The 115,343-nt window shown below is 43.0% G+C and carries 127 protein-coding genes, 5 tRNA genes and 3 rRNA genes (2 of these 135 cut by a window edge); 18 read left to right on the top strand and 117 right to left on the bottom strand.

Going from position 1 to position 115,343, the window contains the following annotated elements; genetic code table 11:
• The 9 genes from CLOSA_RS04135 to CLOSA_RS04090 all read right to left on the bottom strand — a co-directional run.
• A protein-coding gene (locus CLOSA_RS04135) for a S41 family peptidase (RefSeq protein ID WP_013271516.1) crosses the window boundary here: on the bottom strand, positions 1-466 show its 5' portion. The gene continues 842 nt to the left of window position 1, outside the view; only the first 466 of its 1,308 coding nucleotides appear in the window; the start codon lies at positions 464-466; its stop codon lies off the left edge, out of view.
• A 627-nt stretch (positions 467-1,093) separates the two neighbouring features.
• The gene (ftsX, locus tag CLOSA_RS04125) at positions 1,094-2,002 is read right to left on the bottom strand and encodes a permease-like cell division protein FtsX (RefSeq protein ID WP_013271515.1); all 909 of its coding nucleotides are present in this window, start codon (positions 2,000-2,002) and stop codon (positions 1,094-1,096) included.
• Complete coding sequence (gene ftsE / locus CLOSA_RS04120; protein WP_013271514.1) at positions 1,992-2,678, bottom strand: cell division ATP-binding protein FtsE; 687 nt, start codon at positions 2,676-2,678, stop codon at positions 1,992-1,994. The genes ftsX and ftsE overlap by 11 nt, the downstream gene beginning before the upstream one ends.
• A 185-nt stretch (positions 2,679-2,863) precedes the next feature.
• Positions 2,864-3,952, bottom strand: coding sequence for a PucR family transcriptional regulator (locus tag CLOSA_RS04115; RefSeq protein ID WP_013271513.1), 1,089 nt, complete (start codon positions 3,950-3,952; stop codon positions 2,864-2,866).
• A 103-nt stretch (positions 3,953-4,055) separates the two neighbouring features.
• The gene (locus CLOSA_RS04110) at positions 4,056-5,168 is read right to left on the bottom strand and encodes an ABC transporter ATP-binding protein (RefSeq protein WP_013271512.1); all 1,113 of its coding nucleotides are present in this window, start codon (positions 5,166-5,168) and stop codon (positions 4,056-4,058) included.
• A gap of 322 nt (positions 5,169-5,490) precedes the next feature.
• Positions 5,491-6,075: a class I SAM-dependent methyltransferase gene (locus CLOSA_RS04105; protein ID WP_013271511.1), complete on the bottom strand. Its 585-nt coding sequence runs from the start codon at positions 6,073-6,075 to the stop codon at positions 5,491-5,493.
• Between the two features lie 29 nt (positions 6,076-6,104).
• Positions 6,105-6,944, bottom strand: coding sequence for a CvfB family protein (locus tag CLOSA_RS04100; RefSeq protein WP_013271510.1), 840 nt, complete (start codon positions 6,942-6,944; stop codon positions 6,105-6,107).
• Position 6,945: 1 nt separating this feature from the next.
• The gene (locus tag CLOSA_RS04095) at positions 6,946-7,671 is read right to left on the bottom strand and encodes an acyl-[acyl-carrier-protein] thioesterase (protein WP_013271509.1); all 726 of its coding nucleotides are present in this window, start codon (positions 7,669-7,671) and stop codon (positions 6,946-6,948) included.
• A 178-nt stretch (positions 7,672-7,849) separates the two neighbouring features.
• A tRNA-Gln gene (locus CLOSA_RS04090) sits at positions 7,850-7,922 on the bottom strand.
• 143 nt (positions 7,923-8,065) lie between these two features.
• Here CLOSA_RS04090 and CLOSA_RS04085 point away from each other — a divergent pair.
• Positions 8,066-8,431, top strand: coding sequence for a glycoside hydrolase family 88 protein (locus tag CLOSA_RS04085; RefSeq protein ID WP_041708455.1), 366 nt, complete (start codon positions 8,066-8,068; stop codon positions 8,429-8,431).
• A gap of 60 nt (positions 8,432-8,491) precedes the next feature.
• Here CLOSA_RS04085 and CLOSA_RS04080 read toward each other — a convergent pair.
• The 12 genes from CLOSA_RS04080 to CLOSA_RS04020 all read right to left on the bottom strand — a co-directional run bounded on the left by CLOSA_RS04080 (position 8,492) and on the right by CLOSA_RS04020 (position 19,055).
• Positions 8,492-8,563 (bottom strand) — tRNA-Gln (locus CLOSA_RS04080).
• An 88-nt stretch (positions 8,564-8,651) separates the two neighbouring features.
• Positions 8,652-10,109 (bottom strand): anti-sigma-I factor RsgI family protein, encoded by a 1,458-nt coding sequence (locus CLOSA_RS04075; RefSeq protein WP_013271508.1) that lies wholly within the window; start codon positions 10,107-10,109, stop codon positions 8,652-8,654.
• Between the two features lie 8 nt (positions 10,110-10,117).
• Entirely contained in the window at positions 10,118-10,696 is a 579-nt protein-coding gene (locus CLOSA_RS04070) for an RNA polymerase sigma factor (RefSeq protein WP_013271507.1), read from the bottom strand.
• Between the two features lie 76 nt (positions 10,697-10,772).
• Positions 10,773-11,951 (bottom strand): cation diffusion facilitator family transporter, encoded by a 1,179-nt coding sequence (locus CLOSA_RS04065; RefSeq protein WP_013271506.1) that lies wholly within the window; start codon positions 11,949-11,951, stop codon positions 10,773-10,775.
• 31 nt (positions 11,952-11,982) lie between these two features.
• A complete protein-coding gene (gene truA, locus CLOSA_RS04060; RefSeq protein WP_013271505.1) occupies positions 11,983-12,729 on the bottom strand; it encodes a tRNA pseudouridine(38-40) synthase TruA in 747 nt (248 codons plus the stop codon).
• The gene (locus CLOSA_RS04055; RefSeq protein WP_013271504.1) at positions 12,695-13,171 is read right to left on the bottom strand and encodes a VanZ family protein; all 477 of its coding nucleotides are present in this window, start codon (positions 13,169-13,171) and stop codon (positions 12,695-12,697) included. The genes truA and CLOSA_RS04055 overlap by 35 nt, the downstream gene beginning before the upstream one ends.
• 247 nt (positions 13,172-13,418) lie before the next feature.
• Positions 13,419-14,030 carry a L,D-transpeptidase family protein gene (locus CLOSA_RS04050; protein WP_013271503.1) on the bottom strand — a complete coding sequence of 204 codons (612 nt, stop codon included), beginning with the start codon at positions 14,028-14,030 and terminating at the stop codon, positions 13,419-13,421.
• Between the two features lie 104 nt (positions 14,031-14,134).
• Positions 14,135-14,731: a cytidylate kinase-like family protein gene (locus CLOSA_RS04045; protein WP_041708878.1), complete on the bottom strand. Its 597-nt coding sequence runs from the start codon at positions 14,729-14,731 to the stop codon at positions 14,135-14,137.
• A 314-nt stretch (positions 14,732-15,045) separates the two neighbouring features.
• Complete coding sequence (gene hflC / locus CLOSA_RS04035; protein ID WP_013271501.1) at positions 15,046-15,909, bottom strand: protease modulator HflC; 864 nt, start codon at positions 15,907-15,909, stop codon at positions 15,046-15,048.
• Positions 15,910-15,911: 2 nt separating this feature from the next.
• The gene (gene hflK, locus CLOSA_RS04030) at positions 15,912-16,907 is read right to left on the bottom strand and encodes an FtsH protease activity modulator HflK (protein ID WP_013271500.1); all 996 of its coding nucleotides are present in this window, start codon (positions 16,905-16,907) and stop codon (positions 15,912-15,914) included.
• Positions 16,908-17,553: 646 nt separating this feature from the next.
• Positions 17,554-18,042: a hypothetical protein gene (locus tag CLOSA_RS04025; RefSeq protein WP_013271499.1), complete on the bottom strand. Its 489-nt coding sequence runs from the start codon at positions 18,040-18,042 to the stop codon at positions 17,554-17,556.
• Positions 18,043-18,056: 14 nt separating this feature from the next.
• Positions 18,057-19,055 carry a hypothetical protein gene (locus CLOSA_RS04020; protein ID WP_013271498.1) on the bottom strand — a complete coding sequence of 333 codons (999 nt, stop codon included), beginning with the start codon at positions 19,053-19,055 and terminating at the stop codon, positions 18,057-18,059.
• Between the two features lie 170 nt (positions 19,056-19,225).
• Here CLOSA_RS04020 and CLOSA_RS04015 point away from each other — a divergent pair, with 170 nt between their 5' ends.
• The 9 genes from CLOSA_RS04015 to CLOSA_RS22560 all read left to right on the top strand — a co-directional run bounded on the left by CLOSA_RS04015 (position 19,226) and on the right by CLOSA_RS22560 (position 26,465).
• Positions 19,226-19,480: a helix-turn-helix domain-containing protein gene (locus CLOSA_RS04015; protein ID WP_013271497.1), complete on the top strand. Its 255-nt coding sequence runs from the start codon at positions 19,226-19,228 to the stop codon at positions 19,478-19,480.
• A 205-nt stretch (positions 19,481-19,685) separates the two neighbouring features.
• The gene (locus CLOSA_RS04010) at positions 19,686-20,396 is read left to right on the top strand and encodes a hypothetical protein (protein ID WP_013271496.1); all 711 of its coding nucleotides are present in this window, start codon (positions 19,686-19,688) and stop codon (positions 20,394-20,396) included.
• A gap of 345 nt (positions 20,397-20,741) precedes the next feature.
• On the top strand, positions 20,742-21,110 hold the full coding sequence (locus tag CLOSA_RS04005; protein ID WP_013271495.1) for a hypothetical protein: 369 nt from the start codon (positions 20,742-20,744) through the stop codon (positions 21,108-21,110).
• Positions 21,111-21,159: 49 nt separating this feature from the next.
• On the top strand, positions 21,160-21,420 hold the full coding sequence (locus CLOSA_RS04000; RefSeq protein WP_013271494.1) for a hypothetical protein: 261 nt from the start codon (positions 21,160-21,162) through the stop codon (positions 21,418-21,420).
• A gap of 11 nt (positions 21,421-21,431) precedes the next feature.
• Positions 21,432-22,238, top strand: a complete 807-nt coding sequence (locus CLOSA_RS03995) for a hypothetical protein (protein ID WP_013271493.1) — start codon at positions 21,432-21,434, stop codon at positions 22,236-22,238.
• Complete coding sequence (locus CLOSA_RS03990; RefSeq protein WP_013271492.1) at positions 22,216-22,956, top strand: ATP-binding protein; 741 nt, start codon at positions 22,216-22,218, stop codon at positions 22,954-22,956. Before CLOSA_RS03995 ends, CLOSA_RS03990 begins: the two co-directional genes overlap by 23 nt.
• Before the next feature lie 227 nt (positions 22,957-23,183).
• Positions 23,184-24,161, top strand: a complete 978-nt coding sequence (locus CLOSA_RS03985) for a hypothetical protein (protein WP_242647780.1) — start codon at positions 23,184-23,186, stop codon at positions 24,159-24,161.
• Positions 24,162-24,571: 410 nt separating this feature from the next.
• Positions 24,572-25,831, top strand: coding sequence for a site-specific integrase (locus CLOSA_RS03980; RefSeq protein WP_041708450.1), 1,260 nt, complete (start codon positions 24,572-24,574; stop codon positions 25,829-25,831).
• Positions 25,832-26,180: 349 nt separating this feature from the next.
• Positions 26,181-26,465 carry a hypothetical protein gene (locus CLOSA_RS22560; protein WP_013271488.1) on the top strand — a complete coding sequence of 95 codons (285 nt, stop codon included), beginning with the start codon at positions 26,181-26,183 and terminating at the stop codon, positions 26,463-26,465.
• A gap of 407 nt (positions 26,466-26,872) precedes the next feature.
• On the opposite strand, the gene CLOSA_RS03975 is transcribed toward CLOSA_RS22560, so the two are convergent.
• The 58 genes from CLOSA_RS03975 to CLOSA_RS03715 all read right to left on the bottom strand — a co-directional run bounded on the left by CLOSA_RS03975 (position 26,873) and on the right by CLOSA_RS03715 (position 62,283).
• Positions 26,873-27,337 (bottom strand): hypothetical protein, encoded by a 465-nt coding sequence (locus tag CLOSA_RS03975; protein ID WP_013271486.1) that lies wholly within the window; start codon positions 27,335-27,337, stop codon positions 26,873-26,875.
• Positions 27,324-27,551, bottom strand: a complete 228-nt coding sequence (locus tag CLOSA_RS03970; protein WP_013271485.1) for a hypothetical protein — start codon at positions 27,549-27,551, stop codon at positions 27,324-27,326. The genes CLOSA_RS03975 and CLOSA_RS03970 overlap by 14 nt, the downstream gene beginning before the upstream one ends.
• A 244-nt stretch (positions 27,552-27,795) precedes the next feature.
• Positions 27,796-28,635 (bottom strand): NlpC/P60 family protein, encoded by an 840-nt coding sequence (locus CLOSA_RS03965; protein ID WP_013271484.1) that lies wholly within the window; start codon positions 28,633-28,635, stop codon positions 27,796-27,798.
• 79 nt (positions 28,636-28,714) lie between these two features.
• Positions 28,715-29,035 (bottom strand): hypothetical protein, encoded by a 321-nt coding sequence (locus CLOSA_RS03960; RefSeq protein ID WP_013271483.1) that lies wholly within the window; start codon positions 29,033-29,035, stop codon positions 28,715-28,717.
• Positions 29,036-29,038: 3 nt separating this feature from the next.
• Entirely contained in the window at positions 29,039-29,380 is a 342-nt protein-coding gene (locus CLOSA_RS03955) for a hypothetical protein (protein ID WP_013271482.1), read from the bottom strand.
• 126 nt (positions 29,381-29,506) lie between these two features.
• On the bottom strand, positions 29,507-29,887 hold the full coding sequence (locus tag CLOSA_RS03950; RefSeq protein WP_013271480.1) for a hypothetical protein: 381 nt from the start codon (positions 29,885-29,887) through the stop codon (positions 29,507-29,509).
• A gap of 90 nt (positions 29,888-29,977) precedes the next feature.
• Positions 29,978-31,435 (bottom strand): PemB family protein, encoded by a 1,458-nt coding sequence (locus CLOSA_RS03945; protein ID WP_013271479.1) that lies wholly within the window; start codon positions 31,433-31,435, stop codon positions 29,978-29,980.
• Between the two features lie 15 nt (positions 31,436-31,450).
• A complete protein-coding gene (locus tag CLOSA_RS03940; RefSeq protein ID WP_013271478.1) occupies positions 31,451-32,023 on the bottom strand; it encodes a hypothetical protein in 573 nt (190 codons plus the stop codon).
• Positions 32,024-32,084: 61 nt separating this feature from the next.
• Positions 32,085-32,687, bottom strand: coding sequence for a hypothetical protein (locus CLOSA_RS03935; RefSeq protein WP_013271477.1), 603 nt, complete (start codon positions 32,685-32,687; stop codon positions 32,085-32,087).
• A complete protein-coding gene (locus tag CLOSA_RS22555; RefSeq protein WP_013271476.1) occupies positions 32,684-32,830 on the bottom strand; it encodes a hypothetical protein in 147 nt (48 codons plus the stop codon). Before CLOSA_RS22555 ends, CLOSA_RS03935 begins: the two co-directional genes overlap by 4 nt.
• Before the next feature lie 114 nt (positions 32,831-32,944).
• Positions 32,945-33,319 (bottom strand): hypothetical protein, encoded by a 375-nt coding sequence (locus CLOSA_RS21645; RefSeq protein ID WP_013271475.1) that lies wholly within the window; start codon positions 33,317-33,319, stop codon positions 32,945-32,947.
• Between the two features lie 69 nt (positions 33,320-33,388).
• Positions 33,389-35,323, bottom strand: coding sequence for a phage tail spike protein (locus CLOSA_RS03925; protein WP_013271474.1), 1,935 nt, complete (start codon positions 35,321-35,323; stop codon positions 33,389-33,391).
• Positions 35,323-36,012 (bottom strand): phage tail family protein, encoded by a 690-nt coding sequence (locus tag CLOSA_RS03920; protein ID WP_157668988.1) that lies wholly within the window; start codon positions 36,010-36,012, stop codon positions 35,323-35,325. The genes CLOSA_RS03925 and CLOSA_RS03920 overlap by 1 nt, the downstream gene beginning before the upstream one ends.
• A 20-nt stretch (positions 36,013-36,032) precedes the next feature.
• Entirely contained in the window at positions 36,033-38,669 is a 2,637-nt protein-coding gene (locus CLOSA_RS03915; protein ID WP_013271472.1) for a phage tail tape measure protein, read from the bottom strand.
• Between the two features lie 172 nt (positions 38,670-38,841).
• Positions 38,842-39,216: a hypothetical protein gene (locus CLOSA_RS03910; RefSeq protein ID WP_013271470.1), complete on the bottom strand. Its 375-nt coding sequence runs from the start codon at positions 39,214-39,216 to the stop codon at positions 38,842-38,844.
• A 3-nt stretch (positions 39,217-39,219) separates the two neighbouring features.
• The gene (locus CLOSA_RS03905; RefSeq protein ID WP_013271469.1) at positions 39,220-39,789 is read right to left on the bottom strand and encodes a major tail protein; all 570 of its coding nucleotides are present in this window, start codon (positions 39,787-39,789) and stop codon (positions 39,220-39,222) included.
• On the bottom strand, positions 39,779-40,111 hold the full coding sequence (locus tag CLOSA_RS03900) for a hypothetical protein (protein ID WP_013271468.1): 333 nt from the start codon (positions 40,109-40,111) through the stop codon (positions 39,779-39,781). The genes CLOSA_RS03905 and CLOSA_RS03900 overlap by 11 nt, the downstream gene beginning before the upstream one ends.
• Entirely contained in the window at positions 40,108-40,485 is a 378-nt protein-coding gene (locus CLOSA_RS03895) for an HK97 gp10 family phage protein (RefSeq protein WP_013271467.1), read from the bottom strand. Before CLOSA_RS03895 ends, CLOSA_RS03900 begins: the two co-directional genes overlap by 4 nt.
• Positions 40,486-40,488: 3 nt before the next feature.
• On the bottom strand, positions 40,489-40,836 hold the full coding sequence (locus CLOSA_RS03890; RefSeq protein ID WP_013271466.1) for a hypothetical protein: 348 nt from the start codon (positions 40,834-40,836) through the stop codon (positions 40,489-40,491).
• Positions 40,811-41,104, bottom strand: a complete 294-nt coding sequence (locus tag CLOSA_RS03885; protein ID WP_013271465.1) for a hypothetical protein — start codon at positions 41,102-41,104, stop codon at positions 40,811-40,813. Before CLOSA_RS03885 ends, CLOSA_RS03890 begins: the two co-directional genes overlap by 26 nt.
• A 101-nt stretch (positions 41,105-41,205) precedes the next feature.
• The gene (locus tag CLOSA_RS03880) at positions 41,206-42,384 is read right to left on the bottom strand and encodes a phage major capsid protein (protein WP_013271464.1); all 1,179 of its coding nucleotides are present in this window, start codon (positions 42,382-42,384) and stop codon (positions 41,206-41,208) included.
• Between the two features lie 4 nt (positions 42,385-42,388).
• Positions 42,389-43,147: a head maturation protease, ClpP-related gene (locus tag CLOSA_RS03875; protein ID WP_013271463.1), complete on the bottom strand. Its 759-nt coding sequence runs from the start codon at positions 43,145-43,147 to the stop codon at positions 42,389-42,391.
• A 16-nt stretch (positions 43,148-43,163) separates the two neighbouring features.
• The gene (locus tag CLOSA_RS03870; protein WP_013271462.1) at positions 43,164-44,342 is read right to left on the bottom strand and encodes a phage portal protein; all 1,179 of its coding nucleotides are present in this window, start codon (positions 44,340-44,342) and stop codon (positions 43,164-43,166) included.
• Positions 44,343-44,360: 18 nt separating this feature from the next.
• Positions 44,361-46,043: a terminase TerL endonuclease subunit gene (locus CLOSA_RS03865; RefSeq protein WP_013271461.1), complete on the bottom strand. Its 1,683-nt coding sequence runs from the start codon at positions 46,041-46,043 to the stop codon at positions 44,361-44,363.
• Positions 46,033-46,356, bottom strand: a complete 324-nt coding sequence (locus CLOSA_RS03860) for a hypothetical protein (RefSeq protein WP_013271460.1) — start codon at positions 46,354-46,356, stop codon at positions 46,033-46,035. The genes CLOSA_RS03865 and CLOSA_RS03860 overlap by 11 nt, the downstream gene beginning before the upstream one ends.
• A gap of 183 nt (positions 46,357-46,539) precedes the next feature.
• Positions 46,540-46,881 carry an HNH endonuclease gene (locus CLOSA_RS03855; protein WP_013271459.1) on the bottom strand — a complete coding sequence of 114 codons (342 nt, stop codon included), beginning with the start codon at positions 46,879-46,881 and terminating at the stop codon, positions 46,540-46,542.
• Between the two features lie 193 nt (positions 46,882-47,074).
• On the bottom strand, positions 47,075-47,476 hold the full coding sequence (locus CLOSA_RS03850) for a hypothetical protein (RefSeq protein ID WP_013271458.1): 402 nt from the start codon (positions 47,474-47,476) through the stop codon (positions 47,075-47,077).
• Positions 47,477-47,520: 44 nt separating this feature from the next.
• Positions 47,521-47,748: a hypothetical protein gene (locus CLOSA_RS03845; protein WP_013271457.1), complete on the bottom strand. Its 228-nt coding sequence runs from the start codon at positions 47,746-47,748 to the stop codon at positions 47,521-47,523.
• Between the two features lie 11 nt (positions 47,749-47,759).
• On the bottom strand, positions 47,760-47,975 hold the full coding sequence (locus CLOSA_RS03840; RefSeq protein WP_041708447.1) for a hypothetical protein: 216 nt from the start codon (positions 47,973-47,975) through the stop codon (positions 47,760-47,762).
• Positions 47,972-48,322, bottom strand: coding sequence for a hypothetical protein (locus tag CLOSA_RS03835; RefSeq protein WP_013271456.1), 351 nt, complete (start codon positions 48,320-48,322; stop codon positions 47,972-47,974). The genes CLOSA_RS03840 and CLOSA_RS03835 overlap by 4 nt, the downstream gene beginning before the upstream one ends.
• A gap of 55 nt (positions 48,323-48,377) precedes the next feature.
• Positions 48,378-49,184 (bottom strand): DNA adenine methylase, encoded by an 807-nt coding sequence (locus CLOSA_RS03830; RefSeq protein ID WP_041708445.1) that lies wholly within the window; start codon positions 49,182-49,184, stop codon positions 48,378-48,380.
• Between the two features lie 75 nt (positions 49,185-49,259).
• On the bottom strand, positions 49,260-49,679 hold the full coding sequence (locus CLOSA_RS03825) for a DUF3775 domain-containing protein (protein WP_013271454.1): 420 nt from the start codon (positions 49,677-49,679) through the stop codon (positions 49,260-49,262).
• Positions 49,680-49,772: 93 nt separating this feature from the next.
• On the bottom strand, positions 49,773-50,015 hold the full coding sequence (locus tag CLOSA_RS03820; RefSeq protein ID WP_013271453.1) for a hypothetical protein: 243 nt from the start codon (positions 50,013-50,015) through the stop codon (positions 49,773-49,775).
• Between the two features lie 29 nt (positions 50,016-50,044).
• Complete coding sequence (locus CLOSA_RS03815) at positions 50,045-50,281, bottom strand: hypothetical protein (RefSeq protein WP_013271452.1); 237 nt, start codon at positions 50,279-50,281, stop codon at positions 50,045-50,047.
• Positions 50,282-50,445: 164 nt separating this feature from the next.
• A complete protein-coding gene (locus CLOSA_RS03810; RefSeq protein ID WP_013271450.1) occupies positions 50,446-50,823 on the bottom strand; it encodes an HNH endonuclease in 378 nt (125 codons plus the stop codon).
• A gap of 32 nt (positions 50,824-50,855) precedes the next feature.
• Positions 50,856-51,077 carry a hypothetical protein gene (locus CLOSA_RS03805; RefSeq protein ID WP_013271449.1) on the bottom strand — a complete coding sequence of 74 codons (222 nt, stop codon included), beginning with the start codon at positions 51,075-51,077 and terminating at the stop codon, positions 50,856-50,858.
• A 44-nt stretch (positions 51,078-51,121) separates the two neighbouring features.
• On the bottom strand, positions 51,122-51,334 hold the full coding sequence (locus tag CLOSA_RS03800) for a hypothetical protein (protein WP_013271448.1): 213 nt from the start codon (positions 51,332-51,334) through the stop codon (positions 51,122-51,124).
• 10 nt (positions 51,335-51,344) lie between these two features.
• A complete protein-coding gene (locus tag CLOSA_RS03795; protein ID WP_013271447.1) occupies positions 51,345-51,620 on the bottom strand; it encodes a hypothetical protein in 276 nt (91 codons plus the stop codon).
• A gap of 151 nt (positions 51,621-51,771) precedes the next feature.
• Positions 51,772-52,218, bottom strand: coding sequence for a phosphoadenosine phosphosulfate reductase domain-containing protein (locus tag CLOSA_RS23385; RefSeq protein ID WP_049791636.1), 447 nt, complete (start codon positions 52,216-52,218; stop codon positions 51,772-51,774).
• Positions 52,206-52,676 carry a phosphoadenosine phosphosulfate reductase domain-containing protein gene (locus CLOSA_RS23380; RefSeq protein ID WP_049791635.1) on the bottom strand — a complete coding sequence of 157 codons (471 nt, stop codon included), beginning with the start codon at positions 52,674-52,676 and terminating at the stop codon, positions 52,206-52,208. Before CLOSA_RS23380 ends, CLOSA_RS23385 begins: the two co-directional genes overlap by 13 nt.
• A 230-nt stretch (positions 52,677-52,906) precedes the next feature.
• On the bottom strand, positions 52,907-53,083 hold the full coding sequence (locus CLOSA_RS22825) for a hypothetical protein (protein WP_013271445.1): 177 nt from the start codon (positions 53,081-53,083) through the stop codon (positions 52,907-52,909).
• A 40-nt stretch (positions 53,084-53,123) separates the two neighbouring features.
• The gene (locus CLOSA_RS03780) at positions 53,124-53,399 is read right to left on the bottom strand and encodes a hypothetical protein (RefSeq protein WP_013271444.1); all 276 of its coding nucleotides are present in this window, start codon (positions 53,397-53,399) and stop codon (positions 53,124-53,126) included.
• The gene (locus CLOSA_RS21640; RefSeq protein ID WP_049791634.1) at positions 53,396-54,139 is read right to left on the bottom strand and encodes a hypothetical protein; all 744 of its coding nucleotides are present in this window, start codon (positions 54,137-54,139) and stop codon (positions 53,396-53,398) included. The genes CLOSA_RS03780 and CLOSA_RS21640 overlap by 4 nt, the downstream gene beginning before the upstream one ends.
• Positions 54,140-54,276: 137 nt before the next feature.
• Positions 54,277-55,239, bottom strand: coding sequence for an SPFH domain-containing protein (locus CLOSA_RS03770; protein WP_013271442.1), 963 nt, complete (start codon positions 55,237-55,239; stop codon positions 54,277-54,279).
• A complete protein-coding gene (locus CLOSA_RS22550; RefSeq protein ID WP_013271441.1) occupies positions 55,232-55,384 on the bottom strand; it encodes a hypothetical protein in 153 nt (50 codons plus the stop codon). Before CLOSA_RS22550 ends, CLOSA_RS03770 begins: the two co-directional genes overlap by 8 nt.
• A 184-nt stretch (positions 55,385-55,568) precedes the next feature.
• Positions 55,569-56,576: a tyrosine-type recombinase/integrase gene (locus CLOSA_RS03765; protein WP_013271440.1), complete on the bottom strand. Its 1,008-nt coding sequence runs from the start codon at positions 56,574-56,576 to the stop codon at positions 55,569-55,571.
• Positions 56,577-56,704: 128 nt separating this feature from the next.
• The gene (locus tag CLOSA_RS03760; RefSeq protein ID WP_013271439.1) at positions 56,705-57,763 is read right to left on the bottom strand and encodes a ParB N-terminal domain-containing protein; all 1,059 of its coding nucleotides are present in this window, start codon (positions 57,761-57,763) and stop codon (positions 56,705-56,707) included.
• The gene (locus CLOSA_RS03755; protein WP_013271438.1) at positions 57,764-58,546 is read right to left on the bottom strand and encodes a ParA family protein; all 783 of its coding nucleotides are present in this window, start codon (positions 58,544-58,546) and stop codon (positions 57,764-57,766) included. It lies immediately after the preceding gene.
• Positions 58,543-58,989, bottom strand: coding sequence for a VRR-NUC domain-containing protein (locus tag CLOSA_RS03750; RefSeq protein WP_013271437.1), 447 nt, complete (start codon positions 58,987-58,989; stop codon positions 58,543-58,545). The genes CLOSA_RS03755 and CLOSA_RS03750 overlap by 4 nt, the downstream gene beginning before the upstream one ends.
• Before the next feature lie 60 nt (positions 58,990-59,049).
• Entirely contained in the window at positions 59,050-59,265 is a 216-nt protein-coding gene (locus CLOSA_RS03745; RefSeq protein WP_013271436.1) for a hypothetical protein, read from the bottom strand.
• Complete coding sequence (locus CLOSA_RS03740) at positions 59,262-59,492, bottom strand: hypothetical protein (protein WP_013271435.1); 231 nt, start codon at positions 59,490-59,492, stop codon at positions 59,262-59,264. The genes CLOSA_RS03745 and CLOSA_RS03740 overlap by 4 nt, the downstream gene beginning before the upstream one ends.
• Before the next feature lie 13 nt (positions 59,493-59,505).
• Positions 59,506-60,288: a rolling circle replication-associated protein gene (locus tag CLOSA_RS03735; protein WP_013271434.1), complete on the bottom strand. Its 783-nt coding sequence runs from the start codon at positions 60,286-60,288 to the stop codon at positions 59,506-59,508.
• 193 nt (positions 60,289-60,481) lie between these two features.
• Entirely contained in the window at positions 60,482-60,793 is a 312-nt protein-coding gene (locus tag CLOSA_RS03730; RefSeq protein WP_013271433.1) for a hypothetical protein, read from the bottom strand.
• A 2-nt stretch (positions 60,794-60,795) separates the two neighbouring features.
• Positions 60,796-61,152 (bottom strand): HTH domain-containing protein, encoded by a 357-nt coding sequence (locus tag CLOSA_RS03725; protein WP_157668987.1) that lies wholly within the window; start codon positions 61,150-61,152, stop codon positions 60,796-60,798.
• Positions 61,153-61,481: 329 nt separating this feature from the next.
• Entirely contained in the window at positions 61,482-61,649 is a 168-nt protein-coding gene (locus CLOSA_RS22545) for a hypothetical protein (protein ID WP_013271430.1), read from the bottom strand.
• 33 nt (positions 61,650-61,682) lie between these two features.
• Entirely contained in the window at positions 61,683-61,850 is a 168-nt protein-coding gene (locus CLOSA_RS22540; protein WP_013271429.1) for a hypothetical protein, read from the bottom strand.
• A gap of 40 nt (positions 61,851-61,890) precedes the next feature.
• Positions 61,891-62,052: a hypothetical protein gene (locus CLOSA_RS22535; RefSeq protein WP_013271428.1), complete on the bottom strand. Its 162-nt coding sequence runs from the start codon at positions 62,050-62,052 to the stop codon at positions 61,891-61,893.
• Positions 62,053-62,100: 48 nt separating this feature from the next.
• Positions 62,101-62,283 carry a hypothetical protein gene (locus CLOSA_RS03715; RefSeq protein ID WP_013271427.1) on the bottom strand — a complete coding sequence of 61 codons (183 nt, stop codon included), beginning with the start codon at positions 62,281-62,283 and terminating at the stop codon, positions 62,101-62,103.
• Between the two features lie 130 nt (positions 62,284-62,413).
• Here CLOSA_RS03715 and CLOSA_RS21635 point away from each other — a divergent pair, with 130 nt between their 5' ends.
• Together CLOSA_RS21635 and CLOSA_RS03705 are read left to right on the top strand one after the other, a co-directional pair.
• Positions 62,414-62,938: a helix-turn-helix domain-containing protein gene (locus CLOSA_RS21635; RefSeq protein WP_013271426.1), complete on the top strand. Its 525-nt coding sequence runs from the start codon at positions 62,414-62,416 to the stop codon at positions 62,936-62,938.
• A gap of 549 nt (positions 62,939-63,487) precedes the next feature.
• A complete protein-coding gene (locus CLOSA_RS03705; RefSeq protein ID WP_166431295.1) occupies positions 63,488-64,534 on the top strand; it encodes a tyrosine-type recombinase/integrase in 1,047 nt (348 codons plus the stop codon).
• A gap of 114 nt (positions 64,535-64,648) precedes the next feature.
• Here CLOSA_RS03705 and CLOSA_RS03700 read toward each other — a convergent pair.
• The 5 genes from CLOSA_RS03700 to CLOSA_RS03680 form a co-directional block, all read right to left on the bottom strand.
• Positions 64,649-64,721, bottom strand: a tRNA-Gly gene (locus CLOSA_RS03700).
• A 95-nt stretch (positions 64,722-64,816) separates the two neighbouring features.
• Positions 64,817-67,707, bottom strand: a 23S ribosomal RNA gene (locus CLOSA_RS03695).
• A 375-nt stretch (positions 67,708-68,082) separates the two neighbouring features.
• Positions 68,083-68,155: transfer RNA gene (locus CLOSA_RS03690), tRNA-Ala, on the bottom strand.
• 7 nt (positions 68,156-68,162) lie between these two features.
• Positions 68,163-68,280 (bottom strand): 5S ribosomal RNA (gene rrf, locus CLOSA_RS03685).
• Between the two features lie 228 nt (positions 68,281-68,508).
• A 16S ribosomal RNA gene (locus tag CLOSA_RS03680) occupies positions 68,509-70,039 on the bottom strand.
• The 16S, 23S and 5S rRNA genes sit together here with 2 tRNA genes alongside, the layout of an rRNA operon.
• Before the next feature lie 1,027 nt (positions 70,040-71,066).
• Here CLOSA_RS03680 and CLOSA_RS03670 point away from each other — a divergent pair.
• Positions 71,067-71,146: transfer RNA gene (locus tag CLOSA_RS03670), tRNA-Leu, on the top strand.
• A gap of 121 nt (positions 71,147-71,267) precedes the next feature.
• On the opposite strand, the gene CLOSA_RS03665 is transcribed toward CLOSA_RS03670, so the two are convergent.
• The 3 genes from CLOSA_RS03665 to CLOSA_RS03660 all read right to left on the bottom strand — a co-directional run bounded on the left by CLOSA_RS03665 (position 71,268) and on the right by CLOSA_RS03660 (position 73,566).
• Positions 71,268-71,780: a CarD family transcriptional regulator gene (locus CLOSA_RS03665; RefSeq protein ID WP_013271423.1), complete on the bottom strand. Its 513-nt coding sequence runs from the start codon at positions 71,778-71,780 to the stop codon at positions 71,268-71,270.
• A 447-nt stretch (positions 71,781-72,227) separates the two neighbouring features.
• Positions 72,228-72,371 (bottom strand): hypothetical protein, encoded by a 144-nt coding sequence (locus tag CLOSA_RS22530; protein WP_157668985.1) that lies wholly within the window; start codon positions 72,369-72,371, stop codon positions 72,228-72,230.
• 574 nt (positions 72,372-72,945) lie between these two features.
• The gene (locus tag CLOSA_RS03660; protein ID WP_013271421.1) at positions 72,946-73,566 is read right to left on the bottom strand and encodes an NUDIX hydrolase N-terminal domain-containing protein; all 621 of its coding nucleotides are present in this window, start codon (positions 73,564-73,566) and stop codon (positions 72,946-72,948) included.
• Between the two features lie 300 nt (positions 73,567-73,866).
• Here CLOSA_RS03660 and CLOSA_RS03655 point away from each other — a divergent pair, with 300 nt between their 5' ends.
• Positions 73,867-75,537, top strand: coding sequence for a S8 family peptidase (locus CLOSA_RS03655; protein ID WP_013271420.1), 1,671 nt, complete (start codon positions 73,867-73,869; stop codon positions 75,535-75,537).
• A gap of 131 nt (positions 75,538-75,668) precedes the next feature.
• Positions 75,669-75,851, top strand: coding sequence for a hypothetical protein (locus CLOSA_RS03650; RefSeq protein WP_013271419.1), 183 nt, complete (start codon positions 75,669-75,671; stop codon positions 75,849-75,851).
• Between the two features lie 88 nt (positions 75,852-75,939).
• Here the strand turns inward: CLOSA_RS03650 and CLOSA_RS23455 are convergent, their stop codons facing one another.
• The 15 genes from CLOSA_RS23455 to CLOSA_RS03580 all read right to left on the bottom strand — a co-directional run bounded on the left by CLOSA_RS23455 (position 75,940) and on the right by CLOSA_RS03580 (position 89,478).
• The gene (locus tag CLOSA_RS23455) at positions 75,940-76,893 is read right to left on the bottom strand and encodes a S8 family serine peptidase (protein ID WP_330362215.1); all 954 of its coding nucleotides are present in this window, start codon (positions 76,891-76,893) and stop codon (positions 75,940-75,942) included.
• Between the two features lie 114 nt (positions 76,894-77,007).
• Complete coding sequence (locus tag CLOSA_RS23450; RefSeq protein ID WP_330362179.1) at positions 77,008-77,613, bottom strand: S8 family serine peptidase; 606 nt, start codon at positions 77,611-77,613, stop codon at positions 77,008-77,010.
• Between the two features lie 347 nt (positions 77,614-77,960).
• Complete coding sequence (locus CLOSA_RS03640; protein ID WP_013271418.1) at positions 77,961-78,503, bottom strand: N-acetylmuramoyl-L-alanine amidase family protein; 543 nt, start codon at positions 78,501-78,503, stop codon at positions 77,961-77,963.
• Positions 78,504-78,740: 237 nt separating this feature from the next.
• On the bottom strand, positions 78,741-79,232 hold the full coding sequence (locus tag CLOSA_RS03635) for a metallophosphoesterase family protein (protein WP_013271417.1): 492 nt from the start codon (positions 79,230-79,232) through the stop codon (positions 78,741-78,743).
• Positions 79,210-79,845 (bottom strand): RdgB/HAM1 family non-canonical purine NTP pyrophosphatase, encoded by a 636-nt coding sequence (gene rdgB, locus CLOSA_RS03630; protein ID WP_013271416.1) that lies wholly within the window; start codon positions 79,843-79,845, stop codon positions 79,210-79,212. The genes CLOSA_RS03635 and rdgB overlap by 23 nt, the downstream gene beginning before the upstream one ends.
• 24 nt (positions 79,846-79,869) lie before the next feature.
• Complete coding sequence (locus CLOSA_RS03625) at positions 79,870-81,255, bottom strand: lectin like domain-containing protein (protein ID WP_013271415.1); 1,386 nt, start codon at positions 81,253-81,255, stop codon at positions 79,870-79,872.
• On the bottom strand, positions 81,245-82,414 hold the full coding sequence (locus CLOSA_RS03620; protein WP_013271414.1) for a THUMP domain-containing class I SAM-dependent RNA methyltransferase: 1,170 nt from the start codon (positions 82,412-82,414) through the stop codon (positions 81,245-81,247). Before CLOSA_RS03620 ends, CLOSA_RS03625 begins: the two co-directional genes overlap by 11 nt.
• Before the next feature lies 1 nt (position 82,415).
• Entirely contained in the window at positions 82,416-82,964 is a 549-nt protein-coding gene (gene yfcE, locus CLOSA_RS03615; protein WP_013271413.1) for a phosphodiesterase, read from the bottom strand.
• Between the two features lie 72 nt (positions 82,965-83,036).
• On the bottom strand, positions 83,037-83,345 hold the full coding sequence (locus CLOSA_RS03610) for a rhodanese-like domain-containing protein (protein WP_013271412.1): 309 nt from the start codon (positions 83,343-83,345) through the stop codon (positions 83,037-83,039).
• 151 nt (positions 83,346-83,496) lie between these two features.
• Positions 83,497-83,760: a hypothetical protein gene (locus CLOSA_RS03605; protein WP_013271411.1), complete on the bottom strand. Its 264-nt coding sequence runs from the start codon at positions 83,758-83,760 to the stop codon at positions 83,497-83,499.
• 310 nt (positions 83,761-84,070) lie between these two features.
• On the bottom strand, positions 84,071-84,802 hold the full coding sequence (locus CLOSA_RS03600) for a C40 family peptidase (RefSeq protein ID WP_013271410.1): 732 nt from the start codon (positions 84,800-84,802) through the stop codon (positions 84,071-84,073).
• A gap of 131 nt (positions 84,803-84,933) precedes the next feature.
• Positions 84,934-85,626 carry a C40 family peptidase gene (locus CLOSA_RS03595; protein WP_013271409.1) on the bottom strand — a complete coding sequence of 231 codons (693 nt, stop codon included), beginning with the start codon at positions 85,624-85,626 and terminating at the stop codon, positions 84,934-84,936.
• Positions 85,627-85,820: 194 nt separating this feature from the next.
• Positions 85,821-86,294 carry a DUF1700 domain-containing protein gene (locus tag CLOSA_RS03590; RefSeq protein WP_013271408.1) on the bottom strand — a complete coding sequence of 158 codons (474 nt, stop codon included), beginning with the start codon at positions 86,292-86,294 and terminating at the stop codon, positions 85,821-85,823.
• A 238-nt stretch (positions 86,295-86,532) separates the two neighbouring features.
• On the bottom strand, positions 86,533-88,470 hold the full coding sequence (locus CLOSA_RS03585) for a fructose-bisphosphatase class III (RefSeq protein ID WP_013271407.1): 1,938 nt from the start codon (positions 88,468-88,470) through the stop codon (positions 86,533-86,535).
• A gap of 189 nt (positions 88,471-88,659) precedes the next feature.
• On the bottom strand, positions 88,660-89,478 hold the full coding sequence (locus CLOSA_RS03580) for a helix-turn-helix transcriptional regulator (protein WP_242647779.1): 819 nt from the start codon (positions 89,476-89,478) through the stop codon (positions 88,660-88,662).
• Positions 89,479-89,646: 168 nt separating this feature from the next.
• Here CLOSA_RS03580 and CLOSA_RS03575 point away from each other — a divergent pair, with 168 nt between their 5' ends.
• A complete protein-coding gene (locus CLOSA_RS03575) occupies positions 89,647-90,960 on the top strand; it encodes an MFS transporter (protein WP_013271405.1) in 1,314 nt (437 codons plus the stop codon).
• Here the strand turns inward: CLOSA_RS03575 and CLOSA_RS03570 are convergent.
• The 9 genes from CLOSA_RS03570 to CLOSA_RS03525 form a co-directional block, all read right to left on the bottom strand.
• Positions 90,957-92,057, bottom strand: a complete 1,101-nt coding sequence (locus CLOSA_RS03570) for a GntR family transcriptional regulator (RefSeq protein WP_013271404.1) — start codon at positions 92,055-92,057, stop codon at positions 90,957-90,959. The two genes, CLOSA_RS03575 and CLOSA_RS03570, sit on opposite strands and share 4 nt — an antisense overlap.
• 10 nt (positions 92,058-92,067) lie before the next feature.
• Entirely contained in the window at positions 92,068-92,766 is a 699-nt protein-coding gene (locus tag CLOSA_RS03565) for an L-ribulose-5-phosphate 4-epimerase (RefSeq protein ID WP_013271403.1), read from the bottom strand.
• A gap of 27 nt (positions 92,767-92,793) precedes the next feature.
• Positions 92,794-94,392 (bottom strand): xylulokinase, encoded by a 1,599-nt coding sequence (locus CLOSA_RS03560; RefSeq protein WP_013271402.1) that lies wholly within the window; start codon positions 94,390-94,392, stop codon positions 92,794-92,796.
• 62 nt (positions 94,393-94,454) lie between these two features.
• Positions 94,455-95,948 carry an L-arabinose isomerase gene (gene araA / locus CLOSA_RS03555; RefSeq protein ID WP_013271401.1) on the bottom strand — a complete coding sequence of 498 codons (1,494 nt, stop codon included), beginning with the start codon at positions 95,946-95,948 and terminating at the stop codon, positions 94,455-94,457.
• A gap of 779 nt (positions 95,949-96,727) precedes the next feature.
• Complete coding sequence (locus tag CLOSA_RS03550) at positions 96,728-98,167, bottom strand: D-alanyl-D-alanine carboxypeptidase family protein (protein ID WP_013271400.1); 1,440 nt, start codon at positions 98,165-98,167, stop codon at positions 96,728-96,730.
• A gap of 159 nt (positions 98,168-98,326) precedes the next feature.
• Complete coding sequence (gene rny, locus CLOSA_RS03545; RefSeq protein ID WP_013271399.1) at positions 98,327-99,886, bottom strand: ribonuclease Y; 1,560 nt, start codon at positions 99,884-99,886, stop codon at positions 98,327-98,329.
• Between the two features lie 125 nt (positions 99,887-100,011).
• The gene (locus CLOSA_RS03540; protein WP_013271398.1) at positions 100,012-100,620 is read right to left on the bottom strand and encodes a regulatory protein RecX; all 609 of its coding nucleotides are present in this window, start codon (positions 100,618-100,620) and stop codon (positions 100,012-100,014) included.
• Between the two features lie 64 nt (positions 100,621-100,684).
• Entirely contained in the window at positions 100,685-101,776 is a 1,092-nt protein-coding gene (gene recA / locus CLOSA_RS03535; protein ID WP_013271397.1) for a recombinase RecA, read from the bottom strand.
• A 321-nt stretch (positions 101,777-102,097) separates the two neighbouring features.
• Complete coding sequence (locus tag CLOSA_RS03525) at positions 102,098-102,988, bottom strand: S8 family peptidase (protein WP_041708437.1); 891 nt, start codon at positions 102,986-102,988, stop codon at positions 102,098-102,100.
• A gap of 162 nt (positions 102,989-103,150) precedes the next feature.
• Here CLOSA_RS03525 and CLOSA_RS03520 point away from each other — a divergent pair, with 162 nt between their 5' ends.
• Positions 103,151-104,311: a M20 family metallopeptidase gene (locus tag CLOSA_RS03520; RefSeq protein ID WP_013271395.1), complete on the top strand. Its 1,161-nt coding sequence runs from the start codon at positions 103,151-103,153 to the stop codon at positions 104,309-104,311.
• Between the two features lie 348 nt (positions 104,312-104,659).
• Here the strand turns inward: CLOSA_RS03520 and CLOSA_RS03515 are convergent, their stop codons facing one another.
• From CLOSA_RS03515 to CLOSA_RS03500, 4 genes are all read right to left on the bottom strand, one after another.
• Positions 104,660-105,931: a diaminopimelate decarboxylase gene (locus tag CLOSA_RS03515; protein WP_013271394.1), complete on the bottom strand. Its 1,272-nt coding sequence runs from the start codon at positions 105,929-105,931 to the stop codon at positions 104,660-104,662.
• Between the two features lie 356 nt (positions 105,932-106,287).
• Complete coding sequence (gene pyk / locus CLOSA_RS03510; protein ID WP_013271393.1) at positions 106,288-107,724, bottom strand: pyruvate kinase; 1,437 nt, start codon at positions 107,722-107,724, stop codon at positions 106,288-106,290.
• 15 nt (positions 107,725-107,739) lie between these two features.
• Positions 107,740-108,585, bottom strand: a complete 846-nt coding sequence (locus CLOSA_RS03505) for a rhomboid family protein (RefSeq protein WP_013271392.1) — start codon at positions 108,583-108,585, stop codon at positions 107,740-107,742.
• Positions 108,586-108,672: 87 nt separating this feature from the next.
• Positions 108,673-109,614 (bottom strand): magnesium transporter CorA family protein, encoded by a 942-nt coding sequence (locus tag CLOSA_RS03500; protein WP_013271391.1) that lies wholly within the window; start codon positions 109,612-109,614, stop codon positions 108,673-108,675.
• A gap of 254 nt (positions 109,615-109,868) precedes the next feature.
• On the opposite strand from CLOSA_RS03500, the gene CLOSA_RS03495 reads away from it, so the two are divergent.
• Positions 109,869-114,131: a 2-hydroxyacyl-CoA dehydratase gene (locus CLOSA_RS03495; RefSeq protein WP_013271390.1), complete on the top strand. Its 4,263-nt coding sequence runs from the start codon at positions 109,869-109,871 to the stop codon at positions 114,129-114,131.
• A 112-nt stretch (positions 114,132-114,243) separates the two neighbouring features.
• Here CLOSA_RS03495 and CLOSA_RS03490 read toward each other — a convergent pair whose 3' ends face one another.
• Positions 114,244-115,122: a DUF6179 domain-containing protein gene (locus CLOSA_RS03490; RefSeq protein ID WP_013271389.1), complete on the bottom strand. Its 879-nt coding sequence runs from the start codon at positions 115,120-115,122 to the stop codon at positions 114,244-114,246.
• Positions 115,082-115,343, bottom strand: partial view of a DUF6323 family protein gene (locus CLOSA_RS03485; protein ID WP_013271388.1) — the 3' portion only. The gene runs 212 nt beyond the window's last position; the window shows 262 of its 474 coding nt (coding positions 213-474); the start codon falls outside the window, past its right edge — the gene reads right to left on this strand; its stop codon occupies positions 115,082-115,084. The genes CLOSA_RS03490 and CLOSA_RS03485 overlap by 41 nt, the downstream gene beginning before the upstream one ends.

The raw sequence follows: 115,343 nt of genomic DNA, 5'->3' as shown, positions 1-115,343 counted from the left end.
TACCTGCCTCAGCCCCAGGCGTACCTTCAAAAACCTTGGTAACTGTTATGATTCCGGTAGCAGCACTTTGGCTGACCATGACTCCGATACCGCAATATTCTCCGGCCGTATCCTCCATCAGCTTCTCATATTCGTCTGCAGTATAGTATACGGTATAAGGGTCCTCTAATCCATACAGCATTCCCTTATAGATCCAGTCTTCCACATTTTTCGTATTCTCATTAAAGAGATAGTACTTATCAATCACGCTCTGGATCGTCTGGATTTTATTCACGATCCGGTTCATATCCAGGTTGCCATCCTGGTTCTCTGCCTGGGCGGATTCCGCTGCCTGACCCTTTCCGTCTATGGCTGCTCTGCCAATCAGAAAGATTCCCAAAGACATCCCTACAATAACAAGACCTGCCAATGTGGTCAGAAGCGCCCCTACCAGGGCGCCTTTCCAAAATTTATTCTTACTTTCCACTGTTATTCTCCTATCTAGCTCTTTATGGGCTTGCGTATTTCACCGGATTATTATAGCTGCCATCTTCCCTGATCCAAAAACGAAGAACTGGACCTGGAGAATATCCGGCAGAGCCCACGTATGCAATTACCTGCCCCTGCCACACTTCCAGCCTCACACCTTTCGCCGGGAGCAGTGCATATAAACGGCACAATCATCTTTCCAACGGGAATTTATGATGTATGCCGGCAGAATAACTGTATGTAGATGTGGCTGCTGTTCCCGGAAAGGGGAATGGGATACCGCCGGCTTTTAAATCATGGCTGTCAGCGGACAGAACCATATAAAATTAATATTCCCCATAGCAACCGTATTATACGTTTTCCGGGTTTCTTCGCTAATTCCGAGCCTTTTCTTCTTTCTTCCGGATTTCCTGCCGTCATCACCTTTTGCCGGCTTTCCGGGCAGAAATGTTTTTCAGCTTCATGCGTTCTGAATGGCCCTGGTGTGTTTTCCCTAACTGGAAAGCTTGGATTTTCCTGTAGCGGATCTTGCTCCCCGGCATTTTTCTATCATATGCTGCAATACTGCCGTGATATGCCCCACAGGAAAAAACAGGTATCATATCATAAAGCCCGGTTCTTTACCTTAAACTTTCAAGTGCTTCCGTATGGTAAAGAAGCTTACAAAAAATCCGATCCCAACGCCTAGAGCCAGCGCAGTTGCCGCCATATAGGGAAATATGGCTTCCACCGGAAGGAACTGAAACAGCCCGGATAAGATGCTGAACTTTGTGATCACATATCCAACCGCGGACCGGTATAAAAAATAAATAGATATCAGAGGAATGCAGGCACCCACCAGTCCGATGATAACTCCTTCCACCACAAAGGGGGCCCGGATCATATAGTTGGTGGCGCCAATTAATTTCATGATCTCGTTTTCACTCTTCCGGAAGGCCGCTGCCACGGAAATGGTATTGCTGATCAGGAATATGGCCACAGCCAATAAAACACCGATGATCAGCATGGAGAGAACTCCGATCACTTTGCTTAAGCTGTTCATTCCTTCTGCTGCTGTCTTGGAATAATTCACCCTCCTGACACCGTCAATACTCTTCAGCCAGTTCACAACCTGATCCTGATCCACTAAGTCCTTTAAAAATATGGTATAAGAAGCTAAATTGGCCAGCGGGTTATCCTCCTCAAATCCTTCTGCAAGGTCCTGCATATCCCCGAAGTATTCCTGCTTAAATTCCTCCCATGCCTCCTCCGCCGAAGTGTATGTCACTTCCTTTACATCGTCTCTGGCTTTGATCTTATTTCCGATTTCCTTGATCTTATTCGCGTCCAGCCCCTCATCAAAAAACACCGTGATTCCCACTGTGCCTTCCGTATTCTTAATCACATGTTGCACGTTAATAACAATAGAAAAAAACAGGCAGAACAAAAAAATGCAGGCGGAAACCGTTGCAATGGACGCCAGGGAAAACAAAATGTTCCTGCATATATTATTTACCCCTTGTTTCAGGCAATACCAAAACGTACTAATTCTCATATGTATAACCGCCTTTTTTCTCGTCACTTATGATGGTTCCACGGTCCATCACAACCACCCGTTTTTTCATCCGGTCTACGATCTCCTGGCTATGGGTGACAACAATCACCGTTGTTCCCAGCTTATTTACCTCATTTAATAGCTTCATGATCTCCATGGAGTTGTGTCCATCCAGGTTTCCGGTAGGTTCATCTGCCAACAGAATTTCAGGACGGTTAATTAAAGCCCTGGCAATGGCGACACGCTGCTGCTCACCACCGGACAACTGCTGAGGAAAAAACTTGTATTTTGAAGAAAGTCCCACCATCTTAAGCATGGCGGGAACCGACTCTTTTATGCTCCTGGTGGATGCGCCGATCACCCGCTGTGCAAAAGCTACGTTTTCGTAAACATTCCGGTCCTTTAACAGCCGGAAATCCTGGAAAACCATTCCAAGCTTCCGCCTGTATTTGGGAATAAACGCTCTGGGCATCTTGCTTAAATTCATATCATTCACAATAATTTTGCCGGAGGTTGGCTCCACTTCCTTTAACAGCATTTTTAAAAGAGTGGATTTGCCCGAACCGCTGCGGCCAATGATGAACACGAATTCCCCATCCTCAATGGTCATGCTGACATTGCGCAGCGCCTTGTTTCCGGCCTCATATGTTTTGCTTACATTCCAAAGTTCAATCATTTCAGTCCTCTAAATTTTGTGCTTTGATTACTTTTGCTTTTGGGAGGGAATAAAACCTCAATTCCGCTTCGCTCCATCTTGGTATACGTTCTTCGCCCTATGAAAAGAGTCAGCAATGCAACTGCTTTTGCATTCGGGCAAACGCAGTTGCATTCCTGCCTCTTTTCTACGGTTCCTTGCCAGTGTTAATAGTCCTGGTTCTCCATGTATTTCATGTATTTTACTACCATTAAGGCTATCTTAAAGGTGATGGCGTCTTCAAAGACACGAAGATCCAGGCCGGTGCTCTTCTGGAGCTTGTCCAGACGATAAACAAGGGTGTTTCTGTGAATATAAAGCTGTCTGGATGTCTCAGATACATTTAAGCTGTTCTCAAAGAATTTATTAATGGTCGTAAGAGTTTCCTCATCAAAATCATCAGGAGATTTACCATCGAAAATCTCTTTGATGAACATGCGGCATAAAGGCAGGGGAAGCTGATAAATCAGACGTCCGATTCCCAGTTTGCTATAAGCAACCACATTCTTATTGCTGTAGAAAATCTTGCCTACATCCATGGCCATTTTGGCTTCCTTATAAGATCTGGAAACCTCTTTGATCTCACTTACAATGGTACCAAAAGCCACATGGACCTGAGTCATGGCTTCCGTATTGAGCATGTCCAGAACCGTATTGGCAGTTTTCTCTAAATCCTCGTAAGTTTCGCCTTCCTTTACCTCTTTTACAAGAATAATATTCTTCTCATCAACGGCGGTAACGAAATCCTTGGTCTTTGCGGCAAACAAATTGCGCACTGTTTCTAATGCATTCACATCTTTTTCATGCTGGGTTTCAATGATGAATACGACTCTCTTGATGTTTGTCTCAATATGAAGCTTTTTCGCCCGATTATAGATATCCACCAAAAGCAGGTTGTCAAGCAATAAGTTCTTAATGAAGTTATCCTTGTCAAATCTCTCTTTATAAGCAACCAGCAGGCTCTGGATCTGGAAAGCAGCCAGTTTGCCCACCATATAAACATCATCGCTTCCTCCCTTTGCGAGAAGAATGTATTCCAGCTGGTGTTCATCTAACACTTTAAAAAACTGATATCCCTGGATCACCTGGCTGTCGGCCGGAGAATCCACGAACGCCAGGATTGAACTTTCATAATCTTCCGCATCAGGAAATGTGGTTGCCAGTACCTTTCCTTCTGTATCACAAATACACAGATCAATTCTCGTAATCCCTTTTAATCCTTCAATGGTTGTTTGAAGTATTTGATTCGAAATCATGGCATATTCTCCTTTTTCGTAAATTTACCTTATTATATATTAATGCAAAAATAAAAAAAAAGCAAGCGGGTAGGAGAACCGCTTGCTTAAAATTTCATAAATTTTAGTTTAAAACAACGATTTCTGTATCTTTATCGAACACATGGATCTTTGTTAAGTCAAGAGCCAGCTGAATGGTATCGCCAGGTCTTGCAGTTGTACGAGGATTTACTCTTGCCGTAAAGTTTACATCTTCCACATCAAAGTATAAGTAAACTTCCGCACCTAATAATTCGTAAACTCTGATGGTAGCATCAATGACACTTGCAGGAGAAGATGCGAGGAACGCTTCCTCATCATGTAAATCTTCCGGACGAATACCTAAGACAACCGTCTTTCCAATATAACCTGCATCCTCTAACTTTTTCGCTTTTCCTTCTGGAAGGGCAATGGTATTTCCGCCGAATGTTAAAGTAACATCGCTTCCCTTCTTAGCTACCGTCGCTTCGATCAGGTTCATCTGAGGAGCTCCGATAAATCCGGCAACGAATTTGTTACCTGGCTTATCGTATAAGTTCTGAGGAGAGTCAACCTGCTGGATCACTCCATCCTTCATTACTACAATTCTGGTACCAAGGGTCATAGCCTCTGTCTGGTCATGGGTTACGTAGATGATGGTTGCCTGCAGTCTCTGATGAAGCTTGGAGATCTCAATACGCATCTGGCCTCTCAGTTTTGCATCAAGGTTGGATAACGGCTCATCCATCAGGAAGACCTTTGGATTACGAACAATAGCACGTCCCATGGCAACACGCTGTCTTTGTCCACCGGATAAAGCCTTTGGCTTACGGTCTAATAAATGCTCAAGATCAAGGATTCTTGCAGCTTCATGAACCAGCTTATCAATCTCGTCCTTTGGGGTCTTTCTCAGTTTCAGACCAAACGCCATGTTATCGAATACGGTCATATGAGGATACAAAGCGTAGTTCTGGAACACCATTGCGATGTCTCTGTCCTTAGGCTCTACATCATTCATTAATTTACCATCAATGTAAAGTTCACCAGAAGAAATGTCTTCCAGACCTGCAATCATACGAAGGGTTGTGGACTTTCCACATCCGGATGGTCCTACGAAAATGACAAATTCCTTATCAGCAATTTCCAGATTAAAATCTTTCACTGCTTCAAATCCGTTAGGATATCTCTTGACGATGTTTTTCAGTGATAAACTAGCCATCTTACTAATCCTCCTAAAATAAAGTGTTTATTCTCTGATCCGAACCAACAGCCTCCATAGCTGCGGCCCCCTGTTTCTGAAACAATCATACATGAATTGTTTTTCTTTTACCATATTGTTATTTACCAAAATCCATTTCGGCCTTTTGGCTAATTTGTATAACGGGTTTAAAAAATGATTGAAACGTCAAAATATCAAGAGAATCGTTCTGTTATTTCTGTCTATATTCGATAGGCTATGGATTTTACCCCTGTGTTTTAGTCACAAACCACAAGACGGCACCAATAATTTTGGCACCGTCTTGTAAATTATATCTGTTGTTTTATTGCTTTTTCACAAGAACGTTCAACCATTTTACATCAGAATGACCAGAACGAACATCCTCTGTTTCCCAAAGCTTTACGATCTCAAACCTGCCGTTATCTCTTAAAACTTCCGAAATGGAATCTGCGGTAAAGTCGCAGAAATACCGTTTTCCTCTGAATCCTTCAAAGTCTCCCAGTTTAAAAGACATATAAAGAATTCCCTTATCATTTAAGGCCCTTGCTATCTTTGTAAGAATGTCAGACAGTTCCTTTTTCGGAATATGAAGTAAGGATGCGCATGCCCAGATTCCATCAAACACATTGTCAAAATCCATTTGTTCAAATGTCATCTGAAGTACTTCCAGGCCGGTATGGATCTCTGCCAGCTTACACATCTCTTCTGATGCATCAAGCGGCGTCACATCATATCCCAGTTCATAGAATGTCAGGCTGTCTCTGCCTGATCCGCATCCTAAATCCAGAATCGTATCGCCTTCTTCCAGAAGATCCAGAAATTCTTTCATGATCCCTGTCATATCCTGGTTCACTGTTTCTTCAAATTCCTTTGCCGCATACTTATTATAATAGTCTATCGAGTCCAAAATAATCCTCCTGTTATCCTTTTTACCCGTTATTTGATTCTTTCGATTTTACTTTCTGTTATCCTGATTTTTCCTTCTTTCAGAAGGTGGCCTATTGCTCTCTTAAATGCATTCTTGCTCATGGAAAACTCCCGTTTGATGACTTCCGGCTCTGCCTTATCGGTAAAGGGCAGGCTGCCGTCAAACTGCGTTTCTATGATTTCAAGAACCTTGCCCGAATCCGCATCCATCTGGATATAAGCCTTCTGTCTGGGGCTTAAATCCAGTTTCCCATCTTCTCTTACCTTGGTAACCCTGGCCGTCACTTCATCACCTTCCCGGTAATTTTCAAACACCTCTTTCCGGGGAATCAGCCCATAAAACCTGTGATCGACAGCCACAAAGGCTCCCAGGTTCTCATTGATTTCGTAAATGATCCCGGTTACCTGGTCATCCTTCTTATAGGGCGACTGATTGCTCATATAAGAATACACCCTCATGGTAGCGGCCAGACGTTTGCTTTTATCAATGTACAGGGCCACCAGCACCTTCTCTCCCGGCCGAACCTTATGGGTCTGTTCCTTAAAAGGAAGAAGCAGATCCTTCTCAAGTCCCATGTCGAGAAATGCACCGATTTTACCCACTTCTTTCACTTGTAGTACTGCGGTTTCATTTACCTGAAGCTTCGGCGCCGCTGTGGTGGCTATGAGCCGGTCTTCGGAATCCTTATAGATAAATACTGTGATCCTGTCACCGGGTCCGGTCCCTTCCGGCACCTGTTTTTTAGGCAGGAGCACGGAAACCTGACTTTCAGCCTCCTCGCCCACATACACACCGAACTCCTTGACCCTCTGTACCATCAGGGTCTGCATCTTTCCTAATTCAATCATGTTACATCCTCTCTGTTGTTCCCCGCAGCCAGATGACTGCGTAAGCTGCTCCCCGTTCATCACACAGGGAAACCGTATAACCTTCCTCTGTCCGGCTCACACGGGGATAAATTACATCTCCAAAGACTGCCGCCTTTTTATATTCCACTCTCAGTTCGGAAACTTCCATTTCATCCGGAAGTACCTCTCTGGCAATCTCTACATACTGAGCATTATTGACATGGTGGTTCGTGTCAATATGATGCTTTCCAACAATAACCGGCTCTGTGTTCTCATATTCCACCGGCAATTGGATCTTACGGGATGCATAGTCCATGGGAAGCTGTTTTTCTACGCCGCTTCCATAACCCCGAATGTCTTCCGGTTCAATTTTCACAGGACGCCCCTTTTCCGTATCAAACAGAAACCATACGGAATTAGCCCTTACAAGATACCTACCGGCCTGATCACATAGGGTAAAATTCCGGTATCCGTAAAACCCCTTAAAGTCATAGGGCCAGGTACCCACTACGATCTCCTCCCCCAGCACGGGATAACGGTCCACCACGATCTGCCAGGAGGAAAGCCACCAGGCCTTATGCCGGTCCGTTAAGTAGGAAAGTCCAAGGCCGATATCCTCAGACTGAAACGTAGAGCAATCCTGCAGATAATTCATGATACCTGTTAATGTCAGTTTTCCGCATTCATCTGTTTCACTGTAACGGACCCTGCTGCCAAATGTATACATTTCACACCTCTCATCAAAATTATATAACATTATAAAGCATTTTCAAGCTCTTGTCCAGATAAACCCGAAAGAACCCTGTGACCGTTTTCGGAGAAATTCTATCAAAAAGAAAAGTTTTAACAAGAACTTAACAATCTGCAATGCAAAAAACGGAACCCCATGAGGTTCCGTTTTCAGACTGGGCTACAAGGATTCGAACCTTGAAAATGACGGAGTCAGAGTCCGTTGCCTTACCATTTGGCGATAGCCCATCAATACAACAAGAGGAATTATACAAGATTTTTCTTCAATAGTCAAGTCTTTTTTATTTTGATTTTTTCTGTTGTAAAATATACTCCCCTGATAGCAAACTGTTTTTAATCTTCAAACTGTCTGCTACAGGAGATTCTATGTAATGGAGCTTATACGGCGTATTTTCAGCGTCATTCCTTATCCGGTTGGCAGAAGAATTTTCACTCGTAGATTTTTTTTCAAAAATCTTTTCTATTACGAAGAAGTAGCCGGTTCGGGAGCAATCGCCGGCGGTATAATAAAAGGAATAAACACGGGGATACATGATGAAACATACCATGACTGTGCGGAACGTGCAATGAATGCAATTTGCAAAAACACAGGGGCAGATGGCACCGTCTTAAATGATTCCGCAGGAACCGGAATGGGCTATGATGCAGATCATTATAAAACTATCATCATTCGTCCCATGGCCTGCGGACAGTCATTGGATGATTTCGCTTTTCGAAGCATTGAAATAAATATCTAAACAGAAACAAAAAACCAGTAATTACAAGATTTTTCTTGTGATTACTGGTTTATCTTATAACTGGGCTACAAGGATTCGAACCTTGAAATGACGGAGTCAGAGTCCGTTGCCTTACCATTTGGCGATAGCCCATCAGTGCAACGAATGTATTATACTATAGCTTTTCATCGCGGTCAAGCATTTTTTTACATTTTAAAAAGATATTTCCAAAAACAGGGGTTCAGGAAGAGCTGCCCGCTTTCGTTGGCTCTTCCTGAATTTTTGTTGTGGGAATTTCTTCCTGAGAGGGGGGTTTTCCGGTTTCCGTTACATTTTTCGCTGTCTCAGACGGACCTTCACTGGAAGAATCCGTCTGCCCCGTTTGTTTCGTCTCTTCACTCTCTTCTTCCGGTATCTCCGGATCTGCATTTCCATCTCCGATCACAGGTGTCTCAAAAACTCCCTTAACCGTTGTCTGCTTTCCGATTTTAGGAGAAATGCCGCCCAGGGTAAAGGTATATTCCATCCCCCCCAGCAGCCCTGTTACATGTATCTCACAGGAATAGGAATCCGTATCCCCCACCTTGGCGGAATAAGTATTCCCATCTCCATCGTTTACTGATACCGTAGGATTTTTCCATTTTACTTTGGTTTTAAAATTTACCATGACAACGCCGTTGTCATAGTCCACATAATCGATCTTAATCTTTTCCGTTGATACAACTTCTTCCCCTGAGGTAGTTTCCTCTGCCGCAGCAGTCGCAGTCGTAGCCGGCTGGGTCTGGGAAGAGGATACCGGAGTCTGGGATTCCGTAACCGTAGTCTCAGTCACGGATTCTTCCGCAGCGGAACTCTCCTCAGAGGACTTAATTGCCGGAGTTGTGGGGACCTGAGTTGTTTGGGCATGGCTGGTTTCCTGGGATATATCTGTCTTTCCTCCAATGGCATAAGAACGTTCTGCAATGACCTGTGCGATCTCCTCCATGGTAAGGGGAGCCAGCTCCTTCATGTCATCCATGGTAAGGGAAGCGTTCTGCTGGATCAGTTCCCTTAAAAAATAAGCTTTTCCATAAGATATCTTATATTCCTCTGCCAGCCCTTTTACCTCTTCCTCTTCCATGACCTGCTGGTCATACACCACAGCCTTCAGCTGGTTTTGCTCCAGCGTATTCTGGATGTCGTTTACCACCGCAAAGCGCAGACTGGAGGCCTTGCTGATGCTGTCATTGGATACAGTAACCAGGATGGCATTGTCCAATTCACTTAAGTACCCATGGGTAACCATAGAACCGATCACGGCATTAACCGCCGTATTTAAATCCACACCCTTTAAATCCATATCCTGCATGAAGCTCTCCGCATCCTCGTTAAGGGCCTTTGCCGTAAGGACCTTATTTCTTTTATTCACGGATAATTCCACGCTTGGATTTACATCGATTCCAATGACTGAATCCACTTTTCCATTCTGGTAAGTATAAGTTCCTCCGGCAAGAGCGATCATGCAAAAGCATGCTGCCACCAGAGTTGCAAAAACCCTGCGCCTTAAGAAGAAAACGGAACGGGGTTCCTTCTCTGCCTTTATCTGAGGCATACTCAAGTCGATCCGATCCAGAACATTAGGAGTTAAGTTCCCGGCTGCAGATTTTAAGCAGGCTTCAATCTGTCGTCTATTTAATTGTCTGCGATCTAATTCAGCCATATCAAAGCCTACTCCTCTCTCAAGTAATTTTCCAATTTCTTCATGGCACGGTTATATCTGGAAAGGGCTGTAGCCAAAGGAATCTTAAGGCTGGCGGCAATCTCTCTGTGTTTCATGCCTCCCGAGGTATGAAGGAGAACGATCTCCCTTTCCTCTTCCTTAAGAATCTGCAAAGCGGCAAGAAGCACCATCTTATCAGCCGCCATTTCAATTTCCGGGCAGACTTCTCCTGTTTCTGCCCCGGTTAAATCCTCCAGCGTAACATCCGAATCATGTTTTTGTTCCCGGAATTTCATATAGCATAAATTCCGTGCAATGGTAAACATCCATGCCAAAGGCTTTCCCTGGGATTTATAGCCCGACGCAGAAGTCCATATCTTAAGATATACCTCCTGCATAATCTCCTCTGCATCCTGGGGGTGCCTTACAATGGACAGAATAAAACTGTATATTGTCCGGTCCGTATTCTGATATAGCTGCCGAAAGGCCTCCTGATCCCCAACCGCAACTCTTCCAAGAAGCTCTTCATCGCTCATACGGCCGTAATCATCAGGCCTGCCAAGGCTCATCAATCCCATAAACAACATGGATCAGATTTCCTTTCTACTAAGTTAATGCGGAATACTGTCATCTTATTGCATAAACTGGAAAATTTTTATTACCTTATTTTTCCACCCCAAAACCGCTTTCCGCCGTTATGACCAGACAGCACCGCTTGTCTATTTCAGTTACCTTTTTCGTGACTTCTTCCTTTAGCCAATCCGTCTTTTTCTTATCATATTCCCTGGGTACCACCAGATCAAAAATCAGGTTGATCTGGTTGCTTCCTTCCACCATTCGAAAGTCGTGGAACGAAATCCTGGAGTCAATTTCCTGCAGAACATTTTCCAGCATGCATCCAAATTCCATGACCCTGGAATCCTTTGTCTCCACCGGATCCATATGGATTACCAGAAAGATACCAAACTTTTTTACTGCTTCCCTTTCAATGGCATCAATAATCTCATGGGACACTTCGATATTAACATCGTTCGGCACTTCCGCATGAATGGAAGCCATGCTTCTGGAGGGACCGTAATTGTGAACGATCAGATCGTGACTCCCCTTGATCCCGTCGTAGCTTTCCACAAATTCCGTGATCTCATCATAGAGCTTCGGATCAATGGGCTCTCCGATCAGGGGCGTTAACGTATCCTTAGCAATTTTTACTCCTGCCCACATAACAATGACAGAGACCGCAATTCCTATGATTCCGTCAATGTTAAGCCTCCAGATGCCGTAAACCAGGATCGACAGAATGGTAGCGGAAGTCGTGATCACGTCTCCTAAAGAATCTGCCGCTGTGGCCTTTAAAACCGCAGAGTGTATCCGTTTTCCCAGGTGATTGTTAAATAAAGCCATCCAAAGCTTTACACAAACCGAAAGCAGTAAAATTGCCACAGACACCGCCTGAAAAGTCATCTCTTCCGGATGAATGATTTTCTCTATGGAGGACTTTAAGAAGGAAAAGCCAACCTGAATGACCAAAAAGGCTACGATAAAGGCGGAAATGTACTCCACTCTTCCATGGCCGAAGGGATGGTCTTCATCCGCCGGCTTTCCTGCCATTTTCACCCCTACAAACCCCACAATGGAAGAAGCGGCATCAGAAAGATTATTAAAGGCATCTGCCATGACAGAGACACTGTTAATCAGCATTCCTGTAAAAAGCTTGGCGCAAAACAGCACCACATTGCAGCAGATTCCCACAATGCTTGCCATTAAACCGTAACGGGTCCGCACCTGGGTATCTTCTGTATTTTCATAATCTTTTACAAATCTCCGAATTAAAAATTCTGTCATAGTACTCCTTTAACGGCTTATATCCCATATTTCACACGTTATAACGGACCTGTTCAAGAAAAAGTCCTTCCGGCGGTGCTGTAAACCCTGCTTGATTCCGGTCCTTTGCCTCCAGAATTCCTTTCATGTCCTCCGCCTTACGCTGTCCTAATCCAACCTCAATCAGCGTACCCGTTATAATCCTGACCATATTATATAAAAAGCCGTTTCCCGTATACCGTATCAGAAGCCGGCTGCCCTGTTGTTCGAATTCAATTTCTTTTAAAACCCTGACTGTGGATTTTTTCATTTTCCGGTTGGAACAGAAGCTTTTAAAATCATGTTCTCCCGTGAGATAGGCGGAGGCCCGTTCCATGGCTTCTACATTAAGAGACTTATACAAACCGTAAATATATTTTCTTTCAAACACCTGCTTCCTTTCCCCCATCTCGATCCGGTACAGATACGTTTTTTCCTGGGCATTTAAGCGGCTGTGAAAGCGTTCTTTGGCAGGTTCCAATGTAATGACACGGATATCCTCCGGAAGGTACTGGTTTAAATACTCCTGTATTTCCTTGCTGGCCATCTTTCCATCCATGTGAAAATTAGCCACCTGAGCCAGTGCATGAACACCTGCATCCGTACGTCCCGAGCCGTGGACTTCCACTGCCTGTCCGGTCATACGCTCTAAAACCTGTTCTATTTTTCCCTGTATGGTCTGTTCCGTATTTCCCTGCTTCTGCCAGCCATCATAACGGCTTCCGTCATATTCCAGAACCATTCGATAATTTTTTATCATGCTTATACTCCGTTCTAATATACCGGGACAATAAAGCGGCAGCAAAAAGTCCAAAAGCCACTCCCCCGCAATCCAGCCACACATCAGAGATCTGCCCCGAACGTCCTCTCACCATTAACTGAATGGTTTCATCCACAAAAGGCACCATAAATCCTGCTGTCAACCGGATAAAATATTTTCTTTCTTTCGGGAATCCATAAGCCCCTACGCATCCGTACAGCAAAATCCCCAATAAGGTGTATTCTGAAAAATGTCCTGTTTTTCGGATGAAATGCTCCGTCAGCCATCCGGTGCTGATCCCCATGGACACAAATGATTCCTGAGCCATACGAAGCACCCAGCCGCTGTCTGCCGATGAGACCTCTGCCGGCTTCATGGAATTGGAAAATATGAACAGGACATAAAGCAGGGTCACTGCTGTCCAGATCCGTTTCTTTTTCATCGCCGTTTCCTCAAAATTCTGCTGTTCTCTGCCATTTCGACAGCATTTGGAACGCCTACGCCAAGAAAGGTGCCTTCTCCAAATCGGTCCTTTCTCTCTGAAATATGCGTGGGTCTTCTTTGCTTTCTGTCTTTTGTAATTTATCATAATTTCGTCTATTATAGTACAACAGCCGTTATAATACAAGGACAGACATTGAAAAAATCCCCAAAAACGGCTTAAAACCGCATATTTGGGGAAATTTGTCTTAAGGTCCTATGGTAACCGGTACGCCTAAGTTGCAGTAATTCCATAAGACGTCCATGGCACTGTTATCCACTGCAACGCAGCCATGGGTAGTGCCTTCCGGAACCCTGCAGCCATGAATTTCAATGGCGCCTCCAAGAGGCGTATCCCATGGGGGCTGCTTGCCCTCTAAATTGGCTTTCACAATTTCATCCTTCTGGGCCTGGGTAATAATACCGTCTGCATATCCTCTTTCCGCATCCTTAATGGCTGGGTAAGATAAGCCCAAGGCCAGGTAGGCTACACTTTTATCATTTCTGGTGCAAACATAGAACTCTCCGCTTGGGGTCCTCATATCGCCCTCTACCTTTTTATTTCCTTCTGAAGAAGAGGCGCCCAAAGAAACCGGGTATTCTGCAATCAGAACTCCATTCTGCTTTAATGAAAGCGTTTTTGTTCTCTTGCTCACATATATGGTCACATTATTCACGGAAGCGGAATTGCCGGCGGCTATGGCAGCGCCCGGACCGGATATAGGCTCTGCATATCCTGTAACGTTGGAAGATACCGCCATTGCCATGACCAGTGCGGCTGCAATCAGACATCGATATCCTTTTCCTGCCCATTTCATCATCCTTAACTCTCCTTTTTTGTTACATTATACCATCCATTTTGGAAGCAATCATTTACAATATTCTTACGTTTCCTTCAAAATCTATCGTTTCAGGAATTATTTATTTAAATATAGCATTGCAAATAAGCAAGGGCAGCATTAAAGCAGCCTTCCACCCCTGTCAGACTGCTTTCCAGGCAGAGGTGGTAATTCTGCGCCTTTCCCCATTCGCATCCGGTATAATACTGATAATAGTCTTTTCTTTTTTTATCTATTTCCCGTATCCTCTCCTCCATCCGTTCAGGACTTACGCCTGTTTCTAGAGAATTCATTCGTTTGATCCGGTTTTCCATTTTGGCATATACAAATAAATTAATGCTGTTCTCAAGTACCCTGTCCGCACAGCGCCCGACAATAACACAGGGCCCCTGTTCAGCCAGCTTCCGAATCACCCGGGACTGGGTCAGAAATATCTGATCTGACATGGAAACCTCATAAAGCATAGAGAATGGAGTATAAAGCCGCTGTTTAAAAGGTTCCTGCTGAATGGAGATGTGTTCATCATAATGCAGAAATGCCTCTTCCGCCAAACCACTTTCTTCCGCAGACATTGAAATCAGTTCCTTATCATAAAACGGAAGATTCAGCCTTTCAGCGAGCTTCATGCCCAGCTCTCGTCCGCCGCTTCCAAACTCCCGGCTAATTGTAATCACCTTATCCAACATACGCTCCTCCTTATCTTCTGCTGAGTATTTTTTGCTACCCATCCTATATTCTGTATCGCAGGATATCTGCAAGGCTGTCAAATGGGCTTTAAATTTCTGGTTATCTTAATATATTTGCATTTTACCACATTCTTAAATACCTGTATACCACATTTCCGCCTCTCTTATTCATACTGGGTGGCAATTCCTGAAAAAGATATGACAGCCTGGGCCAAAAGGAGCCTGTTTCTTTTGTTAATTTGCAAAAAAAAGCCCTCCAATAGCAATCCTGCCATTGGAGGGCTTTTGAAATGTTAGAAATTAAAGATTTTTTAATTTCCAGAAAGTATTCTTGCAAGTTCACTGTTTTTATTCAAGATAATTGTTTTATTGGTACCTTTTAAGGAAGACTTTAGAGCATCCAGAGAACGGACGTAGTTGTAAAAATCTGCTTTGGACTCATCATTATATGCGTTGCTAAGAATCTGCATATACTGGGCTTCGCCTTCTGCCTTAATCATTTCAGCCTCTGCTTCTGCTTTTGCTACCGTCTCTTTTGTTGTTTTATCCGTTTCGTTACGGATCAGGGAAGACTGATAATCCCCATCTGCGGTGTACTGAGCTGCAATATTATTTCTTTCAGAGATCATTCGCTGGTATACAGACTCTTTATTGGAGTCTGGCAGATCAAGTTTTTTTGTTTCTACAGCAAGGATATGAATTCCGTAAGAATCCATTGATGTTCCAATATTATTTGTTATTGCATTTGCCAGTTCTCCTGCCCTGCCTGAAATAATATCTTCCTGACTGGTTGCGGACATAACAGTTTTGATGGAATTATATACAACATTATCAAGCCTTACCTCCGCCTTTTCAATACTTGCATTCAAGGAAGATAAATATCGAATCGGATCTGTAATTTCCCAGATTACGAACGAGTCTACATTCATTACTTTCTTATCTCTGGTCGTGACATCACTTGGAATGAGGTCATAGATCATTTTTTTCCTTGGAATCCTTTGGGTGCTTTGAACAAAAGGAATCTTAAAAGACAGGCCTGAGGTATTTTCCACACGCATAACCTTACCAAACTGCTTGACTAATGTGTATTCGTTTGCCCTTGTGATAACAAACGAATTTAAACCTATAAATAATAAAAGCAGAAAAACAGCTGCATATTTTGCCTTTTTAACCATTGTTATTGTTCTCCTTTCTCACTGCCTGCAAAGGGTTCTAAAGGAAGCATTGTCTGTGTTCCATCTGATCCATCAATGATAACCTTTAGGGAAGGCAGGATATTTTCCATGGTCTCGTAAAACATTCTCTTCTTTGTAATCAGCGGATACTTTATGTATTCCTGATACATATCGTTAAATCTTGATACCTGACCTTCTGCTTCACTAATTCTTTGCTGTTTATAGGCCTCCGCATCCTTTTTTGCTTTATCTGCTCTGGCATTTGCCGCCGGGAGCTGCTCAGACTGATACTTTTTCGCTTCATTGATTTTTGTATCCATACTCTGTTTTGCATCCTCTACTGCCTTAAAAGCATTGCTGACTGCTACGGTAGGAGGTTCCGAATCCTGTATGGTTACGTTATTAATTCCGATGCCAATATCTTCCTTTTCCAATCGTTCCGAAAGAAGCTGCTTTACCTTTGCTTGTATTTCAGCCTTCCCTGTGGTGATCACCTCATCTACATTATAGATGCCAACGGTATCCCTGATATAAGACTGGGAAAGATTTTTTAAGATATCCACAGCATTGTCACGGTAAATATAGGCTCTAACCGGATCAACAACCTGATATTCGATATAGAAGTCAACATTAACAAAGTTAAAATCTTTTGTGATCATTTCAGACTCACTGACAGTTGATTGATTTTCTTCGTCATAACCGATCCTCATGCCTTTGATTTCTTTTGACATCTTGTAAACTGTCTGTATTAATGGGATCTTAAAATGAGGTCCCGTCTTCGTCACGCTGACAGGGTTGCCAAATGTACATACTACTGCAACCTTATCCTCCGTCAACGTATAAAAACTGTTGTAAAGTAAGAAAACAGCCAGTAGCATTCCTATAACAAGGTAAGCGCTCTTTAAAATCACCTTTGCCTGCTTTTTTCTTGGAAGTTTTTCGAAATTTTCCGGATTCCGATTGCTCGAATCTTCTTGGCCTCCAAATCTTTTATCCATATTTTTCTCCTTTCTTTCCAGCGGCAGCTTTTTGATCCCAGGGATACTTTTAACAATGATTTTTCTTCACAATTATTTCTGCCTGATACCCTGGTACGATTCCATGAACAAGACGTGGCGAATGATCCTTCGCTCTTTTGATGAAATTTCTTATTTCATCTTCTATTATACACTATTTTAGTCTTTAGAGGAATTCCTAATAAAGTAAAAATATACCCGTCATCTTTAAATCAACTGACTATATCGTAAGAAGGGTCACTCCACGCCATACTCAATATTTTAAATGAGAATATGTTGGTCCGTCTTGGCCAAAGCCGGTACCATGAGGCCCATGTTGAAAAAGCTCCGGGCACAGCCGAAAAAATTGAGCCCATATCAGATAAAAAGGAAATTGAAAGTTACCGAAAAAGAATCCTATGACCTTATAGCAAAGGCTTTGTAAGCTGTCTTCAACTGTCTACAGGCTGAGAAATTCACAAAAAAGCGGAAACCCTGATAAAACCTAGGTTTCCGCTTCCAATTATAAGAGCGCGAGACGGGACTCGAACCCTATCATAATTGAAAATCCATTGAAAATACAGGAGGTTTGAGAGTTGCTCTTCCGTACTCTACCCCGTACTCTATCCCATACTTTTTATTCTCAAATTTATAGAAGAAAACTGTCAAGGGTTCCATAGGAACAACGCTTGCCCTTGATAGTTTGGGGTAAATAAAAAAATACACCCAATATAGAAACAGCTAGGGAAGACTTTTTATCTTTCCTAGCTTGATTACCACCTATAGGGTCCCACATAATAGATACATTTGTTCTGCTTGTTTCTCCAAAATTTAACCCAAAATTACCAGGGTCCCACATCTGATAATTATTAATATCAGAAATAGCATAATCTTGGGCTATGACTTCTTCAGGTGTACTGGCTGCACTTAAAGCCTGTACACCTGCTTCTATAATGGGTGTAGTCGGCCCTACTGATACCTTAATCCCATCGCTATACGGTACTGATGGATTCGTACCATTGCCGACAGTCCCTTTATTTATCGGAGAGCCTCCACCATGTCCATTCGCTAAAACTATTAGCGGTGTTTGTATAGCCATTACCACAGCTAATAGGGCTGCAATAATTCTTTTGTTCAAAATTTAGTAACCTCCTAGAATGCTCCGCCGTCTTTTACTCCGCCTACCGGTATATTGGTAAGATTAGGATCAACAGTATCTTGAGCTCTGCGCTCACTGTCTATAGCATTCAGAGTTTCGCGCGATACATAACCTTCCCACAGGACTGGGGATAGTAGATATTTGTCTTGTTGGGCGGCTCTAAATGTGATAGTGTCCACATTATATAAGGAGCCATTTATTGTCACAGTATTCCAACGCCAATCCTGACCATCGAAACGCTTGCCATTTCCGCCCTCTCTAGCAGAGAGTCCAGCTCGACGTGCAAAAGCGTTGTACAATCCTATAAATGCGTCAAATCCTCCGGATCTCCTATGAAATGCATCCGCTGGTGCTAATTGACTACCATCATAATTCATATTGGCGGATATAAGCCGAGCTATTGCAATAGCCCTTTCTTGTTCAGGTAAATTAATAATATTAGGCATTTGCGCATCCATCCAATCAAACGCTTCTTTGGCATAGGCGGGAGTTTGCCACCTGCCCGCCTTGTACTCTGTGACGTAATTATTATAATTGCTAGCCAAGTTTGCGTACAATAATCCGGATGTTATGCTTCCTTTAAACCCGTCCATCTGAGCCCACCACGGAGCTTGTCCTCCATAAAAACTATTGTACATGAAGCGATTTTCAGATATATAATTTTCTGGTATCATACGTCCGGTCCATGAGAGATATAAGTTATCCACGTAATTGTTCTTGAGATCTGAACCATCGGGTAATACATAGTAGTAATCGCCACCTCGTTTTTGCCAAGTACCTACTATACGTCCAGGATACTCTTGTACTTCATATTCTACTCCCCAAGGATTCTCTTTTCCGCCGGGTAACGCTGCTGGATCTGAATACGGTGCGGAGTGCGTCTGCCCTGAGTTGGCTCTCGCGTTAATACTGTCGAACGGTCCAGCATAACTCGTAAGCGTAGGTACTGTGATTGTGAATAATAGAGCCACCACAATTGTTGACTTTTTCATATCTGTTCCCTCCTATTAATCTTTGGTAAATATTGGAAATCTCTTAACTTAATTTTATCATCTTTCTGTTTTCAAGTCAATTTACTTCACTTAAAAGTCCCTTATTTGCGACCACTTTCTTCTCTAAATATCTTATAATCATTTAAATGTTTTAAATTGGTGGTGTAATTATGAGTAGTGGAGCTAAAATCAAATCAGATTCTAATATCTCGTTAGGCGAAAATATTAAATATTTTCGTAACATACGAGAGTACTCTCAGGCTTATATGGTTAAGGAGCTTCAACTTAGAGGCTGCAATACAACAAAACAAAGCTATTCTAAGTACGAAAAAGATTTAGCCCATATTACTGCTACAGAAATTAATGCTATTGCTGAAATTCTTGAAATTCAACTCGATAAATTATTTCTAAAAAAACGATCATAGAAAAAGGGAGGATACTACTCCCTTATTTTTTATTTCACTTCATAATTTATCTATTTTTCTACTCACAAGTTTGATCTTAACTTTTTCTATTTACATTTACCTTTATAAATAATCTATATTTAAATATTTTTCTTATTTGATAACTACTTGAATTACTCTTTTATGTATAATTTAAATTACTATATAATACAAAGGAGTCAATAAAATGAACGATGAATTAACAAGTCAATTATTTAGCACCATTGAGGTATTGGACAAAATCAAATCCTGCACTCTACCTGAAATATCAGGAGATATGGACATGGAATTGAAGTTACAACTGATAAACTGTTATGAGCAGACAAAAGAAGTAGTTAACAAAATTATCATTTCTTGGCATGGTGAAATACCTGATGAAACGGGTAACTTGCAAACTGATTACTACAATTCAATACACACAGCCGCAGAATTATTAACAAAGGTATCTACGGAAATGCTCCTAGCATTTGATAAAAGAATCCTTTACAAAAAGATTTTAGAAGAACATCAAATAATGCAAGCGGATATAATTCACTTTTTAAATGAGAAATATCAACTCATTACCACTTCTAATTTGAACTTGTCAAAAGAAACGTTATGTAACATGCTCAGCGGAAGACGAAAATGTTTCACTTATTGGCCCCTTTTTCATTTAATACCATATATTAAGTTAGAACATCCGGACTATCTAGAGAAATTAAGTCAGGAAAAACTAGATCCACTTTGGGAAAAGTCGGAACACTACTTTTATGAACTTTGGGAAGAGCATTGGAACCAATTCTGTAATGACTTTTTTGATGGAGAATTGAAACCAGAAGAATTTTCCAAAAGTTTTCAAAACAGAATAGATTATAGTTTAAAGAAACATCGAACTAACAAAAAAAACACAAATAAATAAAGTATGATACCACCCAATGGAATAATATGTCATCTTCCATTGAGTGGTATTTTATATTTAAAAATATTTCCTGTCTCTTAAACTCCCGTTATATTATGTTTGAATAATAAATTCTTAAAATTTTCAAAGTAGTTCTTAAGTGATAACGAATTCTAAGGTTAGCAACGGTATACTTACATTAGAAATGCAAGAGCATCATCTTAAAGCGATATTGCTTATGCACCTCTAACATTGCAATGTTATTTATATAAAGCTACGATTTCTCTTGAGAATCGTTCAGAAGACTGGAAAAATAGGTAAAATAATCGCCGGGGCTTCCCCCTGCGCGCAATGAAAGGAGAAGAAATGAGAGAAGAAGATAGTTTGCTCATCAATGTACACAACCTGCTAACTATTGGTTCTTTTATACTTGATCAGGCAGAGAAAAACCTCAAAGTTTTAGGAGAGATATTAAGCTCTTGTGAAAAGGGGAAGAGAGATTCGATAAATAGGTGCGTTCTTTTTGAACTCACGGATTCTATTGATTTAATGGTACTTTGCGAAGAAATAGACAAGAATTTATCAAATCCTCTTATTTCACCGGAGTGCATGGCATCCCTTAATAATCTAAAAAAGGAGACTAGAAGTATCATTTGCAACCTTAAAGTTCTAGAAAATGCCTTGTCACAATACACAGTTTGTCCATTAATGACAAACGGACATGCAATTAACTAGGGATGGATTTGGTGCTGTACCAAGCTATAGCAGAAAAGGAGAGATTATAATGCATTTAAACACAACAACTTTTATATTAAACAAGAAACAGACAGAGTATACGGCAAGAGATGGTTCTGTCAAACAATCTTACAAAGTTACGGTTAGCCAGGACAATAATAATATTATTTCTGAATTATCCGTTAATTCAGATATCTTCCAGACCCTTGTTCAAGGCAGGGAATTTGATCTGATATGCGAATACCGGAGTACCCGGAGCGGAAATTATTTGGTTGTAATATCCGCAAAGCCGGTGAAAACAGCTTTATAGGAGGAAGAAGTATGAAATTTCTTAATAAAATCAAAACCACTTTTCAGTTACTTGCAGATTCCATAAAGGACGGGCTTTCAAAAGCCCGTTCCAATGGACTGTATAAGAAAATGGCAATCATATTGCTCGGATTTATCGGAATCTTTTTTGCTGTCTTTGTTTTTATAAAACTGACAACTTACCTTTTCGAATCCATTTATAACTTTATTAATCTGCATTTTTTCGGAGTAGCCGCTACTGCCCTCGGCGGCGTCTACTTGCGCTTGAAGTGGAGCGACAGAAGAGATCAGCGGATTAAAGAAGAGCAGGAACGTAAACTTTCTAATGACCGTATCAAAATGAAATTTAGTGAGGGCTCTTATGATAAGATACGGAAATTTCTCTTTACTCAAATCCTGAATGAAGCAAATTTTGAAAGCCTGACAGGATTGTACAGGCCAGTGAATCCAGCGGAGCTTGGCAACGCACAAACCGGAAACTATCTGAAAAACGGCTTAATTTTTCACCAATTTAGAATTCCCAAGGTTTGTTTGGAAGATGTCAACGTTTCGTTAGTGACTTCGGTTCTCCAAAGCATGATTGAACAGAAAATTGGCGTCTACGGCATTCCGGGAATTATCAGCCCCACACATATGAACCGCAATGATGTTTTAATGGTATCAGATATTTCTGATATGAAGACCCATGTTATTCTAACCACTGTATTATCTTTTAATGGTGAATATGCAGATCAGAAAGCCTATGACCGTTCCATCGCCGATTCCCTTAATATCTCTACAGTGGAACGTACCTTAGATGATTATGACTATCATGGGTAATGGGGACGGAATTATCCGCCCCTTTATATCAGAAAATTACTGGAAATATGGAACCACTCACTGGATTGAATGGGATATGATGAAAAACGGATATCGTTTCTTATTATCAGGCCCGTCAGGCTCTGGAAAAACCACATTAGCCCAAGGCATCTTAAGCAAGATAGCCCGTCATGTACCAGAATCCGAGATATATGTCCTTGATTACAAGAACATTGATTTTGCCTACCTCGAGGGAGCCAAGCGTTACTTTAAACATGATTCCAGTACAGATGGCTTTCTTGAATTTTACGATATCTTTGAAACACGTTTATCACACAATGCTACTTATCCCTGGCTGATTCTATACATAGACGAATATCCATCATGGTTATTAAGCCTACCGTCCAAAGAACAGAAAGAATTAATGTCAAAAATGGCTAGACTTTTAAATTTAAGTAGGGCAAAACAAATTCATATCTGTGTTTCATGTCAAAAGCCATTGGCAGATTTGTTTAGTTCCGGCAGTCGTGAGAGTTTTTCGCATAAAGTTCTCTTACAGGCACCAAGCAAGGAAACAGTAACTATGCTCATGCCAAATTATAAAGATGTCATAGAAACATGTCCCACGGGTGTTGGGTATATGACGGTAAATGATACCACTCTTACAAAAGTCAGAGTTCCTTTTCCCCAAAATGTAGACGCTATGCATAGGGATTTACGGAACGCAGTCAACAGATAGAATTGCTTCAGGGCGTCCGCCATGCGGAGCGTGGCGGGCAAGCCCTGAAAGCCTAAAGGCCAGTATTAACCTTTAGGCACATATGTGTCATGTGTTTTAACACTTTAATACACTAAATAAGGAAGAAAGGAATAAACGCCATTATGTCAACCCGTTCAAGGCGTATGCAAATCACCTGTAACAACCCACTTGACAAGGGGTTCACTTCTGAAAAGATTAAAGAAATTATGCAAAGATGGAAAACTGAATATTATTGCTTCTGCTATGAGACCGGAGAATCCGGAACTCATCATTTCCACCTGTATACCAAGTTTTGTCACGCTCAGATTACAGATACAATCTCCAAAACTTTTGGAAATGCTCATATCGAGGTAATTCGCAATTCAAGCTCGATTGATAACAGAGACTACATTCGTAAGGAAGGAGCCTACCTTGATTCCGAAAAGAAAACTACGAATCACATAGAAACTTTTTATGAATCCTGTGAATGTCCCATTGATGGAAAGGAAAATCAGGGACATAGAAATGATATTGATTTAATGATTTCCCTCGTACAGGACGGAGCTTCTAACATGGAAGTGGTTCAAGCTGTTTCCTCAATGGCTCTACGTATCCCGGCTATTGAACAATACCGCCAAGCCTATTGGGAAGAAAAGGGAAGAGGATACCGTCATATGGATATTTGGTATATATATGGAAAAACCCGGACAGGAAAGACTTCATATGTTTACCAATCCCACCATTCCAGTGAAATCTATTCCGTAGTGGATTATAAAGGGAATGGCATATGGGATAAATATGATACGGCTAGAACCAGAGTTCTTTTACTTGATGAATACCGGAGCGCACTCCCCTTTTCCCTGATTCTGGCCCTCTGTGATGGACAGCCTTTAACTCTAAATTGCCGGTATGCCAACCGGGTCTGTCTCCATGAAACCGTGTATATCGTTTCCAATATTTCATTACTGGAACAATATCCTAATATCCAAAGGGAAGAACCGGAATCATGGAATGCCTTTCTTGCCCGTATCAACCATGTAAGGCATTATTATGAGATCGGGCAATACAAGGATTACACCGTAGAAGAATATCTTACCACGGAGCAGAATCCCCACCTGAAAGAATTTGAATCCTGCAATCCTGATTCTACCCCATTTAAAAACACTTCCCCTATTCCCATTCAGTTGGAGCTTCCTCCATTATAAAGTCAGGGGACACGAAAGGAACCTTATGCAAAAAGTTATTATATATTTCACCCCGTCAGAATTGGCAGCCGTAAGAGGGATTTCACTATCCAGCTTGTTTGAAGCAATCAGGCAGAAACAAATCCCTTATGTTAAAACGGAGGAGGGAATGAAAATCCCGGTAACTTACTATATTGACAATGATTCTTGATACACTTGCAACGAAAATAAATGTACAAATATATCATAATACGAAAAAACAAACCATTGAATGACTACCATCTAAAAATACCTATTAAAAATCACACGAAAAAACAAACTTCTGCAAGCTGTATCATCTCGAAAGGATGGTACATTTTTTGTGTAATTTTAACAATGATTCTTGCAATACAACTAGAAACAAATGGACATTTTTGTCTAAATGTGATATAATGGACTTAGATACAGAAGAGCTTCTCGAATTATATAACATGAAAAAACAGCAAAAAAAAGAGAATGCCATACTACAAGGGCACCTTGAAAACTTTTACCATATCTGGACAAACGACAAAGGAACCTTTCTCTCCTATCTACCTGATTCCACAAAACCAAAAGGACGAAAGCCCGTTACTGCTACCACAAAAGAAAAGCTGGAACGTAAAATCATTGACTTTTATCTGGAACTGGAACAGAACGAAAAAAATCAGAAGGAACAGGAACGGTTATCCACCATAAGAAGCATTTATCCTTTATGGCTGAATATTAAAGGTCTGGAAACCAAGGCTACCAGCTATATCCGAAGAATTGATAATGACTGGAACGCTTATTATTCTACTGACCCTATCTTTGATCTGGATATCCGAACCTTTACAAAAGCTATTTTAAAGGAATGGGCATTGAATAAAGTAAGGGATAAGGGGCTGACTAAAACCCAATATTATAACATGTCCATGATTATCCGTCAGTGCCTTGATTATGCCGTTGACCACGAACTGATTCCTCTTAATCCTTACAATCAATTCACTGTAGATAAAAAGCTGTTAAAGAAAGTAAAACAGCCGGAAGATGGGACACAAGTATTTCTTACCAATGAGCGTCCATTGATTGAGTGTGAAGCATGGTCAGACTTTGAGGAAAAAAATTGCACTTCTGCTTTAGCCATTCCGCTTGCATTTCAATTAGGCGTACGCTTAGGGGAACTTATCGCAATCAAAGAAACCGATATTTCCTCAGATGGAAAGTATCTACATATTCAGCGAATGGTTCAGAAACAGGAACGACAACGTCCAGACGGGTCATGGTATCCTGCCAGATGGGAAGCCGTGGAGCATACAAAATCCTCCGCTGGTGACCGCACGATTTATCTGACCGAGGAAGCAAGACGTATCATCAAAGTGATTCTTGAATCCAACAAGGAAAACGGTTTCTATGATAATGACTTCCTGTTTATCCATGATGGAAAGCGAATCAATCCAAGAGCCGTTGATACCCGTATCCGTAAATACTGCGATCATATCAATATATCCAGTAAAAGCACTCATAAGATACGGAAAACCTATATTTCTTCTCTTCTTGATGGCGGTATTAACATCAATGAGATACGAAAACAGGTCGGTCATGAGGACGAGCGCACCACTCTGAAAAACTACTGCTTCAACCGGAAAACCAGTGTTGAAAATGAATCCGATATGGAAAAAGCTTTAGCGGTTTAATGTCTACCCCGGTCTACCCCCCAAAAAGACATTTTTATAAAACAAAAAAAGCTGGAATCCCTTGTAAAATCAAGGTTCCAGCTACTTATTAAAAAGAGCGCGAGACGGGACTCGAACCCGCGACCCCGACCTTGGCAAGGTAACTTCCTTATTATATGTGGTATAACGTGGTAACTTTATCTGCATAAATACGACATTTGTCCATTTTGCTATACTACCAAATATAACGTGGTAACTTTATCTACTTTAAGAAAAACTTTAAGTAATTTTATGCTATCCTGCTCGGAAAACCGAGCAGGATACTTATCATGCAAATAGCAATTTAGATAACTATTACACCAAGGTTCAGATGGATAGTAAATTAACTGGTCTTACAGTGCTACCAGATGATACACTGGGAGTAAATATTTTCCCAGCAGGTGTAAGCGAAAAAGCTGTATATATATGTGCTACTAAAGTCAGTGCGCCAAAAACAACCATGGAAAAATATATTATCGAAGTCTACCGCGATTCGGATTTTATAATACAAAAATGGTATTCTCTATGGTTTGATGTTATATATTACAGACGATGCAATGTAACTGGTGGCTGGATATGGGGTACTTTTAAAACGGTTGATATGACCGTCATGTAAAACAAAATGATTAATTTTAAGCATATCAATCATTTTTTTACAAATGCACTCCATACTCCGTTATTAGCCCACCGTTCGTAAATTTCTTTGTTTTCGATTGCGTGCCATCTTTGATATGCTCTAACAACTTCTCCATCGCTAACCTCACTCATTTCAAATGGTAAATATTCTACTATCCACTGTTGGTTTAATATAGGACAACTGTTTTTGTAGTCAGAATCCCAGCTGTCAGCAGAGAAGAATACAGGGCGATTAAAAAACCACGATATTGTAGCACTGTATACCTTTGATGCGTCATAATATACAGATGTGGTTTTAAGGCTGTTTTCTACAGAAGTTACTTTACCGTTTGTTACCGTTAAATTGCTATTTAAATCAAGAATAAAAGAGGCACCAATGTGCCTCTTTTATTCTTCTCTCGTTTTACCATAACCATATCCGCCAAAAGCTCCAGCAACGATTCCGCCAGAAGCATAGAGAATTTTTTCCAACATTTCCGGATTATCTTTTAACAGAATAATAATAGCAATAATGAAAGCAATACCTAAAACCGTTATAAAAAAATTAAAAATTTTTCTATCTCGCTTTTCTTGATACCCCCTCTGCATATCTTCTCTTGATCCGGCCAAATATTCTGATATATGTGCCTCCGTAATCTTCTTAGAAACCGCTGATTCTGGATTTGCCATGCCACGCATTTGAACAGCAGAAATCATCATCTGTGTAACTTGCTTCCGGTGTTCCGGTGGTATATTTTCTATAACATCACTAAATCCTTCTGGTATATTCGTTTCTTCATTTAATTCTTCTAATAATTGCTTCTCTTCTTTACATTCATCTTTACATTCATCTTTAGTTTTATCTTCTGCCATTATATAACCCCTTCATAATTGAATTAGTTATATCTTTTGTCATTGCAATTATAGCATCATCAATTGCAACAACACAGTTCTTTTCTATTTCACGTGAAATTTTCACTTTTATATCTTTGTTTCTCATTGTTTTTACTGGAGCATTAAAGATGTTATTATTCTTAGTCCCTGTTTCCTCCCACAGCATTGGCATATTATACACTCCTTTTCGCATAGGGCATACCTCCTATAACATAATATGCCCTATTTTCTATTGAATAACCAGCAAGAATTAAGTATCTATATATTAACACTCAAATATTTTATTTTCAATATTTTTTTGTATTTAATATCTTATTTCTTTATTTACATTATACTACTTAATTAGACAAAATGGTATTGCTATTAGAATCATATTTCTTAATTTTTATTACAACAAAAAAAGGCAGGCCCGTTTTATCGGTGCCCGCCTGTGCTTTTTATGCTTTCAATCCTGGATACTGCAATGCCCCGTCCTGATCTGGTGTCAACGTAACCGGTTCAGTACTCATCTTTCCATTCTTGTCCAAGTAATACCATTTTCCATCAATCGTCTGTAAGCCTTTTACCATAGCCCCATCTGCTCCCATATAGTACCACTCACTATTGTACATATACCACTTATTTGAAATCATGATTCCAGCACCATCAAACCAGTACCATTTCCCATCAGAATCCATGTACCATGCATTTCGTACTGGCTCACCGGAATTTCCAAGGTAGAACCGCCAGCCATCCGGTTCCTCATTCCACCCGGATAGTTTTACAGGATCAGGAATAGGTTGTGCATCGTCCTGGATATATCTGCGCACACAGACAAGTCCCTTACGCCAGCCACCGGAAGCCAAGGAGTTGTACCGGCTCTTGCAATATGCCACGATATCCTTATAGGAAGGTGTACCGCTTCCATGTCCGCAGATGATTCCATTACCGTAATACATTTCTACGTGGCCAATCTTAAGGGGCCTGCTGGCATCTGTCCCGGCAAACTCCAACATATCACCCTTTCGTAGGAGCGATATATCCGGTATTCCTGCGGTAATTTTTGCATCTATGGTTATCAGTTTGCTTGATGTGTAAATCCCAGCCGTATTCAGGTTCCCGAATCCGTACCCGGCCTCCTGATAGCTGAGACATATAGAGCTGCTGCAATCGCTGTAATAATTGCCGTCTTTATATTTTTTGAAGCAGTAATTGCGTAAATCCTGATTATAGATATTCCGGCCTATAATCGTAGCGTATTTATCACATACCGCCTGCCGTTTCTGTTCTGCTGCCATTATATTTCCTCCGATCCATAAGAAAAAGCCCAGGATAATCCCGGGCCTTAAAAGTTGTAATGCTACAATTCTCAATAGGTCATTTCTTATACTTTGTGCGCTCCCAAATATCGTATAGGCGATCCCACCCTCCGGTAGACACAAGATACACCATAAACGCCGCAATGAATGCTCCGAATATGTAATACCAAGTGATAGGTTCCTGCATCCATGTACACAATATGAGTACTGCAATAGGACACAAAATCAGTGACACGACAAATGCTACTCCAGATGTAGGCAGCTGCACCAGCCCAGGTAGTTCCTTAATTACCTGGGTGATAATTGCCACAGCACAGGCCAGTAATCCAATTGCTGTCAAAAAGTACGTTCCATACTGCATAATCAATGATATATCCATAACTTAATCCTCTCTTTCTGACGGTTCCTCCGGCATTAACATTAATTTATTCTTTAGTCCCGTTGCAACATCGTTTCCGCCCAGGTCATGATAGGCATCATACATGCGTTTTACATTCTCCTTTGCATAAATAGGGCAAAACTTTTTATCCTGATAATGGTTATAGGCTCCTATGATCCTATCCCTGAGAAGCGCCTGCATACCGTCATGCAAAGCCTTATTTTTTTTGCTTTCCTCGTTAATCCTCTTAGCTAGTTTTCTATAGCCAATACCAAAAAGAGCAGAGGCAATTATAAATAACCACTCCACCCATTTCATGTCCACATACTGTATGATTTCTTTCAATGGACGTTACCTCACTCTTTCCTTAATTTTCTTCTAGCCACTTCTGGGTTTTTGCCAGCCAGTATGCCGGAACCTGATCAATCGTTATAATACTAATCCTGATTCTTTTTCCGTAAAATTCTCCCATTATTGCACACTCCCTTCTGCCATTTTACCCACAGTCTCACCCAGATCAGAGATTGCCCCATCCTGCGTCTGCTGTCCAGATTCCACAGCGTCAAGCCGTTTTTCGATCTCCGTCTTTTCACGCAAGGAAATTGTAATGTATAAACCATCTGCTTTTTCTTTCCATGATCCAGGTTGTAGCACAAGGTCAGTATAATTACCTCTGTTTAACCCCTCCCCGTTCTGCACTTCTACTTTTGACAAGTTTTCTTCTGTCAATTTTGGCATAATGGAAGCCGCCGCTGTCCAGTCAGTGAAAACCGTAGTAAGCTCCGTAAGGCTTGAGCCTGTTTCCAAATTGATTGTAGTTCCATCATTAAGAATCATTTTTTCTTTATTCATATAAAATTCCTTTCTGCCCGTTTCCAGGCAATAAAATAAGAGCCTTTCAGCTCTGGTTTATAAGTTTATTTACTCCATTAAATAGCAATTTTATAAAGGTAAAATTGTAAAATAAACAGTAATAAAATTCCCAGCTCCGGTTCCAGAGGCATCTGTGTCTCTTAGCAAAAAACCGCTAGGAGTTTGCCCAACGATTGAATATTTTGTTTTATCATAATCCCCAACGCCTTGTATTACTGCATTATCAACGACTATGGAATAACTGTTGGCATCCTTTAAAGGAATATAATAATCATAATAACCTGAATTGGGAATTTTGTTAGCAGGCTTACTATAACCATAAAAGAAAGCCCCGTAATCTTTACGATTCAGAGCTATTAATGTATTGTAGCGGCTATTTGTATGAATACTTATATTATGGTGGTTTACTGATACATACGGTAGTTGCGTGCTTGCGTCTTTCCGGAATCGGAAACTACCATATTCAACATAATTATTAAAAAACTGTAAAATAAGGGGGGAAGCAATAGTTCCATTCCCTACCATGGCGGGGGCATCATCAACGGTTATGTTTCCGTAAATATGATTATTGATAAATCTCATGGTTTGACCAGAGGCTGCAGTCGGGAAGTTGTGGACATAGATAGCTTGGCTTTCTGTGGCTGCCCCTATAAATGTACAATTCCTGAATTCCACAGTATTATTATCTCCCATTCCGACACCGACAGAGGCATTTGCATCAGAAATAAATCTGCAATTAGTAAAGACTGTCTCTCCGCTTGCATTTGGAAACCCCTGTCTTTCAAAGTGCATTCCATAAGAACTAGTCCCCCCAGCACTGCGAAAGGTAATTCCATAAAAATACCCTTGACCACATGTGTATAATGGGGCATTCGGATAAGCGCTTGGGTAAGTAACAATGGTCTGACCCTGAATTCCCACTAAATCTATTCCATTGTTATCATTTAATTCTATTTGTTCATTATAAGTCCCCTCATATATAAAAATCGTCACTCTGTTGGTTTTGGTAGCGTATGTTTTTGCGTAATTTATAGCAGCGTTTATAGTGGTGTACTGCGCTCCCGTCTTGCCGACTGTAAGGAAATTGGAGTTTGCCTTTAAATTTGTCTTATTTAAATTAATATTTGTCGTATCAAGCTGATCCTTTAAACTCTTTCCCATAGGACCGGACAAAACGGTTTTTGGATCAGTAGCCATAAAGTTATTTACAATATTTGCATATGGTATTAACTTTGTCATGACCTTATCTGCGATAGCGTCAATCAATGCCTGGCTCACCACGGTTGATCCAGCAGTTCCGATCACTCCACTTGTATCAGTTCCTTCTATTTGTGAAAGAGAATCAGACTCGAATCCACGGGCCAAATATTTCCAATTTTCACCTTCTTCTGGAGTTATTCCGGTAAGATTACTTTTAAGTGCCACCCATGTTGAACCTGCATAATAAACAGAATTTCCTGCAACATATGTAGTACTTGGATTATAATCACCTTTATCAGCTATTCCTACAGTTCCTAAGATTGACATTATGTCACTCCTTTCTTAATTTACAAATTCAAATGATAGAACTTTATTTTCATCAAGGGTAAAAACAATTCCTGTTCCCTGGGTATCCTGAACAAGTTCCATTGTGTCCCAATCAATATGAAATGTAGGTGCCACTACTGCGGAATACTGTGCGGCCCGGTCAGCTTCTTGTTTCGCCCGATCAGCATCCGCTTTTGATTGTTCGCTGAAATACTTGCTGTTATTGCTGTTTTCTCCTGGACGGATTCCTTTGTTTCCTATCGCCCAACTTTCTGCTAGGTTTGCGCTTCCTGCTGCCTGCTGTACTTGCTGCACACCTTCCGCAAGAGTATTCTGTGCTTCAATAATTGTTGCATTTGCCGTATCTATTGCCGTATTGGCCTCTTGTATTGCTGCATTGGCATTATTTAGTGTCTGAGTTGCATCAGCGGCTATTCCGTCTATTCTGGTGACTTGCTGCGCCACTTGTGCAAGAGCATTTTCACCATCAGCATTTACCTTGATTGCCAGAGATATCATACTTCCCCTGACTTCTTCGCCTTTTACAGCGTCACGGAATTTTTGTACTTCTTGGCTTATATCTGCCATTGTTTCACTTCCTTTCTGACATAAAAAGAGCGGGGAATCATTCCTCGCTCTAAATTAAATTCTAAAATATTTCGATGTGTTCAATATCAGAAAATCTAACAGTAATTATAACAGAGTTATCGTTCGTAAAGTCCGGCTCATTATTATAGATTTCGTTAGTTTCTTTATCCATTTTCACGAATCCGCTTAATGCAAGCCACGAATCATTGCCTTTTTCTTCGTGATTCTTATGACTGCCAATAATATAATACTTCTCGTTCTTAAGATAAACCTTTAAGTTGGAACCATTATCAAGATCAAGTACGTCTCTCCATATATCTTCGTTTGGTGTCTTATGAAATAATTTAACCATAAGCTTTTTAAACCATACTCTCTGAAACAAAATTGAGATTAGACATACTATTACTATTCCAAGTAATATTGATATACCAGAATTAAGCATTGCAAAATCTGGCACATTTTTAAACCACTTAATTCTTAGCAATGATACCATAGATAAAAGCGTGTAGCTTAGTACACAACTTATAACTAATAAATATTTACCATCAATTTTCTTTGATGTTGTGAATTGAAATAAAATTATACAACAATATCCTGGTACCACATACTGTAGAATTAAAGGTAATTCTTTTATAACATTTAATATGTCATTTATGTCTATCACTCCTTTTTATCATTTTTTGTATTCTTTCCGGTCATATATGCAATGTCCTTATTCTTTGTTTCGCTTGATTGCACAGTGTAATGAACGGCACGTTCCTCCACGGCATTATTTAACTCTACATGTTTTTTGTCCTTATCAGTCATAATCATTTCCCCTTTGGTATTTTTTACCATTTATTATAGTGCATATGATTATGGCAATCAATAGGGAAATTTAAAAGAGCAGGGTTTTCGCTCTGCTCTCTGGATCATATTATTTTATTTGTTGGCTACCGTCTCAACAACCACTTGTCCATCTTTTACCCAAGCTCCATCAGGCCCAACGGTATAACCATCTGGAGTTGTGGTGTCGTGAAGCATATAACAATACTCATCAAAATAGTACCATTTTCCATCGGAAGGGTCGTGGAACCATGTGTTTTGTAACGTATATCCAGTTTCATCAAGATATACCCATGCTCCATCATACTCATGATGCCATGCGTTTTTTATCGGAATGTAATCCTCGTTCGGAACTACCCACCTTGGTCTTGTTTCTCCTTCTCCTAACGGTCTCCGTTCTTCCGCAAAAGCCGCAATGTTTAATGAAAAGAGCATTATTACAATAACAAAAAGCATACGTTTTATTCTCATACTCTTCACCTCCAATCGCTTTTATATTAGCACATTAATTTATTATATGCAACTTCAGCACGTATGGGCTTACCTTAGATTATTTATCTTATCATTTAGGAAATCGAGTGCTTCGAATAACGAATAACCTTTCCACCAATTATCGCCAAACAGTTCACAATCCCCATTGATCTGCTTAGCATTAACAAACGGCGTTTCCAAATGATGATCAGACAGTATAGTAGTTCCTGCTTGGGAACTTAAATTTATTGCCGCATATTTGCCGAAAGGGCCACCCCGTGCTGTTTGGATAACCACGGATCCGTCAGATGAGTGTAATTGATTTGTTCCGTCTGCACTCACATAATAATCACCAAACTGCACTCCGCCAGCATCAGCTCTAAGAACGCCTACATCAATCGCTCCGCCTGTAAAGATAGAACCCGATATTTGAGAACCTGAAATAGTTCCTGTCAGAACATGTAGCCCTGTCTTATCCCAATATCCTATGGTGGTACCCGATGCATTCTTTACAATAATAGAACCATCTTTACCAAGTCCAGTTCCACCTAGTTCCAGTGTGCCGCCCCTGATCCGGTCAGCGAGCATAGTGCCGGTTGTGATAAAGTCTGCAACAAGATTTCCGTCAATGGTCCATGCATTCCGGTAAGGTCCATTAATTCCAGTAGTAGAAAAACCAAATCCATTTTTATTGAACTGGATTACACTCCGGGCTGTTTCCTTATCTGGAGTATCCATAATTAGAATTCTCCATGGATGTATCTTTTCCCCTGAATCAGGATCGTATACATCAAGAACTACGTATCCACCTTTTCCGCCTGTGATGAGTTGTGTAGCATTCTCTACTTTCCGGTTTATTTCCTTGCTTGTGCTTGAAGCTACAGCGTTAATTCTTGCTGTAATCTGTGCTTTTTCCTTTGCTGCTTGCCCGGTGAATGTCAGTGTCACTTTGCCGAGTGTAATACTGTTCTTTGCCGGATTTGCAAGCCCTGTTATCTTTTTGGAAAGCATGAATCTTTTGCTTAAACCGTGTGGCTTACTTACTATATCGGTCCAATAGCCTAATTTGAGCGCATCTACATCCAACCCCAGGGTACTTAAATCAATGGCTTTTAATTCAATGGTTTCCGGTATGCTTACCGCTTCGTCAAGGTATGCTCTGGCTTTTGCAAGCAATATTGACGGGTCCGTAACATCTTCGAATGACTGTGAACCCCAAATCCAGCCATAAGCCGCTACTGCTGTCTCATTGTATATGTAATCCTTCCCGCCATTTACGGAAGTAATATTTACAACGGTGTCCTCTGAGCCTGAATCATCACTCTTTATCTTAGCCCCGGTTGGAATCAGTGCGGTTATAAGGCTCGTAGGCTCAACGTGCTTTGTCAGGTCAATAAGGTTTTCCCCGAACCGTATAACCTGGTTATTTATTCCACCATAATCACTTACATAATCCAGAAATTTCTTATCATTTGAATACCGTACCCTGAGATATCCGCCGTTTATGTCGGTAAGCTGGCCTAACATTTCGGTCATGGTATTGGAGTATTCGGAATTTGATCTTGTTATCTCTGTCCCGGCTATTGTCACATTACCAACTTCAAACCGTTTCCTTTCCTCAACCTCACTGTTATGCGTATTAAGAAGCTGCACAAAGTAATTATACAGGCTTCCGGTGTATTCATATGGTCTCTGTACGCTGTCAAGCAAGAAAGCAAGCTCACCCTCACAGGTTGCCCGGCCTGTATTGTAAAAATCGCTTTCGCTGTCAATCATGCGGCAGCATAATATTTTCTCTCCGTCCTTATAGATAAAAATTTCACTGGCCATAGGGATAATCTTATCTTTATTCGGATGGAGTGGTGATATTGTAAAGGTGAATGTTCCGTTCTTTCCAACTTCCTCTGAAAGCGTGGGATCAATTAACTGTAATTCTCCGCTATCGTCCCGTGGTTCATGAAGCAAATACTCTATTCCATTAGTTTTTACTGTTACTTTATACATTATAAAATCCCTCCTCTGTAATCTATGGAAATTACTCCATTTCCGGTAAAGGTGAGAGTATTATCACCTTCCATGATCTCAATATCATAAATTTTATTGTTTCCAGCCACGATATTATATATTTTCCCCTTGAATGTCACGGTCATGGAAGCATTTGATATGATAAGCGGTACAATGATTTTATCCCTTCCGATAATTCTTACATCACGGGTGCCTGATACTGTCAGGTTTTTATAGCTTCTGATTATACCAGTCTGGAAATTGAACGGGTCCCATAACCAATCATCTAAACCTCCGTACATTTCATACTTATAAGGATCGGCATTTACTGTGATTACCAGTGTCCCAAGCATTTGAGTACGGGTATAATCTGATACTGCAGCACGGCCAGAATAGTAATACTCTGTATCATCATCAAAAATAACCTTGACCTGTTTTCCGTGAAAAAGGCTTTGCACCCTACTGTACATCGTAGGCCATGCACTTTTTTCAAGACCTCTCCCAAACTCCATTGTTATAATTCGGTTATTATACAACGTGCGCCCCACAAGGCTTTCTGTGAGGTCTAAAATCCCATCAGCTCCCGGAATATCCTGTGTATTGATTTTGGGTTCTGGGGGCTGCACGCAATCGACCCTGGAAAGCGCAAGCCCCAAGTTATTGAGCATATGTGTATCATTGATTTTCACACTCTTAAAAATGTTACCCATTACCCATTCCTCCCCTTTGTGTCTTTAAAATTTGTAAGCCCTGAATCAATATTTGGGAGCATCTTCCCAACAAGTGCGCCATCATCAAGTACAATATTTGATCCACCAGTCATTCCAGGAAGATAATAACCAAGCAATCCCTCAATCTTTGATAGATCGGCAGAGTATGAACCGGATTCTCCATTGATCATGTATGACATTGATCCGGTAAGCCCTCTTAGCTGATCGGTGATTTTCCATGCATTATCTTTGATTCCTTTTGCCATGCCTGTAATCATATCGGGCATCCACTTTTCATACTCTCTTAGTGGTCCAATGTCCGGGCGAGAGAAATGGATATAAGCAGTAATTTTTTCAGCGACCCCCTTTATAGCATCAGTCACATCACCAATCTTTTCTTTGATTCCTGACACGAATCCGTCAATAAAATCTTTTCCCCATTCTATGGCCTGCCCTGGCAGTGCCTTGATCCAATCAACGGCCGCACCAATACCATTAATGATTGTTTCTTTTATTTCAGTTATCTTTTCCGATAGTTTACCTTGCAGATTATAAAATATCTCAATGACTTTATCTTTAAAAGCTTCAAATATATCTTTTGTAATATCGGTACCCAGCTTGATTATGCTTTTGATCAAATCTATTCCACTTGAAACTATATTCTTAATTCCATCAAATAAATTTGAAACCAGTGTTTTCATGGCTTCCCATGCGCCAGACCAGTCACCTTTTATTACCGCAAGTACAACACTCAGGATATCTCGAATCAAAGTAATTGCAGTTTTGATAAAGTCAGAAATGTAGCTAAATGCATTTGATATGATGATTGTCATATCATCACCATATTGCTGCCATAATGCTGAAGCTATGGCTATAAATCCAGAAATAATCCCCTTTATGTTCTCAATTATTCCGCCTATAATTTCCTGTATTTGTGACCATACTTCCTGTACTTTATTTCTAAAATCTTCGTTGTTTTTGTAAAGAGTGACAAATATTGCTATAAAGGCTGCTATTGCTGCAATAATAATCGCTATCGGACCAGCAAGCGCAGTAATCGCACTTCCAAATCCGGTGGCTGCTGCCCCTCCTGCTCCTAAAGCAGCCGATGACGCAGAAAACAAACTGCTAACCGTTCCAAACACTTTTATCAGCGTACCCACGCCTGCTACTACTTTTCCTATAATAATGAGCAACGGGCCGATTGCGGCAACTATGGCAAGTATTTTAACAATGTTTTCCTTCTGTGAATCACTTAATCCTTCAAACCATTTTGTAAGCTCTTTTACCTTATTAACTACCGCTGTAATTGTCGGCTGCAATGTTGATAATAAAGTACTCCCCAGGTCTGCGCCTGCCAGTTTCAAATTATTCATTGCCACTTTGGCATCGTCCCATGGATCAAGGGTTGCATTAAAAGTATCTTCAACCACAGTTCCATACTCCGACATAGAAGAAGAAAGATCATTTAGATCAATTCTTCCTTCCCTGATTGCCTTTGACATTTCAGCCGCACCCTTGGCTCCAAATATATTTTGCGCTATTGCCAGAGCTTCTGTCTCAGTCTTTGCTTCTTTAATGCTGCCAATCGTAAGCTTAAGAGCTTCTTCTGTACTTTTCCCTTCTGATGTGTAATTCTTTATCGATTTTTTTAGCCCAGCGATTGCGGTTTCCGCATTTACGCCATTTGCTTCGAATTGTGCCATCAAGTCAATAGACTGGGCTAGATTAAGCCCCATTTCTTTAAATGTAGCACCATTTTTCTGTACGCTGTCCATCAGGGCATCAACACTTATTCCAGTATCCTGACCTTTTTTAGTGATAATACCAAGTACATCACCAGTTTCTGACATGTCAATATTCCACTGTTCCATAATTTTATCAACTGTTCCAATGGAATTATTTAAGTCAACTCCGTTAATTTCTGCAAACTGAATAAACTTTGTTGATAAATCTTCTAATACATCCCCGGTAGCTCCGAATCTTGTGTTTACCTCTCCAACCGCCGTCCCAGCATTCTCCATACTTGTTGGCAAGTTTGAAAAAATATCATCTGCGACTTTATTAAGACCTTCCAGTGCTTCCCCGGTTGCTCCTGTTTTTGTAATGATAGTATCATAACCATCATCAAGTTCCAAGGCTGCGGCGATTCCTGCCGCTCCGATTCCAGCGATTGCACCCGTTACTGGTAAAAGTTTTTCGCCTACACCTGATATTTTCCCTCCAAATTCCTGTAATTTATCGCCTGCAAGGCTAATTTGCTGCAATGTTACGTTTGCATTTTTCGCTGATTCTTTCAATGAATCTAACTGCTTTTCAGTCTCAATAATTTCACGTTTCAGTGCATCATATTGCTGTTGGTTTATCTTTCCTTCTGCGAATTGTTGCTGCGCCTGCTGTTCGGCTGTTTTCAGGGTTTCCAGTTTATTTGCTGTATCAGATATAGCTTGTGTTAATAGCTTTTGCTTCTGGCTTAATAACTCCGTATTCGATGGATCAAGTTTTAATAGGCGTTCAACGTCTTTAAGCTGCGACTGAGTATTTCTTATTTCTTTGTTCACGCCGCCCAAGGCTTTATTTAGTCCAGTGGTATCCCCACCGATTTCAATAGTTATTCCTTTGATTCTATCAGCCAAGATACCACCTCCTAAAACTTATCAAAATCATTTTGAGTTGCCATGTCAGGATACTTTGCATTATCGTTCGTGCTTTCGGTGTACATGTCCATGATAAGGCCAATCGTGAGAAGGTCCATATCACCGATTGATACACCTAATTGCGCTGTGCGTAACATAAAAAGGGGAGTTGTCATTTCCCGGCTGCTTGGTCTTGCTTTTTTTTTGATTCGGATTCTGTGTATGTATTAAGATTCCATAAATCAAGAATCTGCGGAAGTATTGAATAAATTGAAAATGTATCGAACTGATCAAGCCAATCTTCTGGGGTTCCCGGTTGCTTTGGGTCTGCGTGCTTTGCCATAATATACGCCACATTTTCAAACATTTCCAAATCATCAATCGGTAATTCGCTGGATTCTTCATCATTTGATTGGATTGATCTTTCCAGTTTCAAAAGGTCTTTAAAAATATCACGCTTAAACTGTGCCCGGTACAACCTCGGAATGGTTGCAGAAGCCCTGAACGGCACTAACTTACCATCAATTTCAATATCTTTTTTCAGCATTTATCATTCTCCCTCTTCTTCTGTTGGTTCGTAAACTGCACTGTACCAGCCGTTATATGTTGTCGGATCGGTATCATTTCCGGTTTTCGCCTTTACATTTCCGTTTGCTAAAGGTGTTGCAGAAATAGTAAGTGTCTCCGTTACAGGTTCAACGGTATCTTCTTTTGTCTGTGATTCCAATGATGGCCTTGTGGAAACACAATTGTATAGCACGTGCCTGATGGCCTTTTCATCACCCGAAAATTCAAACAGTAATGCAAACGTTGATCCATTTGATTCCGAGTTTTCTATCAGCACTTTTTTGCTATCCAGCGTTTCACCAAGGATATCCGTTCGGAAGCTCTCAGGAACAAGAGCAATCTCTAAATCTCCCTCATACCCATTGTTTGAAGCTGACTTGTAATATACGATTCCATCAGCATAGAACGGTGTAATGTCTCCCTGTGCATCAAGGGAAATGCTCACTGATCCAGGAATTGGTACTGGTTTGCTAAACGTTATCACTCCAGTTTCATCAGTTGTAATTTTTGCATAATGCGTATTCTTTAAATTGTATTTGACTTTATTCGCCACTTATTAATACCTCCATTTCATAAAGGACTTCAAACATGTTTTCAGATTCTATATACTGTTCTGTTTTATTCCATGGTAGTCCGTATCTTTTCAAGACTTCCTCAATGCTTTTTTCTAACTTAAAATCTTTCTTATCCGTGTACAGTTCAATATCAAGTTCAGATATACCATGATACGTAATTCCATCTGCCATAAAATTTTGTGTTCCCGGCAGTATCCATACTAAAAACGGAGGGGCTATGGCCTCCTCCGTTTCAAAATGATGATACTTATACTTGATTCCCGTTTCATTTAGCATCTGTTTTATATCATTGATACTCACAGCTTTTTTATTTCCTCCATTAATTGATCACGACACATCTTTTCCACTGGCGCTATATGCGGATTACCTTCTACCCTTCCGCCTCCACGCTTTGCATGTCCCTTCTCGAGAAGATGTGTTAATCGATATTGTCCGTTTCCTGCATAAATTGTTGATGTTATGGAATGGCTGGTTTCACTTGTGACTTTGCTCTTCCAACTTTTTGCATAATCTCCCGTGTTCTTTGGTGAGTTTTCCTTTAATTCTTTCACCGCTTTCTGCGCTACTTTTTTAGTTCCTTCTTTCACATTTTCGGTTGTTACATTTGCATATTCTTCAAGCTCTTTCATAATAGCATCTGACAAACCGCCAATTTTAATGTTCCCTTTTGACAACTTTTAACCCTCCCTTTTATCGCTATAAAGCACATTAATACGCTCTAAGGTTAGGTATCTACTTTGAGGTTGAGTATCATATTTATCCTGAATTAGCAAAATTTTATATTGTTCTTCTCCAAGAATGATAATATCTCCCCTCTGAATAGCTGGCACAAAAGGTATGGAAATTACTTTATCAACTGAATCAGAAGCGATTTTCGCTTTATAGAAACGAGATATTCCAATCACTTTATTTCCATAGCGTATTTTATTATTAAGACGGTTTCCAACTATTGAACGATCTTTTACAATACAAACTTCAATCAAACCATCATTGAATGTCTCAAATCTGCTGTTTTTCAGCCTCATAGTTCAATACTCTCTTTCTAAGCCGGAGGGACATGATTTCCCCCCGGTAATTGCTCCAAAATTCATTTAATGCTGAAGAACGCTCATACATGACGTGCATGAGGAGCAAAGACTTTTCCTGTGTTTCACTATCAAAATCACATTCACCGACCTTTCCTGAAATATTTATTTTTCCACGTTCTATCATACCTGTTAGTTTTAAGTTCTCTGCTTCCGTTGTCTCCCATGTGATATCCAGATAGTTTTTTACTTCTTCGAGCAATGTCATGTTTTCACTTCCTTGCTTTTCTTTTCCCTTGCCGTTTTATCACAGCAGTTTCATTGAGCTTCTAAACTCTTCCGCTTCAACTCTAGAAGCGCTCGGGCGAGTTATTCTCCCGTTTGCATTTCCACTTTAATGACAGCAGGCTTTAATCCAGAGATATCAAGTACCTGGAAAGCATTATTGTCCATAGGTTCCCCATGTCCATACAGTTTTGTGAGGTATATCCTCTCATCTTCTAGGAAGTGATATTCATCAGAGTACTCAATTTTTCCTGATTTCGCTGTGCCGATTCCCATGAAATACTTCTTTCCAAGACCAATAATCGCCTTTCCTGCCGGTACTTGAATAGATTGAATAACCATTGTCGGATATGGAAGTACGTTATTCACGTATGTACCAGATGGACTCATGATTGTGGTCCCTGGAAATACTTTTGTAAAATAGTCTACCGGACTAACTACCAGAATTACATTCTGAACAGGTCTCACCTTTCCGGTCGGTGTTGTTGCCAGTTTTGCCAAAAGTGCACCATATTCTACAGGGTCAAAACTCTTCACAGTTATTGCCACTTTATCAGGATAAACACCATCAGTTACCGTTACACCATCACCTACCTGTTTCATCATTCCAATAGGCTGATCTTTTCCAGTTCCGGCAATAATTCCCTGTTCAAGGCCATTATTAATAGCTTCAGTTAAAAGTTCCCGTACATAAGCATCTAACCAGGCCGGGCCTAAATCTAGCATAGCTTTGCATACCGGGAGAAAAGCAGATAACTTCTTAAGCTGCATAGGCACCATCTTGAATCCAGATGTCAATTCTTTTACGATCTCACTACACAATGTACCCCATGAAGCAAGCTGTGCCTCATCAGTATTTAAGTACATTTCTACCAGTCCAGAGGTGTTTTGGAAATCAATAGCATCTAACAATGGATGAGAAGCTGTTAAATCTTCAAAAACCCGGTCTATTACTGTTTTCGGCATTACTACATTCAAATCAGTTAATGCCTGCTTTGGGTTTGATGAACGCATGGCCTCAATAACCGCCTGATAATACTTTGTCTCTTCGCTGGTTAGCTGATTGGCTCCCCTACTGTTTAAAATAGCGATATCTCCGGCTTTCCTTTGCTGCTCTACCTCATTCAGGATATTTTCCTGAATATTCATAGACAGCTGCTCGAAAGCTTCTGCAAATGCATCTGCATCATTCTTTGCGATAGCATCATTCATCTGCTGTAAAATTTTTGTTTTTTCCTGCATTAATACATCTTTATTTTTCATAGTTTTATCCTCTCTGGGCTATGCCCTGAAACATTGCAAGGAGGTTTTTATTTCCTCCCTGGTTTTTCTTATTTTCTTTCAATTGTGCAATCTGCTCACGGAAGCTTTGCTGACTGTTTAGCTGGCATTGCATTTGAGATAACTTTTCCATCAATTCTTTCTCGTTCTGTGGAGCTGCACTTTTCTTTCCATAAATCTCATCTATCAGGCCGTATTCTATTGCCTTATCTGGCGTTAAATACGTTTCCGCTTCCATAAGAGTTGTAAGTTCCTCTTCTGTGATTGATGCCCGTTCTAAAAATACCTGTCGATTCGCTTCCATCATGTCGTCAAGATCATCAGCATATTTTCTCAACTGTGTCGCATTTCCTGCACAGTGCATCCACATATTATGGACAAGTGCCGTAGTTCCCAGGCACATCTTTCTTTCATCACAAGCCTGTAAAATTAAAAAAGCGACGCTGTGCGCCACTCCGTCCACTATTCCAATTTTATGATTACTCTTCTGTTTCAGGAGGTTATAAATAGCCACTCCCTCTTTTACAGATCCACCATTTGAGTTGATGTGTAGTTCTATAGTCTGTCCGTCCGGTATCTCTCCTAGCTTTTCAGCAAAATACTTTGCCGATGTCTCTGAATCATCATAGTTCCATGTCTGCCAGTTGAATTCTCCGTACTCAGTTACATCATCATAGATATACAAAATAACTTTGTTTTCTGCCTGTGATGGTTCCAATCTCCAGTTCGTTCCTTTTTTCTGCATCTTGTCTCACTCCTTTCTATCTTGGTTCAGAATCATTTTTTAAATCATTTAATAAATCCTGAATGGTGCTGTAATTCTTAGTGATAAAATGTTCGTTTGCCCAATCTTCATTAATTTCTGGTTCACCAATTGTCCGTAGAATACCGTTAATTGTAAATACCCCGGACGAAATCAACTTATCAATCGGAGTTGCTATATCGAAAATATCAATGTGTTTCACGGCCATAGTATCAATCTTTAAATAATTTCCAGAAATGAATCCTGCCATACCGTTTCGTTTCCGGTTTATCTCCTTTTCCAGCATTCGGGCCAGTGGGTCAATACAAAAAGTTAACAACTCATCTGTAGCCTTACCCGTATCCTGAACATCTCCTTTTGCTAATGATGGTGGGAAAGAAAATGCCCTGGCTGTGAAATCAAAAATATCATCAGCTAAGGCTTTAATATCCCGTGTGGATTCATTAGAATACGTTTTCGTTTCAATTTCTTTATACTCATACCCATCATATAGTGGCAGTACTGCATTTTCACTCTCGAAAAACTTTTTAAAATAGTTTGTCATTAGCTCTTGCAGCGTATCAGAAAAGTCATCCTCAGCCTGTGCCTGGGCATCAATGTTTAAAATTCCCCTGCTTCCCCTGGATTTTCGGTAAGCATTAGTCGCATACTGCATGAGCTCGTTATAGCTTGAGTGGAGTAAGTTTACTAATTTTCTCATATCAATTGAATTTAGCTGAAAATACAATACTTCATTTTGATAGAAAGTCTTATCAAATTTAAAATCATCTACTGATACATCATGAAACTGGTAATCATATAATGCATATACTGTTTTTTCAAACTCATCTGCTACATATAATTGTCCAGATGACTCTATCACCAAAGCTTCATTGCGCAGATACAATTTACCGATCAACTTTGTCAGGAAAGCAGATGCATTCTGATTCCTATTCGGCTCCACATTCCATAAGTAGTATTCTGCTTTCTTCACCAATTTATTTTCATAATAGGTACGAAATTCGCACTTACTCAATGCATTGGCAATTTTATTCACACATGTCCAGAAAGCCAGTTCTCGTACATATACGTTATCCATGATCCCAAATAACTCTGACCAGTCAATCTCCACGGTTGATGCTTTTTCTACACTTCCACCTAATCTCTCCACAAGCCATTTTTTAAAATTCAATCCCACTTACTTATTCACCTCCTTTCAATAAGCATATACCTGAAATTTAGGCTTTTGGCGTTTCTGCACTGGCAAAATATCTTCAATTACCATACTAGCCACCAATGCCATGAACGGATCAGTCTTACGGCTTTTAGCTTCGATTTTTCCATATACATAATTTCCAAGATCCGCATCATCTTCATGGCCCGGCTTTCTTCCTGCCCTAACCAGCTTTGTATTATTAGTAGCCCAACGCAGGCCCGGATTATCTCCCCAGCAAAACCATTGGTTTGTAAAACAGCTATCAATTACCGTAGCCACACGCATAATATCCATAGGGCGCACCAATTTAACATTTTTGTATATTTTTGCGTCAAATCCAATATCTTTCAGAGCGCTTGATAAAAGTGCATACCGAAAGTCATCTAGGGCCAAATGCTTGATGTTGTATTTCTTTTTCATCTCAGCAATATAATCTGTTATATAAGACGGATGAATCTCTACATCATCTACCAAGGTTAGAAGATCGTTCTCAGCCCATTGCTTCCATGGGCATTTTAACCGTGGTATATCAGAGGATTTTAAGCAAAGCCAGTAATGGTTAATGTCATATCGCTTGTCACCATCACGAAAATGAAGATTGACAGCCGCAAAGTCTGTCAATTTTGAGTAGTCAATTCCACATGTACAGCTCCAGCCTATTAGGTCCGGAAGTTCTCTATTCGTTGCAATGATGTTATCCCATTCCGTTACTTTTATCTCGCTGGTACCATCTGGTATGTTCATTCTCTTTGTCATAAACGCAGGGAGCCTAGCCGGGTTCTTTTTCCATTCTCGGTACTCTTTCCGTATTTCCTCCATAAGGTTTGGTAGGTACGGCAATGATGGATTTGCCATAGGCCAGTTTTCTTCCTGGTCTACATCTTCTTTTTTGTCCAGCTTGCATATAAATGGCAGTAAACCATTGTCAGGTTCTCCCCCCCTCAAAATTCCCTCAGATGTTTCTATGAGATCGTCAAGCGGTCCCTCTCTTACGTCTCCGTTTGTGGTATAATATGATCGCCGTGGATGTTTTTTCTTTCCTAGTCCAGTTGTGAATACATTGATATTAGCGTAATCCTCATACTGGTGAATCTCGTTAAAAATACAGATTCCTGAACGCAGACCGTCCTTTCCTTTAGGGCTATTTGTCCGGCCTTTCATGAACGAATTTGTCTTAAGTGATCTCACTTGCTCTTTTGTCCAATAAAAAAAGCGCTTAAGCTTTCCCATAACTTCTGGGCGCTCAAATGCGGCGATCACATCACGGACTGGTCGCATGGCCTGATCTTCGTTGTTTGCGCATATATCAACATCATATTCTCTGATCCCGTTATATGGAGACATCAGACAAACAGATTCCCATGCAATAGTTCCGTCTTTTCCGGCTCCTCTTCCAAGTTCGCAGAAGAGATCAGGCCAGCGTGGCATGTCATTCTCAATCCAGTAAGTACAATCATGGAGCCCTATAACAAATTTTTGCCAAGGAAACACCTGCTCGAATGGGAAATATCTTGCCAGACTAATATATCTTTCAAGCTGATCATCATTTGTATAGATATCTTCTGTCTCAAAACAGTGCTTTATATATTTTACTAAAAGCTTTTGTTCTTCACAGACTGCATATGTATTATTCTCAACAATGTCTATCCACTCTTGAATATGCGGATTTAGCTTATAATTCATCCTTATCACTCTCCGGAAGAATTTCACTTGTTGTCAATCCAAGCTTATCTAGTATCAAGAGCATTTGCTTTCCTACTGCTACCAAATCTTTTACTGACTGGTTCTGCTTGGTAATTGTGTATCCACTTGCTGACATAGCATCATAAGCCACACCTCTTGATTTAATATCTTTCTGCAGTGCCTTTTTGATATCGTAAAGGTTCATATAATCACAGATTAGATCTTCAAAACATTCGATTTTTACACCTTTTTTCCAGAGCTGATATTCCATTGATCCCTTTATCTTTGCCCTGTTTGGTGGTCTTGCTGCCAACTAAATCACCTCAACTTTTTTTATTTTTCAGTTTTTCTTATCATGTGCGAGAAAATATCTTTTGTCGAGTCCTCCCACCGGTCTCCACCTCCCGGATTAAAATATGATTTTTTTTGACCGGGGGTAGCTAAAAATAAATATCAATCCCTATGAATCCAAACATCAGACAATTTTCCATCATTATTACCACCTTTCTTCGGTCAAAGGTTTCTTCTCCTCTGGCTTACGGTATCCATGCCGCTCTTCGTGGCAGTCATGGCATAGGCTTATAAGGTTCCTTTTCTTTTGTCCTTTCCATGTATACCATATTTCAAGAGCAAGCTCCGGGTGTTTCTTAACATAGTTGTTATGATGTACTGTTTTTGCTTTAGTGTATTTTCCTTTTGCTTTGCAATCCTGACATTCATAGCGGTCCATCTCTAATACACTTTTTCTTACAATTAACCATGGCTTCCAAATATAAAAACTATGAATATCATTATTGCTTATACATCTTTTTACAAATTCGATATCTCTGTTTTGCATATTGTTCTTTCCCTACCTTTATTCCAAAGAAAAACGCCCATCATCAGACAGGCGTTTTTCCCTGAGGGCATACGATATTTGATCACCAACGAATCCACTTACAAGGGGAGGAAGTAAGTGTGCAAATGGTATTTTTTACCTTTTGCATGATATCATAATATCACGGAAGTACCCCCTTTCAGTGCACATCTTTTTATTTTTTCTGTGAAAGTAAGTAAAAAAAGTATCTTCTAGAACAATAAAAGTCAGTTCTGTTTTTTGGTACCCCATTCAAATACTCAAAGCTGATACCCTGTGTAACATTTTTCAAAAGCCATTTGTATATTGATGAATCTGCCTCCATTACAGTCTGTTCAATTAACTCAATATCCCTTTGTAGCATCATGTTCTTTATTGCTGTTCTTTCCGTAGGATTCCCAGGAGTATTACTTTTTGGAAGCCCGTCATTTGCATCCGATGCCAAACCGTAATTTTTATTTAATTCTTTTTTCTTTTCCTCATACTGTTTGCAGAAATATTTTAATTCATTATATTTATCAATCGTAATATGATAATCGCTTAATTTCATTTCTCTTTTTTTAATGGTCGCTTGCATCTGATCACCTCCTTGTCCTGCTGCCGTGCCTGCCTTTCGGCAGGCTATTCTAGCATTTCCTCAATCTTATGCTGCAAATCATCTAAGGCTTTCCATTTATACAATTCTTGAATATTCTGAGTTGCATCTTTTTTTGACCATATTATATCTCTATACCTTTGCTTTTCATTTTCAATAATATCCTTAACCTTATTAAAAGCGGTCTCAGCCTTTTCTAATTCAGCTGCTTTCATTCTGTAATACTCATTCTCACTCATTTCCACAGCATTCATTTTATTGTGCCTCATCTTTTCATAGATTTATGTATCCTTAACATAGGTGCATACTTTGATTCCCTTCTATCAGGATCAGGACAAATGCAAGTAAATAAATATGGCGGATCTGTGGCACTCCCTGTCTTAATTGGTGGAGCTTTAATTGCCATTGCGATTTCAGTTTGTAAAGCCTTTTCTCTCCTTGCCTTTTCCTCTCTATATTCTTTTGATGTCTTTCTGCTCATGTATTCCTTTCTGGTCCTGCTGCCTGGCATGCTTTAAAGTATGCCTTTGTTTCCTTTTCTATAAATCTTTTCCCTCCCATAGATAATTGAAAGTTCTCAGCATGTTTTATGTCAGAAGTATGTTTGCATTCTTTCAAGCATGTATCGCACGCTCTTCTGTCACATAAAAACATTATGTTTTCTACGTTCCTCACCAGTACCCTTTCCATCTGTTCAATTATGTTTCTGTAATATCTTACCTCTTTTTCTAAACTTACTATTGTCTGTGCATCTGTTTCTGCATTGTCACATACTTTCGTCCTCTTTTTTGCAGTATTATAAATAATAAAATCTGCCTCGCTTATCATTTAAATATCCTCCTGATCTACCTGCCGCCTGCGGCCTACTTCTGTAAATATTCGTTTAGCTGATGAAATCATATATATTTGTCTGCCCCGCAGGTTCAAAATTCATCCACAATATTTCTCTTTTCTTGCTGCTGACCTGCGAATAGCAAGTTGTTTCTTCCCGGTACCAGCCGGATAAACGATCATTGTATAGATCACTGTCATATCCACTTAATAGAACCGGGCCTTTATGAGCAAGTAAGACATCTATCAAGTCATTCTGCTGCTTATCATCCATTTCATGGCGGTACTGTTTCCCATGCCTTGTACTCAGCACATATGGAGGATCAGCATAAATCAAGACTTTCGGATTGTTAAACCGTTCTATCAATTCTGCTGCAGGACGGTTTTCAATTTGTACACCTCTGATCCTCTCTGCGGCTTTCATTATTTCATCTGGAAGATTGCACCAGCCTGATGCGGCGTAAGCCTTTTCACGTCCCTGTACATCATTCTTCCAGCCTACCTTTTCACCAGTGGTTCGGAATCCGTGGCCCATGTTTAACCTTATATAGAAATTAACTGCCTTTCCAAAACTATCATCTGGTACCGTTTTAAAAGCATTATCATAAATCTGTCTGGCGTAAGGAGTTAAATATATTTCTCTGGCCAGTCTTTCTGGGTCCTTTCGAATCCACTCAAAAAGATTTATCACATTACCGTCCAGATCGTTCACGGTTTCAATGTTTGACCTTGGCTTATTGAACAAAACTGCTCCACTACCCAAAAATGCCTCTAAATAGCTGTGATGTTCCGGGAAGAAACTTATAATCCAATCTGCGATACTCCATTTACTTCCTGGATATTTCATTACTGCTTTCATCTTCTTTGAATCTTCCCTCCTTATTTTTTCGCAATAAAAAACCAACTACCGAATATTGATAGTTGGTTTTTTATTTTATATATGGATACCTAATCTTTTACATCCACTTCTTAAGTATTCAGCCAATGGTGCTTTTTCAAAAATCTGCATTGCCTCCACTTGCTTGTTTTCGTTCCAGCCTTGCTCTTCAAAGAAATCCCAAGCCTCACTAAAGCTGCTAGTGCCGTCTTCGTCTAAGAAATCTCCCCTTCCAATATACATAACTACTTGAATAACTTTTATAGCATCGTATTGCAGGCTATTTAAGTATTTATATAGAGCCTTGTCTTCTTCTCTTTCTTCCAGTGAGATATCAGAGAAATTAACCACACTATCAATTACTCCTGACTCGCCGTATTCATGTTCGGTTGCTCTGTCTCTAATCTCTGCCAGGCTGATAACTTTAAGTATTTCATCAATATAATTATCCAAGTCAATATTTGAATGCTCCACCATGCTAAATACCTCCTTTGTATTATATCCATATATTACCATACCAACTATCAATATTCAATTATCAAAGAACAATGAATCTTTTAAATATCAGTTTTATTGGATAACGTTCAGTTCATCATCTACCTTAAATAGTCTTTTACCACAGTCAGCACATAAAGCGTATTTTCCGGTATTCTTATAATATAAGTAATCATGAAGTGATGAACTTTCAATTTCTCCATTCTCTAAATCCACAAGGTATTCACCGTATCCGTGAATATGTTGCCTTATTTTTATTGTTCCTCCACCACAATGAGGGCATTGATTTATAGGAAATGAATATTTATTATTTTGCACACTGGATACCTCCTTCTGAAAATCTAAATTTACCGGGCCAGCTTACAAAACTTAGGTATTACCTTGTAGGCCGTTTCCCATGCCAGGACAGATATATCTTTAAAACTTTCTGCTCTGGCCACCTGTTCCCATACTGCCCTTTCAATATCGTTCATTGATTCAAAGGCTTTATCAATATTACTCTGTTTTACGGCTGTAAGCTGCCGTTTCTGCCATCTTCTAAGTTGCTGATCTAATTCAATCTGTTCCTGCACTGTATAAGCCATTCCTACCTCACAATTCTAAATATTAGTCATTCGCAACTTCCTAATTTCTTCGGCATTTAGTTCCCTTTTCAAATCTCTAACAATTTCTCTAAGATGTTCTGCATTCCTGGCGTTTAAGCATCTTTCAGAGTAAGTCTTTAACAATCCAGCTACGTCAAGATTATTCATAGTTCATTACCTTTCTCCGGGATCGTTTCAAAATAAAATTGAACTGGCTTTTCGATTTCCTGGATAATGCCGTATTTTTTAGAGATGCGGTAAATAAATTCCTTCTCCAAGCGTTCCGGAATAGTCTTTACGTGTTCTCTAAACTCTTCTAATGGCAAGGTGCTTTTGTAAAAATTACACGCCCTGCACGCTGGCATATAATTGCTTATATCATCAGCTCCACCGTACCAGTATAAAGACTCTACATGATCTACTTGCATTTCACTAATCTCCATGTCACTGCCACAATAGGCGCAATGCCCATTATACTTTTCATAGACCTTTATTCGAATCTTTTTAGGAATTGCTTTTCTCTTTACTTCGGTATTCCCCATGATTCTCCTTTCTCCTGGTGCTCCGGAAAATCCTAATTTTCTTGCGGATAAACAATCCGTCTACATCGCTCATAGAGTCCCGTCCATCTGTGGGGATTAAAATTGAATCCATATAGATCATAAAATGCATCATTGCTCATACGAAACCATGCCACCCCCATATCAACCGCATTATATTGGGAAACGGAACCGTCTGACCAAGTTACTGCCAAAGTACCAAATGCTACCCGTTGCGAAACTTCAAATTTTCTCATTTTTTTCTCCAAATTAATCCTTTCTCCCGGTACTCCGGGAAATCCTAATTTTGCGGCATAGCATATTCTGGATTTTTAAAGTTCCAGCCTGCGAAGGTCATTTCCGAAAATACCTCTGTTGTCCGCAGCATATCTTGATACTTACCGCACTCTATTCTTCCATCTGTTTTATCATCAGGAGTACAGAAGATGGTACACCCCTTCATCTCAATACTGTGGCCCATAACAACATTGCCGTCTTGCTTAATGATTTTCATACATGCCTCCTTAAACTATCCTGCTAAACCGTTCTGCTAAATGCCACTTCCAGTCAGCCACCATGTTTTCATGCTCAGCCTGTCCTTGTAATATCTCTATCCCGGAACTGTTAACCCGGTTATATGTATTCAGGATATTGCAGACATGACCCTCCATCTCGCAACCTCCACAGATCTTGTCCAATTCTTCCTGATCACTGATCTCCCCAGGGAACCGGCACAGGTGATCACATACATGCTCCATCATTGGAGTGATAATCTTTAACATTTCATTCTGTTCTGACATCTGCTCTCCTTTCACAACTTTTCTATGCAGCCGGCAGGATACTCTGATCTTACCGGCTACTCCTTTTAAGGGAATTTCATCTATCAAGTACTGCCAATTTCTTAAGATACTGTTTCTTTCTGGCAACCCTACAGTCTTTACAATACTAATTTTAGTTACCTTTCTCTTTGAATCCGGTCAGATCAGGCCCATCAAAATCCATACTAAACTGACCGTCCATATTGGAATCTTCCATCCACCAATCAAAGACTCCTTGTGCATTCTTCCAGCCTATTACATCTTTGTTGCCGCACTCTTCCCTGTATTTAAGCATCTTGTCAAATGCCCTGATATATGCCTCTTTGTACTTCGGGTATTGAGCAAATTCTTTATATCGGTTTTTTCCTCCCATTGGGCAACCAATGCACCCGATCCGGTTGCAACCACCAGGACACCCGTTATTGTATTGAGGGTTTATCTCTATCCCTTGATGGCGTATGTACCACCACAAATATTCATCGTCCCATTCCAGAATCGGATTGACAAGCGTCTTTGATGTTCTGTAACAGCTTTCAACCAACCTGTGAGATTCTGCATTTTCGTAATTTAGTACAACCACCCCCCCTTGTTTGTTTTGTGAAAATTTACATCATCTACCTTTTCACGGATTACTTTATTTGGTTTTGCAAAGGTTATAATCCCCTGATTTTCTTTCCTGTTTCTGCTTTCTGCTTTCCTTACTCCGGTAATCAACTTTTTTCCTTTTCCGCTATACTCTTTCAGATCCATGCAACAATAACGGAATCGCCTTGTAGGAGGTGCTTTATGTCTCACAATCAACTGCCACATAGAATATTTGGGATACTCTATAACAATATCTTTTTTTCTTCTTATATAGCGAACGGTTTCAGGCGCATCAACCGTTGTATGATTGTGTACGGCAATGAATTTCACTCCGCTTTTCCTTGCCAAGTGTAATATCACGTCAGAATCTTTTCCGCCGCTATACCCAAGCTGATAAGGCTCATCATTGGCAAAGGTTTGTAATATATCTAATGCTTGCTTTTCTAAATCCATCTTGAAAAGGAGCCGACACGTGTCTTCTCTGCGCAGAAGCTCCGCCTCCTTTCTTATTCAGTTAAACTTTGGTTTATTTATCTGGTTGGCTTGATGTTTCTCCCAATCTCCATCAAATTCTACTCCCTGTAACGATATGGCATGAAGAACCTTTTCCCCATATACAACCTTGAATCTGCTTAAATCAACATTCATTTATAATCACTGTCCTTTCTCCGTTAAACGCGCGTTTACTTGTTAAGCAAATCGCCTTTTACCTCAAAGTATGTATTTACGCTGCTCTGTTTAGATGGCTTTGTAATGTCCACATATTTTCTTAGAATGCTGGCATATATGGGGACCTCTTTTGTTTTCACTTTAAATCTGGTCCAAATTTCTCCGTTCTTTTTAATAAGACTGGTTTCCATTTTAAGTGTCTCCTTCCTCCTGCTGCCCTGGCAGCCTATATTATCGGTTCGATTCCCATAGATCACATGTCTTGTTAGGTGGAGACATATAATCAACAGCTTCACTTTGCGGCTGTTCTGGATTCTCACATTTCTGGTATTTTTCTAACCAATATTCACAGGTTGCACACGTTTCATCACCATGCGCATCAGGTCCTTCCCCGTACATTTCAGCGCATTGTTTACTGTCAGGATATAAAAACATACATGCTCCCTCTGTGATACTGCACTCCCAGCCATGATATTCATCCGTTGCCTTGGCACACTTACAACTCATTGCTTATCTCCTTCCTGCTGCCCTGGCAGAATCACATTTTCAGCGGGTATAACTATACTTGCGCCCGGCTCATACTCATCATTGTCCCAGGCTTTATCAAACCCGGCCCGGTCATCAATATAACAGCCCATCATGCTGTCCTGCTCCATCATATAAGCAAGTTCTTTACTTTTCTCTTCATCTTTCAGATCAATATATGTATAAGTTCCTTTTTTCTCATAGTGGTCAACAACAAGGGCGGCTTCTCCGTCCATATACTCCGCAATGGATTTCCACAATTTATAATCCGTTTCTTTCGGATCATGACCATCATACATTCCTGCGGTTTTAAGTATCACTTCTCTGATCGTTGCTATCGGTTTTCTGCTGCCCTGAGTTTTCCAGTCACCTTTTCCGAATCCCACATCAATTTCCCACCATTCAGCATCGGTATACTCAAACGCAAACTTTGAAATATCAAGCCATTTATACGGCTCTACTTTCATGTTCTCTATTTCTTCTTCACTGGCCCCTAATTCTGAAATGACCTCTCTATTCTGGGAAGAATCCGCAACCATGATATAAAGAATCTCATCTTCTCCAATGTCCCAATCTTCAACAAACATGGTATTCAGTAGCTCAATTCTTGCCTGTGATTTTTCTTCTTCGATCTGTTCATGAGTAGCGCAGTACATTCCAATTCCTCTGCATTCTGCTTTTTCATCGTTCCAACCGCTGCAATATTTGCATTCTTCTTTCATAGTTCCCCTTTCTGCTGCCCCGGCAGCTCCATTAAACAGGTGCTTTATTGATTAACGCTGCACAAATATCCTGCTGCCGCTTCTTTGTGCAGAAGGTAAAGTTGAAATTGCCGTTACCTTCTGCACTATGTAAAATATTATTTCAAATCTACAATAGGTGTTGTATTCCCCTGAATCGTAGGAAGTTGTCCGTTCCACCGCTCATATTTCGCCTTTTCCAACAATTCAGGGGTGAGAGAGGCCGCAATCTTTTGGTTTGCCTCTGCTTCTGCCTCTGCCTTGATCTTGGTTGCATTCGCTTCACCTTCTGCCTGAATCTTCCTCTGATCAGCTTCTATTTCTGCTTTCTGCTTCTCCTGCTCTGCCTGGATCAATGCCACCTCTTTATTTTTCTCGGCTTCTCTACGTGCAATCTCCTGTTCTTTTTCCGCAACTGCAATAGCTGTCTTTTTGTCTAACTCCGCTTTTTCTGCGTCCTGTTTCGCTCTTTCTTTTTCCTGAATCTTAGAATAAAGTGCATCGTCAAGCTGTACATCTATGATCAGTGCGCTTGATATGTTAATTCCGTATTCATCACGCAGTTTTTCATTGAGGTAATCAGTGATTGCAGTGGATACTTCCGCCCTTTTACTGGAATAGATATCCATGACTGAGAATTGTGGAGTAACCTCTTTTACATAAGCAATGATGGAATTTTGTACCATTCCCTCTACTATGGAGCTTCCGTCCATACCATTGAATCTGGTGTATAAATTTACCACCCTGTCATTGAGGAAGTTATAATTTACCGTCATATTCAACTTAACCATTCCGCCGTTGGCCGGGGCATCAATATGCCAATCTGGATGCTCCTTCTTACTGTAATCCTCCGGGTTATTGCTGAATATGATCTGTTGCTGTGATACCGGATAATTTTTTACCTTTGCCAGCGGCCCTACAAAATGCCAGCCTGGAGATAATGTATTTTCATGTACACCTTCTTTTGCTGTCCATACGACACCTACTTCACCCTGGCCTACCTTTTCAATCGACATTACCGTATATGTTGCTCCTATTACTGCCGCTGCAATAACCAACCCTACAAAAATTCCCTTATTCATTTTCTTCTTCCTCCATTTTTTTATTTTCCATTTCAAATATTTTTTCATTTCTTTTTGTTACAAGCCAGATCGTATGGCCTATTAAAATAATTACTATTCCAATGATACACAAGGCCATAAATATTAAAATCCATATAAACCACATGAAGTTTCCTTCTTTCTTTTGGTGGAAGAGGGGCTTTTATTGCCCCTCACAATGTCGTGACACATTGATTCCTTTTTCCGTTATGCTTATACGCTTACAAAAGACTGGTTGACGAGTTACAACAAACCGGTTTGTTTTCGTGGTTACTTCGGGAGCTGCGCCCTATCCCTTACAGGAATTTATATTAAGCCCCAACGCTCATATAACGGTTATGTACTTGCCTTAGATGTACCTGATTGGCTGCTGCATAGAATCCAAGCGTTGTAGACGGGTCCTTGTGTCCAAGGATCTGCTGAATATCTTCGATAGCACAATCCTTCATTCTTAACGTTGTTGCCATTGTCTTTCTGAATAGATGAGGATAAACCCTTCGTTTTAACCCGGCCTTTTCTCCGATCCGCTTTATAATCAGCCTCAATCCATCTTCATGAACCGTATTGTAAGGTGCTCGCACTCCTGCAAATAATGCCTCGCTGTTATCCTCCCTGGAATCCAGGTATTTTTCCAGATGCACCATTGCTACATCATTAAGGTATACGGTACGATAATCAGATGTTTTATGCGCATAGATCAGGATTTCGCCCGTATTCCAGTCAATATCCTGTCTCCTGATCTGCGGTACCTCTCCGATCCTTGCCCCTGTACTTAACAGAAACTCCATTAACGCCCGATCCCTCGGCTCTTTGCAGGCTACCCTTAACTTTTCAATTTCAACACCTTTTAGATAGTCAATAGGCGGTTTTCGTTCCTTTTTGATAGGTACTGCCTCCACTGGATTTGCATTGATGATCCCGTGTTTTCTGAACCAAGTGAATACAGCCGAAAGGAAACGGCGCTCATTATTTACAGTCCTAACGTTGTTGCCTTTTCCTGCGTATAGGTCCAGATAGTACTTGATATCCACTGATGTAATATGCCTGATATTTTTGTCAGTAACGCATAGCATGTTACGCATTGCCCCCATATAAGCCTTTACGGTCTTTTCACTTAAGCCGTCCTTTTTAACGTTCATTTCATACATCTGGAGCAGATATAAATTATCATCCATTTCGGTGGATAGTTCGGTTTCCTTTTTGACTACCTCTACATAATACAAAGCCTTAATGATTACAGTTTCAAGTATTCTTAATGTTTCGGTGCTGATATGCGGTTCCATCTGCATCAAAATCTCATTGATAATCTTCTCTTTCATACGGCCCCTTCTCCTTTGTGTGATTATGATTATGATATTATCAATTCAATTTTTATGGATAGGCTGATTACTGCGCTATCTTATGCATTACCCCCTTTTCTGTTGTCCTGCTGCCTCCCCCGGCATGTTTACCCCCTATTGTTACAATTCATCATGATATCCTGCAAAACAAGCAACTCATTGTATGTGATTTTCTCTGCCTGGATCAATAGCTGCTGTAAGGTAAATGTTGCTTCCTGTTTTATTTCCTCCGGTGATGGCTCTCCGTTTTTTTCGGTGTCCGAATCGGACACTATAGGCGGATTCATTCCAATCATAACCCCGGCACTCTGATCTGCATTCTCTGCTGCCCGTTCTGCGTGTAGGCTGGCCTGCGCCGCTCCAACTTCTGATTTTCGGGTTTCCTTTAATGACTTTTCTGCTTGCTTTGCAAATTCTTCCGCCTTTTTTGCTTGTTTCTCTACCTCCTTACGTTCCTTTACTATGGCAGCAATCTCTTTTCCTTCTACTCCGCCCTGTTCTGCTGCCTTTTCTGCAATTATCTTCTGGTCCTCTTCCGGAAGTCGAGAAGCTTCATAAGCTGCGGATATTCCCATGTTTCCCTCTCGAAACTGCTCCTTAGCTTCTTCGGTTAGGCTGTTGTTGATTTTTTCTATTCTTGCCATCTGGCCGGACGTTTCCCCTATATACTTTCCGATGATATCCCGAATTTTTCCCTTAACCTCAATTTCTCCGGTGTCTCTCATCTTCTCAAGAACCTTTTTTAATCTTCCTGCCAGTTCTGTCTTTTCATACGGCGTTAGGTCTTGGGTGAATCCATTACCGGCCAGTAAAGATAATTCATACATGTTCTCAGTCATATCCTTGTAGAAATACCGAACCTTTTTAAACTGCTCATACCCTCTTTCTATCAGAAGGATATTTGCCCGGTTTCGTCTATGACCGTCTACGATCCGATATTCCCCGTTTACCCTTGCCAGCACCGTTGGCTGCTCCTGCCCCACCAGAAGAAATGCATCTGCCAAGGCATCAATATTCTTGTATTCCTGGCGTGTGTTTTGATGTGCCTCCTTTATCTCATAAGGACTTAACCAAATTTCTGTATAATCCTTGATGCTTACTCCAGTTTTGCTCCTTGTAGCACTGTTTATCATGTCAAATACGGAAAATTCTCCCGATATCCCCATTTACCACACCTCCGCTTTCACTTTAGTGAGGTATTCCTGCACAAACTGCCTGTAACTCCTGGCGGTTCCGCTTCGTGGGCTGTATTCCTGTATTGGTTTTTCAAAGATGGTACTTTCGGCGGCTTTATCGCTGTACCGAATACGGGTATCAAATAATTTTACATCGTGCTTACCTAGCCATTCCAAGCCTGCTGCATTGGTGACATTATTTTTATACATCGTAACCAGTGCGCCCATAAAACTGATTTTCGGATTTATTGCTTGCATTTGTGCTATCTGCCCGGTCATGATATCCATACCTTCCAATGCACACTGATCAATTTTTATGGGTACAATCACATCATGAGTAATCGCAAGGGCATTAATAACGTTTAGACCGATGTCCGGCGGATTGTCTATAATTACGTAATCGTAAGCGTACCCCTCACGGTTTGGCGCATATTTGATACTTTCAAATCTTCCGCACTGACCTTCTGATCCGTCCTGCTGCAACTGCATAGTAGCGGTAAGGAGATTCATATTTGCACTGATGATATCAAGATTATGGTATCCTGTTTCCTTGTTCACTTCCCAGGCTTTTACCCGGCCCATAAGTAACTGAGCCGCTGGACACAGTCCGTTTCTGTCATAGGCCCCGAAAAGCTTTGATAAATTCCCTTGTTTATCGTTATCCAGCATAAGCACCCTAGCATTATATTTCTGGCTTAATAGATATCCCATCTGTGCGGCAGTAAAGCTTTTACCCACTCCGCCTTTTAAGTTGATAATGCTTATCACTCTCATAGGACAACTTCCTTTCCCCGCTTCCGGTCTTTTAAGATGATTCCGTTTTCATAGCTCATTATCTGATCTGGCAGAAGGGAAACATATTCTTCTATGACCTTAACTGCATAATCATATCCATAGCACACACAAGCGAAATGTCCTGCTGCCTTCATAGCCCTTATCCATTCCTTTTGTGGAGGTTCCACGGTTCCGTCATCATATTTCATTTCTATGTACAGCCCTGCATATGCTCCCTTGGGAATTGGTAAATGAAGATCTGGCACCCCTGGCTTTACTCCCTGGGCTTTCAATCGTGCCGCTTCTTTTTTCTGCCTGCTTCCGCCATTCGGGCAATGATGAATCCATTTAAGATCTGGATACATTCCCTCACGATGAGAACACCATGAAACTACATGCTCCTGCTCTGTTGCTTCACTTCTTTTTCTAAATCCTCCGCTCACTCCTGCTCCCTCCTAATAATTCAGTCCCATTTTCTGAAATAGAATTTCTATGTATGTCATTTATTTAAGGTGTCCCGGTCTTTTTGCATTTACTACCTGGACTATGTGAGGATATTTTTTAACAACGGCAACTCTTTCTATCTTTGGCCTTACCGTTCCATCATCAACATCTTTATAAATTGTTTTATAGATGAATTTATCCCCAATCTTTACAGATTCCTTTATCTTATCCACATCTTTTCTCAGGATAACAGGTCTGGTCCATGAATTATTCACTTGGTCCCCTCCTTCTTTTCATACCGATTTTTAAGCTTCTTTTTATGTCTCATTTCAATGTCATAATCATTTTCATAATAATAATCCTGACCATTTTTATAGTAATAAAATGTTATGTTCCCTCTTTTTATTGATCCAATATATTTTCCAGGGGGACGGCCATCATATGACCAGGCATTTCCCCAGGCTTCCGTTAATTCTGGTGTTAATCCTTCCGGTGCTTGCATTTCCGATCCCTCCTTAATCACCTTCATCTGGCGGGAATCCTGTGCACGGTTCCCAATCCTCATCAGTTGGATTGAGTTTGATCATTACATACCGCTGATAAGGGTATCCTAATTTATCTGTGCCATTGTAAATGGAATCCTGATCTATGTAATATCCTGGCCGTGGCTTTGGTTCCAGCTTCCAATGCGTCTTAACTTTCCTGATCCGGCTATCCGGCAATGGATTAATCAGATTCCTGGAGCAGGAATACCTTTGCTTGAATGGGCTGTTTTTATCTCTGAATGTCTTTTCTGTCTCTTTTATCAAGTACTCCGCCAGCCTCTTATATTCTCCATCATCATAGAGCGGGATAAACTGCTTATTCCCCTTCCCGTCACCTTTCCATAGTTCCCTTATATATTCAACTGTGGTTCTCTTTCCGTCATTTACGTTATTTATGACAAGGTGATGATGGATTGCTTTATTCTTGTATTCTGTAGCATGAACGTATTTCAGAACGAAACCGTTTTTCTTATACAGGTCCCTTAATCCGTCCATCAACTTTTTAATATATTTCTGTGCCTGCTCCGGTGTGGGTCTGCCGTCCCTTCTATACATCAGCACTACATGCCAGTCACCCGGCTTAAAGTTAGCATTAATCTTTCTTGCCAGTTTTCTGGCTGCCTGCCTCATGTTCGATTCCGCTATTTCCTCCGGTGTGGTCTTTCTCTGCCCTTCCCTACACCCCTTTGGTATACACTTAATTACTTCAATGGTGATTCCTGCTTTATATTCAATCTGCTTATATCTGTGCATATACTTCTCCTAATAACCTGCCAATATAATCCAGCTAAGTTTAATCCTTTTATCGGTCTAGAAAAGAGGTCAAAACCCTTGATTTTCCTTGACTTTTTGGTATGCACAGCTTATAATTAAATTGTATATTTTTACCAGCTATGCATTAAAATTTTGCACCTGTCGTTATTCCCGTAACGGCAGGTGCTTTTCTTTATTCTTCTGCGTATTCATAATCAATTTCCTGGTGCCCTTCCAGCGTGTAAAACAAGTCATGGTTTACATAATCCCCAACGAATAAAGTACAATCAATCGCCTGACCTTCATACCGTTCTCCTTTCAGATGGAAACGGCTGAACGTGGAACGCCTTGGGATTATGCAGCGGTCCATGATCCTAAGTGTTATGCTTCCGGTTGTGAAACAGTATCCTATATCGTTTTCCGAATCAACCTTTCGGGTGCCGATAACCATATGTGCTATTTCACACGCCAGTTTCTTTGTGACACGCTTCCTTTTTTCTTCCATGACTACCCCTTTCCGAAAATAAGCTGCTCCATAGATTCCCCGCCTGAAACCTTTTTTAACTCCTTTGGTTTGCGCTTTATCAGGTTTACCGGATCGGTTTTATAAAACTGGCTCATGGGGATTTTGGGATCTCCTAACTTTCTTGTGGCATATATATCTCCAGACTTAATTTTTTTGCATATCGTAACCCTAGTACAGCCCATGATTTCCGCAAGTTCTGCCGATGTTACAAAACGCTCCTGTTCTCTGGCCTGGATCTTCAATATTTCATCATTAAGTGATTCCATTCTTTTAAAAATCTCCTGAATAATTGTTTCAGGAATTGGTATTGCCTTGATCTGCTGATCCTTTGGCATCATTCTTCCTCCCTTCTTTTTATTGCATCCATAATTTACCTGTCCTATAATGTACTTACAGGCCATGCCGGGCCAAGTACATAGGAAAGGAGTCCATGTTAATGCTATTAATCAAATGTAAATGTGGTTGCCTTTTTACCACAAAAGATGATGTCGTTCCCATATCGAGCTACTTGACGTGTCAAGGCTGTAGCAAAGCAGTTCAGTATTTGCCTGGCCATGATAACTTTTTAAGATTTAAAAGTTACTTCTCTGATGCAGGAATGACAGTACAAAAGATACCAGATGATGCAGATATTACAGTTACGTTCAAAGCATGACTAAATCAGCCGTCAGTTATTCTCTGGCGGTTGATTTATTTTTAATTCCAAATCCAGCCTTGTGTAATGAATTTGATTAAGGTTTTCTTGCATTTCTTCGAGTATCTCATAATGCTTTTTAATAAGTTCTTCAACCTTTTCAATTCCTGGTATTTCTACCTTTACTCTTACATTTTCCACTTCTCTGCCTCCTTTCCTCTTAATTCCGTCCTATCAACTAGTCTTTTTATTATTTATACTTTTAGATATGGGACTAATTTTAATATCTCCGCCAATTATAGGTTTAAGGCCTAGTTCTTCCCTAGCTCTATTTAAGGTGATTTTTCCTCTTGAGTAGAGCCGTCTAATCCTTCCGGCTTCCTTTCTTGCCTTTTTCTCCATAATTTTACGCCCTCTCAATTTTCAATGTACGTCCTGCTGCTCATTCCAGATTAATGGGTTCCATTCCCAGTAACTCCCGGATCTGCTTGATTCGATTGATAATATGATTCCTTTCCTCTTGATCTATCGGATCAGGTCCGGCCAATGATACAAATTCCAGGCATAATTGAATATACTCTACTACCAACTTATCTTTATCCATTTTAATCCGTCCTCTCAATTTTCAATGTACGGCCTGCTGCCCTGGCTGTTAGCCCGTCTTTCGCGGCTCCGGCGATTCTTGCATTCCAGCAAAAACTACAACTGCCGCAGAGAAACCTTCAAGGTAACCCCTTATTTTTTCCGGGCTTTTTTCCCAAATCTGATTCATCTCTTCCATCTGCCCCATGCGTCTTTTGATAACCTCAGGCGTGATCTCGTTTGTTTTCTTCATTTTTTTCACCTCGCTTTCGTTAACTACATCTACACTATATTATATTTAGTCTACTTTGTCAATACTTTTTTGTTGACTGAATCTACTTTATATGTTATTCTCTATTTACAAGTGATGGAGGTGATTATTTTTGAATAATAGGATCAAAGAAGTTAGAAAAAAATTAGGATTAAGCCAGGAAGAATTTGGAAAACGTTTGAGAGTAACAAAAACTTCTATAAGTAAAATTGAGGCCGGAATCAATAACCCATCTGACCAGACCATAAAACTCATATGTTCTGAATTTAGTGTAAATGAAGAATGGCTCCGTACTGGAGCAGGCGGACAAGATAATATGTTCCTATCCGAAGATGTAAAGTATATTCAAAACATTGGTAAACTTGGAACGGAAAAAAATGATTTTAAAAAGTTTTGCTTAAATATGATAATGGGACTTCCTGATGAGTATTGGGATTACATATACAAAGAATTTAAAAAATTTGATAAAGAAATTTCCAATGATGATTCTGGCGATCTGGCCCATAGTGTAAATTCACTAATGAAAGATTTACCAAGAACACCAGAAGAATTTGAAAAGAAGTATCAGCCTGTAGATAAAAATTCAAAAGAAGTTCAGGACTGGATTGCTAAAATGCGCCCAACCCCAAAACATTAACTTTGTTTTACATTAGTAAGAACCGTTTTGTCTCGCCTAAGAAGTCCAAGTTATAGTAAACTAAACTGTTTTTACGAAAGAATACCGCATATATATCTTTTCTTTTAAAATGTATGTACGCTTCATTCATATCTCAATCCCCTTCTTTTGTATTTGTATTTGGGATTGGGTGCAAATTTAATTATAAATATGTTTTTACTTATTGATAGTGGAACTTTTTTCCATTATCTTCCAGCACAAAAAAGCCCTTGCGCGGCCAACGCAAAGGCTTAAAGATACTATACGGGCATGGTCCCGATATAATATAAGGTCATATTTATTATATCATTTTTCCATGCGCCTGTATAGGTGTATTTTTTATGCTCTAAATTAAATAATTTATGGAGGAATGATGTAATGAGTGTTCAGAAACAACGCTACACATCAAAGAAAACAGGGAAAACTACGGTTCGTTATTTTGCTAACGTCTGGTATGCCGTTGAAAGCAGATCCATTACCGGGCCTATGAGAGACAAGGAAAAGGAGGCTCGTAAGGATGAGGTTGATATCATGCGTTCCATCGAAGCTGGACAAGGTAAGAGAAAACAAAAAGAGCGCATGACTACCATTCAGGAAATTTTTGATATCTGGCATGATGCAACCGCACCACCCACATACGCTAATAGCACATGGAGAATTTATGAAAGATTCTACAATGATTATATAAAAGAGGTGTTTGGTGATAAGGCTGTATCCAAAGTTAAAGCTACCCATATACAGAAGTATGTGAACCTTATGAAACAAAGCCATAGCCCTGGTACTATTAATAAGTGTATCAATATACTGTCTAACCTTTTCGGATATGCTGTGTCACCGCTTAAATGCATTACCCCCATGGAAAACCCGATGGAAGGGATTACCCGGTGTACAGTTCCGGTCCGTAAAAAGATTACATGGTCAGATGATGAAATAGCATATTTTTTAAATCTGCAGGAGGTGATGGAATCTCATTATTATCCTATGTTTTGTTTATCCGCCCTCCTTGGAGCGCGTCCCGGTGAAGTATGCGGCCTGACTGAAAATTGCTTAAGCAACAAGCCAACCTATTTAATAGATTTTGACAGAGGTTATGATAATTGGGAATGTGAAACAAACCTTAAGACACATCAATCACACAGGCAGCCACCGATTCCTAAACATCTTTATGATCTGCTACACAAACGGCTCATATGGAAAAAGAAAAATCGCTTAGAGGATAAATCATGGTCTGATAATGATTACCTGTTTGTAAGTCAGAACGGAAATCCTATCAAGCCGAAACAATACGCATATGCTTTTAAACGGTTGCTTGCGGCTCATAACAAGGCCATGGAAGAATATGAAACAGAACATGGATCACTTCCAAATGGTGAAATGAAACTTCCATACATCACCTTATATGGTTTTCGTACAAGCTTTGCGACCAACAATATGCGCCGCTGCCCTAATGCAGCTTTAATTTCTTCCATTATGGGAAATAGCCCAAAAACACTGATCCAGTTTTATACCCAATCAGATACAGAAATGCAGAAAGAATTGATTAATAACTATGTTAATATGGAAAGGACTATATCGTGATACAATCTGGTAAAGCAAAAACTTTAAGGAAAAACTTTAAGTACTTTTATTTATGTAAACTAAATGAGGATTCCCGAAACCCGGAAACCCTCATAAATACTACGTTTTCTTAAGAGCGCGAGACGGGACTCGAACCCGCGACCCCGACCTTGGCAAGGTCGTACTCCACCAACTGAGCCACTCGCGCTTATTTCTTCTCTATTTGGGGTCTTCATATACCCTCAAAACCACACATTGTTACATATCTGTTTTCATCCGTTCTTTCCTCTTACCTAAACCAACCTGGTTAAGCCCTCGACCTATTAGTGACAGTCAGCTCCACATGTTGCCATGCTTCCACCTCTGCCCTATCTACCTCGTCGTCTTCAAGGGGTCTTACTCTTGCGATGGGATATCTCATCTTGAGGGGGGCTTCACGCTTAGATGCCTTCAGCGTTTATCCCTTCCCGACTTGGCTACTCTGCCATGGTGTTGATCACCAACAGATACACCAGAGGTCAGTCCATCCCGGTCCTCTCGTACTAAGGACAGCTCCTCTCAAATATCCTACGCCCACGCCGGATAGGGACCGAACTGTCTCACGACGTTCTGAACCCAGCTCGCGTACCGCTTTAATGGGCGAACAGCCCAACCCTTGGGACCTACTACAGCCCCAGGATGCGATGAGCCGACATCGAGGTGCCAAACCACTCCGTCGATGTGAACTCTTGGGAGTGATAAGCCTGTTATCCCCAGGGTAGCTTTTATCCGTTGAGCGATGGCAATCCCACTTTATACCACCGGATCACTAAGTCCTAGTTTCCTACCTGCTCCACCCGTCGGTGTCGCAGTCAAGCTCCCTTATGCCTTTGCACTCTTCGAATGGTTTCCGTCCATTCTGAGGGAACCTTTGAGCGCCTCCGATACCCTTTCGGAGGCGACCGCCCCAGTCAAACTCCCCGCCTGACATTGTCCCCCAGCCAGGTCATGGCTGCAGGTTAGAAACCCAATACCGCAAGGGTGGTATCCCAACATCGGCTCCACAAAGACTGGCGTCCTTGCTTCTATGCCTCCCACCTATCCTGTACATGCAGTACCGAATCCCAGTATCAAGCTGGAGTAAAGCTCCATGGGGTCTTTCCGTCCTGGCGCAGGTAACCAGCATCTTCACTGGTACTTCAATTTCACCGGGTGCATTGTCGAGACAGCGCTCAAATCATTACGCCTTTCGTGCGGGTCGGAACTTACCCGACAAGGAATTTCGCTACCTTAGGACCGTTATAGTTACGGCCGCCGTTTACTGGGGCTTAAATTCAGAGCTTCGCGTTTCCGCTAACCCCTCCTCGTAACCTTCCAGCACCGGGCAGGCGTCAGCCCATATACCTCACCTTTCGGTTTTGCATAGACCTGTGTTTTTGCTAAACAGTTGCTTGAGCCTATTCTCTGCGGCCTGATTTCTCAGGCACCCCTTATCCCGAAGTTACGGGGTCATTTTGCCGAGTTCCTTAACAATGCTTCTCCCGCCGGCCTTAGGATTCTCTCCTCATCCACCTGTGTCGGTTTACGGTACGGGCACATATCACACAATAGCGGCTTTTCTTGACAGCCCCTACGAAGACTTCCCTACTTGTGTTCGGTACGCGTCACACCTTCCTGTTGCCAGATGGATTTTCCATTCTGGCCAGTAAAATGCTTGCCCCGGTCTTTTCATTCCCGGGTTCTTCCTCGGTTCTGTGTCCCCACAGTTCTGATGATATGCGGTACAGGAATTTCAACCTGTTGTCCATCGACTACGTCTTTCGACCTCGCCTTAGGCCCCGACTTACCCAGAGCAGATCAGCTTTACTCTGGAAACCTTAGATATTCGGCCTGGAGGATTCTCACCTCCATCTCGCTACTCATTCCGGCATTCTCTCTTCTTAACACTCCACATCTCCTTACGGTAATGCTTCTGTGCGTTAAGAATGCTCCTCTACCAATGTATTTACATACATTCCACAGCTTCGGTGTCGTGTTTTAGCCCCGGACATTTTCGGCGCAGGACCTCTCGACTAGTGAGCTATTACGCACTCTTTGAATGTGTGGCTGCTTCTAAGCCAACATCCTAGTTGTCTCTGAAATCCCACATCCTTTTCCACTTAACACGCACTTTGGGACCTTAGCTGGTGGTCTGGGCTCTTTCCCTTTTGACTGCCCAACTTATCTCGTGCAGTCTGACTCCCGTACATCATCTGACCGGCATTCGGAGTTTGATATTCTTTGGTAAGCTTTGACGCCCCCTAGGAAATTCAGTGCTCTACCTCCGGCAGACTAATACGAGGCTAGCCCTAAAGCTATTTCGAGGAGAACCAGCTATCTCCGGGTTCGATTGGAATTTCTCCCCTACCCACACCTCATCGCCACCCTTTTCAACGGATGTGCGTTCGGTCCTCCATTTCCTTTTACGGAAACTTCAACCTGGACATGGGTAGATCACCCGGTTTCGGGTCTACCTTTACTGACTCATTCGCCCTATTAAGACTTGGTTTCCCTTCGGCTCCGCACCTTCAGTGCTTAACCTTGCCAGTAACGGTAACTCGCCGGACCGTTCTACAAAAAGTACGCGGTTCCACTTAAAATGTGGTTCCACAGCTTGTAAACACAGGGTTTCAGGTTCTCTTTCACTCCCCTCCCGGGGTCCTTTTCACCTTTCCTTCACAGTACTATGCGCTATCGGTCACTAAGTAGTATTTAGCCTTGGGGGGTGGTCCCCCCGAATTCCCACAAGGTTTCTCGTGTCTCGTGGTACTTTGGATCCTGCTCGCTGACTATTGCTTTCCCATACAAGGCTTTCACTTTCTATGGCCGGTCTTTCCAGGACCGTTCTGGTAACAAATCGTCTCACTTCTTGCAGTCCATAACCCCAGTATGCACGCATACTGGTTTAGGCTCCTTCCATTTCGCTCGCCGCTACTTTGGAAATCGAGTTTTCTTTCTTTTCCTCCGGGTACTTAGATGTTTCAGTTCCCCGGGTTCCCGACGTATGGCTATGGATTCACCATACGACAACTGAGGTTTGCTCAGCTGGGTTTCCCCATTCAGATATCTCCGGATCAAAGGATATTTGCTCCTCCCCGAAGCTTTTCGCAGCTTATCACGTCTTTCATCGGCTCTTAGTGCCAAGGCATCCACCCTGCGCTCTTATTAGCTTAACCAATTCGATGTTCACCTGCGGGTGCGGGCTACTGATCTAAGATACATAGCGTTGTATCTCTGGTCTTAGGTTTGTTATTTCACCGTACGTTACGGTTACTTTAACGAGTTTTGTTTGGTTACATCTTTCAATGTAACACCTCGGATGTCTTGATGTCGTCTTTATACTTTACCGTATAAAAACTCTATCTAGATATATTTCAATATGTGGTTTTCAAGGTACATGCGCGATGCAATCAGAAGCGTGCACAATCATATGGAAAACTGTGTTGAACACTTGTGTTCCTAAGCAGCTTTTATGTGATTGTATAGGCGTGGAACGCCGTGACTGAGAAAAGCGTCAGCTTTTCGAAGTACACCTTCGTAACTACATCAAATGGAGATGGAGAGATTCGAACTCTTGACCCCCTGCTTGCAAGGCAGGTGCTCTCCCAACTGAGCTACACCCCCATAAATAATCTGGCACCCACCTGCTCTCCCATGCCGTCTCCAGCATAGTACCATCGGCCGCTTAAGTCTTAACCATCGTGTTCGGGATGGGAACGGGTGTCTCCCCTAAGCGCATCGGCACCAGAAATTTCGTGTCTCACTAGTAATGCGTGCACAATTAAGCGGAAAACTGTGTTGAAAGCTTGCTTTCATAAGCAGTTTTTTGATTCATTGTATAAGCGGCGCAGCCGCGACCGAGCGAATTATTCGCGAGGTTCCACATTACGGTTCTCTTGGTGTTTCTTTATTCTTTTTACTTCCTTTGAAAACCAAAGACTCAACAGTATCTAAAACCCTTACTTCTTCTTCCTTAGAAAGGAGGTGATCCAGCCGCACCTTCCGATACGGCTACCTTGTTACGACTTCACCCCAGTTATCAGTCCCGCCTTCGGCAGCTCCCTCCTTACGGTTGGGTCACTGACTTCGGGCGTTACCAACTCCCATGGTGTGACGGGCGGTGTGTACAAGACCCGGGAACGTATTCACCGCGGCATTCTGATCCGCGATTACTAGCGATTCCAGCTTCATGTAGTCGAGTTGCAGACTACAATCCGAACTGAGACGTTATTTTTGGGGTTTGCTCCAGATCGCTCCTTTGCTTCCCTTTGTTTACGCCATTGTAGCACGTGTGTAGCCCAAATCATAAGGGGCATGATGATTTGACGTCATCCCCACCTTCCTCCAGGTTATCCCTGGCAGTCTCCCCAGAGTGCCCAGCCGAACTGCTGGCTACTAAGGATAAGGGTTGCGCTCGTTGCGGGACTTAACCCAACATCTCACGACACGAGCTGACGACAACCATGCACCACCTGTCTGGAATGCCCCGAAGGGAAGGCCCCGTTACGGACCGGTCATTCCGATGTCAAGACTTGGTAAGGTTCTTCGCGTTGCTTCGAATTAAACCACATGCTCCACCGCTTGTGCGGGTCCCCGTCAATTCCTTTGAGTTTCATTCTTGCGAACGTACTCCCCAGGTGGAATACTTATTGCGTTAGCGGCGGCACCGAAGAGCTTTGCTCCCCAACACCTAGTATTCATCGTTTACGGCGTGGACTACCAGGGTATCTAATCCTGTTTGCTCCCCACGCTTTCGAGCCTCAACGTCAGTTACAGTCCAGTAAGCCGCCTTCGCCACTGGTGTTCCTCCTAATATCTACGCATTTCACCGCTACACTAGGAATTCCACTTACCTCTCCTGCACTCCAGCACCACAGTTTCCAAAGCAGTCCCGGGGTTGAGCCCCGGGCTTTCACTCCAGACTTGCAGTGCCGTCTACGCTCCCTTTACACCCAGTAAATCCGGATAACGCTTGCCCCCTACGTATTACCGCGGCTGCTGGCACGTAGTTAGCCGGGGCTTCTTAGTCAGGTACCGTCATTTTCTTCCCTGCTGATAGAGCTTTACATACCGAAATACTTCTTCACTCACGCGGCGTCGCTGGATCAGGGTTTCCCCCATTGTCCAATATTCCCCACTGCTGCCTCCCGTAGGAGTTTGGGCCGTGTCTCAGTCCCAATGTGGCCGGTCACCCTCTCAGGTCGGCTACTGATCGTCGGCTTGGTGGGCCGTTACCTCACCAACTACCTAATCAGACGCGGGTCCATCTCATACCACCGGAGTTTTTCACACTGTGCCATGCAGCACTGTGCGCTTATGCGGTATTAGCAGCCGTTTCCAACTGTTATCCCCCTGTATGAGGCAGGTTACCCACGCGTTACTCACCCGTCCGCCGCTCAGTCACTTTTAATTCCATCCGAAAACTTCCTTAAAAGTGCTTCGCTCGACTTGCATGTGTTAAGCACGCCGCCAGCGTTCATCCTGAGCCAGGATCGAACTCTCAAATTTAAGCAGATAGTCTTTGAAAGCGGTCGTAGATTTGCCAGAAATCCCGTTGGAAGTTTACTTCCATAAGGGAGTTATGGGAAAGCTGCGAACATTTGCGAAGCAAATGGTAGCGAATGAAGCAAAGCTTCATGAGCCTACCGCCCGGACTAGCCATCCAGTTCAATCCACGGTCAAAATCAACAAACTAGCTAATTTATTTCCCGTTTTACTTGTTGTTTGGTTCGTATACAATTACTTGTATTCGTTCTGAAATTTTCTCATTCAAAGCCATCAAACATGGCTTGTTTTATTAGAATTTTCAGGGTTTTACATACTGTTCAATCTTCTGTTTTCAAAGTGCTGATTTTGCTTTGCTGTCTCAGCAGCAACTTTCATAGGATATCATGTCCGGTTGTTTTTGTCAACCTTTTTCTACATTTTCTTCAAAACTTTTTCATCGGTCATTGATGTGTTTTGGAAGAAGTTTTGCCGCCGTTTTCAGCGGCGAGTTACATTATACCAAAGCATTCGATAAAAGTCAACATTTATTTTCATTTTTTTTAATAAATGTTAAAAACATAATTAAAAGCCAAACTATAGAACAATGTAGAACATATCTATGTTTAATCTCTGTAGACAGAAACAATTCGAAAACAGTCCATCTAACCTAATTATAGTTCTTTCATTAACAGCCCATCAATCACCGTTTTTCTATTTTTCTAAATATACTTATAAGATCTTCCTGTCTCCATTAATAATAACTTTTTATTAGCTGCCGGGCAAATAGTAATCCAATTCTTGAAAAACCGCATTGCTCATATATTCCAATGGAGCGTCATATCATCCTTGACTCCATTGCTCTTTTTCAACTGGAAGAGGTTGAAAGAAACGTTCAATAAGAAATTGTAATCGAATAGAATTCTTTAAACCATTGCAGCAGAAATTTTAACAGCAGACCTGTTGTTTTTTAGTAAATATCTGCCATAGAAAAATGCCTCCTTTTTCTTGACTTTTTTACTTTCAAATGGTATCATTTATGTTGTTGCCAGCGGGTATGGCGGAATTGGCAGACGCGCCAGATTTAGGTTCTGGTGGGAGACCGTGCAGGTTCAAGTCCTGTTACCCGCAGTTTTACATATGATAAAAAAACACCGAAAGTCCTGGTAGTTACAAGGAATTTCGGTGTTTTTAATATCAGGAGTTTGCGGCCGCCTGACTGTCATAGTTAAATAGGGCATAAATTCCTCCATTATTCAATGACTAATTTCTTTACTCTGGTTCTGACAAATTCTTTTACTGCTTTAACATCCATATTAAGGGAAATGGCCAATTCTCCATAAAAGTTTTCTTCTGCTAATTTAAAATACTTTGTATCTATCGTAGTTAATTTTTTGCCGTCTTTTAATCTGGACTGTTTCCGAAAATAGATTGTCTTAATGATCTTAACCAATTCACGGCAATCACACCTTTTCATGGCTTCTTTATATTCAGATTCCCTTCTCTTTTCATCAGCAACCCACAGGGAATCAATATTTTTTATATCATCAATCAGTTTCATAGCTTCATCTTTAGGAATTACAGGTCTCATGATAACTTTATCGTTATCCACAGGAGTATAAAACTTACTTCCTTTTATAAAATAAGGATTTAAGGTATAATACATTTTATTCCTTGGCATATCGGCTATTTCTAAAACGCCAACGTGCTCAACCCTGCAGATCCCTTTACTTCCAAATACAATATTATCACCTACTTGATACATGTCTACATCTCCTATTGGGAAAGCTTAAAAGTTCAATTCTTGCTCCGGTTTTGCATTATCCGCTGGATCGAATTTCATGGTTTGCAGGAAACAGGCACTTGTGATTCTCTTCATTATGGCACCTCCTATCCAATATAATAATTATATATTATCACATTTTAGGCTTTTTTGTCAGAACTTTTTTTCAAACCCTTTATTTTTAGTAAATATTATAAAGTGATATGCGAATGTTTTTGTATATTAATACAAGCATCCAAAAAAATTTTAGATGCACCAACCATTGGTGATTCTTTTACACCTAAGTTCTGTCTTTCACAAAAAATACCGGACGCCTAAAATCGTCCGGTATTGTATTCGGCTGCTCTTTATTGATGGATAAGTGCTCTTATATCTTCCGGACTGGTGTCCAAATTTCGCTGTAGGCATAATCTGTCCTATGCTCATCCATTATTGTAAAGGTAAATCAGGGAGATTGATGATCTCAACCGGTAGCAGGCAGCCACTGGGATTAGAACCTTGCCACAATGCTTTGCATGGCGGCCGGGAATGGTCCTTCAGCAGGAGAGACCGCCCAGGTATATCATTTTTCATATTCACAACCTCCTTTCCGTAATTTTTATTATCAAGCCCTTAACAAATGATTCGTTCTTGATAATCCCTTTCATCATAACCCATATTTTACCAACTATCAATATGAATTATTTTAGGACGTTTGGTTCATTCTCAGAAAATACCAGTGTACTTTATCGAATAACTGTTGTAAGATATTTAAAAACAATAAAGAGGTACATAAATGCTGAATACAAATAATAAGAACAATTCATACGAGGACTGTTTCGCTCTCGGAATCAGTTTAGGCCTGATATTCGGAGCAATTATAAATAGCTTGGGAATGGGATTAATAATGGGGATATCCTTAAGTCTGTTGTTAAATAAAGGCTGCTTTAAAATTCATTAATTATTACATAGAACTAAGAAAAACAAATCCTTTAACATATCAGAAATTTTCAGTTCCAGTCGTTCTCTTTTTTATGCAATTTTTTATCTCTTTATCCCAAATCCAGAGACAGTACATCCATGATATCCGGAAAACAGCCGGCCGGAGTTTTTTTGTGAATTATGGATACCCGTTGAGAAAAAGCAGGAAAAACGTCAGGCCCTATACCTAATCCAATAAGGTTTTCCACTGCTGATCAAAATAGGCCTGGAAACACATCCTTATCTGCTCTGCATTGCACTTTTCTTCAGCCAGAGGGGGCAATTCTTCCAGAGAAAAATACCGGCTATCCGTGGTTTCATGATTTATTTGAAAGGAACCGCCAATAACCGTACACTCCATGAAAATCTTACAGATCTTATAGGCATAAACAGGGAGATTGTGTTTTTCCCGGTCCTGTACGGCAATGACCCGGAGGACCTTTACCTCAAGACCGGCCTCTTCCTTGACTTCCTTGATGATATTCTCCTTTACCGATCGATTTACATCCACCCAGCCTCCGGGCAATGACCACTTTCCATTTGTCTCTTTTACCAAAAGAATCCTGTTGTCCTTAAAAATTGCGGCCCTGGAATCGATCTTAGGCGTTTGATAGCCGATTTCGCCACAAAACAGATCCTTGACCTTTTCAACAGGCATTTCTGACTGATTGCTGATTATATCAGCCGAAATCTCACGGATTCTTTCATACCGCTCCTGATCAAAACAATCCTTTGCATAAAACAGTCCGGCCTGGGCGATTGCCTGCAACTCAACCGCCCATTCAAGCCACTTTTTATTTTTCATCATTTCTACCTTTCTGAGATCCTGTTATGAATATATTATATCAGGGCTTTAGAAGGATCAATCTTTTTTTACAGATACCGTAATCTGATAAAAGCATCTGGATTTCTTGTATATGCAATTGTTCAGGTGTTTTTATCTTTTGCATTGTGTCTGCCGGTCCATTCTTCATATTTTCCCTTTTTCTTCCATATCATTTAACATACATATCAGCCCGGCAGCGCTGCCGGGACAGCCCAATATCAGACAGCCGCTTCATTACTTATTCCATGACCGGGCTGTCAGTAACAGCAAGGAGACGTAACTGTGAAAAAAATTCTGGATAATAATTTTTACGATTTACTCATCACCAATCCGGTGACTGCCGCCCCCGGCGATGACAGCATTACCTTTTTAAACAACCGGCATTCCTTGCTGCATATCCCGACTGCCGCCATAAACATCTGCAATTTGGCAAATTATCCCGCTCACACGTTTCCTTCTTTATATACTCCCACTGCCACTGTCAGTCTGGAACAGACCGGTGTTGGAAATGTCCAGCGCAATCCTGCTTTGGCTCTTTTCGGAGAAGGCGTAATCGTTGTTATCATCGATACAGGCATTGATTACCGTCATCCCGCCTTCCGGAACAGCGACGGTTCCTCACGGATCCTCACAATATGGGATCAGACCCAGCAGGAAGGAACTCCTCCGGAAACATTTACCTTTGGTACGGAATACAGCCAGGAGACCATCAACACTGCTTTAAATTCGGAGGATCCTTTATCCATTGTACCCACAACCGATTCCAATGGACATGGAACGGCCATTGCAAGCGTTATCGCCGGAACCCCAAACTTACTGGAAGCCTTCAGCGGGGTAGTTCCCCAGTCTGATCTGGTGATCGTAAAGCTGAAAGAAGCAAAGGAGAATTTAAAAAATTTTTATTTTGTCCCAAGTGATATTTTATGCTTTCAGGAATCGGATATTATGTTTGGTTTCCGCTATTCCCTTACTATTTCTGAAAGATTCAGCCGCCCTGTTGTCACCTGCATTGCCATGGGAAGCAGCTTGGGGGGACATGACGGGAGAGGCGCTCTAAGCGGTTACTTAAATGACCTGGCGCTGCAGCCTGGCATCGGCATATCCGTTTCTGCCGGTAACGAAGGAAACAGCCAGAGGCATTATTTTAACTCCACCCTGTTAGAGCCCTTCTATAATGACTTTGAATTAAGAATCGGGGAAAATGATAAAATGTTTTCTTTGGAAATCTGGTCATATTCCCTGGGACGGGTATCCATTGACATTTCCTCGCCAAACAGAGAGTCCACCCAGCAGATATATCCTTCCATTGGTGATTGCCGGTCCTTTAACTTTGTGTTTACCCCTACCACCATCTATGTAAACAATTATGTATTTGAGGAAGAAACCGGAGACCAGTTAATCTTCGTGCGATTTCAGAATACCACCCCAGGGATCTGGCGGATCCGGGTCAGGTCCGTTGAAAATGAGCCTCTGTCCTTTCATGCCTGGCTGCCCGCAGGCAACCTGATATCCAACCAGACCTTTTTCATTAACTCCTCCCCGGATACCACCATTACTTCCCCTGGAAACGGCAGGCGCCAGTTAACTGTGACCGCCTATAATCAGGTGAACAATTCTATTCTCGGTGAGTCAAGCAGAGGCTATACAAGGATCGGTATGGTCAAACCGGACATTGCCGCCCCCGGGTATCAGCTTACCTGTGCAACCCCGGGAAACGGATACGGTTCTGTAACGGGAACCGGACCTGCTGCCGCCCATGCTGCCGGCATCACTGCCATGATATTTGAATGGGCCATTGCCAGGGGAAATTACAGAACCATGAACGGTGTGGATGCCAGCCGTCTGATGATCCGGGGGGCCATAAGGACCAGCACATACACTTACCCAAATAACATTTGGGGATACGGCCAGGTGGATGTGGAAAATGTATTCCGGCAGCTTACCAGCATTTAACAGGCAAAGGATCGGTTTGGTCCCTTAAAAACGGAGCAGAATCGCTTAAAAATTAATTTTCATCCCTATATCCAGAAACTTAAATAATAGGAACTTTACAACTGTTATATAATTTTCTGGGAGGTGATCGTATGAGACACTGGAATAAGAAATATGAAAAAAGGCTGGAAGAAGAATTCGACCGTTTGGAGGCGGCCAGCAGGGAGGTCATAACTCCTTCTGCGCCTCCTGGAGAATTTGAAGGCATCATAGCAGAAATGGAGCGCAGGGGAATTGAGCCAAAGATCAGAAAAGAATTGAAAAAAGGGAAATAGGCGGGCCGGGTTTTTCAAAAGCCCGCCATTTTTAATCTTGGGTAGGGTTCATGGATGCTTTCGCCCCTCCAGTCTGAAGGTATTTGTTTTAAACGCCTGTCATCAGCGCAAACACATGTTCCGCATCCACCTGGCCATATCCCCACACATTGTTTGGATAAATATAGGAAGGATCTCTCCTGGCCGCCCGTATGACCATCCGGTTGACCTGATATCCGGTAACAGCCGTGAAATTTCCTTTGCTATAAGCCCACTCCATTACCATTGCCGTGATTCCGGCTGCATGAGCGGCAGCAGCTCCTGTACCAGTTGCGGTACCATATTGAAAGCCGGGAAGTGCACAGGGAAGCTGGTAGCCAGGGGCGGCTACATCCGGTTTTATCAGCCCCAGTCTTGTATATCCCCTGCTTGATTCATTAAGAATGGTTCCATCCAGCTGGTTATACGCCGCAACAGTCAGAGGGTGCACCGCATCTCCCTGAGAGGTTATGGTGGTATCCGGACTGGCGTTTAAGAAAAAAGTCTCATTAGATATAAGATTTCCAGACGGCAGCCAGCTATGAAAAGTAAAAGGTTCGTGATTCATACTGCCGACTTTAAAATACCAGGATCCTTCCGCTGCATTCTGGAAACGTACCAGTATCAACTGATCTCCTGTTTCCTCTTCAAAAATTATATTATTTACCCATACAACCGTATTCACAGATTGAAAGACGATTTTATTGCACTCACCTCTGGCAGGATAAATGGTCTGGGATGATTCCCAGGTAGGAGCAGTTATCTCAATATAAAGCCTTGAAGGTATGTAAGGCCAAATTTCCATGGTAAAGCCTTTATCAAGGTTTCCCACATTTAAGCGAAAGTCATTTTCAAACGGCTCTAACCTGGTACTGTTGTAATAATGTCTCCGGCTGTCTCCTTCATTACCGGCAGAAACTGCTACACCGATTTTAGGCAGCTGTACCAGATAATCCAGATAAATGCTGGATGCTCCCCGCCCATCGTGACCTCCCTGGCTGCTTCCAAGAGCAATGCATATCACCAAAGGACGGTTCAGCCTTTGAGCGGTAGAGACTAAATACCGGATCCCCAGGATGATATCGGATTCCTGATAACACAGAGCGCTTTCCGGAACAGAGAATAGTCTCTTTAAGTTTTATTTTGCTTCTTTCAGTTTTACCACCACAAGATCTGCATCCGGAACTACGCCGCTGAAGTTATAATCGTCGTTGGGCCGCCCGGCAATGATGCTTGCAATGGCAGTTCCGTGACGGTTGGGATCCACCGTGGGAACGATAGAAAGGGGATCTTCCGATATTAATGCAAAATTAATCAGTTCTCTGGTATATTCAGCACCAAAGGAAAATCCCCTGGGAGGGGTGCTTCCTACCTGGGTCTGATCCCATATGGACAGGATTCTGGTTGTTCTGTCATTAAACTTAAACGCTGGATGGCGGTAATCAATGCCGGTATCCACAATCCCGATGATCACTCCTCTCCCATGCAAACCAAAGCCGGCCGCCCGCTGAACAGCTCCGACACCGGATCTTTCGATGCTGACAGATGATTCCAGAGTATATAAATCAGGAAAAGAATGATAGGCATTGATGCCTAAATCACAGACCTCCATTTGTTCCTTCGGTATATGGAGCAGGGAATTAAATTCATTCAGCATCGTAATATTATCACCCGTATTATAGGTTGGAACCATGGCATTACTAATGATCAGATCATAATATCCATTATCCAGTATTTTTTCCATATTGCGGCCTCCTGCCAGTTTCAAATGAAGCATATGATATATTTTATGCAGAAGGGGTTCCAATATGAGCGGAAGAATCATCTATGATTGACTGAATAAAGCAGCAATAGAGATGTTATATGAATATTTATATTATATAGTTACAAATCCGGATATATTTACAAAAAACTAACAGCAAATCTATAAAATATTACTTATTTCCCTTTACTTAACCGATAATTTGCGCTATAATTTATTTAACTCTTCTTAGGAGTACCGTATTTCCCCAATCCTGCGGTGCTCCATTTTTTTGATTATTTTCAACTTTCACAGATTCTTCACATTTTCATCAATTTTCCAACACATTCTCACCGTATATTAATACCTGTAAACAGGCCAGAGAGACCTTTTATATACATTTTTTTCATACTCAGCCGGCAGGATCCCCCTCTTGCCGGCTTCCTCCCTTTTGATGACAGGATAATATAATTCACTTTCAATTCAGGGGATCCAATACGACAGCCGTTTCCTTTAGATCCATCCGGTTCCAGGTAATACCATTTCCCATTGACCTCCTTCCAACCAAAAGCCATGGAACCGTCAGACTCCAGATAATACCATTTTCCGCCGATTTCTTTCCAGCCAACAGCCATGGAACCGTCTGCCCCCAGATAATACCGCTTCTGAGCTGCATCCTGATACCAGCCCGTTTTCATGATTCCGTTTTCATCAAAATAATACCATTTGCCATCATCCGTTTTCAGCCAGGAATTTCTTTGTTTCTGGCCATTTCTAAGGACATAGTGCCATTGGCCTTCCTCTTGCCTCCACTCCCCGGCAAACGACTGTACGGGAAACACCAGGCTCATGGCAGTCAGGACCGCCAATATTTTAACCCTATTTTTACTCATATATTCCTCCTTGCATACGACAAAGTTAGTTCAAGCTAACCAGCGTATGATATAATATCCAGCAATCTATGAGTAAGCCGGTAAACGAGAAAAATCTAAACTGATATCTGGTGATAAATTATCATCAATAAAAAGCAGGAAAACCGCCTTGCGGCCTTCCTGCCTGAAAATCTGTTTTAGCCCTTGATTAAACACTGCGGCCCAGTCAGAGCCGGCCGTTGGTTCAGAAAACTTCGTTTATTTCTCCAGAAACTTCAGGGTAAAATGGGCCTCCCCCTGATCATCGGTCTCCATAATCATGTAGGATGGCTTTCTCCCCTCCTGCCGCGGATAGGAAAGGCTGCCTGGATTTAAAATGATAATTCCGTTATGTACTTCGTAAAAAGGCTTGTGGGTATGGCCATACATTGCAATGTCAAGACCCCTGTCCGCCGCCTCCTGTTCCAGACGTTCGATCCCCAGAGATACATTATAATAATGCCCATGGGTCAGCAATGCCCGGTATTTCCCTATTTTCACTTCCCTCTCCCGGTCCAGGTCCGAGAAAAAGTCGTTGTTTCCAAGAACCATCTGAAGCTCACAGCCAGCGGGAATCCAGTCAGCGATCTTGTCTTCACTGCCTTCAGAATCCCCCAGATGGATCAGCATATCAAGCGGCTTTGTTTCTGCAATGATTTTCTGCAAACTCTCATCCTTGCGGTGTGTATCACTGACGATCAGTACTTTCATGAAACTCCCCTCCTGTAAAAAATTCAGTAAGCTTATGCTTCATAGCCTCCAGAGCCTTTCCGCGGTGGCTGATTTTATTCTTCTGCTCCAGGGTAATCTGGGCGCTGGTGACTCCCCATTCCGGTAAATAAAGAATCGGGTCATAGCCAAAACCGCCCTCTCCTGCAGGCCGGTCAGCCAAACGTCCTTCCATGGACTCTTCCGTATGAAGCACTTTCCCATCGGGGAGAACTGCAGCAATATTGCAGACAAAACGGGCGCTTCTTTCTCCGCCCTTTGCATGGGCCGCCCTGTCAAGGATATTCTGGTTTTTTATTTCATAGGAAGTATCCTCTCCCATATATCTAGCGGAAAGGATTCCAGGCTCGCCGTTTAAGCAGTCCACAACCAGACCGGAATCGTCTGCAAGAACGATCCCTCCGGTTTTTTTCCACACTGCTATGGCCTTTATCTCGGCATTTTCCCCAAATGTACTTCCATCTTCCACAATATCCAGGTCAGCACCGGCTTCTTTCATGGAGAGGACTTCCTTTCCCAGGTCCTTAAGGATCTCCCTGACCTCCCGCATCTTCCCTTCATTCCCTGTGGCAAATACGATCCTGCTATCGTTCATTTCTTCCTTCCTCCATAAACTTTTTTACCGGTTCTTAGTGTACGCTTTTAAGCACAGATTACAGTTTTGATTCTCCACCCGTTCCCAAGCCATGCCATCGGCACTGATGTATCCTTCCCCGTCTGAGAGATTGACAAAGGTGCGGCCGTCTCCTGCATCATACTCAATGGCTGCAGGATGAACTGCATCCGGGGTAGTGATCTTTACGATCACTGCAAACCGTTCTCCGGAGGAAAGCACTAAGTCCTCCTGGGGGGGTCCCGTAAGAGGTACCGTATAATATCCTCCATATTCAAAACTCCCCTTGGTAAGAAAAACCTTCCGGTCAAACTCCCGGCCTTCTACAATCCCGGGTTCTTCCCCGGCATGACGCACCACATAGACTTCATAAGAGGTACCCGGGCCTGTGGCATAAAAGCCGGCTGCTTCCAGGCGCTGGGGAGCATCACCGGCTTCGTAGACATTGGAAAACCATATGGTATCTTGTCCATACCCCATCTGGCCCACCCAGCCCCTTAAATCCGACTGATATATATGATCATAATTATCCGTCTCTTCCACAACCGTATAAATAATATTGTTCCTTCCAATATTGGAATCATAATAAGACACGTAAAAATAACCCTGGTCCCCGAATCCGTCTCCCCAGCTGTTCATGCAGATAAATGCTCCGTCTCCCTGGACTTCCTCACGAAAGTTCTCCCTGGGATATGCATCATCCCAGCCTACGATCACAGAATCATGGTTCGGAGGCTCCGGGCCTAAGTAGCAATAGGCGAACTCCTTCTCATTGTAAGAAACAGACCGGCTTTCCCTGCCGGACAGTGAGGAATAAAGAGAGCTTTGCACACCTCCATATGCAAGCACAGCCCGTTTGATCTTCTCATAATCCCTGCCGGGAAGGAGCTGGATCTCCTGAACGTGCTTTACTGCCTTTAGACCATCGGGAGAATAGCCGTCGCCGTATGGATCGTCTTCTTCCGATACCGGTCCTCTCCATGATAACAGATAAGCCATGGACATAGTGTATTCTCCTCCTTCTTCCTGAGGAATACAAAAACCATTATTTAAGGACATATGGTCTTCCGAAAAATCATAGCTCTCCTCCGGCAGAAATCCTGCTTCCAGGGCCTGAAGCGAAGCAAATGCCCAACAGGTGCCGATGGAACCCTGGTTTTTCACAGAAGGAACCCGGCCTTTTTTTCTCCCGTCATAGGAAGCCGGGAGCTGCCCGTTTATAAGTTCTGTTCTTCCGGACTCTGTCCGGCTATGCATTTCCCTGCTTTCAGACTCTTTTTCATAATCCCAGGCTGTGTCCATGGAAGGGTCTGTTTCCAGGCTGGATATCCAAAATCCTGCCCCAAAACATACAATCATCAGAAGCAGAGAAAACCACTTTTTATTCTTCAACCGAATCTCCCGCTTTTCTTCTTGGGGGCTTTGGCCCCATAAACTGATAAAAATAGGTTTTCATCATACCGTTATATATCTTCCGGTTTTTATCTGCCTTTCTGCCCATATATTTCTCCGCCTCCTCATAAGCAGTGATCATGTACAGAGACCAGGCGTCAAGGGCTTTATACCGTTCCCCGATCTGGCGGTACAATTCCGGTAAATTCTTCTTTTCTTCAATTCGTTCCCCGTAAGGCGGATTAGTAATAATGAATCCGTACTTTTTCGGATGGCTTAAAGCGGTCAGAGGTCTTTGCTGAAAATGGATCATATGATCCACTCCGGCAGACTCTGCATTGGCTCTGGCAGCCTTTACGATCTCACCGTCAATGTCATAGCCTTGAATGTCCACTTTTACATTGGTGTCCATAAGGTCGCTCGCTTCATCCATGGTCTCATACCAGCACTTTCTCGGGATCAGATTTTTCCATTCCTCCGCAAGAAAAGAACGGTTCATACCGGGAGCCATATTGGCCGCCATCATAGCTGCTTCGATGAGAAAGGTCCCACTTCCGCAGAAAGGATCTACCAAAATCCGGTCTTTGTTCCACGGAGTGAGCAAAATAAGGGCAGCAGCCAGAGTCTCGGTAATCGGTGCCTTACTGGTCAGGGTACGGTACCCTCTCTTATGAAGGGAGTCTCCCGTAGTATCAATGCCAACAGTCACCTGGTCCTTATGAAGGAATACCCTGAGCGGGTAACTGCTTCCGCTCTCAGGAAACCATTCCACACCATAAGCCCCTTTTAACCGTTCCACCATGGCTTTCTTCATAATGGACTGGATATCCGAGGGGCTGAATAATTTGCTTTTAATGGAGGAAGCCTTTGCCACCCAGAACTTTCCATCCTGGGGGATATACTCCTCCCAGCAAATGGCTCTGGTCCCCTGAAATAGCTCTTCAAAGGTTTCTGCAGAAAAGCTTCCCACCTTTAATAAAACTCTTTCCGCTGTACGCAAAAACACATTGGACCGGCAGATTGCTTCATCATCTCCAATAAAAGTAACCCTTCCATCCTCAACGGATGCAATGTCATAACCCAGATCGGTAATCTCTCTTTTTAAAACTGCTTCCATGCCAAAGTGGCAGGGTGCGATCAATTCAAATGTTTTTTTCACCTTATTCTCCTAAGTTCATTTCTTTTAATACATTTCCTTCAAAATCCATAATGCGGAACACCTTATCCTCCAATACCCCGTAGGTAGGAGGGTTCCCTCCCTTTGGAATGGACACGGACCCTGGATTTAATATGGTAATATCATCAAAACGCTCTGCAGTCAGAATATGCGTATGTCCGTGAAGCAGGATATCACCCTTTTGCACCGGAGGTAAATTCTCTTTATTGTAAACGTGCCCATGAGTAGCATAAATTGTCAGTCCGGAGACAGCAAGCAAGGCGTAATCTCCAAGAATAGGAAATTCCAGCACCATCTGATCCACTTCTGTGTCACAGTTTCCCCGCACACTGTAGATCTGGTCTTTATAGGCATTCAACATGGAAATTACCTTTTGGGGAGCATATTCCTCTGGTAAATCATTTCTTGGACCATGGTAAAGAATATCACCTAAAAGGATCAGCCTGCCTGCTCCGGAAGTTTTATATGCATCTAACAGCTTCCGGCAAAAATAGGCAGAACCATGAATGTCGGAAGCAATCATATATTTCATAAGTTGTTTTCTCCTTTAGTCGTTAATAGGTATATTTTAAGGCTAGCGGGGTATTTCTGTCAATGAATTTACCTATCCGCGAACCATATATTTTCCTTTGTAATACGCGATTCCATTGGCAATATTGACTACATTGTATCCGGCCTGCTCCAATTTTCTGCAGGCCATCATGCTTTGTCCGCCCCTGGAACAATAAAAAATCAAAAGTTTATCCTTTGGCAAGCTGCTCATCCATTGATCCATATCTTCATACGGCAAATTCACCGCTCCCATAATATGGGACTGCCTGTAGGACGACTGACTGCGGAGATCGATAATCATAATATTGTCGTAATAATTGATATAATGATCCACTTCCCAAATCGGTATAGTCCTGAACATATTATCACCTGTCCTTTCTAGTAATAATATATTCCATATTTCCCGGAATGGGAAAGTCGTCCAAAAAAAGGTCGTTCCGACAAAAAAACGCGGGAAAGGACCCCTTTGTCTCTTTCCCACGCTTTTTATTAATTGATTTGTTTAGACCTAATTAAAACTTGTTGCGGCTGCTGTCTCTGCTGGAATCACGGCTGCTATCTCTGCTGGAATCGCGGCTGCTGTCCCTGCTGGAATCGCGGCTGCTGTCCCTGCTGGAATTGCGGTTGTTGTTCTGATTGTTGTTCTGATTGTTGTTCTGATTGTTGTTCTGGCTGTTGTTCTGGTTGTTGTTCTGGTTGTTGTTCTGGTTGTTGTTCTGGTTGTTGTTCTGAGAATTTCTGGAATTGTCCATATCATTGTAATTATTTCTAGACATATTTAATACCTCCTGTCGGCGTTTTACGTTACATCGTTTATTATGGCGTATTTTTAAAAGATTATACTTCTATTTTTATTTTTAATTTTAAAAATAACTTTGCATTTTTATCAAGACTATATTATAATTAAAATGAGGAATTTATTTTCCTCATCCTTATTAATTATTTATACTCCCCTCAGAAACAGCCGGATGGCTCCCCTGTCCGTCTGTTTCTTTTTGTTTTTTTTCCGGTAAAACAAAAGACCTCCGGCAATCCCATGCCGAAGGTCCTATATCCCTTTCCAAAATCCGGTAATCCGCTATTTCATTAGTCGCCAAGAACATTGACGATTTTCACAGGTGTCCGATAATTCCATGGAGATGTTTTAATACCTGTGCTGTAAGTTGAAGAATGGACTACTTGTCCATTGCCGATATACATGGCAACATGATTAATGGATGATCCACTGCCATAAAAAATCAAATCGCCGGGGCGCATCTGGTCAGCGCTGACTGCTTTCCCCTGAGAGGCCTGTCCACCTGAGGAACGGTTAATGGTAAGACCTGCTGCGTGCTGCATTACATATCTGGTAAAACCGGAACAATCCACTCCGGTGCGCGGATCGCTGCCGCCATAGGCATAACGTCCGCCTACAAACTGAAGTGCGTAATTCACAATGCCTTGTCTGAAATCGACCGCTGCCTGAGCCTGAGTCTTTACCTCCAGGGCCGCCAGTGTTTCCTCATCGGTAGATGTTATGGTGGCATTCCCTTCTGCCGGCAAAAAGCCATATGTATCATTGATCTTTACCTTAACATATCCATCGCCCATATCCTGAACAACTTCAAAGGAAGATCCTTTTGAAGCGGTCATCAGTGTTTCCTTACCAGCTTCATCCTTGCTGATCGTTACGTTATCTGCATTAACAGTCACCATATAGTTCCCATAACTGAGTCCTGGACCTGAAATTACATCTGCTCTTACATCTGAAGGACCTGCAATTATCATTGCGCCGCAAAAAGCCATAAGGCCTAACGTTTTCCATGCATTGTTTATCATCGGGAAATTGCTCCTATTTTTACTTTTTGATTTTCAAATGTTACGTAATTATTAAATTCATTACGGTTATTATACATTTATTTTATCTTTTCGTCAAGTATTATTTAAAACTGCACGAATTTCTAAATATTTTAGTTTAAAACCCTGACAAATTTCACAGGTTTGCGATACATGACGTTTGTTATGATAATTCCGGTCTTTTCTGTGGAAGCGTGGACTACCCTGCCGTCTCCCATGTAAAGTGCCACATGATTGATGGACCCGTTTTTTCCATAAAATACCAAATCTCCTGCACGGGCTTCTTCGTAGCTGACACTGCGGCCTTCCCTTGACTGGGATTTCGAACTGTGGCTTAAATTGACACCTGCCGCATTTCTTAACACATAGCTGGTAAAACCGGAACAATCCACTCCTGTCTTGGGATTGACCCCTCCGTAGACATAGCGGCCGCCTACAAACTGAAGTGCATAATCCACGATCTGCTGTCGCATAAGAACGGACTTGTCCACCTTTTCCTGGGTTTTCTCAATAAGCGTCGCAGATCCGCTTTGTATGTATCCTTGACCATCCTGGGTCTTTATTTTGATCCAGCCATCCTTGGGAGATTCCACAACTTCATAAGTTTGTCCCTCCCCGGCCTGGGAAAGTACTGTTCCTTCTGAATTTGCAGCATCCCTGACAGATACAGGCATATCCAACTTTGCATAAAGTGTCGTGCTGGTTTCCACAGCGATTTCCGCTGCTTTTGCCTCATTAGGGGAAACCCAGCTTAAGCTTGCCAAAAGCCCTAAAAGCCCCATCGCCTTCCACATTTTATTCTTCATATTATATCTCCTGTTCTTACATTTTTCTGTCATTCCTGCAAAATCCAGTTGAAATGTTACATAAATGTTACATTTCGAATTATATACTTATAGCTTGCATTTGTCAAGCAAAAACGGCATTTATAACGCTTTTGCGTCATAAATGCCGTCACACTTTTGTAATAATTACCTGAAATTGTTAAATATCTTTAACTTTATCGTTTCGGTCCTCTTACAAGCCAGACAATGAGAAATACCAATAGCAAGGGGCCCATGATAGGCATCAAAAGACTGAATATCCCTGTAACAATGCCTGCGATCAAAAAGAAAAATAAGATAAGCACCCCAACTCCCAGAAGCTTCCAGTACCACTTATTTAAGTCAATATAATGCATATGACGGCGGAAGTCACCTGGATCCTCATACACATTCCGGTCTGCACCGGAATAGGATTCATAATAAGTTCTTCCGGTTCCGCTTTCCTTTGCATTCTCACTGGCTTCAAATATCGTCCTGGCTATCAGTCTTGGGTCGCCAATGGAAGCGATTACCGCCTCTTCCGTAGAACCATTTCTCACTTCTGTGGTGATGTATTCTTCATAATATCTGATATTTTCTTCGATCACGCTCCCGGTCACTTCACCTGTTAAAGCCTCCCTCAAGCGCTGTAAAAACTCCTGTCTGCTCATCTGAGCCTCCTTCTATTAAGTAAATAGCTTTGATTATTGTATCATCTGACAGGGATTTCGTAAAGAAACCGTCTCTGAAAAAATTCTTAAAGTTTCATAATATTGCTTAACGAAGCTTGCAACGCAAGTTCCGTTAAAAGGGCTGTTTTTAACCCGTCCATCCGATTATGAAAACATCTTTTGTTTTCATAATATTGCTTAATGGAGCTTGCAACGCAAGTTCCGTTAAAAGGAAAGACTACTCTACCTTTTCCTTAATTATGCCATCCCGGTAAGCCGCCACCAGTTCTTTCAGATCTGCGATCCGTTCGGCCAGTTCCACGCCTTTATCCGTATCTGCAACCATGACACGGTTTTTCATGTTCTCTACTACGGAAACCTTTGGGGTACTTTCTTTATTCGGGTCAAAGGGTTTGTGCTCAGCAAGAGCCAGATGGTTGGAATTATAAATCAAGGTATAACCTGCAATCCCTGTCTTTGTCTGGTAAGCCTTTGACAGTCCCCCATCAATGAGGAACAGCTTGCCGCCTGCTTTCACCGGCGACTCCCCTTCTTTTATTTTCACCGGTACGTGGCCGTTGATGATATGGGAGCCTTTTTTAGAAAGACCGAATTCTTCCAGTATCTTATCACAATATTCTTCCTTAACACTGAGTCTGTAATAAGGATTCATAGGCTCTTTATGAGAGGCATGGTCTTCAATAAAATAATGCTCAAAGGTGGTCATTTTCCCCTTGCCGTAAACCGGGGATTTGGCCCCGCACCATAAATACCACATAAAATCCCTTGCATCCCCGCTTTCCGGGGATTCTTCCGGCATAAAATATGCATTTTGAACCTTCTTATCCACGTAATCCATCAGGGCCTTTCCCGAATAAGAATGATGGTCCACCACGATTTCCTCAAAGGAGCCGTCCTCCTTCATGGGAATGCAGCCATGGTACAGCAGATTTGAATTATAACATTTATACATACTTCCATGGGAATAAAGGAACCGGATATGCTTATGAAGAAGCTCGTTATGCATAAAGGAAAGCTGCAGGGTATGAAGAAGCTCTCCTTCCTCCTTACTGAGCTTTAGCGGATCCTTGGGATCAACCGTTGGAAAGAACATATCCAGCATTGGGTATTCCTTCCCCTCCACGGTCACAACTCCCCGTAAAAAATCAACAGCCTCAATCAGGACCCGGTCATTCATCTCATATTCCGGATGGCGTTTTATGATCTGCCCTTCCACTTTAAACTGGATGACAGCAATGGCCTTGTGCATCTTGGCTGCCAGTCCCGGATCCACCGCATCGTATATGTTTTGGTCTAAGATCTGGGGAATGAACCGGTCACAGGGATCGTCCCGGTAAACCTTTGCAGCAAACATGGATAACGGGCGCAGGTTTATGCCGTATCCATCCTCCAGCACATCAAAGCTGTTATAGCTGATGGCGATCCTCAGTACATTGCAGATACATGCCAGATTCCCGGTGGCTGCTCCCATCCAGGAAATGTCATGATTCCCCCATTGAATATCAACATCATGAAACCGGAGCAGTTCATCCATAATAATATCCGCCCTTGGACCCCGGTCGAAAATATCCCCGATAATATGCAGGCTGTCAATGGTCAGATTCTGGATCAGCTCGCATAGGGCTATGATAAACTTATCTCCCACCCGGATGTCGATGATGGACCGAATGATTTCATTATAGTATACACGTTTATTGTCATCATTATAATCCACATGGATCAGCTCATCAATGATGTAGGCAAACTCCGGGGGCATTTTTTTCCTTACCTTTGACCGGGTGTATTTTGATGAAACCATTTTGCAGATCTGTACCAGCCTGTAAATGGTCACCCTCTGCCAGTCACCATCTGCCATGCCCTTAAGCTCCAGCTGATTCATGACCCTTTCCGGATAGTATATTAAATTGGCTAACTCCACTTCTTCTTTCTCTGGTATGATGTGGCTGAAGGTTTCCGTGATTTTCTCCCGGATCACTCCTGAAGCACTTTTTAGCAAATGGACAAATGCCTCGTATTCGCCATGTAAGTCACTGAAAAAGTATTCTGTTCCCTTTGGTAGACCCTGAATGGCCGTAAGGTTGATGATTTCACTGGAAGCAGCCTTTATCGTCGGATACTCCCTTGCCATCAGTTTCAAATACGCCAAACTTCTCATAATGCCCTCCCCTTCTCCATGAAGCCATGCTGCACTTCTATAGAGCTATAGTATCATAAAAGATACTAATTTAAAACCCTTTTTAAAAAGGCGTTCCTTCTGGATTTTAGGACTTTGCCGGATTGATTATCTTCCGGCCGGGGCATTAAAATAAGCGGCAGGGTAAACCAATCTCTCCTGCCGCTTGTTCTATCTCCCCACCAGACGGTAAGTCTGGCGGTATTCCTTTGGTGTTATTCCCATATATCTCTTAAAGATCCTTCTGAAATAATCCACATCCTGATAGCCGCACTGGTATGCGATCTCATTTCCTGTCTGGTTTGTTTCTATGAGCATTCTGCAGGCCTTATTAAGCCGTGCCTCGTGAATCCCTTCCGTTAGAGTTTTTCCATAGACGGCATTGTAGACACGCCCTAGGTAATCCGGGCTGCAATCCAGCTTTTCAGCCAGTATGGAAGAGGATAACGGCTCTTCAAAATGATTCCGGATATATTGTCCCGCCTGGTTTGCCAGAAGCACCTTCTGCCCGTTTACCTCCATGGGAGAAAGAGAGTCGCTGAGCTCACACAAAAGCTCTAAAAGCACCAGATTTAAAATTGTCCTGTCCTCCCTGCAGACATTCTGCCGTTTAATGAAGCGGCGGAATAGCTCCTCAAACTGCTCCGGCTTTCTGATGCGGATAAGCTGGGGCAGGGACATAATATCCCGTCCGGTCCGCACTGCCTCCTCTTCCAGATGAAAATGCAGCCAGTAAAAGTTCAAGTCTTCTTCAAACTCTCTTGTTCCCCAGTGATGCCTGCCGGGAAAGAGGATCAGCGCCTCCCCTTCCTCGACGTTATAGGTCACGTCCTCTTCGGCGATTCCCAGAATCCCGGAATTCACATAGATGATTTCAAAAGAATCTATGACCCGGTCTGCGTGGCGTCCCTTTCCGCCGGTTACCAGATACCCTGCATTCAACGCCCTCACCGGAAGCACAGCCTTTAAATTTAAGTAATGTTCCATCATTTCCTCCTGTCAGCCCGGTCGGAATCCTCCAGTTTTTCGCTTCTTTTTCCTCTTGAATCCCTCTCATTATACTGGCAATATAGAGGGAGAGAAAAACCTTTAAACAAAGAATATCAGATATCTAACAAAAAGAAAAGGGGATCGCGGCAGTTCTGCCGCGGAAGTTCGATGATAGAAGCAGTATTACTTTTAAAAGATAAGGTCTCACGTACCTATTTTAACGGAACGGTCCTTACAGAAACAGATTATTCCAGCGGCAGAAGGCTTTTTATTGCAGAGGGCTGCTGCGCCAACGGAATTGTCACCCTGACAACAGGTGCATTTCTTTCCGGCTATGCCAATTCACTGGGAGCCACAGATTCCATGAACGGGATCATCGGTTCCATCCCGGTCCTTCTCTGTACCCTTCAGATGTTTTCCTCTATCCTACTGGAAAGCCTCTGCCGGAAAAAATGCCTGATTTCCAGCTTTTCCTTATTTCACAGGCTTCTTCTGTCTTCGATGTTTTTTGTGCCCCTGATTGTGAAAGATCCCGGACTCCGTCTGGCATCTGTGATTGCCATATACGGAACCGCCCACTTTTTCGGAGCCTTTATCGGCACGGGAATAGGGAACTGGATCCTTCAGCTTGTTCCTCCGCATATCAGGGGAAATTATCTGGGAAAAAAAGACTCCTTTGCTTTTGGGTTTTCTACCATCTTAAGCCTGATCATGGGCTGGGTCATGGACTGGTTCCGCAGCAATTCCGTGGAACAGGCCGGTTTTATGGTGGTGGGGACCGTGGTCTTTTTCATCGCAGTTACAGACTTCTGGTGCCTTTCCTCCATCCGTGAGCCGGAAAGCATTCCCCATCGCCAGAAGCTTCCGGATGCAGTTATCAAGCCTTTGGCCGATAAGGAATACCGGAAAGTAATGCTGACCTACATGTTCTGGAACCTGGCTCTTCAGATCGCAGGCCCCTTTTTCAGTGTATACATGGTCACTGGTCTGAAGCTGGATTATACATACATCACCTTTTTAGGCCTTATTTCTTCAACCGTCCGGGTTTTGGCTGCCTGGCTCTGGGGACGCTTTGCAGATGCTACCTCCTGGCTTTTGGCCGCCCGCTGTTCCATGGGCATGCTGGGTCTTGTCCATGCCAGCTGGCTTTTCATGACCCCTGAAACCTGTTATGTGCTGCAGCCAGTGCTGCAGGCGTTATCTGGCGCAGCCTGGGGAGGAATCGCCATATCCGTCTTTAACCTTCAGTACCACTATGCCCCAACGGAAAAACGGGTGCTTTATGTCAGTTCCAATTCCTCCTATGCAGGTCTTTGCGGCTTTCTTTCCACCCTCCTTGGAGCCTCTCTCCTAAAGGTATTTCCTTCCCTGGAATTAGGAGGAATCCCCATAAGCGGAATGCAGCTGCTCTTCCTGCTTTCCGGGATCCTGATCCTGGGATGTGTTTTATACATGGGCAGACTCCGCTCCGTTTCCCATTAAAGCCTCCGGTCTCTGCAGGAATTCCTGATGATCAGCACCGGCTTTAAGATCCGCTCCACTTTGCTTTCTTCATCCGGAACATGGTTGATCTTTTCCAAAAGCAGCTCCGCCGCCATGGCCCCCAGGCGCTCCTGGGGGTGGGCGATGGTTGTCAGCTTCACCAGCCCGTTTTCTGCAATAAAGGAATTGTCATATCCGGTAACGGATATATCCTCAGGCACGGAAAATCCGCCTTTTTCTATGGTTTTCATCACCTCAAAGGCGATCTGGTCATTGTAGCATACAATTCCGTCTACGGGCACCCCCTCTTCCAGCATAAGCCTTAAGGCACCGGAAGGCTTTGTCATACGGTCTTCCGTATGAAACCAGACCACCATATCCGGATCATAAGAAAATCCGGCCTCCTGAATGGCCTTTACATATCCCCTGTGACGGTTCCTTCCCTGGCTGTCATCGGCCTTGAATATACCCAGAATGTGCTCATGTCCCAATTCCAGAAGATGCTTTGTCACCAGATACCCTCCCATGCTGTCATCCATCAGGATATGAGGTTTATCTTTCATATGGGTGTTACAGCCCTGAATGAACACATAAGGAATCTGGTAAAAATCCAGCTTATCATAAAGTCCTTTGTGACCGCACATGATATCGCTCTTGCTGGGTTCAATAATGAGACCGTCAATATCCTTCTCAAGAATCTCTTCCAGGCATTTACTTTCCCTCAGCCTGCTGTTTCCAGTATTTTTCAATATGATGCTGTAGCCGTTTGCCGTAAGCACACTGTCGATTCCCTGAATCAGCCGAGGAAAAATATAATCAGACAGATAGGTGGTAATGACTGCAATGTTTCCTGAGCCTTGTTTTCTTCCTGCCTTTCTGGATACAAAAGTTCCCCGGCCATGCTCTGCCTCAATAAATCCTTCCTGCTCCAGAATGGACAACGCTTTTCTCACCGTATGGCGGCTGACATGGCAGGAGGCCGACAGCTCGTGTTCCGAAGGCAGCCGGTCTCCCGGCTTGCGCCTTCCTGAAACAATATCCATTTTCAGTTCTTCCATTAATACATAGTATTTTGCTTTTCCGCTGTCTTCCTCCATATGGAACTCCTTATGAATCTTTTTTCTGGCCGTAATAGGCGCCAGGCCCGTGCTTGCGCATAAAATGCTTATCCTGCAGACTCCTGGGTGCCGGTAAAACCGCCGGATTTAACAGTTCGGTCATGAAGTTCATCCTGGCGACCTCCTCCAGCACCACAGCATTGTGTACCGCATCGGCCGCATCCTTCCCCCAGGTAAAAGGCCCATGGTTTTTGCACAAAACCGCAGGTACGTGCATGGGATTCAAGCCCTGAAAGGTCTCGATGATCACCGTTCCCGTATTCCTTTCGTATCCGTCCTCAATCTCTTTTTCTGTTAGATTTCTGGCACAGGGGATTTCCCCGTAGAAATAATCCCCATGGGTGGTCCCGTAACAGGGAATTGCCCTCCCTGCCTGGGCCCAGGATGTGGCAATGGGAGAATGGGTATGGACGATGCCGCCGATTTCTATAAAAGCCTTATATAGCTCCAAATGGGTGGCCGTATCAGAGGAAGGCCTTAATTTTCCTTCCACCTGGTTTCCTTCAAGATCCATGACCACCATATCCTCAGGGGTAAGCATTTCATAATCCACCCCGCTGGGCTTGATTACGAAAAGTCCTTTGTCCCGGTCAATGCCGCTGACATTTCCCCAGGTATAAGTGATAAGCCCTCTTTTCGGCAGCTCCATGTTCGCCTCGTATACACTTTTTTTCAGTTCTTCCAGCATATCAGCTTCCTCCTTCTTCCCTCCGGTTTATTTTAAGCTGTCCACCGCAGCCCGTTCAATGGAAAGACCATTCCTGTAACGTTCCATAAATGCCTGAAATCCTGCAACTTCCTCAGGATCTGGCTCCATCCTGATTCCTTCTTCATCCTTAAATACTTTTTCAGCAAGATAATGATCCAGAGATTCTCCCTCTTCCTTCCGCAGCATATAGGAGGCCAAAAGGGCGGCTCCCCAGGCTCCGCCTTCACCGGCCGTCTCCATTACGGAAACCGGGACGCCTGCAGCGGCTGCCATGATCCGCTGTCCCACTTCCCTGGTTTTAAAAAGTCCCCCATGGCCTAAAAGCACATTCAGGCGGACTCCCTCTTCAAACAGGATATCCATTCCCATTTTCAAGGCTCCCAAGGCCGTATACAGATGAACTCTCATAAAGTTGGCAAGAGTAAAGCGGCTTTCCGGTGTCCGGACAAACACCGGCCTTCCCTCTTCAAAATGTGTGATATGCTCCCCGGATAAATATCCGTAGGAAAGTAAGCCGCCCCCATCCTTATCTCCTTCCAGGGCCTTCTGGTAAAGGATGGAGAACAGAGCATTCCTGTCAGCTTTCATTCCCATCGCCCCGGCAAATTCCTCAAACAGAGAAACCCAGGCGTTGAGATCGGAGGTGCAGTTGTTGCAATGCACCATGGCAACCATATCTCCTGCAGGAGTGGTGACCATGTCTATTTCGGGATATACCCTGGAAAGCTGCTGTTCCAGAACAACCATGGCAAACACACTGGTTCCTGCGGACACATTGCCGGTCCTTCTTGCCACGCTGTTGGTTGCAGTCATCCCGGTCCCAGCATCCCCCTCCGGCGGACAAAGCGGAATTCCGGGCTTTAAATTTCCGCTGGGATCTAGAAGCCTTGCCCCCTCCTCTGTCAATACCCCTGCCCTCTCTCCTGCCGTCATCACCCTGGGCATAAGATCCCGAAGCTTCCAGGGGAACTGATAGGGAGCCACCAGCTCATCAAACTGCCGGATCATGCGCCCGTGGAAGTCCTTTGCAGCGCTGTCCACAGGAAACATCCCTGCGCAGTCTCCGATCCCGAGAACCCGCTCTCCTGTCAGCTTCCAATGGACATAGCCTTCCAGAGTGACCAGATAATCAATCCTTGGCACATGCTCTTCTTTATTAAGGATTGCCTGGTATAAGTGGGCAATGCTCCATCTCTGGGGAATTCGAAAGGAAAACAGCTTTGTCAGCTTTTCCGAGGCTTCCTCCGTCATGGTATTTCTCCATGTACGGAAAGGAACCAGAAGCTCTCCAGCCTTATCAAATGCCATGTATCCATGCATCATGGCGGAAAAGCAAATAGCTCCTACGGTGGTAAGAGTTTCCCCATACCTCTCCTTCACCCCCTCTGCCATTTTTCTGTAGCTTTCCTGAACCCCGGCCCAGATGTCCGGAATGGAATAGGTCCAGATGCCATCCACATACTGATTTTCCCAGTCATAACTGCCGGAAGAAATCGGTTTGTGGTCTTCATCTACCAATACTGCCTTGATTCTTGTGGAGCCAAGCTCGATCCCCAAGGCCGTTTTCCCTTCCCGGATAGCTGTTCTAATTTGATCCTCTTTCATCAAAAACCCCTCCTGAGTCACATCCGCTCCTTTTTCACAAAGATGCGGCTGATGTTATTGAATTAACGATACGCTGCAGAATTCCATCTCAGTTCATTTTTTAAATCCCTGATGGTTGTTTTTTCATCGATGAATACGGCTTCGATTTCCATGGCTTCTGCCCAGTCTCCCATCTGCTCTGCCGTCAGATCATAAGAAAAAGCCGTGTGATGGGCGCCGCCAGCTAAAATCCAGCTTTCCGCTCCGGTGATAAGGTTTGGCTCCGGTGTCCAGAACGCAGTAGCAACCGGAAGCTTTGGCATGGGCTTTTCCGTCTTTTTGCAGTTTACCGTATTGATGATCAGGCGGAAGCGGCTGCCTAAATCGATCAGGGAGGCAGCTATCCCCTTTCCTTCCTTTGCCGTAAATACAAGACGGGCAGGGGCTTCCCTCTCCCCCATGGACAGCGGGTTCACTTTGATGCCGATTTTTCCGCCGGCAATGGTGGGGCAAACCTCCAGCATATGGGCCTGAAGAATCCCTTCCTTCCCCGGAACCAGGTTGTAGGTGTAATCCTCCATAAAGGAAGTGCCCTTTGCATCCTTGGTCCCCTGTGTCATAAGCTTCATCAGACGTACCATAGCGGCTGTTTTCCAGTCGCCCTCCGCCCCAAAGCCATAACCCTTTTCCATCAGACGCTGAATGGCAAGACCAGGTAGCTGTTTTAAAGAGCCAAGATCTCCAAAATGAGTGACTATGGCCTGGTAATTCTTATCCTTTAAAAACCGCTCAAACCCTAGCTCGATCTGGGCCTGGGCCGCCACATGGGATTGGAACTCGCCCTGGTCCATGCCTTCCGTCAAAATCTCGTAACTGCTGTAATACTCCTCCACAAGGGAAGAGACTTCTCCTGCAGCCACGTCTTTTACATAATCTGCAATCTCATTGACCGGATAGGCATCAATCTCCCAGCCAAATTTTATCTGGGCCTCTACCTTGTCTCCTTCGGTGACTGCCACGTTTCTCATATTATCCGCAACCCGTACCACCCGGATATGACTGCTTTCCGTGATCCCTACTGCGGTTCTCATCCAGGAACCGATCCGGCTCTGGACATCCTGATCATCCCAGTGACCTGCAATTACCTTTCTGGATATGCCCATTCTAGTGACCATATGTCCGAATTCCCGGTCCCCGTGGGCAGACTGGTTTTCATTCATGAAATCCATATCAATGGTATCATAGGGAATCTCCCTGTTAAATTGGGTATGCAGATGGAGCAGCGGCTTCCGGTATTCCTGAAGCCCTAAAATCCAGGACTTTGCAGGGGAAAAGGTGTGCATCCAGGTGATCACTCCTGCACAGGACTCATCCGTATTGGCCTCATGGAACAGCCTGCGTATGGAGACGTTATCAATCAGCACCGGCTTTAGAACCACTTCATAGGGAAGGAGACCGGAAGAATTCAGTCTTTCCACAATGATACCGGAATGTTTAGCCACAGTTCTTAAACATTCCTCACCGTAAAGATCCTGGGATCCTGTTGCAAACCAAAATTTATATTCTTTCATTATCATTTTAATTACCCCCTTTTCCATTATTCCAAGGCGGATCACATTCCAGGACGCCTTGTGCAAAACACTTGTCATAACACCGTCATCATATGGACTGGCTGGTCTGCTAGGGCCTCATTGAAGACGGAAACAGGTTCTGTTCTTATGAGGCTCCTTTTAGCCGCGGCTGATCCTTAAATCACTGGATTTGCTGCTGCCGGGATGATTGCAGTACTCCAGCAGATTGCATGCATCAGCAATCCCCCTGGTTCCTAAGTTCACCGCCATCATCACATCAGAGCCTGCACTTAATCAGTCAGAGGATGCTTTGTCCTCTGTTCCATTCCCTTACAGGGCACCGTAGCAATGTCTGCCGTGTCCACAAAAAATCTCATCGTTCTGCCTCCTTTTTATAAAAGTGATTCAAATATCCTCTTACTACCAATTTATAACTTGTACGCACCAATGCACAAGTTGTTTTTATGTATTTTATCACAAGAAAGCAGAAGATACAAAAATCCTCCCCGTATACCCCAGGGGGAGAACGCACAAGGAATACCTGTAATATTAAATAAATCTGTATTTTTTCCACAATCGTCCGGAGAAAAGAAGAGAATATGCACAATTTTATGTTTAAAATTAAGGAATGTTTGTTGACACTTTTTCAGGGAAATGAGGTATATTAATACATGTAACCCCCCCCAATACATTATATAGTTTTTGCTACACCCCATAAGAAACGAAATACCTTCTCCGAAAAAGGACCAGCTACCCCGGCTGGTCCTTTTTCATTCTCTTCTTTCCTATTTTCTCCGTTTTATATTCCGGCGCTGTTTTAAAATCCGTTCAAAATCTTCTTCTGAACCTTCCGCTTTTAAGCGCCGCCTTCTCTCTTCTCTCCGAAGGGCGACTTCCCTGGCTTCTTTCTTTTTCTTATAAATAAAAAGTCCGGTTCCGCCGCCTGCCAGTGCAAGGACTGCGATAATTCCTGCCGCAGCCAGTATACCGCCTCCCTTTCTTCCGGATGAAGCTTTGCCTATGCCTGAACTGGTTTTCGGCTCCTCAGGGTTTGTCTCTGCGGTTGCCTGTTCCGATTCCTGGCTTGCCGGCTCTGTCCCCTTCTTTTCCATTAAATATGCCTGACCTACCTTTCTGTCATTGTAGGTATACTGAATCAGGGCAATCGCTCCCTTTGGGCTTCCTTCCGGAAGGTCTGTTACCAGAGTTTTATCCGCCTGGGAAAGCTCTGCCCCTTTCGGCAGGGTGATGACCTGATCTGGCTCTAATTCCAGATCAGAGGGCTTATAGGATGTCCCGTTGATTTCCACCGGCTCTTCTCCTGATAAATAGCCGGTTTCAGGCCCTGTCACAGGGAAATTCTCAAAGCGGCTGAAGCCGAATTCCAGAAGAGCTTTTCCGTCAATAAAATACTGCTTCGGACTTCCTTTCAGAATAACAGAAATAAGCCTTTTTCCATCCTGCTCCCCGTAGGTAACAAGTGTATTGCCAGCTTTAATAAGATATCCTGTCTTTCCGGCTACTGCCGATGGGCAGTAAAACTCACTCTTTGTATCCTTTGTCTTTACCAGACGATGTTCGTTATATATGGTAAGTCCCTCCGGGTTATTGGCAGTAGGCGGAATGTTACGGCTGATGGCAGAACTGATCTCTACAAGCTTTTTGTTGCTGTAAGCCGCCTTTGCAATGAGAGCCATATCATAAGCGGTGACATACTGGGTATCCCCGTTAAGGCCCGAAGGATTGTCAAAATGGCTTTCAACGCAGCCTAGCTCCTTGATTTTTTCATTCATCATGGAGACAAACGCCTCCCTGCTTCCGGCCACATGCTCTGCAAGGGCATTGGCTGCCTGGTTGCAGGAATGGAGAATCAGGGAATAAAGACAATCTTCTACTGAAAGCTTATCTCCGGTATCCACATTTAATTTATTCCCACTGCCCTCTTCCACATTGTAAACTGAATCCTTTGAAAAAGTCACCATATCATTTAAGTCTGCGTTCTCCAAAACAATAAGGGCAGTCAAAATCTTCGTGATGCTGGCCGGCGGATAAGGAGCATGGATGTTCTGTCCAAATAGGACCGCTCCTGAATCTCCGTCTATGACTATTCCGGCTTCCGCCTGGATGCCCGTATCAGACGGCCAGTCTGGCTTTGCATAAACAGTCATAAGAAACAATTGGCTGACCAATATGCAGCTAATCAGTACTTTTATCCTCCGATTCACTTATCATCCTCCTCCTGACATGAAATATGCCCTAAAGCCGCATGAGAATAATTATACGGTTTTAGGGCATTATTTGTATCCTAGTCCATCAAGCGGATATGCATGCACATCCGGTTAATACTTTAAATCCAAGATTAAAAGGCGTTTTTCTTTCAACTTTTACTTCGCGTAATCTGTAACTCTGGACTCCCGGATCACGTTGACCTTGATTTGCCCCGGATACTCCAGGGACTCTTCTATTTTCTTGGAAATATCACGGGCCAATAGCACCATGTCGTCATCGTTAATCTGTTCCGGAACTACCATAATCCGAACTTCGCGTCCTGCCTGAATGGCAAAGGACTTGTCCACTCCCTTAAAGGAATTGGTAATATCTTCTAACTGTTTTAATCTGTTTGTATATGTCTCCAGAGTTTCTCTTCTTGCTCCAGGTCTTGCTGCAGAAATAGTGTCCGCTGCCTGGACAATGCAAGCGATGAGGCTCTGTGGTTCAACATCGCCATGGTGAGACTCCACCGTGTTCAGCACGATTGCGGATTCCTTGTACTTTTTACACAAATCCACACCCAGCTGAATATGGGAACCTTCCATCTCATGGTCAACGGCTTTTCCGATGTCATGTAGTAAACCGGCGCGTTTGGCCATACGGATATCAAGGCCGATCTCTCCAGCTAACAGCCCTGACAATTGGGCCACCTCAATGGAATGCTTTAAGGCATTCTGTCCATAGCTTGTCCTGTATCTCAGCTTGCCAAGCAATCTGATGAGTTCCGGATGAAGCCCGTGTATGCCCACTTCAAGGGCAGCGGCTTCTCCTTCTTCACGCATATTGGTTTCTACCTCTTTTTGTGCCTTTTCCACCATTTCTTCGATTCTTGCCGGGTGAATACGGCCATCCACAATAAGGCGTTCCAACGCGATTCTGGCTACTTCTCTACGAACCGGATCAAATCCGGATAAAACAACTGCCTCCGGGGTATCATCAATAATCAGTTCCACGCCCGTAAGGGTCTCTAACGTACGGATGTTACGGCCCTCCCTTCCGATGATTCTGCCTTTCATCTCATCGTTGGGAAGCTGTACAACAGAAACCGTGGTTTCTGCCACATGGTCCGCAGCACATCTTTGAATGGCTGTCACCACATATTCCTTTGCCTTTTTCTCCGCCTCTTCTTTTGCTTTGTTGTCAAGTTCCTTAATTAATTTCGCAGTGTCATGTTTTACATCATCTTCAACAGATTTTAAAAGATATTCTTTTGCCTGTTCGGAGGTAAGTCCGGAAATCTTCTCCAGTTCCTGAATGCCTTTCTCATAAAGAGATTCTACTTCGGCATTTCTCTTATTCAGGGCGTCCTCTCGAGCAGTCAGACCTGCTTCTCGTTTTTCCATAGCCTCGGACTTCTTGTCCAAGTTTTCTTCCTTGTTTAATACTCTTCTTTCATAACGTTGAAGCTCAGCTCTTCTTTCCCTGGTTTCCTTCTCCAGTTCATTCTTAGTCTTTAAAGACTCTTCTTTTGCCTCAAGGAGAGCTTCACGCTTCTTTGTCTCAGCGGTCTTTAATGCTTCATCTATTATTTCCCGGGATTTTTCTTCTGCAGTGCCAATTTTACTTTCGTAGGTATTCTTACGATACGTGATGGCAGCAGACCAGGCAATAAAAGCAACTACTACTGATGCGACGATTGCAATCAATGCAGCCGTGAATACTGATACTGACACAGGAGCACCTCCTTATTAGATTTTCATTGTACAACAATACAACACTACAATTTTAAACTGTTTTATACATTATGTCAAGTATTTCGCCTCTGTTTCCGGTATACTTATACACATTTTCCCCGTTGTCAGTCATCGCTGTAAAGGCCTCCTAAAACACTGCTTATGGAATCGTATGAAAATCCCCTTCTTGCCAAAGCAGCCATCATCCTGCTGCGTTCCTTAACGTCCATTTCTTCCGGTTTTAAGCACTTCTTTCTCACATAAGCCCGTATCTGAGCTTCCTCATCCACCGGCTGTTCACTAAGGATTTCCTGGATCACCTCTTTGTCCAAACCTTTTTTCTGCAGCTCATACCGGATCTGCCTTTCACTTTTCCGTCCCGAATTGAATTCCACATACCTCTGCCCATAGTCAAAGTCATTCAGAAAGCGGTGCTCCTTTAAAAAATTGATGGCGTAATCAGCAGCTTCCTTTGGATATCCTCCATCCTTTAGCTTTCGCCTCAGTTCCTGTTCCGTTTTGTCCGAGGACTTCAAAAGGAAGAGAACCCTTTCTCTGGCTCTTTTAAACAAAACTTCCTGCAGGATTTCCTGGTAGGTATCCTCTGATAGCGGCTTTCCCTCTTCAATCCCAAATTTTCTAATTTCCCCACGATAAAGGACAAGAGTAAAGTCATCCTCCAGAATGACTTTACTCCTGCGTTTATCGAAGGGCACAATCTCAGTAACTGTCATATATGCCCCTTATCTTATCTGATTTCCGGACTTCGTATCTCTGACGGCCAACCCCACAAACAGATTACTGCTGGGGTGCTTCAGGCTTGCTCTCTTCGGCTTTCATTCTCTTGCTTTCTTTCGCCGCTGCTCCGCCGCTTTCCGGTGCTGCACTGCCTTCCTCATGAAGCCCATACTTTACACGGACCTTATTCTCTATCTCCATGCAGGCGGCCGGATTATCCTGAAGATAGGTCTTGGCATTTTCCCGCCCCTGGCCGATCTTAATGTTATTATATGCAAACCAGGCTCCGCTTTTTTCCACGATATTCTCTTTTACCGCCAGGTCAAGGATATCTCCTTCCTTGGAAATGCCTTTGCCGAACATAATATCAAATTCCGCCTCTTTAAACGGAGGAGCGATCTTGTTCTTCACCACCTTCACCCGGACTCGGTTACCTACCATATCTCCGCCCTGCTTCAGCGTCTCGATCTTACGGATATCCAGACGGACAGATGCATAGAACTTAAGGGCACGTCCACCTGTGGTAGTCTCAGGGCTTCCAAACATCACCCCCACCTTCTCCCGAAGCTGGTTAATAAAGAGTACAATACAGTTGGACTTGCTGATGATGGCCGTCAGTTTTCTAAGAGCCTGGGACATAAGACGGGCCTGAAGCCCCACATGGGAATCCCCCATATCCCCCTCGATCTCAGCCTTTGGCACAAGGGCCGCCACCGAGTCCACAATCACGATATCCACTGCCCCGGAACGAACCATGGTTTCCGTAATTTCCAATGCCTGTTCCCCATTATCCGGCTGGGAAATGTACAGGTTGTCAATATCCACTCCAATGCTCTTGGCATAAACAGGGTCAAGGGCATGCTCCGCATCAATAAAGCCAGCGATGCCGCCTCTCTTCTGAACCTCTGCGATCATATGCAGGGCAACGGTCGTCTTACCGCTGGATTCCGGTCCGTAAATCTCCACAACCCTTCCCTTGGGGATTCCTCCCAGGCCAAGGGCGATATCAAGACTCAAGGCCCCTGTAGGTACCGTCTCCACGTTCATATTTGTGCCTGAATCTCCCAGCTTCATGACAGAGCCTTTCCCGTATGCCTTTTCTATCTGAGTAAGGGCGGCATCAAGCGCCTTTAGCTTATCATCTTTATTCATATTATCCTCCAATGCGAACAAATGTTCTTTTTCTGTTTATAATCATAGTATACTTCCCGGTAAATGTCAACCAAAAATTTATACTTCTAAGCTCAATACGCATCACTCTCCCGGCCTGTCCGGCTGAAAATAATGAACTTATGGTGTGGGAAAATACGGCGAAATGCCGGAAAGGAAAGAAAGGCGGACTGCCTTCCGGATTTACTATAACATAGGAAGGCGGTATCTGCAACCCTTCCCTGGAAATATATTGGGGTTCTTTTTTCAAATCGGGCCGCCCGGCATTGCCTGGAAGCGGCCCAAAAGAGGATCCTATGGGGGTTACAAAAGCAGTTTCTCCACATCAAGCATCCCCCAGCCCTGCTGGTTCATGGGAAGCCCGATATCCACTGCCCGGTCCCTCAGCATCAGCTTTACATCACGGTTGCTCATATAGGGATATTTCTGAAGAAGAAGGGCAATGGCCCCTGACACCAGAGGCGTTGACATGGAAGTACCGCTTTTGGCAAGATACTGTCCTGCTTCATTGGCACAGCTCATGATCCCTGCGCCCGGCGCAATGATTTCCGGCTTGCAGATACAGGCACCGGTGGGGCCTCTTCCGGAATAATCAATCATCCGGTTTCCCATGACATTAACCTCTTTATAATCATCGGAGCACCCCACGGTGATCACCTTCCGGCTGATTCCCGGAGTGGTGATGGTGTTCATGCCCGGTCCCATGTTTCCAGCTGCCACACAAACCACCAGCCCGTCATCCCAGGCGGCATTTACCCCACGCACAAGAACAGAATTCTCTGTCATCCCTTTTTTCGAAAAGGAACCGACAGAGATATTTACGATTCTGATTCCATACCGTTCTCTGTTGTCACGGATCCATTTAAGCCCGGCCAGCACATCAGATGCATAGCCATTGCCTTTTTTATCCAAAACCTTCAGCATAATAATATGGCATTCCGGCGCAACACCCATATACATTCCCCGGGAAGCTCTGCCGCTCCCTCCGATAATTCCTGAAATATGGGTCCCATGACCGTTATCGTCATAGGTATCTCTCCTGCGCTGCACAATATCTACAAAAGCTGCCACTCTATGTTCAAAGTCCTCGTGAAGATAAATCCCCGTATCAAGAACCGCTACTCCAATTCCACGTCCTGTATAACCCATGCCATGGGCCGCCTCACAGTGTATTGCTTCTCTTACATGATTCACAGTCCATTACCTGATTCCTTTTTTATTAGGATATTCCGGTTCAGCCCCTGTGGTTTCTTTTCCTCCTGAAAATGCAAAAGAAGATTTTTACCGAATCCCATTTACTTTCTGCAAATCTGTTCCTATAATGGAAGTAACATAATAAGTAAGGAGATCATTTCCATGGAAAATCATCAATCCGATGCCACTTTTCTGGCACAGGCCCTGATCCGCATCGATAGTACGGATCCGGGTGCATACGAAAAAAATATCGGTGATTATATTTTTAACTGGCTCACTTCCCTGTCCGTTCCCATCCTCAAAAAAGAGGTCCTGCCCGGCCGGTATAATATCATGGCAAAAATACAGGGAGAAATCGACGACCCTGCCCTTGTTTATATCTGCCATATGGATACGGTGACCATAGGGGAAGGCTGGACAACAGACCCTTTTGGTGCGGAGGTCATTCAGGGGAAGATATACGGGCGGGGGGCCTGTGACATGAAATCAGGACTGGCCTGTGCCCTTTCCGTATTTTCCGCCATGGCAAAAGAAGCCGCATCCGGCAAAATTCCGAAACATTCCTTTGTTTTCATTGGAACCGTGGATGAAGAAGATTTCATGCGGGGGGTGGAGGATGCAATAAAGGAAGGCTGGGTATCAGAAAAAAGCTTTGTCCTGGATACGGAACCTACCAATGGGCAGATTCAGGTGGCTCATAAAGGCCGTACCTGGTTTGAGATCGAGGTCACCGGAGTGACTGCCCATGCAAGTACCCCCTGGAAGGGGGCCGATGCCATAGCCGCCATGGCTGAGATCATTTCTTCCATACGCAGAAAAGTCGGAGAATGCCCCTCCCACCAAGACCTTGGCGCCTCCACCGTCACCTTCGGCCAGATTGAGGGAGGATACCGCCCTTATGTGGTTCCTGACCGCTGCAAGGTCTGGATCGACATGCGTCTGGTTCCGCCTACAGACACGGCTTCTGCTGTTTCCATTGTGGAGCAGGCCATCAGGGACGCCGCCCAGGCTGTCCCCGGGATCACAGCTTCCTACGCCATCACAGGCGACAGGCCCTACATTGAAAAGGATGAAGCCTCCCCTTTGCTGAAAGCCCTGAAGGCTGCCGCAGAGGAAGTCACAGGAGAACCGGTTCCTGTCACCTTTTTTCCAGGCTATACGGACACCGCCGTAATAGCAGGAAAGCTTCACAACCATAACTGCATGTCCTACGGGCCAGGTGATCTGGAACTGGCTCATAAGCCGGATGAATTTGTCCCCTGTGAAGATATCCTAAGATGTGAAAAAGTACTCACCAGGCTGGCACGCTCCTTTCTCTTTTAGAATTTTACGGCTGATATGATATTAAGAAAATCTTCATAATCTATTCAAACAATATACAAACTTTTCCAGGGTCGGTGTGCTATACTATTAACATAAGAAATGCACAATGTATCAATTATCCTTTCACCCTTTTTGAAATCCGAAAATCCTAAGAAAAATCCCCCCTGTGTCATGTGGCACAGGGATTTTTCTGTTAGGACAGAAAAAATACGCTGGAACGTCTTTCCGGATGATATGCCATGGAAAAAGAAACAGGCATACTCCTCCGGCCCGTTGCCGGCACAAAAATCAAGAGAGGCATCTCCGGTTTCGGAAACCCTCTCTCTGTTTTTTATATTTTCAAAAAATTTAATATTTTATATCCTTTAACACATCACAGAAATCAAAGGTGGCAAAATAATCCCTTGGAGTTTCAGCCCTGCGGATCATCTGGACAGACCCGTCCTCCTTTAAGAGTAGTTCTGCTGATTTTAATTTCCCATTATAATTATACCCCATAGCATAGCCGTGAGCGCCAGTATCGTGAATGAAAAGCAGATCTCCTCTGGATATCTCCGGCAGCATTCTGTCTATGGCAAACTTGTCATTGTTTTCACAAAGAGATCCGACCACATCGTACTTATGGCTGCATACCTCTCCCTCTTTTCCCATGACCGTGATATGATGGTAAGCCCCATACATGGCCGGTCTCATCAGGTTCACAGCGCAGGCATCCACGCCGACGTATTCCTTGTGGGTGTGCTTTTCATGAATGGCTCTTGTGACCAGCCCTCCGTAAGGCCCCAGCATGAAGCGTCCAAGCTCCGTATAGATGGCCACATCCCCCATCCCTTCCGGCACCAGGATTTCTTCATAAACCTCCCTGACTCCTTCTCCAATGGCCTTAATGTCGTTTGGCTCCTGTCCAGGACGGTAGGGGATCCCGATCCCGCCCGACAGGTTAATAAAGGAGATGTGAGCCCCTGTTTCTTTTTTCAGCTTCACCGCCAGTTCAAAAAGCACCTTTGCAAGAAGGGGATAATATTCATTTGTCACCGTGTTGCTGGCAAGGAAAGCATGGATTCCAAAATGTTTGGCTCCATTGCTTTTTAATATGCGGAATGCTTCAAACATCTGTTCCGTGGTCATCCCGTATTTGGAATCTCCCGGATTATCCATGATGTCGTTGCTGATTTTAAATATGCCGCCCGGATTATAGCGGCAGCTGATGGTCTCGGGAATATGTCCGATGGCCTTTTTAAGATATTCAATGTGGGTGATGTCATCCAGGTTGATAATCCCTCCAATTTTATCCGCATACTGGAATTCTTCAGCAGGCGTGTTGTTGGAAGAGAACATAATATCAGAACCGGAAAATCCAAGGCTGTCAGACATCATAAGCTCTGTCATGGATGAACAGTCCGCACCGCACCCATAATCTTTTAAAATATTCAGAATAAACGGATTAGGCGTAGCCTTTACCGCAAAATACTCCCGGTAGCCTTTATTCCAGGAAAACGCATCTTTCAGCTTCCGGGCATTTTCCCTGATCCCCTTTTCATCGTATAAATGAAAGGGTGTGGGATACTCTTTCACGATCTCTTCTAACCTTTCTTTCGTAACAAATGGTCTCTTTTCCATAGCGTTTCTCTCCTCTCGTAGCTTACCATCATAGGAATAAAAAGTCTGTTTTGCAGACTCGCGCGGGGGGGCCGCGCGGTGGGGGGGACGATATCCAAAGGATCAAAAAGAGCCTGTCTCCGGCACATCTGCTGGTAAGCTTCATTGTACCGGGGATAGACTCCTTTGTCTACACTTTTTTGTATAAATATTCATGGAAGGGTAAAAATTCCAGTGCGCCTTGCAAAACCCGGAGGTACCTGCTCACGGACTGCCGCCCTATGAAACGGGGCCTCAGCGGTTGATCTGACGTTGGGGTACGGCATAAATTTTTTGCTGCCCCGTTTTGCAATGCTCATTGCTTTCGTGGAAATCCGTTAATCTACGGTCACCACCCGCATGATATTGGTATGAGCCGCAGGTTCGTTCTTTCTCACAGGACTTACCACCCCAGCAGTCACCACTACCATTTCATTTTCTTTTACAATGCCTTTTGCCTTTAATAATTCCATGGAAGAATAAATCAAAACGTCGGTGGATTCCGCACGCTTCGCATGGAACGGCTTTACGCCCCAGTATAACTGCATCTGACGGAGGGCGGAGGAGCTTGGGGACAAGCCGATGATCAGGCTTTCCGGTCTCCATTTGGACAACAGCCGGGTAGTAAAGCCGGTGATGCTTGGAGCCACGATCACTCTGGCTCCCAGATCATGAGCCGTGGAAACGGAAGAATAGCATACTGCATTGGATACATTGTGGCTATTGACGGCAGAAACCTTGCGCTCTCTGTATGCACTGTAATCCAGATGCTTTTCTGTTTCCTCCACAATCGAGGCCATCATGGAAAGAGCCTCAACCGGATATTTGCCCATAGCGGTCTCACCGGAAAGCATGACTGCATCCGTCCCGTCATAAACAGCGTTTGCCACGTCCGTTACCTCGGCTCTGGTAGGACGGGGATTGCGGATCATGGAATCCAGCATCTGGGTTGCGATTATAACAGGCTTACAGGCCTCGTTGCATTTCTCTATAATCCGCTTCTGGATAAACGGTACCTCCTGGGCCGGAATCTCAACTCCCATATCGCCCCGGGCAACCATGATTCCATCGCTGGCTTCAATGATGTCATCTAGATTTTCAATGCCCTCCGCATTCTCGATCTTGGCAATAACGGATATATTGGAACCATGCTCCTCCAATATATTCTTTATTTCGTAAATTGCATCTGCTGTCCGTACAAAGGAAGCCGCAATGAAATCAAAGCCCTGCTCAATGCCGAACTTTATATCCATTTTATCCTTATCGGTAAGCGCAGGAAGCTTTACCTTGACATTTGGCACGTTGACGCCTTTTCTTTCCCCCAGCTCACCGCCATTGATGATCTTACATACAATTTCCTTCCCCTTAACCTCAAGGACTTCCAGTTCGATCAGGCCATCATCAATAAGAATGCGGTTTCCTGAAGCAACATCCTCATTCAGTCCGTCATAGTTGATGTGGCCCTTTTTTGCATCTCCTACGATCTCCTCTGTTGTCAGGATATATGTCTCTCCTTCCTTCAGGTTCACCTTTTTCCCATCCTTTAAAAGTCCGGTACGGATCTCAGGTCCTTTTGTATCAAGAAGTGCGGCAATGGGAAGATCCAGTTCCTCGCGGATGCTCTTTAGTAAGCCGAGACGCATTTTCTGCTCTTCATAATCACCATGTGAGAAGTTGAATCTGGCCACATCCATCCCATTCTGGGCAAGTGCCTTCATCAGTGCGCGATCATTGGTATTCGGTCCCATGGTGCAAATAATTTTGGTTCTCTTCATCATTATCCTCCGTAGCTAGTTGGTCGTATCACCGGTTGTGGGGTTGGACGGTGTTACATGTTTATGTGTATACAAATGCTCAGAACAGTATTCAAAGCTGCCTTCGCATTTTGAACAATAACGGAATTCCAGGTTTGGAGAGTCCTTTTCGGTCCGGCCGCATACGGCGCACCGGTGATGGGTCCAGCCCTGTGGCTTTATCTTCATCTGCTTATGAAAATTCTGCTTCCTTTTGATCTCTTTCGGATTAAACCGGCTTAAATTCCGAGTCAAAAGGAAAAAGAGGATAAAGTTCAGCAAGGACATAAATATGGTGACTCTGGTAGCAATGTTGCCGGTAATGAAGCCATACAGGAAATAGATTCCGTTAAAAATGGCCAGCCATTTGGCTTTAATGGGAATTACGAAAAACAATAGGAATTCCAAATCCGGGAAAGTGGCTGCAAAAGCAAAGAACAGGGAATAATTGAGGAATTCCGTTGTCAGATACACCGTTTTTCCCATAAAAATATAGACAATCAGGGCCGCAGCCACATGGCCGATGACTCCCATAAAGAAATAAACGTTAAAACGGAACGCACCCCAGATTCTCTCTAAGTTCACGCCCAGCATGTAGTATAAATACATGCTGATCAGGCTCAAGAAAAGACCGCCGCCCGGCGGGTAGATCATAAAGGTTGCGATCCTCCACACCTGGCCGCCCAGAATCTTTCCGGCATCAAGAGACAGGTATTGCCAGTAAAATCCAGGTGCCATCATCTCCATCAACAGTCCCACACCGTACATGCCGATGATATAGTACATCAGATTCGGAATCGCATACTTTCTGAATCTGCGTTCAAGATTATTAAAAAACTTCATGCTTTCCTCTTTTCTGCCACGCTTTACTGGCATAAAGGTGTATCCCCGCAGGGGATCCCAAAGGGGGTTTCTTATTTTCTATACAGGCTAGAACAGATCCTTTTTGGAAAAAATCCACGCTACGATCAGCGTCAGGGCCAGGGTGAGACCTAAAACAATGGCAAAGCCATAGGGACTGTCCGCAAAGGGAATACCCCTGGAATTAACGTTCATACCATAAAAGCTCGCCACCATGGTTGGTATGGACATAACAATGGTAATGGTTGCCAGAAACTTCATGACAATATTTAAGTTGTTTGATATAACGGAAGCAAACGCATCCATTGTCCCGCTTAAAATTCCGCTGTAAATATTAGCCATTTCAATGGCCTGCTTGTTCTCGACGATAACGTCTTCCAAAAGCTCCGTATCCTCCGGATATTTTTTGATTTTCTCATTTCTCATGAGCTTTTCAAGTACCATTTCATTCGAACGCAGGGAGGTGGTAAAGTAAACAAGGCTTTTTTCCAGCTCCAAAAGCTCAATGAGCTCCCGGTTCTTGGTGGATTTGTGAAGCTTCTCCTCAATCACCCCGCTTTTTTTATCAATGATCCTCAGATATTGCAGGTACAAAGATGCATTCTTATACAGGATCTGCAGAATAAACCGGGTCTTCATGTAGGTATGAAAATCCCTCACCCTGCCGTCCATAAATGCGTTAAGTACCGTGGTATCTTCCAGACAGACCGTAATGATGGCTTCATCCGTGGTTATGATGCCCATTGGTATGGTCACATACCAGTCCTTGCCGCCACGCTCTTCAATGGAGGGAACGTCTACCAGGATGAGGGTGTAATGATCCTCTGTCTGTATACGGGAACGTTCTTCCTCATCAAGGGGTGCCCTTAAATCATCAGGGTCGATTTTACAGGTATTGGCAATTTCCAGGATCTCCGTGGCAGTAGGGTCTGTAAGGGCAATCCAGGAACCCGGAGAAAGCTCATCCTTTTGCTGAATCAGGCCGTCTTCTGTTTTATAAATCCGAATCATAGCTTTTCTCTCTTTCACTGAAAAATCTTATTGGAAACATTGGCAGACTTTGACTTATACATTATAATTTCCCAAACCTTATTTGTCAAACGAAATGAAACTCCTTTTCGTGAACTTAAACAATTTTTACTAGTTTTAACATTTATTTAGCACGTTATTGCAATTGTATTATTTCTTATTTTATGTTAAACTGATGTTCGGTGAGCCAGAAACTTACTTTTACATAAAAGGAGGCAGGGGTAACCCCCGCGCATATGATTACATACCAAACATTAGGAATCGATATCGGTTCCACTACCGTTAAAATTGCAATATTAAATGAACACCATGAAATCTTATTCGCTGATTACGAGCGGCATTATGCAAACATACAGGAAACATTGGCAGGGCTTTTAAAAAAGGCCTATGATAAGCTGGGCCCCATGGACTTATGTCCGGCCATCACTGGGTCCGGCGGCTTAACTCTTTCCAGACATTTAAAGGTTCCCTTCGTCCAGGAGGTGGTATCTGTTGCCACCTCCCTTAAGGATTATGCCCCGCAGACTGATGTGGCAATCGAACTTGGGGGCGAAGATGCAAAAATTATTTACTTTACCGGCGGCATTGACCAGAGGATGAACGGAATATGTGCCGGAGGCACCGGATCCTTTATCGACCAGATGGCCGCTCTTTTACAGACCGACGCCTCCGGCTTAAATGAATATGCGGCCAATTACAAGGCCATATATCCCATCGCCGCCCGCTGCGGAGTCTTTGCAAAGACAGACATCCAGCCGCTCATTAATGAAGGGGCTACCAGGGAAGATCTTGCGGCCTCCATTTTTCAGGCGGTTGTGAACCAGACCATCAGCGGTCTGGCGTGCGGAAAGCCTATCAGAGGCCATGTGGCCTTCCTGGGAGGCCCTCTTCACTTTCTTCCGGAGCTTCAGAAAGCCTTTGTCCGCACCCTTCACTTGTCCGGGGATGAGATCATCGCTCCGGAGCACTCCCACTTATTTGCAGCCACCGGTGCTGCCATGAATGCAAAGGAGGTCCAGGGCGGAATCGTATCCCTGGAGGATTTAATCAACCGTTTATCCTCCGGCATCCGAATGGAATTTGAAGTAAAGCGCATGGATCCGCTGTTTACGGACCAGGCTGATTTTGATACCTTCATAAACCGGCACAACAGCCACTGCGTGAAAAAGGGCGAGTTGTCTTCCTACCACGGAAAGTGTTTTTTGGGGATCGACGCAGGCTCCACAACCACAAAGGTAGCCCTTGTAAGCGAAGACGGAACCTTGTTATATAAATTTTACAGCAGCAACAACGGAAGCCCTCTTGCAACGGCGATCCGGGCTATGAGGGAAATCCGGGAGCAGATGCCAGAGGACAGCCAGATCGTATGGTCCTGTTCCACCGGTTATGGAGAAGCTCTTTTAAAATCCGCCTTTCTCCTTGATGAGGGAGAGGTGGAGACCATCTCCCATTACTATGCGGCAGCCTTTTTTGAACCAAAGGTAGACTGCATCCTGGACATCGGCGGACAGGACATGAAGTGTATCCGCATTAAAAATGGCACCGTGGACAGCGTCCAGTTAAATGAGGCCTGCTCCTCCGGCTGCGGTTCCTTTATCGAAACCTTTGCCAATTCCTTAAACTATCAGGTAGAGAATTTTGCACAGGAGGCCTTATTTGCCAAAAACCCCACGGACTTAGGTACCAGATGCACGGTATTCATGAATTCCAACGTGAAACAGGCCCAGAAGGAAGGGGCCGAGGTATCCGATATTTCCGCAGGACTGGCTTATTCGGTCATTAAAAACGCCCTGTTTAAGGTAATTAAAATCACCAATGCATCTGATCTTGGCAGCCATGTGGTGGTACAGGGCGGTACCTTTTACAACAATGCCGTTTTAAGGAGCTTCGAAAAAATCGCTGGCTGCGAGGCCATCCGGCCGGATATTGCAGGCATTATGGGAGCCTTTGGCGCTGCTCTCATTGCAAGAGAACGGTATGAGGAATCTAAAACAACCACCATGCTGAGCCTGGATAAGATTCTGGGACTGCATTATGAGACCTCCATGGCCCGATGCAAAGGCTGTACCAACAACTGTGTTCTGACGGTCAACCGTTTTGACGGAGGCCGCCAGTTTATTACGGGAAACCGCTGCGAACGGGGACTTGGTAAGGAAAAAGCAAAACGGGAGGTGCCAAACCTCTTTGATTATAAAAACCGCCGCATGTTCGATTACGAGCCTTTAAGCCCGGATCTTGCGGAACGGGGCACCATCGGCATACCCAGAGTTTTAAACATGTATGAAAACTACCCCTTCTGGGCCGTTTTCTTTAAAGAACTGAAATTCCGTACCGTGCTGTCTCCCCAGTCCACCAGAAAGATCTATGAACTGGGCATTGAATCCATACCAAGCGAATCGGAATGCTACCCGGCAAAGATTGCCCACGGCCACATTGAATGGCTGATCAGGCAGGGAATCAAAACTATTTTTTATCCCTGTATTCCTTATGAACGGAATGAAACTCCTGATGCAGGAAACCATTTCAACTGCCCTATCGTCACCTCCTATGCAGAGAACATCAAGAACAACGTGGAAGGTCTTAAATCGGAAAATATCCGTTTCTTAAATCCGTTTATGGCTTTTACCAATGTAGAAATACTCACCGGACGCCTGACGGAAATATTTGCAGCCGATTTCCGGATTCCTGCCGCTGAGGTTGCCGCCGCCGCAAAAAAAGGCTGGGAGGAGCTTATGGCTTCCAGAGCCGATATGGAAAAAAAGGGAGAGGAAACCTTAAAATGGCTGGAGGACAACGACCGCCAAGGAATCGTACTGGCCGGACGTCCCTATCATGTTGATCCGGAAATTAACCATGGGCTGCCGGAGCTTATTACTTCGTATGGATTTGCAGTGCTTACGGAAGATTCCGTATCCCACCTGGCGGAAATTGAACGCCCTCTGGTGGTTACAGACCAGTGGATGTACCACACCAGACTTTATCGGGCCGCCGCCCTCGTAAAAAAGGAAAACCGTCTGAATTTAATCCAGCTTAACTCCTTTGGGTGCGGACTGGATGCCGTTACCACAGACCAGGTTAATGACATCTTAACCGGCTCAGGCAAGATCTATACGGTGTTAAAGATCGATGAGGTAAATAACCTGGGAGCCGCCAGGATCCGGATCCGCTCCCTGATCGCGGCACTTCGGGTACGGGATAAGCGCCATTACCAGCAGAAGGTGGTTTCCAGCGCTTACCACAGGATCATGTTTACCAAAGAGATGAAAAAGGATTACACCATCCTGTGCCCCCAGATGTCACCCATTCATTTTGACTTAATTGAACCAGCCATCCGGTCCTTTGGCTATCGGGTGGAGGTCCTTCAGAACCACAACCGGTCCGCCATTGATACGGGGTTAAAATATGTAAATAACGATGCCTGTTACCCCTCCCTCATCGTGGTAGGGCAGATCATGGATGCACTCTTATCCGGGAAATATGATTTAGACCGTACAGCAGTATTTATGAGCCAGACGGGAGGCGGCTGCCGGGCGTCCAATTACATCGGCTTTATCAGGCGTGCCCTGGAAAAGGCCGGCATGGGCCATATTCCGGTCATCTCCGTCAATGCAAACAACATGGAGACAAACCCAGGATTTAACATCACTTTGCCCATGCTGACAAAGGCCATGCAGGCGGTAGTGTACGGCGACGTCTTTATGCGGGTTTTATATGCGACCCGCCCTTATGAGAAGGTGCCCGGCTCTGCCAATTCCCTTCATGAGAAATGGAAAGAGCGGTGTATTGAATCCCTGTCCAGGAAATCCCCGGACATGATCACCTTCTCCCGCAACTTAAAAGGAATTATCAGGGATTTTGACAATCTTCCAAGAACTCCCGGTCAAAAGCCCAAGGTGGGAATCGTGGGAGAGATCCTTGTGAAGTTTTCTCCCCTGGCCAACAATCATATTGTGGAGCTGTTGGAATCAGAAGGTGCCGAAGCAGTCATGCCGGACTTAATGGACTTCCTACTGTACTGCTTCTACAACAATAACTTTAAAGCAGCAAATCTTGGAGGCAGGAAAACCACCGCAACCCTGTCCAATATGGGGATTTCCCTGCTGGAATTTTTCCGCCGAACCGCTAAGCAGGAGCTGATAAAGAGCAAACATTTTACTGCCCCGGCCCATATAGGAAATCTGGCCGACATGGCAAAGGAATTTGTATCCATTGGGAACCAGACCGGTGAAGGCTGGTTTTTAACAGGCGAGATGCTGGAACTGATCCACAGCGGCACCAATAACATTGTGTGCACCCAGCCCTTTGGCTGCCTCCCCAACCACATCGTTGGAAAAGGAGTTATCAAAGAGCTGAGGAAAACTTATCCTGACTCCAATATAATCGCCGTAGACTATGACCCCGGCGCAAGCGAGGTAAATCAGCTGAACCGTATCAAGCTGATGCTTTCCACCGCCCAGAAAAATATGGGCCATGGGGGATATCCGACAGAAACAGAGTAAAAAAGATACCGGGAAGAAATCAATCATCTTTCCGGTATCTTTTTCTATTTTACGGGCATGATGGTTTAACGGCCTGCCCTTTTGCCCCATCCCTTCCCTCTCCGTCTGGCATTTATATAGCAAGTATGGAATCCAGGCACCGGTTTTCCAAACCATTTTTCAGCTCTACGCTAATATCACGGAGACAGGACTTTAGATAATTCCCCAATTTTTCTTCTCCTTCATATCCGGACCACATCAGTCCATCAACCAATCCCTTCAGCTTTTGTTCCAAGGAGTCAACGGTATTCTGCCTTACACATTCCATCAGCCGTTCCAGCTCTTCAGATGTATATCCTAGTGCAGTAATCCTTTTACCTGCTATCTGGCAGCCCAGAATATTCCGCAGCACAATGCCTGTCAGGTTGACAATCAGCTCCTCATAATCAGGAGAATAGGCCTTCAGCACATGGAGCACATACTCCTGCGGCAATTTCCCCAAAAAAACCTGCTCCAGACGGATGCATTTGACAAAGACACTGACAGCATCAATTCCACACAGGGAATTCATTGGATACAAAACAGGGTAATCCAGAGTAAGGATGTGATGCTGTGGCTGAAAACGGGGATCATAATACAGAAAAAAGGAAGGAATGCCTTTTACAAACGTATCGTAATAACACCTGTTCCCGTAATATTTAAAATCTGGGATAATTTCGTTGTACAGGATTTGGGTTTCCCTTACTTTCTTAAGGACCTTTTCATAGCCCAGACCGTATACGATTTTGGGATCCGGCAGCCTTTCAGGGGAAAGAAGCATCTGCATTTCCTCCTGTGCTGCTTCATATTCACGGATGCAGTATAAGACAGCTTCCATAAACTGTCTTGCCTTATCATAGGGGATGGAGGTGCTTTCCTTTCCCGTATATTTATCTGCCAGCTCTGCCACTATGGGAATCAATTCCTCCGTTTCAAAACTCATCATCTTCTTCATCTTCTTCATCTTCTTCATATACGTCATCTCCAAATCGGACCCGTCTGGCAAAGGACTCCAGCCCGGTATCCTCCAGATGATCAAGGGATCCCTGGCAGGGTCCGTCAAACTGATTTTTCATGAATTCAATGAGTTCATCATCGGTAATCTCATCCAATGATTCATTTTTATATAAATAAAACATGTCCTGGAGCCTTCCCAGGGTATCCACGTAATTGTCCTGATAAATGTAGGGGGAA

Source organism: [Clostridium] saccharolyticum WM1, from assembly GCF_000144625.1.
In the GTDB taxonomy this organism is placed as follows: domain Bacteria; phylum Bacillota; class Clostridia; order Lachnospirales; family Lachnospiraceae; genus Lacrimispora; species Lacrimispora saccharolytica.
The sequence above is the reverse complement of the archived record's forward strand: the minus strand, read 5'-3'. Positions and strand labels throughout refer to the sequence as shown.

Coding starts and splice junctions, on each gene's coding strand:
- CLOSA_RS03505 (WP_013271392.1), bottom strand. CDS start 108,585: ATGAAGTTTTTTAATAATCTTGAACGCAGATTCAGAAAGTATGCGATT.
- CLOSA_RS03725 (WP_157668987.1), bottom strand. CDS start 61,152: ATGATGCCAAAGGATCAGCAGATCAAGGCAATACCAATTCCTGAAACA.
- CLOSA_RS22550 (WP_013271441.1), bottom strand. CDS start 55,384: ATGTGGTTTATATGGATTTTAATATTTATGGCCTTGTGTATCATTGGA.
- CLOSA_RS04000 (WP_013271494.1), top strand. CDS start 21,160: ATGCATTTAAACACAACAACTTTTATATTAAACAAGAAACAGACAGAG.
- CLOSA_RS03835 (WP_013271456.1), bottom strand. CDS start 48,322: ATGATAAGCGAGGCAGATTTTATTATTTATAATACTGCAAAAAAGAGG.
- CLOSA_RS03515 (WP_013271394.1), bottom strand. CDS start 105,931: ATGGAAAAGAGACCATTTGTTACGAAAGAAAGGTTAGAAGAGATCGTG.
- CLOSA_RS03965 (WP_013271484.1), bottom strand. CDS start 28,635: ATGGCAGCAGAACAGAAACGGCAGGCGGTATGTGATAAATACGCTACG.
- CLOSA_RS22540 (WP_013271429.1), bottom strand. CDS start 61,850: ATGGAGAAAAAGGCAAGAAAGGAAGCCGGAAGGATTAGACGGCTCTAC.
- CLOSA_RS04050 (WP_013271503.1), bottom strand. CDS start 14,030: ATGATGAAATGGGCAGGAAAAGGATATCGATGTCTGATTGCAGCCGCA.
- CLOSA_RS04070 (WP_013271507.1), bottom strand. CDS start 10,696: ATGTTGTTTATGGGATTGATGAGCCTTGGCAGGCCTGATGATTACGGC.
- CLOSA_RS03850 (WP_013271458.1), bottom strand. CDS start 47,476: ATGCAAGCGACCATTAAAAAAAGAGAAATGAAATTAAGCGATTATCAT.
- CLOSA_RS03495 (WP_013271390.1), top strand. CDS start 109,869: ATGATTACATACCAAACATTAGGAATCGATATCGGTTCCACTACCGTT.
- CLOSA_RS04100 (WP_013271510.1), bottom strand. CDS start 6,944: ATGATTGAATTAGGAAAGATGCAGACCCTGATGGTACAGAGGGTCAAG.
- CLOSA_RS03490 (WP_013271389.1), bottom strand. CDS start 115,122: ATGAAGAAGATGAAGAAGATGAAGAAGATGATGAGTTTTGAAACGGAG.
- CLOSA_RS03910 (WP_013271470.1), bottom strand. CDS start 39,216: ATGCTGAAAAAAGATATTGAAATTGATGGTAAGTTAGTGCCGTTCAGG.
- CLOSA_RS03830 (WP_041708445.1), bottom strand. CDS start 49,184: ATGAAAGCAGTAATGAAATATCCAGGAAGTAAATGGAGTATCGCAGAT.
- CLOSA_RS04095 (WP_013271509.1), bottom strand. CDS start 7,671: ATGTATACATTTGGCAGCAGGGTCCGTTACAGTGAAACAGATGAATGC.
- ftsX (WP_013271515.1), bottom strand. CDS start 2,002: ATGAGAATTAGTACGTTTTGGTATTGCCTGAAACAAGGGGTAAATAAT.
- CLOSA_RS21640 (WP_049791634.1), bottom strand. CDS start 54,139: ATGAAAGAAGAATGCAAATATTGCAGCGGTTGGAACGATGAAAAAGCA.
- CLOSA_RS04110 (WP_013271512.1), bottom strand. CDS start 5,168: ATGGCTAGTTTATCACTGAAAAACATCGTCAAGAGATATCCTAACGGA.
- CLOSA_RS03500 (WP_013271391.1), bottom strand. CDS start 109,614: ATGATTCGGATTTATAAAACAGAAGACGGCCTGATTCAGCAAAAGGAT.
- CLOSA_RS03600 (WP_013271410.1), bottom strand. CDS start 84,802: ATGATAAACAATGCATGGAAAACGTTAGGCCTTATGGCTTTTTGCGGC.
- CLOSA_RS03960 (WP_013271483.1), bottom strand. CDS start 29,035: ATGGATATATCATTGATTATGCAGTATGGAACGTACTTTTTGACAGCA.
- yfcE (WP_013271413.1), bottom strand. CDS start 82,964: ATGAAATATATGATTGCTTCCGACATTCATGGTTCTGCCTATTTTTGC.
- CLOSA_RS03840 (WP_041708447.1), bottom strand. CDS start 47,975: ATGAGCAGAAAGACATCAAAAGAATATAGAGAGGAAAAGGCAAGGAGA.
- CLOSA_RS03865 (WP_013271461.1), bottom strand. CDS start 46,043: ATGAATTATAAGCTAAATCCGCATATTCAAGAGTGGATAGACATTGTT.
- CLOSA_RS03805 (WP_013271449.1), bottom strand. CDS start 51,077: ATGAGAAAATTTGAAGTTTCGCAACGGGTAGCATTTGGTACTTTGGCA.
- CLOSA_RS03815 (WP_013271452.1), bottom strand. CDS start 50,281: ATGGCTTATACAGTGCAGGAACAGATTGAATTAGATCAGCAACTTAGA.
- CLOSA_RS03975 (WP_013271486.1), bottom strand. CDS start 27,337: ATGGCAGAAGATAAAACTAAAGATGAATGTAAAGATGAATGTAAAGAA.
- CLOSA_RS21645 (WP_013271475.1), bottom strand. CDS start 33,319: ATGAGAATAAAACGTATGCTTTTTGTTATTGTAATAATGCTCTTTTCA.
- CLOSA_RS04020 (WP_013271498.1), bottom strand. CDS start 19,055: ATGAAAAAGTCAACAATTGTGGTGGCTCTATTATTCACAATCACAGTA.
- CLOSA_RS03755 (WP_013271438.1), bottom strand. CDS start 58,546: ATGAGAGTGATAAGCATTATCAACTTAAAAGGCGGAGTGGGTAAAAGC.
- CLOSA_RS03540 (WP_013271398.1), bottom strand. CDS start 100,620: ATGACAGTTACTGAGATTGTGCCCTTCGATAAACGCAGGAGTAAAGTC.
- CLOSA_RS03610 (WP_013271412.1), bottom strand. CDS start 83,345: ATGTTCAGGACTATACCGATTTGGGAAGTGGATCATTATATCAATTAT.
- CLOSA_RS03985 (WP_242647780.1), top strand. CDS start 23,184: ATGCAAAGATGGAAAACTGAATATTATTGCTTCTGCTATGAGACCGGA.
- CLOSA_RS03660 (WP_013271421.1), bottom strand. CDS start 73,566: ATGATGAAAAATAAAAAGTGGCTTGAATGGGCGGTTGAGTTGCAGGCA.
- CLOSA_RS04055 (WP_013271504.1), bottom strand. CDS start 13,171: ATGAAAAAGAAACGGATCTGGACAGCAGTGACCCTGCTTTATGTCCTG.
- CLOSA_RS03995 (WP_013271493.1), top strand. CDS start 21,432: ATGAAATTTCTTAATAAAATCAAAACCACTTTTCAGTTACTTGCAGAT.
- CLOSA_RS03520 (WP_013271395.1), top strand. CDS start 103,151: ATGGAAAATCATCAATCCGATGCCACTTTTCTGGCACAGGCCCTGATC.
- CLOSA_RS03800 (WP_013271448.1), bottom strand. CDS start 51,334: ATGAAAATCATTAAGCAAGACGGCAATGTTGTTATGGGCCACAGTATT.
- recA (WP_013271397.1), bottom strand. CDS start 101,776: ATGAATAAAGATGATAAGCTAAAGGCGCTTGATGCCGCCCTTACTCAG.
- CLOSA_RS03560 (WP_013271402.1), bottom strand. CDS start 94,392: ATGAAAGAGGATCAAATTAGAACAGCTATCCGGGAAGGGAAAACGGCC.
- CLOSA_RS03730 (WP_013271433.1), bottom strand. CDS start 60,793: ATGGAAGAAAAAAGGAAGCGTGTCACAAAGAAACTGGCGTGTGAAATA.
- CLOSA_RS03570 (WP_013271404.1), bottom strand. CDS start 92,057: ATGGAGGAAGACAGCGGAAAAGCAAAATACTATGTATTAATGGAAGAA.
- hflK (WP_013271500.1), bottom strand. CDS start 16,907: ATGGATAAAAGATTTGGAGGCCAAGAAGATTCGAGCAATCGGAATCCG.
- CLOSA_RS03765 (WP_013271440.1), bottom strand. CDS start 56,576: ATGAAAGAGAAGATTATCAATGAGATTTTGATGCAGATGGAACCGCAT.
- CLOSA_RS04085 (WP_041708455.1), top strand. CDS start 8,066: ATGGAGCTTATACGGCGTATTTTCAGCGTCATTCCTTATCCGGTTGGC.
- CLOSA_RS03890 (WP_013271466.1), bottom strand. CDS start 40,836: ATGAGGCTGAAAAACAGCAGATTTGAGACATTCAATGATGGTTTGATT.
- CLOSA_RS04075 (WP_013271508.1), bottom strand. CDS start 10,109: ATGGCTGAATTAGATCGCAGACAATTAAATAGACGACAGATTGAAGCC.
- CLOSA_RS04005 (WP_013271495.1), top strand. CDS start 20,742: ATGAGAGAAGAAGATAGTTTGCTCATCAATGTACACAACCTGCTAACT.
- CLOSA_RS03590 (WP_013271408.1), bottom strand. CDS start 86,294: ATGAGCAGACAGGAGTTTTTACAGCGCTTGAGGGAGGCTTTAACAGGT.
- CLOSA_RS03855 (WP_013271459.1), bottom strand. CDS start 46,881: ATGCAAAACAGAGATATCGAATTTGTAAAAAGATGTATAAGCAATAAT.
- CLOSA_RS03565 (WP_013271403.1), bottom strand. CDS start 92,766: ATGCTGGAAGAACTGAAAAAAAGTGTATACGAGGCGAACATGGAGCTG.
- CLOSA_RS03780 (WP_013271444.1), bottom strand. CDS start 53,399: ATGAGTTGTAAGTGTGCCAAGGCAACGGATGAATATCATGGCTGGGAG.
- CLOSA_RS03665 (WP_013271423.1), bottom strand. CDS start 71,780: ATGTATCAAGTAGGTGATAATATTGTATTTGGAAGTAAAGGGATCTGC.
- CLOSA_RS03940 (WP_013271478.1), bottom strand. CDS start 32,023: ATGGCAGATATAAGCCAAGAAGTACAAAAATTCCGTGACGCTGTAAAA.
- CLOSA_RS03705 (WP_166431295.1), top strand. CDS start 63,488: ATGCGTTCCATCGAAGCTGGACAAGGTAAGAGAAAACAAAAAGAGCGC.
- CLOSA_RS03970 (WP_013271485.1), bottom strand. CDS start 27,551: ATGCGAAAAGGAGTGTATAATATGCCAATGCTGTGGGAGGAAACAGGG.
- CLOSA_RS22555 (WP_013271476.1), bottom strand. CDS start 32,830: ATGACTGATAAGGACAAAAAACATGTAGAGTTAAATAATGCCGTGGAG.
- CLOSA_RS03925 (WP_013271474.1), bottom strand. CDS start 35,323: ATGTATAAAGTAACAGTAAAAACTAATGGAATAGAGTATTTGCTTCAT.
- CLOSA_RS03980 (WP_041708450.1), top strand. CDS start 24,572: ATGGACTTAGATACAGAAGAGCTTCTCGAATTATATAACATGAAAAAA.
- CLOSA_RS03885 (WP_013271465.1), bottom strand. CDS start 41,104: ATGACATTGCTCGAAGAAGTAAAAAACTATCTGGATATCACATGGGAG.
- CLOSA_RS22560 (WP_013271488.1), top strand. CDS start 26,181: ATGGATAGTAAATTAACTGGTCTTACAGTGCTACCAGATGATACACTG.
- CLOSA_RS03760 (WP_013271439.1), bottom strand. CDS start 57,763: ATGGGGATATCGGGAGAATTTTCCGTATTTGACATGATAAACAGTGCT.
- CLOSA_RS22825 (WP_013271445.1), bottom strand. CDS start 53,083: ATGGAAACCAGTCTTATTAAAAAGAACGGAGAAATTTGGACCAGATTT.
- CLOSA_RS03880 (WP_013271464.1), bottom strand. CDS start 42,384: ATGAAAAATAAAGATGTATTAATGCAGGAAAAAACAAAAATTTTACAG.
- CLOSA_RS04015 (WP_013271497.1), top strand. CDS start 19,226: ATGAGTAGTGGAGCTAAAATCAAATCAGATTCTAATATCTCGTTAGGC.
- CLOSA_RS03635 (WP_013271417.1), bottom strand. CDS start 79,232: ATGAAAGTACTGATCGTCAGTGATACACACCGCAAGGATGAGAGTTTG.
- CLOSA_RS03595 (WP_013271409.1), bottom strand. CDS start 85,626: ATGAAGAATAAAATGTGGAAGGCGATGGGGCTTTTAGGGCTTTTGGCA.
- CLOSA_RS03605 (WP_013271411.1), bottom strand. CDS start 83,760: ATGTCTAGAAATAATTACAATGATATGGACAATTCCAGAAATTCTCAG.
- CLOSA_RS03650 (WP_013271419.1), top strand. CDS start 75,669: ATGAGACACTGGAATAAGAAATATGAAAAAAGGCTGGAAGAAGAATTC.
- CLOSA_RS23450 (WP_330362179.1), bottom strand. CDS start 77,613: ATGGAAAAAATACTGGATAATGGATATTATGATCTGATCATTAGTAAT.
- CLOSA_RS03770 (WP_013271442.1), bottom strand. CDS start 55,239: ATGAATAAGGGAATTTTTGTAGGGTTGGTTATTGCAGCGGCAGTAATA.
- CLOSA_RS03735 (WP_013271434.1), bottom strand. CDS start 60,288: ATGCACAGATATAAGCAGATTGAATATAAAGCAGGAATCACCATTGAA.
- rdgB (WP_013271416.1), bottom strand. CDS start 79,845: ATGAACGATAGCAGGATCGTATTTGCCACAGGGAATGAAGGGAAGATG.
- hflC (WP_013271501.1), bottom strand. CDS start 15,909: ATGGTTAAAAAGGCAAAATATGCAGCTGTTTTTCTGCTTTTATTATTT.
- CLOSA_RS22530 (WP_157668985.1), bottom strand. CDS start 72,371: ATGAAAAATGATATACCTGGGCGGTCTCTCCTGCTGAAGGACCATTCC.
- CLOSA_RS03740 (WP_013271435.1), bottom strand. CDS start 59,492: ATGCAAGCACCGGAAGGATTAACACCAGAATTAACGGAAGCCTGGGGA.
- CLOSA_RS03585 (WP_013271407.1), bottom strand. CDS start 88,470: ATGAGAAGTTTGGCGTATTTGAAACTGATGGCAAGGGAGTATCCGACG.
- CLOSA_RS03950 (WP_013271480.1), bottom strand. CDS start 29,887: ATGAATAAAGAAAAAATGATTCTTAATGATGGAACTACAATCAATTTG.
- CLOSA_RS23380 (WP_049791635.1), bottom strand. CDS start 52,676: ATGGATTTAGAAAAGCAAGCATTAGATATATTACAAACCTTTGCCAAT.
- CLOSA_RS03825 (WP_013271454.1), bottom strand. CDS start 49,679: ATGGTGGAGCATTCAAATATTGACTTGGATAATTATATTGATGAAATA.
- CLOSA_RS04065 (WP_013271506.1), bottom strand. CDS start 11,951: ATGACAGAATTTTTAATTCGGAGATTTGTAAAAGATTATGAAAATACA.
- CLOSA_RS03795 (WP_013271447.1), bottom strand. CDS start 51,620: ATGTCAGAACAGAATGAAATGTTAAAGATTATCACTCCAATGATGGAG.
- CLOSA_RS22535 (WP_013271428.1), bottom strand. CDS start 62,052: ATGGATAAAGATAAGTTGGTAGTAGAGTATATTCAATTATGCCTGGAA.
- CLOSA_RS03875 (WP_013271463.1), bottom strand. CDS start 43,147: ATGCAGAAAAAAGGAACGAACTGGAGATTGGAACCATCACAGGCAGAA.
- CLOSA_RS03640 (WP_013271418.1), bottom strand. CDS start 78,503: ATGAGTAAAAATAGGGTTAAAATATTGGCGGTCCTGACTGCCATGAGC.
- CLOSA_RS03715 (WP_013271427.1), bottom strand. CDS start 62,283: ATGAAGAAAACAAACGAGATCACGCCTGAGGTTATCAAAAGACGCATG.
- CLOSA_RS03810 (WP_013271450.1), bottom strand. CDS start 50,823: ATGGGGAATACCGAAGTAAAGAGAAAAGCAATTCCTAAAAAGATTCGA.
- ftsE (WP_013271514.1), bottom strand. CDS start 2,678: ATGATTGAACTTTGGAATGTAAGCAAAACATATGAGGCCGGAAACAAG.
- truA (WP_013271505.1), bottom strand. CDS start 12,729: ATGATAAAAAATTATCGAATGGTTCTGGAATATGACGGAAGCCGTTAT.
- CLOSA_RS03945 (WP_013271479.1), bottom strand. CDS start 31,435: ATGTCAATCTTAGGAACTGTAGGAATAGCTGATAAAGGTGATTATAAT.
- CLOSA_RS03575 (WP_013271405.1), top strand. CDS start 89,647: ATGATAGAAGCAGTATTACTTTTAAAAGATAAGGTCTCACGTACCTAT.
- CLOSA_RS04010 (WP_013271496.1), top strand. CDS start 19,686: ATGAACGATGAATTAACAAGTCAATTATTTAGCACCATTGAGGTATTG.
- pyk (WP_013271393.1), bottom strand. CDS start 107,724: ATGAAGAGAACCAAAATTATTTGCACCATGGGACCGAATACCAATGAT.
- CLOSA_RS04115 (WP_013271513.1), bottom strand. CDS start 3,952: ATGATTTCGAATCAAATACTTCAAACAACCATTGAAGGATTAAAAGGG.
- araA (WP_013271401.1), bottom strand. CDS start 95,948: ATGATAATGAAAGAATATAAATTTTGGTTTGCAACAGGATCCCAGGAT.
- CLOSA_RS03580 (WP_242647779.1), bottom strand. CDS start 89,478: ATGATGGAACATTACTTAAATTTAAAGGCTGTGCTTCCGGTGAGGGCG.
- CLOSA_RS03990 (WP_013271492.1), top strand. CDS start 22,216: ATGATTATGACTATCATGGGTAATGGGGACGGAATTATCCGCCCCTTT.
- CLOSA_RS03845 (WP_013271457.1), bottom strand. CDS start 47,748: ATGAATGCTGTGGAAATGAGTGAGAATGAGTATTACAGAATGAAAGCA.